The organism is Bacillus infantis NRRL B-14911 (assembly GCF_000473245.1).
In the GTDB taxonomy this organism is placed as follows: domain Bacteria; phylum Bacillota; class Bacilli; order Bacillales; family Cytobacillaceae; genus Bacillus_AB; species Bacillus_AB infantis.
Window position 1 is genome coordinate 4,605,858 of record NC_022524.1, and the last position, 113,386, is coordinate 4,719,243.

General features: G+C 45.9%; 127 protein-coding genes (1 of these 127 running past the window's edge). 49 read left to right on the top strand and 78 right to left on the bottom strand.

The genetic code is table 11. The features are described from left to right. Together N288_RS22690 and N288_RS22695 are read left to right on the top strand one after the other, a co-directional pair. On the top strand, positions 1-105 hold the final stretch of the coding sequence (locus N288_RS22690; protein WP_009794405.1) for an AraC family transcriptional regulator. Its footprint begins 792 nt before the window's first position; only the last 105 of its 897 coding nucleotides appear in the window; the start codon falls outside the window, past its left edge; its stop codon occupies positions 103-105. A gap of 12 nt (positions 106-117) precedes the next feature. Continuing rightward, positions 118-495, top strand: coding sequence for a VOC family protein (locus tag N288_RS22695; protein WP_009794406.1), 378 nt, complete (start codon positions 118-120; stop codon positions 493-495). Positions 496-525: 30 nt separating this feature from the next. Here N288_RS22695 and N288_RS22700 read toward each other — a convergent pair whose 3' ends face one another. Both N288_RS22700 and N288_RS22705 read right to left on the bottom strand, forming a co-directional pair. After that, on the bottom strand, positions 526-1,521 hold the full coding sequence (locus tag N288_RS22700; RefSeq protein WP_022544537.1) for an HAAS signaling domain-containing protein: 996 nt from the start codon (positions 1,519-1,521) through the stop codon (positions 526-528). Continuing rightward, positions 1,508-1,855 carry a PadR family transcriptional regulator gene (locus tag N288_RS22705; protein ID WP_022544538.1) on the bottom strand — a complete coding sequence of 116 codons (348 nt, stop codon included), beginning with the start codon at positions 1,853-1,855 and terminating at the stop codon, positions 1,508-1,510. The genes N288_RS22700 and N288_RS22705 overlap by 14 nt, the downstream gene beginning before the upstream one ends. Positions 1,856-2,316: 461 nt before the next feature. On the opposite strand from N288_RS22705, the gene N288_RS22710 reads away from it, so the two are divergent. Both N288_RS22710 and N288_RS22715 read left to right on the top strand, forming a co-directional pair. Then, a complete protein-coding gene (locus N288_RS22710; protein WP_009794409.1) occupies positions 2,317-3,225 on the top strand; it encodes a Gfo/Idh/MocA family protein in 909 nt (302 codons plus the stop codon). Between the two features lie 186 nt (positions 3,226-3,411). After that, positions 3,412-3,864, top strand: coding sequence for a DUF305 domain-containing protein (locus N288_RS22715; RefSeq protein ID WP_009794410.1), 453 nt, complete (start codon positions 3,412-3,414; stop codon positions 3,862-3,864). A gap of 89 nt (positions 3,865-3,953) precedes the next feature. Here the strand turns inward: N288_RS22715 and N288_RS22720 are convergent, their stop codons facing one another. From N288_RS22720 to N288_RS22730, 3 genes are all read right to left on the bottom strand, one after another. Next, positions 3,954-5,309 (bottom strand): 6-phospho-alpha-glucosidase, encoded by a 1,356-nt coding sequence (locus N288_RS22720; RefSeq protein ID WP_009794411.1) that lies wholly within the window; start codon positions 5,307-5,309, stop codon positions 3,954-3,956. Positions 5,310-5,311: 2 nt separating this feature from the next. Beyond that, entirely contained in the window at positions 5,312-6,868 is a 1,557-nt protein-coding gene (locus N288_RS22725; RefSeq protein WP_022544539.1) for a PTS transporter subunit EIIC, read from the bottom strand. 316 nt (positions 6,869-7,184) lie between these two features. Next, positions 7,185-7,985: a MurR/RpiR family transcriptional regulator gene (locus tag N288_RS22730; protein ID WP_009794413.1), complete on the bottom strand. Its 801-nt coding sequence runs from the start codon at positions 7,983-7,985 to the stop codon at positions 7,185-7,187. Between the two features lie 299 nt (positions 7,986-8,284). Between N288_RS22730 and N288_RS22735 the strand changes: the two genes are divergently transcribed. Both N288_RS22735 and N288_RS22740 read left to right on the top strand, forming a co-directional pair. Next, positions 8,285-9,610: an MFS transporter gene (locus tag N288_RS22735; protein ID WP_263625351.1), complete on the top strand. Its 1,326-nt coding sequence runs from the start codon at positions 8,285-8,287 to the stop codon at positions 9,608-9,610. A 58-nt stretch (positions 9,611-9,668) separates the two neighbouring features. Then, positions 9,669-10,658 (top strand): ornithine cyclodeaminase family protein, encoded by a 990-nt coding sequence (locus tag N288_RS22740; protein WP_022544540.1) that lies wholly within the window; start codon positions 9,669-9,671, stop codon positions 10,656-10,658. Positions 10,659-10,675: 17 nt separating this feature from the next. Here the strand turns inward: N288_RS22740 and N288_RS22745 are convergent, their stop codons facing one another. From N288_RS22745 to N288_RS22765, 5 genes are read right to left on the bottom strand one after another with little or no spacing between them, the layout of a single operon-like run. Beyond that, positions 10,676-11,176, bottom strand: coding sequence for a (2Fe-2S)-binding protein (locus N288_RS22745; RefSeq protein WP_009794416.1), 501 nt, complete (start codon positions 11,174-11,176; stop codon positions 10,676-10,678). Further along, positions 11,173-12,012: an FAD binding domain-containing protein gene (locus tag N288_RS22750; protein WP_009794417.1), complete on the bottom strand. Its 840-nt coding sequence runs from the start codon at positions 12,010-12,012 to the stop codon at positions 11,173-11,175. Before N288_RS22750 ends, N288_RS22745 begins: the two co-directional genes overlap by 4 nt. Continuing rightward, positions 12,009-14,330: a xanthine dehydrogenase family protein molybdopterin-binding subunit gene (locus N288_RS22755; RefSeq protein ID WP_009794418.1), complete on the bottom strand. Its 2,322-nt coding sequence runs from the start codon at positions 14,328-14,330 to the stop codon at positions 12,009-12,011. Before N288_RS22755 ends, N288_RS22750 begins: the two co-directional genes overlap by 4 nt. Before the next feature lies 1 nt (position 14,331). Continuing rightward, positions 14,332-14,949 carry an NTP transferase domain-containing protein gene (locus tag N288_RS22760; RefSeq protein WP_009794419.1) on the bottom strand — a complete coding sequence of 206 codons (618 nt, stop codon included), beginning with the start codon at positions 14,947-14,949 and terminating at the stop codon, positions 14,332-14,334. Then, positions 14,946-15,950, bottom strand: a complete 1,005-nt coding sequence (locus N288_RS22765) for an XdhC family protein (RefSeq protein WP_009794420.1) — start codon at positions 15,948-15,950, stop codon at positions 14,946-14,948. The genes N288_RS22760 and N288_RS22765 overlap by 4 nt, the downstream gene beginning before the upstream one ends. A gap of 320 nt (positions 15,951-16,270) precedes the next feature. Between N288_RS22765 and N288_RS22770 the strand changes: the two genes are divergently transcribed. The 4 genes from N288_RS22770 to N288_RS22785 all read left to right on the top strand — a co-directional run bounded on the left by N288_RS22770 (position 16,271) and on the right by N288_RS22785 (position 20,760). Beyond that, positions 16,271-16,960, top strand: a complete 690-nt coding sequence (locus tag N288_RS22770; RefSeq protein WP_022544541.1) for a response regulator transcription factor — start codon at positions 16,271-16,273, stop codon at positions 16,958-16,960. Continuing rightward, positions 16,957-17,961, top strand: coding sequence for a sensor histidine kinase (locus tag N288_RS22775; RefSeq protein WP_009794422.1), 1,005 nt, complete (start codon positions 16,957-16,959; stop codon positions 17,959-17,961). Before N288_RS22770 ends, N288_RS22775 begins: the two co-directional genes overlap by 4 nt. A gap of 101 nt (positions 17,962-18,062) precedes the next feature. Further along, a complete protein-coding gene (locus tag N288_RS22780) occupies positions 18,063-18,824 on the top strand; it encodes an ABC transporter ATP-binding protein (protein ID WP_009794423.1) in 762 nt (253 codons plus the stop codon). Next, positions 18,814-20,760 (top strand): ABC transporter permease, encoded by a 1,947-nt coding sequence (locus N288_RS22785; RefSeq protein ID WP_009794424.1) that lies wholly within the window; start codon positions 18,814-18,816, stop codon positions 20,758-20,760. Before N288_RS22780 ends, N288_RS22785 begins: the two co-directional genes overlap by 11 nt. Before the next feature lie 60 nt (positions 20,761-20,820). On the opposite strand, the gene N288_RS22790 is transcribed toward N288_RS22785, so the two are convergent. Beyond that, positions 20,821-21,429: a LysE/ArgO family amino acid transporter gene (locus N288_RS22790; RefSeq protein ID WP_009794425.1), complete on the bottom strand. Its 609-nt coding sequence runs from the start codon at positions 21,427-21,429 to the stop codon at positions 20,821-20,823. Positions 21,430-21,817: 388 nt separating this feature from the next. Between N288_RS22790 and ahpC the strand changes: the two genes are divergently transcribed. Beyond that, entirely contained in the window at positions 21,818-22,381 is a 564-nt protein-coding gene (ahpC, locus tag N288_RS22795) for an alkyl hydroperoxide reductase subunit C (RefSeq protein ID WP_009794427.1), read from the top strand. Between the two features lie 14 nt (positions 22,382-22,395). Continuing rightward, on the top strand, positions 22,396-23,925 hold the full coding sequence (ahpF, locus tag N288_RS22800; protein ID WP_009794428.1) for an alkyl hydroperoxide reductase subunit F: 1,530 nt from the start codon (positions 22,396-22,398) through the stop codon (positions 23,923-23,925). Between the two features lie 110 nt (positions 23,926-24,035). Here ahpF and N288_RS22805 read toward each other — a convergent pair whose 3' ends face one another. The 5 genes from N288_RS22805 to N288_RS22825 form a co-directional block, all read right to left on the bottom strand. Further along, positions 24,036-25,235, bottom strand: coding sequence for an MFS transporter (locus tag N288_RS22805; protein ID WP_022544542.1), 1,200 nt, complete (start codon positions 25,233-25,235; stop codon positions 24,036-24,038). Positions 25,236-25,255: 20 nt separating this feature from the next. Continuing rightward, complete coding sequence (locus N288_RS22810; protein ID WP_009794430.1) at positions 25,256-25,861, bottom strand: TetR/AcrR family transcriptional regulator; 606 nt, start codon at positions 25,859-25,861, stop codon at positions 25,256-25,258. Positions 25,862-26,002: 141 nt separating this feature from the next. Next, positions 26,003-26,317, bottom strand: coding sequence for a putative quinol monooxygenase (locus tag N288_RS22815; RefSeq protein ID WP_009794431.1), 315 nt, complete (start codon positions 26,315-26,317; stop codon positions 26,003-26,005). Positions 26,318-26,364: 47 nt separating this feature from the next. Further along, positions 26,365-27,477, bottom strand: a complete 1,113-nt coding sequence (locus tag N288_RS22820) for a metallophosphoesterase (RefSeq protein WP_009794432.1) — start codon at positions 27,475-27,477, stop codon at positions 26,365-26,367. Positions 27,478-28,069: 592 nt separating this feature from the next. Next, positions 28,070-28,321, bottom strand: a complete 252-nt coding sequence (locus N288_RS22825) for a hypothetical protein (protein ID WP_009794433.1) — start codon at positions 28,319-28,321, stop codon at positions 28,070-28,072. 204 nt (positions 28,322-28,525) lie between these two features. Between N288_RS22825 and N288_RS22830 the strand changes: the two genes are divergently transcribed. The 4 genes from N288_RS22830 (at position 28,526) to hpaB (ending at position 32,479) form a co-directional block, all read left to right on the top strand. Continuing rightward, positions 28,526-29,293, top strand: coding sequence for an SDR family NAD(P)-dependent oxidoreductase (locus tag N288_RS22830; protein WP_022544543.1), 768 nt, complete (start codon positions 28,526-28,528; stop codon positions 29,291-29,293). A 44-nt stretch (positions 29,294-29,337) separates the two neighbouring features. Next, a complete protein-coding gene (locus N288_RS22835) occupies positions 29,338-29,640 on the top strand; it encodes an ArsR/SmtB family transcription factor (RefSeq protein ID WP_009794435.1) in 303 nt (100 codons plus the stop codon). 218 nt (positions 29,641-29,858) lie between these two features. After that, the gene (locus N288_RS22840; RefSeq protein ID WP_009794436.1) at positions 29,859-30,758 is read left to right on the top strand and encodes a phosphotransferase enzyme family protein; all 900 of its coding nucleotides are present in this window, start codon (positions 29,859-29,861) and stop codon (positions 30,756-30,758) included. Positions 30,759-31,033: 275 nt separating this feature from the next. Next, entirely contained in the window at positions 31,034-32,479 is a 1,446-nt protein-coding gene (hpaB, locus tag N288_RS22850) for a 4-hydroxyphenylacetate 3-monooxygenase, oxygenase component (protein WP_022544544.1), read from the top strand. A 49-nt stretch (positions 32,480-32,528) separates the two neighbouring features. On the opposite strand, the gene N288_RS22855 is transcribed toward hpaB, so the two are convergent. From N288_RS22855 to N288_RS22865, 3 genes are all read right to left on the bottom strand, one after another. Next, entirely contained in the window at positions 32,529-33,302 is a 774-nt protein-coding gene (locus N288_RS22855; RefSeq protein WP_035402928.1) for a DUF817 domain-containing protein, read from the bottom strand. Positions 33,303-33,385: 83 nt separating this feature from the next. After that, a complete protein-coding gene (locus N288_RS22860) occupies positions 33,386-33,610 on the bottom strand; it encodes a helix-turn-helix domain-containing protein (protein WP_009794440.1) in 225 nt (74 codons plus the stop codon). A gap of 9 nt (positions 33,611-33,619) precedes the next feature. Then, positions 33,620-34,099 carry a DUF2975 domain-containing protein gene (locus tag N288_RS22865; RefSeq protein WP_009794441.1) on the bottom strand — a complete coding sequence of 160 codons (480 nt, stop codon included), beginning with the start codon at positions 34,097-34,099 and terminating at the stop codon, positions 33,620-33,622. Between the two features lie 265 nt (positions 34,100-34,364). On the opposite strand from N288_RS22865, the gene N288_RS22870 reads away from it, so the two are divergent. Further along, positions 34,365-35,234 (top strand): SDR family oxidoreductase, encoded by an 870-nt coding sequence (locus N288_RS22870; protein WP_009794442.1) that lies wholly within the window; start codon positions 34,365-34,367, stop codon positions 35,232-35,234. Between the two features lie 78 nt (positions 35,235-35,312). Here the strand turns inward: N288_RS22870 and N288_RS22875 are convergent, their stop codons facing one another. Both N288_RS22875 and N288_RS22880 read right to left on the bottom strand, forming a co-directional pair. After that, positions 35,313-35,513 carry a hypothetical protein gene (locus N288_RS22875; protein WP_022544545.1) on the bottom strand — a complete coding sequence of 67 codons (201 nt, stop codon included), beginning with the start codon at positions 35,511-35,513 and terminating at the stop codon, positions 35,313-35,315. A gap of 102 nt (positions 35,514-35,615) precedes the next feature. Beyond that, on the bottom strand, positions 35,616-36,212 hold the full coding sequence (locus N288_RS22880) for a cupin domain-containing protein (RefSeq protein WP_009794444.1): 597 nt from the start codon (positions 36,210-36,212) through the stop codon (positions 35,616-35,618). Between the two features lie 208 nt (positions 36,213-36,420). Here N288_RS22880 and N288_RS22885 point away from each other — a divergent pair, with 208 nt between their 5' ends. From N288_RS22885 to N288_RS22910, 6 genes are all read left to right on the top strand, one after another. After that, complete coding sequence (locus N288_RS22885) at positions 36,421-36,957, top strand: MEDS domain-containing protein (RefSeq protein ID WP_022544547.1); 537 nt, start codon at positions 36,421-36,423, stop codon at positions 36,955-36,957. A gap of 136 nt (positions 36,958-37,093) precedes the next feature. Beyond that, positions 37,094-37,339: a hypothetical protein gene (locus N288_RS22890; protein ID WP_009794447.1), complete on the top strand. Its 246-nt coding sequence runs from the start codon at positions 37,094-37,096 to the stop codon at positions 37,337-37,339. A 16-nt stretch (positions 37,340-37,355) separates the two neighbouring features. Beyond that, positions 37,356-37,727, top strand: coding sequence for a spore coat protein (locus tag N288_RS22895; protein WP_009794448.1), 372 nt, complete (start codon positions 37,356-37,358; stop codon positions 37,725-37,727). A gap of 18 nt (positions 37,728-37,745) precedes the next feature. Beyond that, positions 37,746-38,882 carry a zinc-dependent alcohol dehydrogenase gene (locus tag N288_RS22900; RefSeq protein ID WP_009794449.1) on the top strand — a complete coding sequence of 379 codons (1,137 nt, stop codon included), beginning with the start codon at positions 37,746-37,748 and terminating at the stop codon, positions 38,880-38,882. Between the two features lie 12 nt (positions 38,883-38,894). After that, on the top strand, positions 38,895-39,089 hold the full coding sequence (locus N288_RS22905; RefSeq protein WP_009794450.1) for a hypothetical protein: 195 nt from the start codon (positions 38,895-38,897) through the stop codon (positions 39,087-39,089). A 12-nt stretch (positions 39,090-39,101) separates the two neighbouring features. Beyond that, the gene (locus N288_RS22910) at positions 39,102-39,401 is read left to right on the top strand and encodes a spore coat protein (protein WP_009794451.1); all 300 of its coding nucleotides are present in this window, start codon (positions 39,102-39,104) and stop codon (positions 39,399-39,401) included. A gap of 283 nt (positions 39,402-39,684) precedes the next feature. Here N288_RS22910 and N288_RS22915 read toward each other — a convergent pair whose 3' ends face one another. Continuing rightward, positions 39,685-41,310 (bottom strand): catalase, encoded by a 1,626-nt coding sequence (locus N288_RS22915; RefSeq protein WP_141195021.1) that lies wholly within the window; start codon positions 41,308-41,310, stop codon positions 39,685-39,687. 330 nt (positions 41,311-41,640) lie between these two features. On the opposite strand from N288_RS22915, the gene N288_RS22920 reads away from it, so the two are divergent. Further along, entirely contained in the window at positions 41,641-42,072 is a 432-nt protein-coding gene (locus tag N288_RS22920; protein WP_009794453.1) for a DUF4395 domain-containing protein, read from the top strand. A 139-nt stretch (positions 42,073-42,211) separates the two neighbouring features. After that, on the top strand, positions 42,212-42,538 hold the full coding sequence (locus N288_RS22925; protein ID WP_009794454.1) for a hypothetical protein: 327 nt from the start codon (positions 42,212-42,214) through the stop codon (positions 42,536-42,538). A 240-nt stretch (positions 42,539-42,778) separates the two neighbouring features. Here N288_RS22925 and N288_RS22930 read toward each other — a convergent pair whose 3' ends face one another. From N288_RS22930 to N288_RS22940, 3 genes are all read right to left on the bottom strand, one after another. After that, complete coding sequence (locus tag N288_RS22930) at positions 42,779-43,237, bottom strand: hypothetical protein (RefSeq protein WP_009794455.1); 459 nt, start codon at positions 43,235-43,237, stop codon at positions 42,779-42,781. A gap of 3 nt (positions 43,238-43,240) precedes the next feature. Next, complete coding sequence (locus N288_RS22935) at positions 43,241-44,029, bottom strand: hypothetical protein (RefSeq protein ID WP_009794456.1); 789 nt, start codon at positions 44,027-44,029, stop codon at positions 43,241-43,243. Between the two features lie 338 nt (positions 44,030-44,367). Continuing rightward, the gene (locus N288_RS22940) at positions 44,368-44,829 is read right to left on the bottom strand and encodes a DIP1984 family protein (RefSeq protein WP_022544548.1); all 462 of its coding nucleotides are present in this window, start codon (positions 44,827-44,829) and stop codon (positions 44,368-44,370) included. Positions 44,830-45,165: 336 nt separating this feature from the next. On the opposite strand from N288_RS22940, the gene N288_RS22945 reads away from it, so the two are divergent. Continuing rightward, positions 45,166-45,927, top strand: coding sequence for an SDR family oxidoreductase (locus N288_RS22945; protein WP_009794459.1), 762 nt, complete (start codon positions 45,166-45,168; stop codon positions 45,925-45,927). A 358-nt stretch (positions 45,928-46,285) separates the two neighbouring features. Here the strand turns inward: N288_RS22945 and N288_RS22950 are convergent, their stop codons facing one another. Genes N288_RS22950 through N288_RS22960 form a run of 3 tightly spaced genes read right to left on the bottom strand, consistent with a single transcriptional unit; the run spans position 46,286 to position 48,073 of the window. Then, positions 46,286-46,756, bottom strand: a complete 471-nt coding sequence (locus tag N288_RS22950; RefSeq protein WP_035402843.1) for a 2-thiouracil desulfurase family protein — start codon at positions 46,754-46,756, stop codon at positions 46,286-46,288. Positions 46,757-46,770: 14 nt separating this feature from the next. Next, positions 46,771-47,478: a hypothetical protein gene (locus N288_RS22955; protein ID WP_009794461.1), complete on the bottom strand. Its 708-nt coding sequence runs from the start codon at positions 47,476-47,478 to the stop codon at positions 46,771-46,773. A gap of 43 nt (positions 47,479-47,521) precedes the next feature. After that, positions 47,522-48,073, bottom strand: coding sequence for a GNAT family N-acetyltransferase (locus N288_RS22960; protein ID WP_009794462.1), 552 nt, complete (start codon positions 48,071-48,073; stop codon positions 47,522-47,524). A gap of 147 nt (positions 48,074-48,220) precedes the next feature. Here N288_RS22960 and N288_RS22965 point away from each other — a divergent pair, with 147 nt between their 5' ends. Next, positions 48,221-49,390, top strand: a complete 1,170-nt coding sequence (locus N288_RS22965) for an acyltransferase family protein (RefSeq protein ID WP_009794463.1) — start codon at positions 48,221-48,223, stop codon at positions 49,388-49,390. 64 nt (positions 49,391-49,454) lie between these two features. Here N288_RS22965 and N288_RS22970 read toward each other — a convergent pair whose 3' ends face one another. Next, positions 49,455-50,489, bottom strand: a complete 1,035-nt coding sequence (locus tag N288_RS22970; protein WP_009794464.1) for a DUF3231 family protein — start codon at positions 50,487-50,489, stop codon at positions 49,455-49,457. Positions 50,490-50,612: 123 nt separating this feature from the next. Beyond that, entirely contained in the window at positions 50,613-51,011 is a 399-nt protein-coding gene (locus tag N288_RS22975; protein ID WP_009794465.1) for a cytidine deaminase, read from the bottom strand. A gap of 459 nt (positions 51,012-51,470) precedes the next feature. On the opposite strand from N288_RS22975, the gene N288_RS25785 reads away from it, so the two are divergent. Next, the gene (locus N288_RS25785) at positions 51,471-51,827 is read left to right on the top strand and encodes a CBO0543 family protein (protein WP_410110760.1); all 357 of its coding nucleotides are present in this window, start codon (positions 51,471-51,473) and stop codon (positions 51,825-51,827) included. A 42-nt stretch (positions 51,828-51,869) separates the two neighbouring features. Here N288_RS25785 and N288_RS22985 read toward each other — a convergent pair whose 3' ends face one another. Continuing rightward, positions 51,870-52,595 carry a DUF421 domain-containing protein gene (locus N288_RS22985; protein ID WP_009794468.1) on the bottom strand — a complete coding sequence of 242 codons (726 nt, stop codon included), beginning with the start codon at positions 52,593-52,595 and terminating at the stop codon, positions 51,870-51,872. On the opposite strand from N288_RS22985, the gene N288_RS22990 reads away from it, so the two are divergent. Beyond that, the gene (locus tag N288_RS22990) at positions 52,578-52,865 is read left to right on the top strand and encodes a hypothetical protein (protein WP_022544552.1); all 288 of its coding nucleotides are present in this window, start codon (positions 52,578-52,580) and stop codon (positions 52,863-52,865) included. The genes N288_RS22985 and N288_RS22990 overlap by 18 nt on opposite strands. 303 nt (positions 52,866-53,168) lie before the next feature. Here N288_RS22990 and N288_RS22995 read toward each other — a convergent pair whose 3' ends face one another. The 6 genes from N288_RS22995 to N288_RS23020 form a co-directional block, all read right to left on the bottom strand. Continuing rightward, on the bottom strand, positions 53,169-54,464 hold the full coding sequence (locus tag N288_RS22995; RefSeq protein WP_009794470.1) for a TRAP transporter large permease: 1,296 nt from the start codon (positions 54,462-54,464) through the stop codon (positions 53,169-53,171). Next, on the bottom strand, positions 54,461-55,006 hold the full coding sequence (locus tag N288_RS23000) for a TRAP transporter small permease (protein ID WP_009794471.1): 546 nt from the start codon (positions 55,004-55,006) through the stop codon (positions 54,461-54,463). The genes N288_RS22995 and N288_RS23000 overlap by 4 nt, the downstream gene beginning before the upstream one ends. A gap of 14 nt (positions 55,007-55,020) precedes the next feature. Then, positions 55,021-56,025, bottom strand: coding sequence for a TRAP transporter substrate-binding protein (locus tag N288_RS23005; protein ID WP_009794472.1), 1,005 nt, complete (start codon positions 56,023-56,025; stop codon positions 55,021-55,023). Positions 56,026-56,162: 137 nt separating this feature from the next. After that, positions 56,163-56,879 carry a trehalose operon repressor gene (gene treR, locus N288_RS23010; RefSeq protein ID WP_009794473.1) on the bottom strand — a complete coding sequence of 239 codons (717 nt, stop codon included), beginning with the start codon at positions 56,877-56,879 and terminating at the stop codon, positions 56,163-56,165. A gap of 79 nt (positions 56,880-56,958) precedes the next feature. Continuing rightward, the gene (treP, locus tag N288_RS23015; RefSeq protein WP_022544553.1) at positions 56,959-58,413 is read right to left on the bottom strand and encodes a PTS system trehalose-specific EIIBC component; all 1,455 of its coding nucleotides are present in this window, start codon (positions 58,411-58,413) and stop codon (positions 56,959-56,961) included. A gap of 224 nt (positions 58,414-58,637) precedes the next feature. Beyond that, entirely contained in the window at positions 58,638-59,252 is a 615-nt protein-coding gene (locus tag N288_RS23020) for a YdhK family protein (protein WP_009794475.1), read from the bottom strand. A gap of 219 nt (positions 59,253-59,471) precedes the next feature. On the opposite strand from N288_RS23020, the gene N288_RS23025 reads away from it, so the two are divergent. From N288_RS23025 to N288_RS23035, 3 genes are all read left to right on the top strand, one after another. Next, positions 59,472-60,833, top strand: coding sequence for a sensor histidine kinase (locus N288_RS23025; protein ID WP_009794477.1), 1,362 nt, complete (start codon positions 59,472-59,474; stop codon positions 60,831-60,833). Positions 60,834-60,846: 13 nt separating this feature from the next. Next, the gene (locus N288_RS23030; RefSeq protein ID WP_009794478.1) at positions 60,847-61,527 is read left to right on the top strand and encodes a response regulator transcription factor; all 681 of its coding nucleotides are present in this window, start codon (positions 60,847-60,849) and stop codon (positions 61,525-61,527) included. A gap of 79 nt (positions 61,528-61,606) precedes the next feature. Next, positions 61,607-62,059, top strand: coding sequence for a DUF305 domain-containing protein (locus N288_RS23035; protein ID WP_022544554.1), 453 nt, complete (start codon positions 61,607-61,609; stop codon positions 62,057-62,059). A 271-nt stretch (positions 62,060-62,330) separates the two neighbouring features. Here N288_RS23035 and N288_RS23045 read toward each other — a convergent pair whose 3' ends face one another. The 9 genes from N288_RS23045 to N288_RS23085 all read right to left on the bottom strand — a co-directional run bounded on the left by N288_RS23045 (position 62,331) and on the right by N288_RS23085 (position 69,900). Continuing rightward, complete coding sequence (locus tag N288_RS23045; protein ID WP_035402847.1) at positions 62,331-63,407, bottom strand: sensor histidine kinase; 1,077 nt, start codon at positions 63,405-63,407, stop codon at positions 62,331-62,333. Further along, positions 63,395-64,081, bottom strand: coding sequence for a response regulator transcription factor (locus tag N288_RS23050; protein WP_009794482.1), 687 nt, complete (start codon positions 64,079-64,081; stop codon positions 63,395-63,397). The genes N288_RS23045 and N288_RS23050 overlap by 13 nt, the downstream gene beginning before the upstream one ends. Positions 64,082-64,096: 15 nt before the next feature. Continuing rightward, positions 64,097-64,669 (bottom strand): class I SAM-dependent methyltransferase, encoded by a 573-nt coding sequence (locus tag N288_RS23055; protein WP_009794483.1) that lies wholly within the window; start codon positions 64,667-64,669, stop codon positions 64,097-64,099. Between the two features lie 150 nt (positions 64,670-64,819). Then, positions 64,820-65,695 (bottom strand): SMP-30/gluconolactonase/LRE family protein, encoded by an 876-nt coding sequence (locus tag N288_RS23060; protein ID WP_009794484.1) that lies wholly within the window; start codon positions 65,693-65,695, stop codon positions 64,820-64,822. 270 nt (positions 65,696-65,965) lie between these two features. Then, positions 65,966-66,505 carry a PadR family transcriptional regulator gene (locus tag N288_RS23065; RefSeq protein WP_009794485.1) on the bottom strand — a complete coding sequence of 180 codons (540 nt, stop codon included), beginning with the start codon at positions 66,503-66,505 and terminating at the stop codon, positions 65,966-65,968. A gap of 44 nt (positions 66,506-66,549) precedes the next feature. Beyond that, complete coding sequence (locus N288_RS23070) at positions 66,550-67,740, bottom strand: YhgE/Pip domain-containing protein (RefSeq protein WP_022544556.1); 1,191 nt, start codon at positions 67,738-67,740, stop codon at positions 66,550-66,552. A gap of 158 nt (positions 67,741-67,898) precedes the next feature. Beyond that, positions 67,899-68,534: a DUF3885 domain-containing protein gene (locus N288_RS23075; protein WP_009794487.1), complete on the bottom strand. Its 636-nt coding sequence runs from the start codon at positions 68,532-68,534 to the stop codon at positions 67,899-67,901. 12 nt (positions 68,535-68,546) lie between these two features. Continuing rightward, positions 68,547-69,350, bottom strand: coding sequence for a hypothetical protein (locus N288_RS23080; protein ID WP_009794488.1), 804 nt, complete (start codon positions 69,348-69,350; stop codon positions 68,547-68,549). Between the two features lie 112 nt (positions 69,351-69,462). Then, the gene (locus N288_RS23085) at positions 69,463-69,900 is read right to left on the bottom strand and encodes a MarR family winged helix-turn-helix transcriptional regulator (RefSeq protein ID WP_009794489.1); all 438 of its coding nucleotides are present in this window, start codon (positions 69,898-69,900) and stop codon (positions 69,463-69,465) included. A 159-nt stretch (positions 69,901-70,059) separates the two neighbouring features. On the opposite strand from N288_RS23085, the gene N288_RS23090 reads away from it, so the two are divergent. Both N288_RS23090 and N288_RS23095 read left to right on the top strand, forming a co-directional pair. After that, a complete protein-coding gene (locus tag N288_RS23090; RefSeq protein WP_035402941.1) occupies positions 70,060-70,461 on the top strand; it encodes a CidA/LrgA family holin-like protein in 402 nt (133 codons plus the stop codon). Next, entirely contained in the window at positions 70,434-71,126 is a 693-nt protein-coding gene (locus N288_RS23095; RefSeq protein ID WP_022544558.1) for an LrgB family protein, read from the top strand. Before N288_RS23090 ends, N288_RS23095 begins: the two co-directional genes overlap by 28 nt. A gap of 56 nt (positions 71,127-71,182) precedes the next feature. Here the strand turns inward: N288_RS23095 and N288_RS23100 are convergent, their stop codons facing one another. Further along, positions 71,183-71,602: a universal stress protein gene (locus N288_RS23100; RefSeq protein ID WP_009794492.1), complete on the bottom strand. Its 420-nt coding sequence runs from the start codon at positions 71,600-71,602 to the stop codon at positions 71,183-71,185. A gap of 311 nt (positions 71,603-71,913) precedes the next feature. Between N288_RS23100 and N288_RS23105 the strand changes: the two genes are divergently transcribed. The 3 genes from N288_RS23105 (at position 71,914) to N288_RS23115 (ending at position 76,066) form a co-directional block, all read left to right on the top strand. Next, positions 71,914-72,522, top strand: coding sequence for a lysozyme inhibitor LprI family protein (locus N288_RS23105; RefSeq protein ID WP_009794493.1), 609 nt, complete (start codon positions 71,914-71,916; stop codon positions 72,520-72,522). A 1,118-nt stretch (positions 72,523-73,640) separates the two neighbouring features. Next, complete coding sequence (locus N288_RS23110; RefSeq protein WP_009794494.1) at positions 73,641-74,417, top strand: ABC transporter ATP-binding protein; 777 nt, start codon at positions 73,641-73,643, stop codon at positions 74,415-74,417. Positions 74,418-74,419: 2 nt separating this feature from the next. After that, complete coding sequence (locus N288_RS23115; RefSeq protein ID WP_009794495.1) at positions 74,420-76,066, top strand: hypothetical protein; 1,647 nt, start codon at positions 74,420-74,422, stop codon at positions 76,064-76,066. 40 nt (positions 76,067-76,106) lie between these two features. Here the strand turns inward: N288_RS23115 and N288_RS23120 are convergent, their stop codons facing one another. Beyond that, a complete protein-coding gene (locus N288_RS23120) occupies positions 76,107-76,562 on the bottom strand; it encodes an NUDIX hydrolase (RefSeq protein WP_022544559.1) in 456 nt (151 codons plus the stop codon). A gap of 87 nt (positions 76,563-76,649) precedes the next feature. Then, positions 76,650-77,354, bottom strand: a complete 705-nt coding sequence (locus N288_RS23125) for a CPBP family intramembrane glutamic endopeptidase (RefSeq protein WP_009794498.1) — start codon at positions 77,352-77,354, stop codon at positions 76,650-76,652. A 92-nt stretch (positions 77,355-77,446) separates the two neighbouring features. Here N288_RS23125 and N288_RS23130 point away from each other — a divergent pair, with 92 nt between their 5' ends. The 3 genes from N288_RS23130 (at position 77,447) to N288_RS23140 (ending at position 79,023) form a co-directional block, all read left to right on the top strand. After that, positions 77,447-78,184: a MerR family transcriptional regulator gene (locus N288_RS23130; protein WP_009794499.1), complete on the top strand. Its 738-nt coding sequence runs from the start codon at positions 77,447-77,449 to the stop codon at positions 78,182-78,184. Between the two features lie 23 nt (positions 78,185-78,207). Then, complete coding sequence (locus N288_RS23135; protein ID WP_022544560.1) at positions 78,208-78,429, top strand: hypothetical protein; 222 nt, start codon at positions 78,208-78,210, stop codon at positions 78,427-78,429. A 75-nt stretch (positions 78,430-78,504) separates the two neighbouring features. Next, positions 78,505-79,023, top strand: coding sequence for a restriction endonuclease (locus N288_RS23140; protein WP_009794501.1), 519 nt, complete (start codon positions 78,505-78,507; stop codon positions 79,021-79,023). A gap of 184 nt (positions 79,024-79,207) precedes the next feature. On the opposite strand, the gene N288_RS23145 is transcribed toward N288_RS23140, so the two are convergent. The 3 genes from N288_RS23145 to N288_RS23155 form a co-directional block, all read right to left on the bottom strand. Then, a complete protein-coding gene (locus N288_RS23145) occupies positions 79,208-80,212 on the bottom strand; it encodes a sugar kinase (protein WP_009794503.1) in 1,005 nt (334 codons plus the stop codon). A gap of 1 nt (position 80,213) precedes the next feature. After that, positions 80,214-80,864 (bottom strand): bifunctional 4-hydroxy-2-oxoglutarate aldolase/2-dehydro-3-deoxy-phosphogluconate aldolase, encoded by a 651-nt coding sequence (locus N288_RS23150; RefSeq protein WP_009794504.1) that lies wholly within the window; start codon positions 80,862-80,864, stop codon positions 80,214-80,216. A gap of 118 nt (positions 80,865-80,982) precedes the next feature. After that, positions 80,983-82,368 carry a PTS transporter subunit EIIC gene (locus tag N288_RS23155; RefSeq protein ID WP_022544561.1) on the bottom strand — a complete coding sequence of 462 codons (1,386 nt, stop codon included), beginning with the start codon at positions 82,366-82,368 and terminating at the stop codon, positions 80,983-80,985. Between the two features lie 310 nt (positions 82,369-82,678). Between N288_RS23155 and N288_RS23160 the strand changes: the two genes are divergently transcribed. The 3 genes from N288_RS23160 to N288_RS23170 all read left to right on the top strand — a co-directional run bounded on the left by N288_RS23160 (position 82,679) and on the right by N288_RS23170 (position 85,913). Beyond that, positions 82,679-83,878, top strand: coding sequence for an enolase C-terminal domain-like protein (locus N288_RS23160; RefSeq protein WP_022544562.1), 1,200 nt, complete (start codon positions 82,679-82,681; stop codon positions 83,876-83,878). Positions 83,879-84,025: 147 nt separating this feature from the next. Next, complete coding sequence (locus N288_RS23165) at positions 84,026-84,739, top strand: GntR family transcriptional regulator (protein WP_009794507.1); 714 nt, start codon at positions 84,026-84,028, stop codon at positions 84,737-84,739. Between the two features lie 247 nt (positions 84,740-84,986). Beyond that, positions 84,987-85,913, top strand: coding sequence for an RNA polymerase sigma factor (locus N288_RS23170; RefSeq protein ID WP_009794508.1), 927 nt, complete (start codon positions 84,987-84,989; stop codon positions 85,911-85,913). Between the two features lie 47 nt (positions 85,914-85,960). On the opposite strand, the gene N288_RS23175 is transcribed toward N288_RS23170, so the two are convergent. Then, positions 85,961-87,244 carry a S41 family peptidase gene (locus N288_RS23175; protein WP_009794509.1) on the bottom strand — a complete coding sequence of 428 codons (1,284 nt, stop codon included), beginning with the start codon at positions 87,242-87,244 and terminating at the stop codon, positions 85,961-85,963. Between the two features lie 154 nt (positions 87,245-87,398). Between N288_RS23175 and N288_RS23180 the strand changes: the two genes are divergently transcribed. Next, the gene (locus tag N288_RS23180) at positions 87,399-87,953 is read left to right on the top strand and encodes a hypothetical protein (protein WP_022544563.1); all 555 of its coding nucleotides are present in this window, start codon (positions 87,399-87,401) and stop codon (positions 87,951-87,953) included. A gap of 469 nt (positions 87,954-88,422) precedes the next feature. On the opposite strand, the gene N288_RS23190 is transcribed toward N288_RS23180, so the two are convergent. Beyond that, positions 88,423-89,079, bottom strand: coding sequence for a hypothetical protein (locus N288_RS23190; protein ID WP_009794512.1), 657 nt, complete (start codon positions 89,077-89,079; stop codon positions 88,423-88,425). A 135-nt stretch (positions 89,080-89,214) separates the two neighbouring features. On the opposite strand from N288_RS23190, the gene N288_RS23195 reads away from it, so the two are divergent. Continuing rightward, positions 89,215-90,993, top strand: coding sequence for an extracellular catalytic domain type 1 short-chain-length polyhydroxyalkanoate depolymerase (locus N288_RS23195; protein ID WP_022544566.1), 1,779 nt, complete (start codon positions 89,215-89,217; stop codon positions 90,991-90,993). Positions 90,994-91,016: 23 nt separating this feature from the next. Here N288_RS23195 and N288_RS23200 read toward each other — a convergent pair whose 3' ends face one another. The 6 genes from N288_RS23200 to N288_RS23225 form a co-directional block, all read right to left on the bottom strand. After that, a complete protein-coding gene (locus N288_RS23200; RefSeq protein WP_009794514.1) occupies positions 91,017-91,475 on the bottom strand; it encodes an SAM-dependent methyltransferase in 459 nt (152 codons plus the stop codon). 74 nt (positions 91,476-91,549) lie between these two features. After that, the gene (locus tag N288_RS23205; RefSeq protein ID WP_009794515.1) at positions 91,550-92,269 is read right to left on the bottom strand and encodes a GNAT family N-acetyltransferase; all 720 of its coding nucleotides are present in this window, start codon (positions 92,267-92,269) and stop codon (positions 91,550-91,552) included. Positions 92,270-92,292: 23 nt separating this feature from the next. Continuing rightward, positions 92,293-92,898 (bottom strand): ABC-2 transporter permease, encoded by a 606-nt coding sequence (locus N288_RS23210; protein WP_009794516.1) that lies wholly within the window; start codon positions 92,896-92,898, stop codon positions 92,293-92,295. Beyond that, entirely contained in the window at positions 92,891-93,757 is an 867-nt protein-coding gene (locus tag N288_RS23215) for an ABC transporter ATP-binding protein (RefSeq protein WP_009794517.1), read from the bottom strand. The genes N288_RS23210 and N288_RS23215 overlap by 8 nt, the downstream gene beginning before the upstream one ends. A 4-nt stretch (positions 93,758-93,761) precedes the next feature. Further along, positions 93,762-94,133 (bottom strand): GntR family transcriptional regulator, encoded by a 372-nt coding sequence (locus N288_RS23220; RefSeq protein WP_009794518.1) that lies wholly within the window; start codon positions 94,131-94,133, stop codon positions 93,762-93,764. 171 nt (positions 94,134-94,304) lie between these two features. Then, positions 94,305-94,787 carry a DUF5662 family protein gene (locus N288_RS23225; protein ID WP_009794520.1) on the bottom strand — a complete coding sequence of 161 codons (483 nt, stop codon included), beginning with the start codon at positions 94,785-94,787 and terminating at the stop codon, positions 94,305-94,307. 1,173 nt (positions 94,788-95,960) lie between these two features. On the opposite strand from N288_RS23225, the gene N288_RS23235 reads away from it, so the two are divergent. Then, entirely contained in the window at positions 95,961-96,974 is a 1,014-nt protein-coding gene (locus tag N288_RS23235; RefSeq protein ID WP_009794524.1) for a DUF3231 family protein, read from the top strand. Positions 96,975-97,245: 271 nt separating this feature from the next. On the opposite strand, the gene N288_RS23240 is transcribed toward N288_RS23235, so the two are convergent. The 16 genes from N288_RS23240 to N288_RS23315 all read right to left on the bottom strand — a co-directional run bounded on the left by N288_RS23240 (position 97,246) and on the right by N288_RS23315 (position 107,819). Next, complete coding sequence (locus N288_RS23240) at positions 97,246-97,476, bottom strand: hypothetical protein (RefSeq protein ID WP_009794525.1); 231 nt, start codon at positions 97,474-97,476, stop codon at positions 97,246-97,248. Positions 97,477-97,539: 63 nt separating this feature from the next. Then, positions 97,540-98,241 (bottom strand): hypothetical protein, encoded by a 702-nt coding sequence (locus N288_RS23245; protein ID WP_232217705.1) that lies wholly within the window; start codon positions 98,239-98,241, stop codon positions 97,540-97,542. A gap of 275 nt (positions 98,242-98,516) precedes the next feature. Beyond that, positions 98,517-98,939, bottom strand: coding sequence for an HIT family protein (locus tag N288_RS23250; RefSeq protein ID WP_022544570.1), 423 nt, complete (start codon positions 98,937-98,939; stop codon positions 98,517-98,519). Between the two features lie 35 nt (positions 98,940-98,974). After that, the gene (locus N288_RS23255; protein WP_022544571.1) at positions 98,975-99,193 is read right to left on the bottom strand and encodes a hypothetical protein; all 219 of its coding nucleotides are present in this window, start codon (positions 99,191-99,193) and stop codon (positions 98,975-98,977) included. A 144-nt stretch (positions 99,194-99,337) separates the two neighbouring features. Further along, on the bottom strand, positions 99,338-99,604 hold the full coding sequence (locus N288_RS23260) for a SunI/YnzG family protein (RefSeq protein WP_009794530.1): 267 nt from the start codon (positions 99,602-99,604) through the stop codon (positions 99,338-99,340). 117 nt (positions 99,605-99,721) lie between these two features. Continuing rightward, complete coding sequence (locus tag N288_RS23265) at positions 99,722-100,396, bottom strand: DUF5694 domain-containing protein (protein WP_142385233.1); 675 nt, start codon at positions 100,394-100,396, stop codon at positions 99,722-99,724. A gap of 152 nt (positions 100,397-100,548) precedes the next feature. Then, a complete protein-coding gene (locus N288_RS23270; RefSeq protein WP_022544572.1) occupies positions 100,549-101,397 on the bottom strand; it encodes an AraC family transcriptional regulator in 849 nt (282 codons plus the stop codon). 85 nt (positions 101,398-101,482) lie between these two features. Then, the gene (locus N288_RS23275) at positions 101,483-101,992 is read right to left on the bottom strand and encodes a GNAT family N-acetyltransferase (RefSeq protein WP_009794533.1); all 510 of its coding nucleotides are present in this window, start codon (positions 101,990-101,992) and stop codon (positions 101,483-101,485) included. A 298-nt stretch (positions 101,993-102,290) separates the two neighbouring features. Then, complete coding sequence (locus N288_RS23280; RefSeq protein ID WP_009794535.1) at positions 102,291-103,082, bottom strand: alpha/beta fold hydrolase; 792 nt, start codon at positions 103,080-103,082, stop codon at positions 102,291-102,293. 489 nt (positions 103,083-103,571) lie between these two features. Next, positions 103,572-104,312 (bottom strand): alpha/beta fold hydrolase, encoded by a 741-nt coding sequence (locus N288_RS23285; protein WP_009794537.1) that lies wholly within the window; start codon positions 104,310-104,312, stop codon positions 103,572-103,574. Positions 104,313-104,392: 80 nt separating this feature from the next. Beyond that, positions 104,393-105,004 carry an FMN-binding negative transcriptional regulator gene (locus N288_RS23290; RefSeq protein ID WP_009794538.1) on the bottom strand — a complete coding sequence of 204 codons (612 nt, stop codon included), beginning with the start codon at positions 105,002-105,004 and terminating at the stop codon, positions 104,393-104,395. Between the two features lie 19 nt (positions 105,005-105,023). Beyond that, complete coding sequence (locus tag N288_RS23295; RefSeq protein WP_022544576.1) at positions 105,024-105,542, bottom strand: GNAT family N-acetyltransferase; 519 nt, start codon at positions 105,540-105,542, stop codon at positions 105,024-105,026. Between the two features lie 22 nt (positions 105,543-105,564). After that, on the bottom strand, positions 105,565-106,017 hold the full coding sequence (locus N288_RS23300) for a MarR family winged helix-turn-helix transcriptional regulator (protein ID WP_009794540.1): 453 nt from the start codon (positions 106,015-106,017) through the stop codon (positions 105,565-105,567). Positions 106,018-106,154: 137 nt separating this feature from the next. Continuing rightward, positions 106,155-106,598, bottom strand: coding sequence for a GNAT family N-acetyltransferase (locus N288_RS23305; RefSeq protein ID WP_009794541.1), 444 nt, complete (start codon positions 106,596-106,598; stop codon positions 106,155-106,157). Next, a complete protein-coding gene (locus N288_RS23310) occupies positions 106,595-107,083 on the bottom strand; it encodes a helicase (protein ID WP_187445438.1) in 489 nt (162 codons plus the stop codon). The genes N288_RS23305 and N288_RS23310 overlap by 4 nt, the downstream gene beginning before the upstream one ends. A 187-nt stretch (positions 107,084-107,270) precedes the next feature. Next, entirely contained in the window at positions 107,271-107,819 is a 549-nt protein-coding gene (locus tag N288_RS23315; RefSeq protein WP_009794543.1) for a VTT domain-containing protein, read from the bottom strand. Between the two features lie 116 nt (positions 107,820-107,935). On the opposite strand from N288_RS23315, the gene N288_RS23320 reads away from it, so the two are divergent. Further along, positions 107,936-108,217 carry a YesK family protein gene (locus tag N288_RS23320; RefSeq protein WP_022544578.1) on the top strand — a complete coding sequence of 94 codons (282 nt, stop codon included), beginning with the start codon at positions 107,936-107,938 and terminating at the stop codon, positions 108,215-108,217. A 105-nt stretch (positions 108,218-108,322) separates the two neighbouring features. Here the strand turns inward: N288_RS23320 and N288_RS23325 are convergent, their stop codons facing one another. Both N288_RS23325 and aspA read right to left on the bottom strand, forming a co-directional pair. Next, positions 108,323-109,375: an LLM class flavin-dependent oxidoreductase gene (locus N288_RS23325; RefSeq protein WP_022544579.1), complete on the bottom strand. Its 1,053-nt coding sequence runs from the start codon at positions 109,373-109,375 to the stop codon at positions 108,323-108,325. Between the two features lie 20 nt (positions 109,376-109,395). Next, positions 109,396-110,826, bottom strand: a complete 1,431-nt coding sequence (aspA, locus tag N288_RS23330; protein ID WP_009794546.1) for an aspartate ammonia-lyase — start codon at positions 110,824-110,826, stop codon at positions 109,396-109,398. A gap of 514 nt (positions 110,827-111,340) precedes the next feature. Here aspA and N288_RS23340 point away from each other — a divergent pair. Next, positions 111,341-112,543 (top strand): CynX/NimT family MFS transporter, encoded by a 1,203-nt coding sequence (locus N288_RS23340; protein ID WP_009794548.1) that lies wholly within the window; start codon positions 111,341-111,343, stop codon positions 112,541-112,543. 107 nt (positions 112,544-112,650) lie between these two features. Next, the gene (locus N288_RS23345; protein WP_009794549.1) at positions 112,651-113,205 is read left to right on the top strand and encodes an MEDS domain-containing protein; all 555 of its coding nucleotides are present in this window, start codon (positions 112,651-112,653) and stop codon (positions 113,203-113,205) included. Positions 113,206-113,386 lie beyond the last annotated feature (181 nt).

A 113,386-nucleotide genomic window follows, 5' to 3' on the forward strand; every position in this document is an offset into this window, starting at 1 on the left:
TTCAGGAAGCATACAGGGTTATCCCCCCTCCAGCACCGGAAAAAGGTGAGATTGGACAAGAATGAGACTGGTTTTTCGACTATGCTGGAGAAGAAGAAAAGTTAAGGAGTGATAGACATGCAGGAAATCCAGAAAATCAGCCAGATCGGCATCCCGGTCAAAAATATGGAAAGAGCAGTCCCATTTTACCGGGATGTACTGGGGCTTCCCCTCTTATTCAGCATGGAGACAATGGCATTCTTTGAATGCGGCGGACAGCGCCTGATGCTGAGCCTGCCGGAAAAGGAAGAGTTTGCCCATCCAAGCTCAGTCCTTTATTTCCAGGTGGAGGATATCCGCAAAGCCTGCAGGGAGCTTGCTGAAAAAGGAGCAGGCTTCACAGGCGATCCGCACATGGTCGCCAAAATGGGGGATACCGAGACATGGATGGCGTTTTTCCAGGATACTGAAGGAAATACACATGCCTTGATGAGCGACATTCCGGCCCAGCAATAAACCCGCCTTTTATGGCGGGCTTTTCTTTTTTTAGCGGATCCGGGATTTTCTGAAGGCGTGGTACACCTCTATCGCACCAAAGACAATGATAGAGACAATGCCGCCCCAGAGAACCCAATGTTCAAGGCGGAGCGAAGCATGGAAGAGTTCATCCATATAACCAGTAAAGTCCTTGTTCCAAACAGCGGAATTGCTGAAGATGAGGATAAAAGCTGCTAAGGATATGGCCTGTGAGGCAGCTGTCAAGATCGCTAGCCCCTTCGTCCACTGTCCCTTCATCCATTTAAACAAAATCAATACGAGCTCCAGAAAGACGGCAGCCATTACAATTGGCCAATAGGAATTCAGGATGTCCTGCTGGAATACCGGTATCCTGAATTCCAATCCGGCGCCGCCTTGTTCATACAGTCCGATGATCCTATCGGCATTGAAATACAGGGCGGCGAAAATAATGGTCATGATCAGGCCAGCGATTGGCTCATGCTTCGGAATCCTTTTTTCCCTGCTGATCTGCGGGACATTTTTCAGGTCGTCCGGGGTCCATTTTTGCAGGCTGTCTGTTACAGGCTCCTGATTGTTTCCTTTGTCAGTCCGTTCGATGACGGCAAACACCAGTGTCAGCCAGAATAGCGTTTGGATGCCGGCGCCGAGCATCCCCCAAATGCCCGTTCCAAAAACGGCGAGAATAATATCAAGCGCAGATTCCCCGGTGTTCCGGGCCATGATTTCGACAGCTGCATTTGCTAGGAATGCGATAACTGCCGCGATGGGCAGAATCAGCTTGATGAGATGCACGTATACATCGAAATACCGCGGGCCGATCAGGTGCATTGGCCGGTCCATGTAATTTGCCGCCAGCCGTGCAGGGCTGCCAAGCTTTGCGAGCACCTCCTTTACATCTTTTTCTCCATAATCATCCGGAAGCATATCCTCGATTGTCGAACAAAGCTCCAGTCCGATATCCTCCCGCTTCCCTTCTGGAAGGCGGCGAGCAACCTCTTGAATGTAAAGCTCAATCAGGTTCATCCTTTCCATCTCCTTTCAGCAGGCCGCGAAGGTCCTGTGTGCTCCGCTCCCACTCTTTTTTCAGCTCTTTGTAAACCTCTGTCCCGTAATCGCTCAGCACATAGTAGCGCCGCGGCCTGCTTTCGCTCGTATCCCAGCTGCTTGTGACAAGCTCCTGCTTTTCCAGTCTTCTCAGGAGCGGGTACAGAGTGCTCTGCTCGATCGCAATGCCGCCCTCCTCCAGCCTCTGCACCAGCGAATAGCCGTATTGAGGCGTATCCAGCTGGCTGAGCACCGCAAGCGTCAATGTCCCCCTCCGCAATTCCGTCATTAAACTGTTCAGCAATGAATCCATCAGCTTCACCTCATTGATCTCATGTATTTCTGGGTTGTTTGCTATATGTCATACAGTATACTACATACTATGCGATATACACTATTGTTGATCACATAATATTTGTTTTTTTAAAACTGAAGCACCTGCCCATACCTTTTTTAGCGGAATTGCTATAATCAGGGAGACAGCGGCAAATCATATAACCAGCATAAAGGTATTGAAATGCTGGAAATGGTCCGCGGCACTAAGCGGTTTTCCAATGGCCTTTTGACCTTATCGGAGAGAGTCCGGCCGATTTTTCCAATACAGTCTTCGCTATTTCCCATACAGGGAATATAAAAGATGCAGAGTATTTAAGATCCAGGATTGAGAGCCGGTACCATCGTCAACTATATGTGGGCGCGGCGAAGGGCACCTATGCCGGCAAGGGCGGGAGCATCATTTCATTTGTATAAAAATTTTTGGAACGGAGTGAGCATATGAAAATTGGCATCATCGGCCTTGGGGATATTGCTAAAAAGGCATATCTGCCTGTATTGTCGGAACAGGAAAAGATTGAACTTGTGCTTTGTACAAGAAATGCGGAGACGCTCAATCTGCTTGCAGATAAGTACAGAATCAGGGAAACGGCGGGCACTGTTGAGGAGCTGATTGCTGCAGGGGCTGAGGCAGCCATTGTCAGCACCGCGACCGAGGCACATTTTGAAATTGCCCAAAAACTGCTTTTGCATGACATCCATGTATACATAGACAAACCGGTTTCCATGAACTTGGAAGAAACCGAAAGGATTGTCAGTCTGGCAAAAGAAAAAGGCAAAATTGCCATGACAGGCTTTAACCGCCGCTTCATTCCAAGGGTAAGGGAGCTGAAGGAGCATGGCCGGGCAAACCTTATTCTGATGCAGAAGAACCGCTTTTCCTCCCCTGACGCTGTAAGGCGATTCGTGGTGGAAGACTTCATCCATGTTGTTGACACACTGCGCTTCCTCATGGATGAGCCGGTCAAGGATGTTACTGTCCAGTCAAAAGGATCAGGCGGAAAGCTGGACCACCTCATCGTTCAGCTGATCGGGGAAAGCAGCACGGCGGTCGGCATCATGAACCGCAATGGAGGGGTTACTGAGGAAATCATCGAGTACAGCACCGGCCAGGATAAGTTTGTGGTCAATGCCCTTGTCGAAACGGTCCACTATCATGACAAAAGCATTCAGGTGACCAAATTCGGCGACTGGGAGCCCACCCTCTACAAACGCGGCTTCTACCAGCTGATCGGCCATTTCCTCGACTCGGTCCGGCAGAATAAAACTCCGGATCCCTCCATCGAAGACTCGCTCATCACCCATCAGATCTGCGAGGAGATTGTCAGGCAGATTGATCCGGAGGCTTGAGCAGGATGAAGGGACAGGTTTCTTGTCCCCATATTTGAATGACAATGAATAAAAGGAAAGCCGGAGACATCAGTTTCCGGCTTTTTGTGCCGGCCACGATATAAGCCGCCTGGAGAATTTCTGGTTTGTTCCGGGTGCAGCAAGGGAACGAGCAGTATAGAAACTATAGAGAAAGAGGGGTTTGCAATGAAGCATTACGCAAGATTTGGCCTGATGATCGCCGTTTCAACGATCATTATGTTCGGACTTATGTATTTGAATGTTTTTCAGCTCGATCATATTTTTTACAGCGAGACACGGGTGTATATGGCGCTGATCATGGGATCGGCCATGGCCATTGTCATGCTGCTGTTCATGTGGAAAATGTACAAAAATAAGCAGCTGAATTATATGATTTTAGCGGGAAGCGCCCTCGTATTCGCGGTTTCCCTCTGGCTCGTCCGCAGCCAGGCTACCATCGATGACACCGCATGGATGAAAGCGATGATCCCCCACCACTCCATCGCCATCCTGACGAGTGAACGCGCCGGCATTTCCGATCCGAGGGTCAAGAAGCTCTCTGAGGATATCATTGAAGCGCAGCGCAGGGAAATTGAGGAGATGAAGAAGCTGATTGAGGATTTGGAGGAGAAGGAATAAATGGCAGGCAATTTGCCGCCCGGCCATTGAAACTCTCCCCGGTACAAAAAACTGGCTCCTTCCGCCATGGAAGGAGCCTTTCTGTGTGCTTATGCCAGTACGCCTTCTTTATATTTCTTTTCAAGGGTTGGCCAGTATTCTTTATTAGCTTCAATAAGGTCATCCAGCACTTTTTTCGCCACGAAAGCGGATGGGATGGTTTTATTCAGAGTGAAGGCCTGCAATGCTTTTTCATATGAGCCTTCTGTGATGGCTTCTACCAGGATCTTCTCGGAAGCAAGCTGCTGCTCGATCATCGCTTTGTGGAAGTATGGGATCTCTCCCACATATTCAGCGACCGGTCCTTTATTGGTGATCAGTGCAGGCACTTCGATCATGGCGTCTGCCGGAAGATTTGGGATGGTGCCGTTGTTTTCCACCATAACCAGATAGCGATTAGCGAGGTTTTTCGCGATTGAAACGGTAACGTCGACGATAAAGATGCCATGTACGCCAACGTGGAAGGCATCTTCAAGCACACCGGTTTCCTCAAACTTGCGCACTGTTTCGAACAGTGATTTTTCCCGGCCTTCCATGACCTCATTGGCACGTGTATGCTCCTTGTTGGAGTTCTCAACGATATAGTCAGGCAGCAGATAGTACTGCAGATAAGGATTTGGCAGGTAATCAGGGAACATATCCATGATTGGCTTGATATTCTTGAACGTCTTGATCCATGATGAATCAGCATGTCGGTAGTCAATCTTGGAGATGTCCTCAGTCAGCAGTCCGTACTTGCTGACATGCTCGCGAAGCTCCGGCAGACGGTCAACACCGTCAACTTCTACCTTCGTGAACCACCCGAAATGATTGAGCCCAAAATAATCCACATTCAAGTCTTCCCTGCCGACTCCAAGGATCCCTGCCATATTGCGCATGGTTGCAACAGGCATATCGCAAATATTGACGACCTTTGCATTCGGGCGCAGCTTGCGCACTCCCTCAGCAACGATGGAAGCAGGGTTGGAGTAGTTGACAATCCAGCATGAATCTTTTGCGTATTTTTCAACATAATCAATGAGTTCGACCATCGGGAAAATTGTCCTTAAGCCATATGCCAGTCCGCCTGGCCCGCATGTTTCCTGGCCAACAACGTTATGGGATAATGGAATTTTTTCGTCCAGCTCCCTCATTGCATATTTGCCGACCCTCATTTGGGCAAAAACAAAGTCTGCATCTTCAAAGGCTGTTTCCGGATCGGTTGTATCAATCACCTTAATTTGATCTGTATATTCAGCAATAACCGCTTTGGCTGCCACAACAACCTTTGATTGCCTCTCTCCATCAATATCATAGAAGCGAATTTCCGACAATGGCAGATCTTCCAAGCGATCCATCAGGCTTCTGACAATTCCCGGTGTATACGTGCTTCCTCCGCCTGCAATAGCCAATTTATAAGTAGTCATGGTTAAATTCCCCCTAAGTTTTGATCAACAGATTCTCGGACCGTTTTTACATTTAATCCGTACACAACCTGAACGTTATTCCCTGACTTTATGACACCTTTTGAACCTGTTTCCTTCAGCAGGCCTTCATCCACCTTGCCGGGGTCCTTCAGGACAAGTCTTAGACGTGTATAGCAGTTATCAACATTTTCAATATTTTCTGTGCCGCCCAAAGCCGCGATGATCGTTTCACCCATCGCAGATGCATTTCCAGCTGCTGCTTCTCTTTTAGCCTGCACAGGCTGTCCTTCTGCTGCAGTGTCTTCCTCGCGTCCCGGTGTCTTCAGATCCAGCTTTACAATCAGGAAGCGGAAGATGACAAAGTAAGCAGCGAACATGATCAGTCCGACCAGGATAAACATCGGCCAGTTGGATTTTTCTGTGCCAAGAGGCAGGTTGTAAAGCAGGAAGTCAATAACGCCATTGGCACCGATTGCATGGACATCAAATATATGCAAGAGCATGATCCCTACTCCAGCCAGGACGGCATGGATGGCAAACAGGATCGGAGCCGTAAATAAGAATGCAAATTCAATCGGTTCGGTAACACCCAAAAGGAAGGAAGTGAATGCAGCCGGCACAAGGATTGCCTTCGCAACCGCTCTCTTCTTCTTGTCGGCAGCCATGTACATGGCCAGGGCAGCCCCCATCAGGCCGAACATTTTGCTCAAGCCGCGGGCATCCCAGTTAACGGTATCGCTAAGCACCTTTACAGATGAATCAGCCATTTCAGCAAAGTAGATATTCCTTGCACCATGGACAATTTCCCCGGCAATTGACTGTGTGCCGCCAAGCTCTGTATACAGGAATGGAGTGTAGACGAGGTGGTGGAGTCCAGTCGGGATTAGAATCCTTTCCAGGAAGCCGTAGATCAGGAAGCCGAATGCCCCCATGCTCTTGATGCCGTTGGCCAAATTGGTGATTCCATTCTGGACAATCGGCCAGAATTCTGCTGCAAAGGCACCAAGGAGCATCGCAGTCGGGATGGCCAGTATGGCCACAAAGCGGTGTCCGGAATAGATGGACATCACACCCTTGAATTCTGTGCTGGAATATTTATTATGCAGGACACCAACCAGGGCTCCGATGAGGATTCCTGAGAATACCCCCATCTCCAGCACCTGAACGTTCAGCACCATCCCTTGTCCGGCCATTTGCATTTCCTCAGCCGGCACCAGGCGGTCAGATAGCTTCAGCACCTGATTCATAGCGTTGATGAATATAACGAAAGTGACAAGACCGGTTAAGGCCGCATAGCCTTTATCCTTTTTTGCCAGCCCGATTGGAATCCCGACCGCAAAAATCAGCGCCAGGTTCTGCAGGATCGAAACAGCGGAAGAAGAAATGAACTTTCCGATGTTCTGGATCACCGGGTGGTCGAGGAACGGAATATATTGTGCGAGATTTCCGTTTCCAAACACGTTCCCGAACGCAATATATAGGCCAATGATTGGCAGTATTAAAATAGGAGCAAACATGGATTTACCAAAAAGCTGAAGACCATTTACAACCTTTTTCATATGCAACTTCCTTTCCATCGATCAAAAGCTGTCGTTTACAATTCAAAGTATAAGCATGGGCCAAATTTATGAAAAGGCTTTCTCAGGATTCTGTACTATGTGAACAAAAAACGTAACATGTTACATGTTGCGTTCAGGGGATGTTCGGGGTGAAGGCCTGGTCTTGTAAGGGGAAATAGGGAAGTCCGTTTCTTATCAGGCGCGGTCTTTACGATACTTGAAATTGGCATATTATCTCGTATTCCAATGTGGACTTCCCTGTAAAAGAATCTATCAGCATTTGCAGTTCATTCGGTGCCCCCTGCTTCGCTTTTCCTCAATACTCCTTGATGATTCCCTTTTTAATCGCCAGAATGAGGATAATATCAATCATCATGAACATATTGGATTCATAGGAGGTTACCTGAAACTCCTGCTGGGATTCGATCGTCGGGTCAAGGACGGAAAAGACGATATCTGCAAGATTGGCAGTTGTGCTGCGGCTGTTGCCTGTAAAAAGGACGGTCCTGATTCCTTTATCCTTGGCAATCTTCATTTTTTCTATGACCTTGCCAGTCTCGCCTGAACGGGAAAAGACAATCATGACGTCATACTTTTGGATATTGTTGAAAAAGATGGCCCGGCTGTCGCTTGTGGAGGCATTGGATACATAATAGCCAAACAGCTCCAGCTTTTTTGAAAGATAATTGGAAAACAGGGTAGAAAAGCCCGCCCCATAAAAATAAATCTTGCTGCTTTTCTCTATTTCAGCCAGGAATGCCTGGATGCTGTTCTCATCAAGAGCTTCAAAGCTGGAATTAAAATTGCGGACGAATTCCTGCCTTGATTCCTCCAGGGGCGAATGGATCTCAACAACCGACCCGTGGTCGGAATCATGCGCATTCTTGATCTTAAGCCCTAAATTAAAAATAAACTCGCTATAGCCGCTGAAGCCAAGCTTCTTGCAGAGCCTCATGATGGAGGTGGTTGAAACATACAGTTCATCAGCCGCGTTTCGGATGCTCAAAGGCTTGTCCTCAAATTTCCTTTTTATCAGAAAGGAAAGGATGTCCATCTCCGACTGGCTCAAATCACGGTCACTGGCATAATCGAAAAAGATCTTCTCTGATTTCTCCATTTTCACTCTTCCCTCTTGTTGGTTTTCGCACTGTATCTTTGCTTTTATTATCTCACAAAAACAGTTCAGTTATGGCAGTCAGGGTCTGTATTGCTGATATCTGAGTCATCGGCCTTGATGATAACTTTTCAGAAAATTTATAATTAATTATCTTTGGCTCTTGTTTCCGGGAGGCTTAGATTATATCCTAGTCTGTATAGCATTTTGCCATGGCTGGTTTTTGTCCTTTTTTCCCTATACATATTGCAGGGCCGGATTCAGGGGAAGTGCTTGAAGTGAAAATCCATTTAGAAGGAGAGATGCCCGTGGATAAGAAAGTGGCGAATAAGGTATTGATTGCAAGTTTGATAGGCAGTTCGATTGAGTGGTTTGATTATTTCCTGTACGGGACGGTGGCGGCGCTTGTTTTTAATCAGGTGATCTTCCACAGTGAAGATCCGGCGGTCGGCCTGCTGCTGGCGTATGCTTCATTTGCGCTGGCATTCTTCATTCGTCCGCTGGGCGGTGTGATTTTTGCCCATATCGGCGACAGGATCGGCAGGAAGAAAACGCTTGTCCTGACATTGTCGCTGATGGGGGGATCAACCGTTTTAATGGGGCTTTTGCCTACTTATGCTTCCATCGGGGTGGCAGCGCCAATCCTTTTGATTATCCTTCGCCTGATCCAGGGCATCGGGCTTGGCGGCGAGTGGGGCGGAGCGCTCCTGCTTGCAGTGGAGTATGCGCCTAAAGAGAAGCGCGGCCTGTTCGGCAGCGTCCCGCAGATGGGCGTGACGATCGGAATGCTGCTCGGCACACTGGCATTATCCATCATGTCGCTGCTCCCGGAAGCGGCCTTCATGTCATGGGGCTGGCGCGTCCCTTTCATCCTTAGCGCCCTGCTCGTTATTTTCGGGCTGTGGATCCGCAAAGGGATCGATGAGACACCTTCTTTTAAGAAAGCCCAGGAAAAGGGTGAAATCGCAAAGGTTCCGTTCGTCGAAACAATGCGCACCCATTGGAAGGAAGTGCTGATTGCGGTTGGCGCCAAGGTAGTCGAAACCGCACCCTTTTATATTTTTTCAACCTTCATTGTTTCCTATGCGACCACCCAGCTCGGCTTTTCGAGGACAGTGACGCTCAACGCGGTCACCATTGCCACGATTGTCACAACCATCCTGATTCCGATCATGGGCGGCCTTTCTGATAAGATTGGCCGAAAGAAGCTGTATGTCGGAGGCACAATCTTAATGATGCTCTATGCTTTCCCTTATTTCTGGATGCTTCAGCAGGGATCTTCCCTGATGCTGATCGTTGCGACAGTCCTCGGCCTCGGTATCATTTGGGCCCCTATAACGGCTGTGCTCGGGACTATGTTCTCTGAGATTTTTAAATCGAATGTCCGCTATACCGGCATTTCCCTGGGCTACCAGATCGGGGCTGCCCTTGCCGGGGGAACCGCGCCGCTGATTGCGACCGCCCTGCTCCAGGCATATGACAACTCCTATGTCCCGGTTGCCCTTTATATTATGCTGACTGCTGCCATCTCTCTGGTTGCCGTGGCAAGCATCAAGGACCGGAACAACCAGGACTTGGACACCAGCACAGTGATCTCAGAAACCCCAAAGACAAACGCTACGCTTTAAAAAATGAAAAAGGAATTGCTGCGGCAGTTCCTTTTTTTCAGAAAGAGAGGAATTATGAATGCTTATTTTATCCGAAAAAGACATACGATCCTTTTATTCTATGAAAAATGCCCTCCAGGATATGAGGGAAGGCCTGATCCGGCAAACAGAAGCTGAAATCCTCAATCCGCACCGGACAGTCCTCGATATCCCCGAGCATGAAGCATCTGCCCTTTATATGCCGTGCGCCATGCCATCGGCTGGAAAATCCGTTGTCAAGGCTGTTACCATTTTCCCGCACAACCCTTCCATCGGCAAGAAAACGACCCAGGGGGTGATTTTATTAAGTGATGCCAGGAATGGCGATCACCTTGCCCTTTTGAACGCCTCCTATCTGACAAGCCTGCGGACCGGGGCGATCAGCGGGGTGGCAACTGCGCATCTGGCGCGGGAGGATGCCCGGACTGTTGCTGTCATCGGCTGCGGGGCAATGGCAGAGGAACAGCTGCAGGCCGTCCTTGAAGTCAGGGAGATTTCCAGTGTTATCCTTTATAACCGCACGACAGATAAGGCCCATCGGTTTGCCGGGAAAATTAAAGATCTCTGCCCGGACTTTGACGGGACAATCACAATCTCCGGCGATGCTGACAGTGCCGCTGCCGAAGCGGATATCATTATCTGCGCCACCCGCTCTTCCACTCCTGTTTTTTCAGGGAAAGCTCTTAATCCTGGCACCCATATCAACGGTGTCGGCTCTTATCAGCCTCATATGCAGGAAGTCGGCGAGGAGACGCTGCTGAAATGCTCTAAAATTGTAGCTGATACGATTGAGGGCGTAAAAGAAGAGGCTGGCGATTTGATCATTCCGGCAAATTCAGGGACCTGGAGCTTTGATCAGCTGCACGGTGAACTCGGGGAGCTCGCAGCAGGGCTGATTTCCGGCAGGGAAAATGATCAGGAAATCACCTTTTTCAAATCGGTTGGCACAGCCTATTTCGACCTGGCCATTGCCAGTGCTGTCTATCAGAAAGCACTCGAACTCGGAGCAGGTACCGAGGTGGAAATATAGCAAAGAGAGGGACGGGCTTACCGTCCCTCTTTCGGCTGAGCCAGGGGGTCTGTCCCCTTGGCTCCCTGCCGCAGCACCGAGTGGATGGCCTGCTGGATTTCTTTGTATCCGGTGCATCTGCAGATATTGGATTGGAGCCATTCTGTTATGGTTTCTTCGTCTGCATGCAGGTCTGTCCGGGCGAGGGCGTGGGCATTCATGATGAAGCCTGATGTGCAATAGCCGCATTGGAATGCGAAGTGTTCGACGAATGCTTTCTGGATCGGGGCATTCTTCAGCCCCTCAATTGTCTGGATTCTTTTACCCTCTCCTTCAACCGCCAGCATCAGGCAGGATTTGATCGGGATATCATCAGCCAGTATGGTGCATGCCCCGCAGTCGCCGTTCAGGCAGCCCGGCTTTGAACCAGTCAGGCCCAGGCGCACCCGCAGCACATATAATAGAGTGTCTGCAGGCCTCGCGGTCAGCTCCATTTCCTCTCCGTTCACAATAAGCATCAGCCGCTTAGAGCTGGTCATTGCCTCTCACCCTCTAACTGTTGAATGCAATCGGTTATGGTGTTCCTTAATACAAATAATCTGTACTCTTTCGACCCCTCTACATCATCCAGGACGGGCTGCGGCAGATAGGCGAGAGCTCTTTCAGCCCGTTCGGCGGCTGTCAGCGCCCTGTCATTCAGTATCATTTCCACTTCCCGGGAACGGAACGGGAAAGGACAGACGCCGCTGAAGGCCATCCGGATTTCTCCTTCCTTCAGAAGTGCGGCTGCCGTTACGAGCGGGTAGCCTGTGTCCCACTGTTTTCTCCTTTTGATGCTCACGTACGGCAGATCCCTGTACTTTTTTTCAACCAGTATGGAAAAGAGGAATTCTCCTTCTTTAAGCCTGATTTCCTGTTCAAATACGTGATGGATCGGATGGTAAACAAGCCCTTCTGTTCCGGCGATCCCGAGCAGGCAGTCTGAGAGCAGCAGCGGCAGGACGGCTTCCCGGTAAAAAAACTGGCCGCAGATATTGCCGGCGAGTGTAATTTTATTGCGTGACGTCCTGTCGGCGATTTCGCCTGCCGTCTTTGCAAGCAGCGGGAATAAGCCCGATTCCGCAATGGCTGTCAGGGTTGCCCCTCCCCCAAAAATCAGATAATGCTCATCCTCTCCCAAGCACTGATATCCTTCAATTCCTCTCAGATCAATGACGGCATTCGTATAAACAAGATTGAGCCTTCCCAATGTAATCAGCTCTGTAAGCCCGGAAAAATAAGAAGGCTTTTTCCCGCTGCTTCTATTTTCATAGTATTGCCTGACTGCCTCCTCAATGGACTGCGGCTTGCTGTATTGGAAGTCAAAAGGAATCATCGCTTTACCCCGCTGACTTTTCTCCACAATGTTTCAGGCAGGAGAGGAAGAGTATCAAGCTGGACACCGATGGCGAGGGATAGGGCATTCCCAAGCGCGGCAGGCATGCCGATGAGTCCGTGCTCGCCGGCTCCTCTGGCTCCATAAGGACCCGCAAGGTGAGGCGTTTCCACAAATTCAGTGATATATTCCGGCTCTTCTCCATAATGGAGCGGGCGGTAGGTTCGAAGCTGCGGATTCAAGATTCTTCCCTCCCGATCAAACACAAAAGATTCCCTGGCAGCAAAAGCGATTCCCATATTCATCGCTCCCATCACCTGGCCAAGGGCCCCTTTTTCATTTAAGACCTTTCCGATATCCATGACCGTATAGGCTTTCAGAATCCTGTATGTCAGGTCCCTTTTATCAAGCTCCACCTCAACCCCCTGGGCGGCCACCGTCCATTCCGGCCCAGGGTCCCCGGCACCTGTTTCAGGGTCAAGATAGGATACGAGAGGTGGTGTGTAATACCCGGCAGCAATGATCTGGCCCCCTATCGTATGGCCATTCGGATATGTGTAGCCATAGGCCAGCTCCCTTATGTCCAGCCCAATATGGGGACGGTCCGTTATGAATACTCTTCCGCCGGCAGTCTCAAGATCAACTGAAGGAACCTGCAATACGCAGGATGCCAGGTCCTTCAATTGCCTGATGGCATCATCCGCGGCTGCCAGGACTGCCTTGCCTGCCATATGGACTCCCTGGCTCCCGACCGTTTTCCAATGCTCAGGCACGGTCTGGGTATCAACAGCCATATTTACATGAATCTGATCGGCATTCATTTTCAGCCGGTCAGCCAGCATCTGGGCAAGCACGGTTTTCGTCCCGGTCCCAATCTCCACCACGCCTGACATCAGGTTGATGCTCCCATCCGGATTGAAAGTCAGGATCACTCCTGAAGTGGCATCCGTATCAAAGGTCGATGTTTTCCACACACAGCAGACGCCTTTTGCGCGGATGGTCCTGTCTCCCGTTTCAGACAGCTGCCCTTCATCCCATTTCATCAAGTACTTTAACCGTTCGATGCACAGAGGCAGATTCCCGATCCGGCTCGGGCTGAGGACTACCTGTGTCGGTGTGGCATCGCCTGCCTTGATACTATTTTTCAAGCGCAGCTCCAGCGGGTCCATGGCCAGTTTTTCAGCCAGCACATCCATTGTCCGTTCAAAGGCGAAGTGGACCTCGCTGTGGCTGTAGCCCCTGTAAGCGCCAGGATACGGATGATTGGTATAGATGCAGTAGGAGTTGCAGTAGATGTGATCGATCTTGTACGGCCCGGTGCAGTCGACCACAGCTGCGCGTGTGATATCAACCGATTTATCGGAATAGGCGCCGCCGTCAAAGAAGAATTCGATTTCAGCCGCTTTGAGGATGCCGTCCCTTGTGGCCCCGATCCTTACGGTTGCTTCAAGCCCAATATGGACCGGAGAGGTGATCATATCCTCTTCTCTTGTATTGAGCAGTTTGACGGGCCTGCCGCCGACTGCAAGGGAAGCCAGATAGGCGATGACCTCCAGCTGCACCGAGGCTTTCCCCCCGTATGCCCCGCCTACAAGCGGTGTGTGGACGATCACTCTTCCGGCAGGGATGCCGAAATACCATTCCATCAGTTTTTTTATCGCAAAAGGAGCCTGGCTAGAGGCTGTGAAAATCACCTCGCCATCTCCACGGATTTCAGCTGTGGCACAGCGGGTCTCCATGGCCGCATGGTCAGAGGGCGGGAAGGAGATTGAAAACTTTGCCTCCACTTCGCTCTCCCTGAAGCCCTGCTCAATATTTCCTTTGCGGATTTTGTCCATGGTGGCGATATTGGTGCCTGGCACCGGATAGACCCGCTCCCTTTTCTCATAGCTTCCTAGGTTCTCATGGACGAGCGGGGCATCGCTTCTAAGGGCTTCCCTTGGTGAGTGGACGGCAGGAAGCGGCCTGTACTCAGCCTTGATCGCGTCCACCCCCTTTTTTGCGTTAAGCGGTGTATCTGCCACAACGACCGCTACAGGCTCCCCATGGTATCTCACCCTTTTATAGGCGATCGGCGGCCTGTCTTTGATTTCTTCCCCGGCAAGCGGAAAGGGTTCATCGCCTAATACTGCTTTTACACCAGGGATCTTCTTTGCATCCGAGAAGTCGATGGAGACGATATCGGCATGGGCATGCGGACTGATGAGCATCTTGGCATGCAGCGTCCCTGTCTGCTGATAATCATTGGTATACTTCGCTTTGCCTGTCACTTTATCATAGGCTTCCTTGCGTATGACACTTTTTCCGATATAGTCCAACTCACTCCCCCCTCAGCTCTTTCAGTACTTCGTAATCCTCCGGTGTGTCGACATCATAGAAAAGCAGCGGCTTTTGGAAATCGATGATTTTCCCCTGCTGAAAAAGTTCCCCCCGGATGATGGACCGTGCCCCCTGATCTCCTTTTAGTGCTTGCAGAAGAGGAAAACAGGCGCTGGAAAAGAGGACGGGCGGCATCGGGACCTTCTGGCTTGCGGGGGCGACAAACAGGCACTCTTCTTCCTTATAGCAATCTATTAATCTGTTAATCTGTTCAGCTCCAACCAAAGGCTGGTCTGCGAGAAGAATGACTGCCGCATCTGCTTTGCTGCGTACAGCCTCCCGGATGCCGCATGAGATTGAATGGCCCTGGCCCCTGGCCGCTTCCCTGCAGACCACGCGGCTCCATTTGTGTGAGTAGGGCAGTTTTAAAAAAGAAGGCTGCAGCCATTTTAATAAATCTTCCTTTTCAGTGACAATCACAATATGATCCAGCCTGGAAACCAGTGCTTCCCCCAGGGCGGCTGAACCGAGCGGCATACCATGGTAAGGGAGGAAACGCTTATCCTTCCCCATCCGCCTGCTCCTGCCGGCAGCGAGATAGATGCCGGCGATTTTCATGGACGGCCCCTCAATTTCCGGATCATTTCGCCGACAATGCTGACAGCGATCTCCTCGGGGCCCTTCGCTCCGATCGGGAGGCCGGCAGGAGAATGGACTGCCTCCGGGGCAGTTCGGCCGCCCAGGAGGCGTTCTGTCCTTCTGGCAGGACCCAGCACGCCTATGTAGGACAGGGGGGCATCCTTCATGCGCGCCAGAATCATCCGGTCCTTCTCGAATTGGTGGGTCATAATGACAGCAAAGTCCCTTTTTGAAAAAATGATTTTATCCAGCACTTCTTCTGCTTTTCCAACAATCCATCCGGCAGCTTCAGGGAAATGTTCAGGAGAGCATAGAGCAGGCCGCCAATCAACTATTAAAACCTTGAATCCGGTTCTTGCTGCCAGGGAAACGAGAGGCCTCGCATCCTCCCCTGCCCCGAAGACATACAGGCGCGGCACTGGAAAGATGGGATGGACGAAAAATAAATCAGGACCTCCCTCCGTTTCATTTAGAAGAATAGGATCCTTTCTATCCACTTCCAGTGTAAATGGGAAATTGCTGCTTCCAAATTTCGTCCCATCTTCCGCTATATACACTTCTCCCTTCAGGTCGAACGAGTCTGTCAGCCGGATGATTCGTACAACAGCCTTGCCTTTATCCAGGTTCTCTTTTAAAAGGAGCAGATGCTGCCTCAATTCCTTTGTAATCGGCTCTAGCAGGATGGTAATCACACCGTTGCATCCTGCCCCCTGCCCCCAGGACAGATCATCCTCGCTGCTCAGGTCATATTGGACTGCCGAGGATTTCCCTTCTGCATGGACGGCTTTGGCCCTAATCGCCAGATCCTCCTCCAGGCAGCCGGCTGTCAAAGTCCCTATCCTCTCCCCGTTTGCCATCAGAAGCATGGCAGCTCCCTCTTTCTTATAAGATGACCCTTCGACATGTATGATCACAGCAAGCGCTATTGGAAGTTCCCCGGCAGCCGCGGCGGCTTCCAAGATTCGATGCATATCCTCCATGTACTTCCCTCACTTTTTATAGCCTCTTCTATCCATATTCCTGAGGGCCTATCCTTATTTTGAAAGTGCGGTGATTTTCTTCTCATTGGATTGGCGGCTAACTAAATGCATTTCGTTGCTCGGGGTTATAGATATCAAAAGCAAGCGGCCTTTCATGGAATTTAATATCCGGGCTGAGGCACCTCCGGCCCACTCACGAGCCACGGTGTCTGTCCCCCTGGCCTACTTGAGCCAAGGGGACAGACACCCTGGCCCACTTGCCCATTTCCCATTATTTCCTTACACTTGAGGTAATTGATTAGAAACGTGTGGTGATGGGTGTGTTTAAGATTTTGCTGATTGAGGATGACCGGTCTCTTTTTCAGGAGATGGAGGAGCGGCTGGGACAGTGGTCGTATGAGGTGCATGGGATTAAGGATTTCAGCCTGGTGATGGAGGAGTTTGCGGAGATTAGGCCCGATTTGGTAGTCATTGATATTCAGCTGCCCCGCTTCGATGGCTTTCATTGGTGCCGGATGATCCGGTCGGGTTCGAATGTGCCGATCATCTTTTTGTCGTCTCGGGACCATCCGACAGATATGGTGATGTCGATGCAGCTGGGTGCAGATGATTTTGTGCAGAAGCCGTTTCATTTTGAGGTGCTCATTGCCAAGATCCAGGCGATCCTGCGCCGCGTTTACAGCTACAGCACGGATGAAGTGAAGCTGAAGACATGGTGCGGTGCTGCAATCGACTTTGAACGGGGCATCGTGGAAAATGAAACCGGGCGAGTGGAGCTGACCAAGAATGAAATGTTCATTCTAAAGCAGCTGGTTGAGCAGAAGAACAAGATTGTGACGCGTGACCAGCTGATTAGCAGCCTGTGGGATGATAAGCGCTTCATCAGCGACAATACCCTGACGGTTAACATCAATCGCCTGCGCAAAAGGCTTGATGAAATCGGTCTCGGCAGCTTTATCGAGACAAAGGTCGGAATGGGCTATATGGCATTGGAGGAGCAGAGCACATGATACGCCGTTTTCTGCGGGAGCGGCTTAGCTGGACTCTGTTCTTCCTGTTCGCCCACGCTTTGCTGCTGTTCATCTCATTCGTCGATTCTGCCATTCCCTTCGATAGCATTCTGTACTTTGCGGGACTGTCTTTCATTTCGTTTCTGATATTCCTGGCAGTCCGCTATCAGCGGGAGGCTCGCTTTTATAAAAACCTGGAGGAACGGTTAGGGGACCTGGATCCAGGCAGTCTCCCCTCCTCCTCCAGCCCGTTTGAAAAGGTTGTGGAAGAAGCCATGTATGAGCAGTCCGCCCTTTTGAAAAAAGAGGCCCAGGATCTCCACCTTGCTCTGGAGACAGAAAAGGACCAGATGCTTGCCTGGATCCATGAGGTTAAAACACCTCTGACCGCTTTGCACCTGATGATTGAAAGGATGGAAGACGGACCGCTCAAATCGAGCCTTACCTATGAATGGCTCCGCATCCACCTGCTTCTCGACCAGCAGCTTCACCAGAAGCGGATCCCTTTTATTGAGAATGACCTGTACATACAGAAGATTGATCTGGAGGAAGTCTTCCACCATGAGCTGCTGACGATGAAAGCCTGGTGCATCCAGAAAGGGATCGGCTTTGATATCAGCCTTGAGGAGACAGAGGTGCTGACAGACGGCAAATGGCTGGCTTTTATCATCAGGCAGATCCTGACGAACAGCATCAAATACAGCGATGCAGGAGACATTAAGATCAAGAGCTGGAAACAGCACGGGCAGACAAAGCTTGAAATCCGCGATTTTGGAAGGGGAATCGACCCGAGGGACCTGCCCCGTATTTTTGATAAAGGCTTTACCTCTACATTCAAGCATGAAGACCATGCTGCTACAGGGATGGGGCTGTATCTCACAAAAAAAGCGGCCGTTCCTCTTCTCATTGAAATAGAGGTGCAATCCGCTCTTAGAGAAGGCACGGCTTTTACCCTTTCCTTTCCAAAGAGAAATGATTTTTCCCAAGTGATCAGCATGTGACAAGATTGTCACATGCTTTTCCTTTTTGTTCGTCTGCTGCAAGGATTTCCATCAGGGTTCTTTTTATAATAAGACTATCAAGATTAGAGGAGGAAGCTTACATGGCGATTCTAGAAGCAATCAAGCTCCATAAAAGCTACGGCACGAAGCTGAACCGACAGGAGGTGCTGAAGGGCATTGACCTGGCGATTCACGAAGGCGAGTTCGTCGGCATCATGGGGGCCTCCGGCTCGGGAAAAACAACCTTGCTGAATGTATTATCATCGATCGATAAAGCAACCGGCGGAACGATCCGGATTGAAGATAAGGAAATGACAGTCATGAAGGAAAAAAAGCTGGCTGAGTTCAGGAAAAATCACCTCGGCTTTATTTTTCAGGATTATAACCTTCTGGACACACTGACGGTAAAGGAAAATATCCTTCTGCCGCTGTCCATTTCGAAGGTAGCAAAAAAGGAGGCAGACCAGCGCTTCCAAACCATCGCATCTGAACTTGGCATCATGGACCTGAAAGATAAATACCCGAATGAAATCTCCGGCGGACAGAAGCAGCGGACATCGGCAGCGCGGGCTTTTATCCATGAGCCGAGCATTATTTTCGCCGACGAGCCGACGGGGGCGCTCGATTCAAAGGCCGCCGCAGATCTTCTGAACAAGCTTGGCGGATTGAATGAAAGCCGCAGGGCGACAATCGTCATGGTTACCCATGATCCCGCCGCGGCGAGCTACTGCAGCCGCGTGATTTTCATCAAAGATGGGCAGATCTATACGCAGCTGAATAAAGGAGAGCAGACAAGGCAGGCTTTCTTCAAGGATATTATGAAAACGCAGGCTGTGCTGGGCGGTGTGCAGGATGAGCGTTAACCAGCTGATTTGGAAGAACCTGAAGAAGAATGTGAAGAATTATTATCTGTATATCTTCGCGCTTATCTTCAGCGCAGCCTTGTATTTTGCGTTTGTCACCCTGCAGTACGACCCGGCGATGGATGAGATTGAGGGCTCCATCAAGGGCGGGGCCGGAATGAAAGCGGCCTCTGTACTTCTTGTGGCCATTGTGGCAGTCTTTCTTGTTTATGCCAACAGCCTGTTTACGAAAAGGCGCAGCCGGGAGATCGGCTTATTCCAGCTGATCGGCATGACAAAAAGCCGGATTTTCCGTATCCTGACCGCAGAGAATTTCATGCTCTACTACGGCTCACTCCTCATCGGCATGATGGCCGGTTTCCTGGTTTCCAAGCTGATGATGATGATTCTGTTCAAAATCACTGGTGTTGATGAGGTGGCTGAGCTCTATTTTTCCAATAAGGCTCTCGTACAGACCCTTATCGTCTTTACGGCCATCTACCTGCTCATTATGCTGGTAAACTATCTATTCATTAAAGGACAGAGCATCCTGTCGCTCTTCAGGGTCCAGTCATCCGCTGAAGAAAAGATCCGGAAAATGTCTATTTTCAATATCATCATCGGCATTCTCGGCATCATCCTGATTGCGGCCGGCTATTATGTGTCAGGCATACTGTTTGAAGGAGATTTCACATCGATGCCGGAACTGTTTGGGGCGATGATCTTCATTTTAGGAGCTGTCATTCTCGGGACCTATTTCTTCTATAAAGGCTCAGTCAGCTTCATCATCTATCTGATTCGCAAGAAAAAGGACGGATATTTGAATGTAAAAGAAGTGCTCTCCCTTTCGTCCATCATGTTCCGGATGAAATCGAATGCGCTGCTGCTGACAATCATCACTACGGTTTCCGCCCTGGCGATCGGATTGCTTTCACTCAGCTATATCTCCTATTATTCGGCTGAAAAGATGGCGCGGGATAATGTGCCAAATGATTTTTCCTTCACGGTCGAAGATAGCGCGGTGCGGTTCAGGCAGGAGCTGGACTCAAAAAACATTGATTACAGGGAAAAACGGATTGAAGTAGTTACAGCCTCTATTGATGTCAAAGACATTCAAGGGAAAAAGCTGGAGGAAATGAATTTCGATACCGATAAGATGGACTTGCCGGTCATCAGTGAAAGCTCGGCCGGGAGAAAAGACCTTGATGAAAATGAGGCCATTTTTACAGGCTACAGCGACGTTCTTCAAAGGTTCATGCCCTTGAAGGATTCCGGAAAGGTTAAGCTTCATACCAAGGAAAAAGAAATTCCGCTCAATTACATTGGCCTGGAAAAGGATTATTTGATTCCGCTTTACTATACAAGAGGCGGCCTCCAGACTGCCATTGTAGATGACGCTGTTTTTGAGCAGCTGAAGGCGGAGATGGATCCCGGACTGCAGGCTGAAAATAATGTATATATCGGCATTGATATAAAAGATCCGGAACGCCTAAATGACGCCAATGAAGCCTTCCATGCGCTCCAGCTTGGCGAAAGCGGAGAGAACGATTCACAGCTTGATGTCATGATCAGCCAAAAGAGCAATATGGGGCTCATCATGTTCATTGTGGGCTTCCTGGGGCTTTCGTTCCTCGTCACATCCGGCTGTATCCTCTATTTCAAGCAGATGGGCGAAAGCGAGGACGAAAAGCCGAACTTCACGATTCTCCGCAAGCTCGGCTTCACAACAGGAGATCTCATGAAGGGCCTTCAGGCCAAGCAGCTGTTCAGCTTCGGGATTCCGCTTGCGATCGGCCTTGTACACAGCTACTTCGCCGTCCAATCCGGCTGGTTCATGTTCGGAGCCGAAGTATGGACACCCATGATCAGCGTCATGATCCTATACACCATCCTCTACTCCATCTTTGGCATACTATCAGTCCTGTACTCCAAAAAAGTCGTGAAGGATGCGCTATAAGCGAGCCAGGGGGTCTGTCCCCTTGGCTTAAAAGAGAGCCAGGGGGACAGACCCCCTGGCTCAAATCAATTGCCCGACCATATAGATTGCCATGGCCCAGATGATGAGGGCCGAGATTTTGTTCATCAAGCCAAGGACTTTGCCGTTTTTGTCGATTTGGCCGAGCTTCCTGCCTCCGAAAGCCAGGCCCAGGAACCAGATCCAGGAGACGCCGATGCATCCGGCGGAGAACAGCACTTTCTCATAGCCTTCATATGCCAGGGAGCTTGTACCTATCACACCAATCGTGTCCATAATGGCATGAGGATTCAGCAAGGAGACAGAAGCGGCGAAGGCAATCTGGCGCTTTGCCGTGAAGCTGCCCTTCCCTTCTCCTGCTGCGGGCTCCGGCCTGCTTTTCCACATCTGCCAGCCCATATAAGCAAGAAAGATGGCTCCTGCTGCAAACAGCAGCATCCGCAGCCAGTCAAAGCTTAAAACAACAATGGACACCCCCGCAACCGCGAGCGAAATCAAAATGGTATCGCATATCCCCGCCGTCACCACTGCCGGCAGCGCACCGGTAAACCTTTTATGCAGAGCACCCTGATTAAAGATAAACACATTCTGAACGCCAAGCGGCAGAATCAGGCCGAAGGCGAGTATGATTCCGTGAAGCAATACTTCCACTTCCCATTACCCCCTATCCTTTAATAGAATAGCGGAGGAAAGCGATTCTGTCTTCAGAAAATTGTCCGGTCTGCCCTTTAAGAATCAGCTGCCTCGCTTCCGTGCCAAGGGACCTGACCCCCCGGCCCAAATTATCAACTTTAATAAGGTAAATATGATTAATTGAAAATCGCCTGCTGTCCGGGACAAAAGAAATTAAATTAGTCCCAATCAGGATCCCACTAGGGAGGAAGCTATTTTAAAACAGATTTGCTTGTGCCTATCCCTTGACAAACCACACCCTAATATATAATAATTTATATCTGATTATAATAATTATAGATAAGTAATAGTGACGTCCTGAGGGCATGCTATTATTTTCTAAAAAAAATACTTAGGAGGAATTCAAATGTCTTTAATTGGAAAAGAAGTACTGCCATTCTCAGCAAAAGCTTACTTTAACGGTGATTTCATCGATGTAACAGAAGAAAACTTTAAAGGAAAGTGGAGCGTAGTCTGCTTCTACCCTGCAGATTTCACTTTCGTATGCCCAACTGAGCTTGAAGACCTTCAGAACGAATATGCAACTTTGAAAGATCTTGGAGTTGAAGTGTACTCTGTTTCAACAGACACTCACTTTACACATAAAGCTTGGCATGACCACTCAGAAGCAATCAGCAAGATCGAGTACGTTATGATCGGTGACCCATCACAAAAGATTACTCGCAACTTCGATGTTCTTGACGAAGAGGAAGGCCTTGCAGACCGCGGTACTTTCATCATCGATCCAGACGGCATCATTCAGACAGTTGAAATCAATGCAGGCGGCATCGGCCGTGACGCAAGCACAATCGTCAACAAAATCAAAGCAGCCCAATATGTACGCAACAATCCAGGTGAAGTTTGCCCTGCTAAATGGCAGGAAGGCGGAGAAACACTTAAGCCAAGCCTTGACCTTGTAGGAAAAATCTAAGGAGAGAAATTCAAATGGTACTAGATGCAGATATAAAAGCACAGTTAGCTCAATATCTTCAATTAATGGAAAGCGAGGTCCTGCTCAAGGTCAGCGCAGGCTCTGACGACGTCTCCCGCGATATGCTGGCACTGGTAGACGAATTGGCCTCCATGTCATCCAGCATTAAGGTGGAAAAAGCAGAATTGCATAGGACACCAAGCTTTAGTGTGAATCGGATCGGTGAAGATACAGGAGTAACTTTTGCCGGTATCCCTCTAGGACATGAATTCACTTCACTGGTGCTTGCTTTGCTGCAGGTCAGCGGAAGGGCACCTAAAGCCGACCAGAAGGTTATTGACCAGATTAAAAACATCAAAGGCGAATATCGCTTTGAATCATATATCAGCCTGAGCTGCCATAACTGCCCTGATGTGGTACAGGCACTCAATCTGATGAGCGTTCTCAATCCAAACATCACGCATACGATGATTGACGGCGCCGCTTTCAAGGAAGAAGTCGAAAGCAGAGACATCATGGCTGTTCCGACAGTCTTCCTGAACGGCGAATCATTCGGCAGCGGCCGCATGAGCCTTGAAGAAATTCTTGGCAAAATGGGCAGCGGCCCGGATGCATCCGAGCTGTCTGATAAAGACCCTTACGATGTCCTTGTTGTCGGCGGCGGCCCTGCCGGCGCGAGTGCGGCAATCTATGCGGCACGTAAAGGCATCCGCACCGGCATTGTAGCCGAGCGTTTCGGCGGCCAGGTTATGGATACTCTTGGCATCGAGAACTTCATCAGTGTCAAGCATACGGAAGGCCCTAAGCTTGTTGCAAGCCTTGAGGAGCATGTGAAAGAGTACGGCATTGATGTTATGAACCTTCAGCGCGCGAAGAGCCTGGAAAAGAAAGACCTGATCGAACTTGAACTTGAAAATGGCGCTGTGCTGAAGAGCAAGAGCGTCATCCTTTCAACAGGTGCCCGCTGGCGCAATGTCAACGTCCCTGGTGAAGCTGAGTTCAAGAACAAAGGTGTGGCATACTGCCCTCACTGTGACGGCCCGCTCTTTGAAGGTAAGGATGTTGCCGTTATCGGCGGCGGAAACTCCGGAATTGAAGCGGCAATCGACCTGGCCGGCATTGTCAAGCACGTAACTGTCCTTGAATTCATGCCTGAGCTGAAGGCCGATGCTGTCCTCCAGGACCGCCTGTACAGCCTGCCTAACGTAACTGTCCTGAAGAACGTTCAGACAAAGGAAATCACCGGTACTGATAAAGTGAACGGCATTTCCTATATTGACCGTGAGACAGGAGAAGAGCATCATGTTGAGCTTCAGGGTGTCTTCGTTCAAATCGGTCTTGTGCCAAACACAGACTGGCTCGGCGATTCAATCGAGCGTACACGCTTCGGCGAAATCATCGTGGACAAGCACGGCGCGACCAATGTCCCTGGTGTATTTGCGGCCGGCGACTGCACAGACAGCGCCTATAAGCAAATCATCATTTCCATGGGATCCGGCGCGACTGCTTCCCTCGGTGCGTTTGATTACCTGATCCGCAACTAAAATGAAAGCCGCTCTGCTATTGCAGCAGAGCGGCTTTTTTATATATTTTCTACGGGTGCCGCAGCAGCAAGAAAAAAACTGACTGGCATTAAACCAATCAGCTCCCTTTATCACCCGGCAGACAACTTCCCCGCCACTTTTTTCTTCCTTTTCCCTGGTTCCGCCCATAAGAATGAAAGGCCAATCGAAAGGACAATCATAACGGCTGCAAAATAAAAGGGATAGTCAAAATCCACATCAAAAAGCATCCCGCCGATGACCGGTCCCAAAACATTGCCTATGCTTGTAAACATTGAGTTCATGCCTCCGACAAACCCCTGCTCATTCCCTGCTATCTTCGAAAGATAAGTGGTAGCGGCAGGCCTTATCAAATCAAAGCCGACGAAAACCGTCATTGTAACCATCAGAATCGCTGCATAAGAGTTCACCGTCGTCATCAGATATACAAGCACAGCCGAAAAGATCAAGCAATAGCGGATGAGCCGGATTTCCCCGAGCCAAATCGTGAGCTTGCTAAAGAAGACAATCTGGACGATGGCACCAAGAATGGCTCCCCCTGTAATCATAATAGCGATATCTTTCGGCGAAAATCCGAACTTGCGGTCGGCAAATAATGAGAACAGCGACTCAAAGGACGCCAGGCCAAAGGCAGAGATCAGAATGATCACAAACGGGATGAAATAGATTGGTGCGAAGACCCTCTTTAAGCCTGCTTTCTGTGTCCCGGCTTCCTCAGCTTCCTCATTTTCCGGATTCCGTTCCGGCTCTTTCAGCGTCATCAGCGATAATACAGCCGCACCAAGGGCAAACGCCGCCGCAAAAAAGAACGGAAGCCTTGTGTCAACTTCAGCCAAAAATCCGCCGATGGCAGGCCCGATAATGAATCCTGTCGAGATGGCCGCGGACATATAGCCAAGCGCTTTTGGCCTGGATTTAATCGTTGTAATGTCAGCAATAAACGCCGTAACAGCAGGCATGATGAACGCCGCACTCACGCCTCCAAGGATGCGGGAGACAAATAGAGGCATAACAGACTGCCCCAGGCCGAACAAGAGCTCAGAGGTGCTGAAAATGAACAGGCCAATCACAATCATCCTCTTCCTGCCGAACTGGTCTGCCCATCTTCCCGCTATAGGCGACACAATCAGCTGGGCGCCCGCGAAGGCAGCAATCATATAACCGACAACCGTACCCGATATATTCAATTCATTCATAATGGCAGGTGTAACAGGAATCACTAGGCCGATTCCTAAAAAGGCAATCAGCAGATTCATAAGCAGAATGGCCAAAGCAATGTTATTTCTTTTCATACCTTTTCCTCCTGTAAGTATCATGTCCTGCTGCGCTTACTGGATACCCCTCTCCAATAGACACGCCAGGAAAAATCAAGCTTCTCCTGGACCCTTGATGCATCTCCTGTCAACAGCTCGAAAAACAAACCATCCAGCACACCCGTATACGCCACTGCGGCCGGCCTCGCCCCCAACTCGCTGTCAATCCGTCCGTCCTCTTCTCCCTTACTGGCAGCGAGAATAAGCATTTCTTCGAGATGATCGACATATTTCCGGCCGAATTCCTCCGCCTCTTTTGAAAGATGGGCAGGCTGAAAAAAGAGCATCCTTAATAAAAACTTCGTAAAGTCATCGTTTCCATAGCGGTCACGGTATTGTAAAAGAAAACCATAAAGGAAGTCCTCAAGCCGGCTCTCCTTATGGGTTTCTGTATAGTCATCCAAAAACCTCAGTTCTTCCTCCAGCACATCATCCAGCACTTCCAGCAGCAGCTCATCTTTTCCTTTGAAGTGTGTATAGATAGACTGCTTCCTGATACCGACTTCTTCTGCAATATTCGCCATCGAGGCCCCTTCATAGCCGAACTGGGCAAAATGCTTCAGAGCAGTCATTTTGATTCTTTCACTGGTCAGCTCAACAGCCACAGTTAAATCCCCTTCCTAACGTTCGTTAGTCATATTAAACACCGAAACCGCTGGAAAGTCAACCGAATGATTTGAGTTTCTCACCCTCCTGAAAAAAGAAAAGCCGCCAGAGACTGGCAGCTGATTTTCCCCTGTTCAATATTAAGAGCCGGAGATACTCTTTCCTCCCCTGGCTTCCATGGTGCTGATCCGCTCCATCCCGGCAATGATAGGCTTGGCACGCTTGATTAAGGTCTTGGTTGATTCAAGGGACAAAGAGTTTTGATGGGCAGCCTCATTGCTCCACACCTCGTATACATAGACAGCATCCGGCTCAGCTTCTGATGTATGGACATGATAGATTTCGCATTCATTCAGTTCCTTCATGGCTTCCGCTGCTTCAAGAAGGATACTGACCATATGATCCCGTTCCCCTTCTTTTACTGTAAACCTGCCGAACAGACTGAATTTATTCATGTAGTGTCCTCCTATTATTTAGACTGCTATAAGAATGCCCAGATCCTTTAATTTGCAAGCACAGCAGCAGGCAGAATTTCTTTCCTCACCCAGCCGGTCATCCCGTCCTTTTTGATCAGTGCAAAGCCTGAGCAGCTGTCATCCAGAACAGACACAGCATCCCCTTTACTCACGGCTATAAGGGAGCAGGAAACATCAGATTTCACCTTGTACCTGCCATTCTCTTCTTGCAAGATGTATTCATTTTTCACATAAAGCAGCTCGTCCTTACCCGGCTGCCTGCATAAGGTAAAATACTCATCTTCTTCAAAAGGAACGATATCATAATCAGGGTAAAGTATGGCCCCCTTCATATCAAAGGTTTCAGAGAAATCCTTAACGGCCCGGCAAGCAGGGATTCCGTCCACATAGGCATGGGAGAACATATCCTCACCAGCATTCCTCTGGATGATGAAGGCGTTCAATTGCCCTTTATCCTTCACCCTGTTCCCGCCATCGATGCTGATTATTTTTTTCTCCCGATCAATGATTGGATTATCACTCGGAATATCTTTAGAATAATTCACAACAGGCCAATGGCCGACGACTACAAACTTCTCTGCCTGATGGGATTTTTCCAGAAAAGAAGGAATCGAAATAGCCTTATCCCTGTCTGTCTCCCTCCAATTTCCCAAATTCTCCAGCCCTGCGTGGACAAAGATATAATCTTCTGTTTCGATAGCTGTCGGCAGGCTGGACAGCCACTCGATTTCCTCTGAAAAATGCTCTATCAAGACTTCTTTTACCTCACTGATGCTTGTCTGTTCATTCAGCGGGAACCCCGCGTCTGCCAGCCATTCATTGAAAAGGCAATAGCGCCTTGAGAGTAAATATCTGATAAGCAATGGATTTTCTGCAAGCAGCTCCCCAACCAGAGCCTCGCAATTTCCTTCAATCACCTGCACCCGGGGATTGAGCGATGCAAGCTCCATTATGTATTTCACAGTCTCCTTGCTGTTCCTGCCCTTTTCACAAATATCGCCGTTGATAATGAGGTAATCCTCACTGTTAAAATCAACCTTTTCCAAAAGCTCCTTGAAAAGGCCAATTTCTCCGTGGATATCCGAAGTGACGATTATCCTGGCATCCTTTGGTATGTGCATTTCTTTTATTTTATCCACTAGCGTTCTCCTTCTGTCTCCTTATTTTTACGATAATAACAGGATTCGTTTCTGAAAAAGGAAACCCTTCATATTAGGCATCATCAGAGTCGTCCAATGGCGGCGGCTCTGGCACCCTCTGATTGCATTTTTGTGATTCAGGGGGTTTTAGTTTCTCTGACTAGCACCCTCTGATTTGGTTTTTATGATTCAGAGGGTCTTAGTTTCTCTGACTAGCACCCTCTGATTTGGTTTTTATGATTCAGAGGGTCTTAGTTTCTCTGACTAACACCCTCTGGTTTGGTTTTTGTGATTCAGAGGGTCTTAGTTCCTCTGACTAGCACCCTCTGGTTGCAATTTTGCGATTCAGAGGGTCTTAGTTCCTCTGACTAGCACCCTCTGATTTGGTTTTTATGATTCAGAGGGTCTTAGTTTATCTGACTAGCACCCTCTGGTTTGGTTTTTGCGATTCAGAGGGTCTTAGTTTCTCTGACTAACACCCTCTGGTTGCAATTTTGTGATTCAGGGGGTCTTAGTTTCTCTGACTAACACCCTCTGGTTTGATTTCTGTGGTGCAGAGGGTTTTAGTTTCACTGCCTGGCATCCTTTGGGCCTATTCCTTTCCCCTTTGCTCCAAGGCCTGCTTTTCATTTCCTCTCTTGAAATTGCCAGTTGCCTTCGCCATGATTAATTGTGTTTCCTTTTCGTTTAAAGCTGAATCCATTCTTTTTAAAAACCTCTCAGCCTCTTTTCCTTTGAGAATCTTCACTTGCTTTCCGAAATACTCCAGAAAAACTGTATTCTCTTTATTGATACGATAACTGAAGGGGGTCTCTCCCAGCCGGTTTCTTTTATCGGTATTCATCTTTTCCCTCTATTCATGAAGCGCTGAAATAGCTCTTACGGATAGATTCTCCATTGTTGGGCTTCATCCCTCTTCTGTCTTTAAGATTCTTCCACAATAAAATACTTGCAAGAAGTTTCCCTTCGTCATATTATATGTTTAAACACTTAAACACTTAAACACTTAAACTTTTAAACATTTATATAAAAGATGGAGGTTTTAATGATGAAAAAATCTGTTTTAATTACAGGCGCAACCAGTGGCTTAGGATATGACTTTGTAAAATTGTTTGCTGCAGACGGTTATGACTTGGTATTGGTGGCCAGGAATAAAGCAAAGCTGGAGGAAATTAAAAAAGAGTTCCAAGATCTTTCGGTTTTAACCATCAGTAAGGATTTGAGTATAGCAGGCGCGGCAAAAGAGGTTTATGAGGAAGTCTCAGCGGCTGGAATATCCATTGATGTGTTAGTGAATAATGCAGGCTTTGGGCTTATGGGGCCATTCCATGAGCTGGATATTCGGAAGCAGGCAGAAATGATCCAATTGAATGTCACCGCCCTTACTGAGCTGACCTATCATTTTCTGCCTGGACTTAAGAGTCAAAAGGATAAGGCCAGAATCCTGAATGTTGCCAGTACTGCCGCCTTCCAGCCTGGCCCTTTAATGGCTGTTTATTATGCGACGAAAGCTTATGTATTATCATTGTCAGAAGCCCTGGCTGAAGAACTGGCAGATACAAATGTCACCGTCACCACCTTATGTCCGGGTGCCACTAAGACCAATTTTGCCTCTGTTGCAAAGGTGGAAAAAACCAAAATGTTCAGCGGAGCCATGGATTCAAGTGAGGTTGCACAGCAGGGATACCGGGCCCTGATGGCTGGAAAGCGTGTGGTCATTACGGGCACCTCGAATAAGCTTGGGGCCTATGCCGCAAAATTTCTTCCAAGAAGCGCGGCGGCCAAGATCGCTAAATATGTTGCAAAAGACGCTTAAATAAGCTTTAATTATGGGAGAAAAAGGCTAAAGGAGTTTGTTCGATGGGACAGCAGGCAATTGAAGTATTCCGTTCATGCATACCGCTTTTCACGGCATTAAGCGATCCCGCAAGACAGGATATCATTTTACTCTTGGCCGATCATGAAAGCTTAAGTGTAAATGAAATAGCGGATCAGTCTGCCTTATCCAGGCCGGCTATTTCCCATCATTTAAAAATCCTTCGGGAGCAGAAGCTTGTTGCAATGGAACAGCGGGGTACGCAGCGTTATTATTCCCTTACACTGGACCAATCAGTTGAGATGCTGAAGGCCCTGATCCATATCGTTGAGTCGGAGTGTTTGTAATCATTGGCATGACAGTTTAAAGCCAGCAAATAAAATATACTAATATATCCTTTATAAGATTCTCCTGCAGCCCAGGGGGATCTTATTTTTTTCATCATACTGCTTGTAATCTTTGTAAGCCCCAGCATTTTACAAGTTAATTCAGAAACGATTTCCTTCCGCCTAAAATCAGCTTATACTACTAATAAATTCATGTTCTCAGGGAGAGGGATTTTAGTATGAAAGAGAGATATGAGCGTCTCAGCGGCGGTTTCCACAATGAAGTATTCTACGATAAAAACGATAATAGAATCATAAGGATTTCTGCTAACGGCAAGTCAGCAGAAGAAGTACGGCAGGAGCTTAAGTGGATGGATTTCTTACACAGAAACGGAATTCCTTTATCAAAACCTGCCCAGGAAATCGAACTGGAAGGCAGACTGGTAAAGACTCACTTCGAATTTGTCAAAGGGAACCCTGTTGACGTGACCGATCCCGCCCATTGGAACGAAAGGAATTTTGAACAGTTCGGCCGGATATTGGGGAGGATGCACGCTTTATCAAAAGAATATAGGATTGAGGGTAATAGGCGGCCTGTTTGGACGAAAGAGAATCCGGATGTGTTTGGCATCAAAAATGATCTTGCTGGCTGGCTAGAGAAGGAATATGACCGTCTGATGGAAGACCTGCAGCCATATAAACTGTCCCTGGACACTTTTGGGCTCATCCACAATGACTTTCATCAAGGGAATTTTATCGTTCGGGAAAATGGGGAAATCGTGGTAATCGACTTTGACGAATGCGCCTGTAATTGGTTCGCGCAGGATCTGGCCGTGCTGTTTTACCACGCCTACTGGCAGCAGGACTCGTTCATCGGGGAGGCAGAAGCTTTCTCACGCTGGTTTATGCATCATGTTTTTAGCGGATATCAGTCCGAAACAGAGCTCCATCCCGACACAATTGCCCAGATACCGATTTTTTTAAAATTAAGGGAGATTTTCTTATTTCAGTTATTCCGCCGAAAATGGGATAAAGCTCATTTAGAAGATTGGCAGGAATATACACTCGAGGATTTGAAGCGGAAGATTAAGAATCGTGAACCTTATGCGGGAGTAGAGGACTTCTCTGCTTATCTATGAACAGTTGCCCGGAGAGAACCGGAGGCTTTGCTTCAGCAGCCCGAGGGATAGACTGCCGGCGTTTAGTCCTGCAAAATGATAAAGCCAGCTTCGAATTGAGCGGCCGGCTTTTTTTTACGCAGGGGCTCCGAGATCCGCGATTGACCAAAAGAAAACCAGCAGCCCATTCAAAAACAGGGCTTTTCCCCCTGGAACGAACAGCCAAGCCGGACAATACAGTGATAATAGCTTAAAGGCACGTTCTGTTGGCCAAATATGTAAAGGGGATTGGGACAATGGGAATTCGGAATGGGAAGGAATTCATTGAACGATTGGATCTGATGGAAAATGAGGTCTGGCTGGACGGGGAAAGGGTCGCGGGGAAAATTTCGGAGCATCCTGCTTTTAAAGGAATTGTGACGGCAAAGGCCTCTCTCTATGATAAGCAATGCGATCCGCAATTGCAGGAAGAGCTGACATTTCGCATACCTGGCACCGCAGAGCTGGCAGGCCTGTCATACCTGAGGCCTCAAACAAAAGAGGATCTGCTGAAGAGAAGAAAAATGACTGAGCATTGGGCAATGAGCACCCACGGCATGATGGGCAGAAGCCCGGATTATATGAATACGGCGGTCATGAGCCTTGCTGCCTCTGCCTCTGTCCTCGCGGGCAGGGAAAACTGTTTTCCCGGGCATGTGCAGGCACTTTATGAACGTGCTATCCATGAGGATCTCTCGTTCACGCACACGCTCATCACCCCCCAGGTCAACCGTTCTGCCTTCTACTTGGGCTCTGACACCCCGATCTCGGCGAAGGTAGTGGAGAAGAACCATAATGGCCTGGTCATCAAGGGCGCCCGCCTTTTGGCGACCCAGGGAGGATTGACCGATGAACTGCTGGTGCTCAGCTCACCCGGCAGGTTTGATACGGAGGAGGCATTTGCTTTTTCCATCCCCTCCAACACGGATGGGCTGCGATTCATCTGCAGGGGATCCTTTGCAGGCGATGGCTCTGCCTTTGATTACCCCCTCAGCTCCCATTACGATGAAATGGATGCTATCGTCGTGTTTGATGATGTCCTGGTCCCTTGGGAAAGGGTATTTCTCTATGACAATGTCGAGGCTGCGCTGGCGTTCAAAAATAAGAGCAGCTTCCATTCCTTTGCCTATCACCAGGCATTGATCAGGCAGATCGTAAAAACGGAATTCATCCTCGGCATTGCCGAATCTATTGTAAAGTGCCTCAATGTCAGTGAATATCAGCATATACAAGCCAAGATGGCCGAAATCATCATAGGCCTCGAATCGATGAAAGCGCTGCTCGAGAAGTCAGAAAACGATGCAATTCCCGATGAATTTGGATGCATGCGCCCGAGCATTGTCCCTCTCCAGATTGCCAGTAATCTTTTCCCTGAACTATATCCCCGTTTTTGCGAGATCATCCAGGTTATCGGCGCAAGCGGCCTGACTTCACTGCCGACTGAAAAAGATTTTGAATCAGGCATCCGGGCTGACCTTGATCAATATCTTCAAGCGGAAGGCTTGAATGCAAAGGAACGGGTCCAGCTCTTCCGTTTGGCCTGGGATTTGACGATGAGCCCCTTTGGCACAAGGCAGACCCATTACGAAAGATATTTCTCCGGCGATCCGGTCCGGCTTGCAAGCACTTTATATCATACTTATCCAAAGGAAGACTTTGTCCGCAACATCAGTGAATTCCTGCAGCAGCGAAAATCAGATTAGTATTAAACAAAGCCGCATCCCCCTGCAACAAGGATACGGCTTTTTGAAATTAATGGGACTTCCCCTTGACCAGCTTCAGTGTCGCAACAATCAGGAAGCTGACAATCACCAGCAGCAGCCAGGAGCTTACCTTGCCAAGGTGGACAAGGCTCCAGGCATCCTGCTGGTTCGGATATTCCCACGCCCCGAAAAAGGTGGCGATATTTTCTGCTATCCAGATAAAAAATCCGATCAGTACGAATGATAGGGAAATCGGCATACGGTGCTTGATTCCTCCAACCTCATAAATGACCCAGGAACGCCAAAAGACTATGATTACAAGCCCCGAGAGCCACCAGCGGATGTCCATCCAATAATGATGTGTGAAAAAGTTCAGGTAGATGGCAGCAGCCAGCGGGACAACCAGCCAAAACGGCGGCCACTCTACCAGTTCAACCTTCAGCCTCCGCCACGCCTGGCAAAGATAGCTGGCAACGCTCGCATACATGAATCCGCTGTATAACGGTACGCCTCCAACCTTGAAGAAGCCTTCTTCCGGATAAGACCAGGAGCCCATATGGACCTTGAACAGCTCAAGCGCAAGCCCGATCAGGTGAAAAAGTGTGATAACCTTTAATTCATCGCGCGTTTCAAGTCCTGAGCGCAGCATCACCCATTGCATCACAAGGCAGATGAGGAGCAGCCAGTCATACCGCGGCAGGAACGGAAGCGGGATGATCTTCGTCAGGGCCAAGGAAGCAAAGATAACGACAGGGAAAAGGCAGGACAACGCCTGCTCCCAGCCAAAACGGCAGAGCTGCTGTGCTCCTCCAATGACCTGCATCCTTACTTTTCTTTTCTTAACATCATTCTGGATGGCTATGCTCATATGAAACCTCCCCTTATCTGGACAGAATTTGAACTAATTCATCGTTCCGGCTCTTCATCGTCCTTTTGGTATTCCAGGATATCCCCCGGCTGGCAGTCCAGCGCCTTGCAGATGGCTTCCAGAGTCGTCAGCCGGATTGCTTTTGCTTTTCCATTTTTCAATATGGAAAGATTGGCCATGGTGATGCCGACCCTTTCTGACAGCTCAGTCACGCTCATTTTGCGTTTCGCCAGCATCACGTCGATACGAATGATAATTGCCATGTTTTCACCTCAGACCGTCAGATCATTTTCTGACTTGATATCGATCGCATTCTTCAGTAATTTTTGGAGGACAGCGGCAAATACAGCAATCACAACGGAACCGAAAATGATGATCAATCCGATCAGGATGATGCCGGGGGCATCGTCGATCTCTGCCGCAAAATAAAAGAGCGGCATAGCAGCTGTATACAGCAGCATAATCGCAGCGGCACAATTTCTTATCGTCCTCAAAGCCCTCACAGCCATTTCTGAGAATGCGTTGTTATGGTCGATATAATTTAAAAGCTTAAATGCCTGAAACAAAGCAGCGAAAAACGGAATGGCCGATATATACATAACCGCCAAAATGCCATACAGCAGATTCCGCCATCCCAAACCGCTTTGGCTTGCATTGATTGCAAGAGAAGGCAGTCCGAATAAACATAATGCCAGTATCGGAGCCCCGATAAGGAAGATGGCTATTTTCAAAAAGAGTGTTTCCCTTTTCATTTCATACACCTCACAGGTTAAGTTATATTGATTTTAAATTATTTTTTATTGTTTTTCAATAAACTTTTAATGATTTTTATCATTTTTTTGTTGCGATAAGGATTTCCCCCCTTAGAAACAAGCTTGCATAAAGAGAGCCCGGCTCATGAGAGATCAGCATTCAAAATCCTGTTTTAAAACCAACCTCAAGGGTAAGAAAACTATATGGCTTATAAGTGATATACATCACAAAGCAACTATATGGTGAGAAAGGATTGACTAATCAATGGATAAAGACATGCCAAAACAGATTCCCGGACAAATGCAGGAACGCCAGCCAGGCTTTGAAAATGAAATGGAGCCCCGCCCCGACTTCACGCAGAATCTTGCAGGAAAAGGTGAAAGGCTGTCAGGCAAAACCGCGTTGATCACAGGCGGAGACAGCGGGATCGGCCGTGCTGTCGCTGTTGCTTTTGCGAAGGAAGGCGCTGATGTAGCCATTTCCTATCTCGATGAGCATGACGATGCGGAGGAAACAAAAAAGTATGTAGAGCAGGAAGGCCGCCGCTGCCTGCTGATTGCCGGCGATATCGGTGAAGAATCTTTTTGCCAGGAAGCCGTGGAAAAAGTGGTTTCTGAATTCGGCAAGCTCGATATCCTCGTCAACAATGCCGGGGAGCAGCATACCCAGCCATCCATTAAAGACATCACGGCAGAGCAGCTTGAGCGCACATTCCGCACCAATATCTTCAGCATGTTCCATCTGACAAAAGCTGCACTTGACCATATGAAGCCTGGCAGCTCTATCGTCAACACCACGTCCATCACAGCCTTCCAGGGCGCGCCGAAGCTGATTGACTATTCTTCAACGAAAGGTGCCATCCTTGCCTTTACACGTTCCCTTTCAGGATCTCTGGTCGAACAGGGAATCCGGGTAAATGCCGTGGCGCCAGGCCCGATCTGGACACCGCTCATCCCCGCTTCTTTTTCTAAAGACGAGGTAGACGGTTTTGGCAGCGAAGGAGAATTCAAGACGCCAATGGGACGCCCGGGACAGCCGAGCGAACTTGCGCCAGGCTATGTATACTTTGCATCTGATGAATCTTCTTATGTAACTGGGCAGGTGCTGCATATTAACGGGGGCACTCCGTACTAAGAGTGCTGCAAAGCGTTTACGTAAAAAAATAAGACCCGTACTCTTGTTGATTCAGGAGCCGCGGGTCTTTTTTTGCTTTTATTCATCTTTATTCAACACAATGCTATAAGAAATGTTCAGCTTGTCCCAAATCCAAGCTTGAAGAATGTCCTCCAGAATCTTCCGCTCTGCTTCCTCATTCAGGTTTTCGGCAACTCCCAGCTCCTCAAAGGTAAAAGTTTCACATGTGCGTGAATTGATGTATTTTGTATCAAAAGAAAAAGTGACGTTTTTGGCCATTGTGTCCCCCTGTGCAGAATTTATATGTATAATACCATAATTAACCATAATTTTATCAAAAAGAAAGCTGCCCCGCCCGGCAGCCCTCTTTAATCTTATAGCCTAATACCCCCACCCATAAGGATACCCTCCATAATTGGAGCGATAACCGCGGTTTTGTTCTGCAGCCTCAGCAGCCGCTTTAGTTTGATGGACGGTGCCAAATGGATGATTGGGAGGCGCATAGATCGAGTACAGCTTCAGCGGTTTGTTCCCGGTGTTCGTAAGGTTATGCCATGTGCCTGCAGGAATGAATATGGCCGAATCATCGTACACATTTCTCCTGAAATCCAGATTATTTTTCTTCTTCCCCATCTGGACGACACCCTGGCCTTTTTCTATACGGAGGAACTGGTCGAGGTTATTATGCCTCTCGAGTCCAATGTCCTCGCCGGGCTTCAGGCTCATCAGCGTCAGCTGCAGGTGCTTGCCTGTCCAGAGAGCTGTACGAAAGTTTTTGTTCTGTTTCGTCGCTTCATTGATATTCACGACAAACGGGTTGGGGCCATAATCCTTTAGCGGCACCCGAAAGTCCCCATGGGGCAAGGAATAAAAGCTGCTTCCATACCCTGCCTCCAGCGGATAGTGCCCGAACAAAGGCTGACTCCTGACTCCGGCAAGCCGCTCCACTGGATAAGGACACATATGATATCCATACATAATTTCTCAGTCCCTTCACTTCTATTCGGGATATCTTATGCATGGAAATAGGTGAATGACATACTTTTAAAATCAGAGAGATCTTTTCTTCCCCTAGTCCTATAGCACTTAATCTAAATCCTTGGCTTCAGGAGGCATCAATTTATTCAAAACTATGTTACGCTTATTAGAAAGGCTGAATATGTCAATAATTTAATGGGGTGCAAATTTGAAAAGTACTCGTGTAAACGAAGTGAATGAGCTTCAAAGCCTTGCCAAAGGACATGTACTATATTTTTTCAGGAACCAGGAGCTTTACCTCTCGCATGTAGAAGAGTATATCATCACCGGAATTAAACTGAATGAATATTCCGTTATTATAGAAAATGACCGATTGACTTCAATGATTAAACATAGACTTTCCAAAAAATTAGATGACCATTGCCTGCAGAAAGTCGTTTTTATAAACAACTATGACTTTTATTATGCAAAAGGCGATTTCCGGGTGAATTCAATCTTTGATTATCTTCCAAAGGTACTGGACGATTATTCAGAAGAGAATGCTGTAGTACGAAGCTGGGCTCATGTAGAATGGCGGGACGAAGAAGAAATAAGCAGCAAATTACTGGCATCTGAAGAAGAAGCGGATGCCATCGTGTCCGATAGCAGAATCCTATCGGTTTGCGCCTATGACTCAGAGCTGGCAAGCGATGATTTTAAGGCAGGTCTTCTCGCCTGCCACAACTATCTGCTGTGTGATAAATAGAGTTAAATGGCTTCCGGGTAACCCCGGGAGCTTTTTTGTTTTCTCCTGCCTTTGCAGTTTACAAAAACCGCCAGCTTAAATAATCCTCCGTGGGGAAAAATAATCCGCGTATATGCAAAAAGGAGGATGAACATCAATGGATATGAAGCATCTGGCTCCCCATGAATCATTGGATTTACATGAGATCGTCAACTTCAAAACACTCTGCGTCGCAAAATCAAAGCTGATGCAGGGGCTTGTTTTTGATGAAGACTTAAAGGCCCTTATGCAGAAAGATCTGGAGCAGTCCAAAAAAGACCTTACCGAGCTTCAGGCCCTTTATGAACGCGTCCCATTTAGTGCTCCTGTCCCGGAAAGCCGTCCAACACCCATCATTAATTGAAAGGAGGCAATCTTAAATGAACCAAGATTATTTAGATCCCATCAATGCCTTAAATATGCCTGAGCTGGCTGATATGACATTCGCCCTCGATTTTCTCATCCGAACAAAGGAAGCTGTAAGAAATATGGCTGTGGCATTGACGGAAGCAGCTACACCCGATGTACGGGTGCTGCTTAGGAAACAGCTTATGCAGGGCATTCAGATGCATCAGGAAATTTCGGAGCTCATGATCAGCAAGAAATGGTTCCACCCTCATGACCTGAGCGAACAATACAAGCTGGACCAGCTCTCAGCCAAAAATACAATCATGATTGGCAGCATGAATCTGTTCCCACGTGAAACGAACAGAAAAGGCATGTTTGACCGGACACCTGATGAGTCCCATTAATATTGGAGGTATCTATACATGAAGGCAGTCACCTATCAAGGCATCAAGAATGTTGAAGTCAAAGAGGTTCCGGATCCCAGAATCGAAAAGCCGGATGATATGATCATCAAGGTTACAAGCACAGCGATCTGCGGGTCAGATCTCCATTTAATTCACGGATTTATTCCTAATATGCAGGAGGATTATGTGATCGGCCATGAGCCGATGGGCATTGTCGAAGAGGTCGGCCCTGAAGTGACAAAGGTGAAAAAAGGGGACCGCGTCATCATTCCTTTTAATATTGCCTGCGGGGAATGCATCTATTGCAAAAACCAGCTTGAGAGCCAATGCGATAATACGAATGATAACGGCGATATGGGTGCTTATTTCGGCTATTCCGGTAATACTGGCGGCTACCCTGGCGGACAGGCAGAATATTTGCGGGTGCCTTTCGCCAATTTCACCCACTTCAAAATTCCGGAAAGCTGCGAAGAGCCGGATGAAAAACTGAGTGTTATTGCCGATGCCATGTCTACCGGCTTCTGGAGCGTTGACAATGCAGGAGTAAAAAGCGGGGATACCGTTATCGTACTTGGATGCGGACCAGTCGGCCTGTTTGCCCAGAAGTTCGCCTGGATGAAGGGAGCCAAACGGGTCATTGCCGTTGACTATGTGGATTACCGCCTCCAGCATGCCAAACGCACGAATAAGGTTGAAATCATCAATTTTGAACAGTATGAAAATGTTGGGAGCCATCTTAAAGAAATCACGCATGGCGGGGCAGATGTAGTCATCGATGCGGTCGGCATGGACGGAAAGATGACTGACATGGAATTTCTGGCAAGCGGACTGAAACTTCAGGGCGGGGCCATGAGTGCCCTCATCATTGCCTCACAGGCAGTCCGCAAAGCCGGGACCATCCAGATCACAGGCGTCTACGGCGGCCGCTACAATGGCTTCCCGCTTGGGGATATCATGCAGCGCAACGTCAATATCCGCTCCGGGCAGGCCCCGATGATCCACCTAATGCCATATATGTATGAACTGGTGGCCACCGGAAAAATCGATCCGGGAGATGTGGTGAGCCATGTCCTCCCGCTCAGCGAAGCCAAGCATGGCTATGAAATCTTTGATACAAAAATGGATAACTGCATCAAAGTCGTATTAAAACCTTAAGGAGCTGGCAGAATGGACTATCTTTTACATGAAATCCTGGAAGTCCAGGAAATCGCAGCATTTAAAACGCTTTGCCTGACAAAATCAAAGACGATGAAAGCACTTGTCACTGACCCGCAGCTGAAACAAATCATGCAGAAAGACGTGGATGCCTCGACCATCCAGCTGCAGGAATTCAGTTCTGTTTTATCAAAAGTACAGCAATGAGGAGTTGATTATATGATTCAATTTATAGAAAAATTGACCGGCATGGACGCACTGACAGACCAGATGGTCGCCATGGACCTCTTAAATTCAGCAAAAAGCGGTGCAAGAAATCTCGCGATGGCTATAACGGAAGCAGGAACACCTGAAATCAAGGAGATGCTCACCCGCCATTTGGAGGCAACCTTGGATCTGCATGAGGAAATCTCCACCTATATGATGAAAAAAGGCTGGTACTATGCCTGGAATACAGAAGAACAAACGAATCTGAATCTGCAGAACATGGAGACCGCTTTGAAACTGCCTACTCTGTAAGAGACAAAGGATGGACTGCTTATATGCGGTCCATCTTTACTTGGATGAGGATAAGGCGGCTTCTGAATAGCCAATCTCTCTAAGGCTTTTGAGGCACTGTGTCTGCCGATTCACCACCTTAGAGTGACTTATATCTCACTTTTTGAAGCCTCTGTCTGCTCATTCACTACTCTTGAGTGACCCACAGCACCCTCCCCTAACTCCGGACCCTTCCCCAACAAAAAAAGCCGCCCGGCCCACCAGTCATCCTGATGTCCCGGGCAGCCCTTCGGCTTATAGCGTATTAATATGGATCAGCTTCGTGGCCTTTGTCCACGGCTTCTCTCGTTGCCTCGTTGGCAGACAATGAGCCTTGGCCGTATTTGGATTGTCCTGCTTCACGGCCGGGAACATTGTCTTCCATAGACATTTCGTTCAGCTCTTTCGTTCTTTTTTCAATGCCTTCCTTCACGCGGCGGCCGTAATCTTCATCCGCCTGTGTGAAGTGTTCGACCATAGCGTCCTGGATGCGCTTATTGCACGCAGCAAGCGCTTCGGACAGGTTCTTGATCAGCTCATCGCGCTCCCAATCCTCCAGGCTGCGATAGGTATGCCCTGCCTGTCCATAGTTGTTCGGGCGGTCGATCGGCGCGCTCATGGCTGCTGCATTATAAGTCGGCTGATGCGGTGCCGGGCTCGCTTCTCCCACTTCCTCAAAACCGCCGAGCATGGATGGCTCATAGTTGATATGCGGATTGTCCCCGGATTCCTTCGGATCGCGGACATCCATCTGGCCACGCTGCTGATTTGTGCGGACAGGCGCTTTCGGTGCATTGACCGGCACTTTCAGGTAGTTGGCGCCGACGCGGTAGCGCTGGGTATCAGAGTATGAGAAAGTGCGTCCCTGGAGCATTTTATCGTCGGAGAAGTCCATTCCATCGACCAGGACACCTGTTCCAAAGGCAGCCTGTTCAATCTCGGCATGGAAGTCAACCGGATTGCGGTCAAGGACCATGCGGCCAACCGGCAGCCATGGGAATTTGTCTTCCGGCCAAAGCTTCGTATCATCTAGAGGATCGAAGTCCAGCTCAGGGTGGTAGTCATCCTCCATGATCTGCACATACAGCTCCCATTCCGGATAGTCGCCGCGTTCAATAGCTTCATACAGATCCTGTGTAGCATGCCCCACGTTCTTCGCCTGGATCATATTCGCTTCTTCCTGTGTCAGGTTGCGGATGCCCTGCTTTGGCTCCCAATGGTACTTAACAAGCACCGCTTCACCTTTGTCATTGACCCATTTGTACGTATTAACGCCAGAGCCCTGCATATGGCGGTAAGTCGCAGGGATGCCCCATGGCGAGAACAGGAATGTGATCATATGCGTGGCTTCAGGCGTGCGGGAAACGAAATCAAACATCCGCTCAGGGTTAGGCACATTTGAAGCAGGATCAGCTTTGAAAGCATGGATCATATCAGGGAACTTCATCGCGTCGCGGATAAAGAAAATCTTAAGGTTGTTCCCGACCAGATCCCAGTTTCCATCCTCAGTGTACATTTTTACTGCAAAACCGCGCGGATCACGCGCTGTTTCAGGAGAGTCCTTCGCCCCTGCCACTGTGGAGAAGCGGACCATCAGCGGGGTCTTCTTCCCTGCACCTGAAAATACTTTCGCGCGGGTATATTTTTCGACTGGCTCATCGCCAACTTTTCCGTATGTCTCAAAATAGCCGAATGCCCCTGACCCGCGTGCATGGACGACGCGCTCAGGCACTTCCTCACGGTCAAAGTGGGAGATTTTTTCAATAAAGTGGTAATTCTCAAGTGTAGCGGGTCCGCGGTTGCCGATCGTCCGTATATTCTGGTTATCTCTTACAGGATGGCCTTGGCGGGTCGTCAGCTTCTCGCGCTTCACATCATCGCCCTTTTGCATATTCTTATCCTTATTCTGATCCAAACTGCATAACCTCCTCAAATTAATCACCTTTATCTTTTCTAGTTAAGGAAATTTTATACAACAATAAAGGATGATTTTGTAAAATGATTTTCTTGCTATGTAGGTCTTAAGATGATATTGACCGGGGAACTTAAAGGTAAAAACAGCTGTTACAACTAAATTTTTACCCGGCGGATACCCCATTTAAACTGTCTATTATAAAAAAATAATTATAATTAGAGAAATACTTTTCACTTTCAAAACTGCTGCAAAATGAGTATGATAATATAAAACCTCAAATCCCTATACGAAAGGTCGTATTTATAAATGGCAGAAACAGTACGTTCAATTCCCCGTCCCCTCGTCAGGACCAACCAATGGTTCATTGTCATCAGTGTTGTTGCCAGCTGGCTGACCGGGCAGGAGTGGATTTTAGCGATCCCGCTTATTGCCGGTCTGATGGGCCTCCTGTTCGGATTCAACCCCATCATGCGGGCCGCCAGAACATTCCTGAAGAAAGAACCGTCTGCCTATCTCCCTGAGGAATGGGACCAGCAGCAGTTCAACCAGGTTATTGCAGTTGTGTGCCTTGCCGGAGGACTGGTGTCCTATTCATTAGGATTCACAGTCCTGGGCCATATCTTCACCATCATGGTTGCTCTCGCTGCATTCGTTGCCATCCTCGGCTTCTGCATCGGGTGCTTCATAAGATTCCAGCTGATCAGATTGCGTGCCAAGCGAAGAATGAGCCAGAATTAATAAAGCGAGGGAACCTCAGATCAGAGGTTCCCTCGTCTATTTTTCTTTAAAAAAACAGAAAATGATCATTTTCCCTATTATACAAGCCCTCTCCATATCAATCAGTATTCATAGAATATAGAGGAAAGGGGGTTTAATAATGGCACAAAAGACATTTAATAATCGCAGCGCAGCCACCCTGCAAATTGCTCTCCTCGTCCGGCAAGGCGAAAACCCGGCCAACTTTGATGGAGATGTTTATTTTACACTGGCGCCCGGACAAACAAGAACGATTACCTATGGAAATGCACAGAACGTGTTCCTCAACGGAATTGTGCTGAGTACAAACTTTAATGGCGATATTTATAATAAAACGCAGATAGTCACCGAAAGGGGAAGCCAGCTCGATAATCTATTAAATACAAATAGCATTATTGATATTCTCCCCATCTCAACTGACTATGTCATTTTCGGCCGCAATGCTTAGTTAAGCAAACCGTTTAAGGTGAACCGCCCAGTTTTGAGAGGGCCGTTCACCTTAACTTTTGATAATCTATAATGTTCATCGAAGCCTTTTCCATCCGAAGATCCCCAGCGCTATTGCACGCAAAGAAAGCAATGATAAGGACTCTCTCAGGATCATAAAGAAAAAGCCCGGATATGGTACAATATTACTTTCCAAAAGAAAAAGCCGCCTGAACAGCAGCCTGAATTCTTCCTCCTCTATTCACTTCACCTTCGCCACTCCAAGTGCATAATGGCCAAACAGTATATTTTCAACCAGCTCACCTTCAGCGTCCTCGCATTCTACAATGAGGATGACCTCAGAATGGACTCCTTTCAGCTGCCTTCTTTTCTTTTTTACGATTGCTTCTGTAAAAAGGCGGATACCAACACCAATCAAGAAACCGGCAGCTGCGGTAATCAGCCCCCAGTAGATCGGACCCCATGCTAACTTAAATCCGATGCTAGCCCCGACAACAGAGAAGGCAGTCGCTAGCGCTGCCCCGATGTCAATAAGGGAAGTTCCATCAGAACGGTTCAGGCCATCGAACAGCTTATGCTTCTCCTGGCGATTATCCAAAGGGACGATATAGATTTTTTCACGCTTAATTCCCTTCTTCTCCAGAGTAGAAACCGCCATTTCGAGTGAACTGCTATGTTCAAATGTTGAAAACAGCTGCATTAGTCATTTCACCTTCTGACCTTTTAGAATCCGAAAAGAGGATGATTGGTAGTTTTTCCTGAAATATGCCCGCTGTTCTTTGTTAAATAACTTATTGTTCTCTACGGTGTTGATATAAGAGTCATATAATGAAAAGCCGTATAAGGACGGGAAAAATAACAGCCACTCCGCATGTATGACAGCCGTCGATTTCTCAATATCCCCCATAAATAAGTACGAAAGAGCTTCAAGGCCATGGGAGTAGTAAAAAAAGACGACTGCCCAGATGATAGTGAAAAAAGCAGACACAATCCGATGTATGTATAACTGGCCCAAGCCCGGCACAAAAAACGACCACATAACCGCCATTACGGGATTTCGCTTATCTAGATAGTTTATCTCCAAAGCTCCCATGCTGAAGGAATTGAACTGATGCTCCTCCCTTTCTGCGAGAACATGGATCTGATTTAAATCGACCGTCGTCCGGTAGCTGTCCCAGATGGCAAAGATATAGACCGGGATATATATCAGCAGCCACCTTACTTCCAAAATTTCTTTTGCCCTTTCAATTTCTCCTTGAAAAGAATAAACCATTGCTAAATTGAGCTTCGATTTAATATTTACGACTACTTCCCAAATGAATAGCACAAATCCCCGAAGATATTTTGATAAAAGAAGATGGCCAAAACCCGGAAAGGCAGCGCTCCACCAGGCAATGATATAGGGGTTCCGCAGATGGATCTGTGTAGTTCCCAAAATGCTCACATGCGCTCTGTACCTTCGGGCTGTATTGTCATTCGTATAGTTATTCATAGCCTTCCACCTTAACTGTATCTATTGTATTATCCTTCCTCCCATTCCTTCTTTTATCCAGACCGCTCTGTAAAAATAAAAAGGGCACCGATCCTTTCAGATCAGCGCCCATGCGAAATTTTGCTATTTTCCCCTATCCGCCCTCACGAAACGAGAATCAATGCCCGGTTGTTAGGTGTTATCTGTAAATGGTTCTGAGGTTACAATACTGGGTATGAGCTGTGAATGAGGAGTTGAACCTCAGGGCCACCCCGAACCCCGACCATTAAGTGCAGCTTGACCCTGCTGCAGGGTTTGGCATTCGCCTTCCCGTACGCTACCAACTTCCATAGCAATAATCAGCGTTCCATCAATTCTGTTTTCCAGTTCAATTCCTGAATCTTTACATCCAGGGTCCTGTATCTCTGGGATAATTCATCCACAAACTTTTGGGTTTCTTTCACATCAATCATTGAAACATATTTGATTTCCGACCGTGAATAGCGGTCATGCCGGATGGTTGCCTGCCCCAGCAGGTCGCTGTAAATCGTTCGTTCCTGCCCGATCAGATCCCTGCTTGTGAGTGCGTCAGCGAGCGACTGCGACTGATCATAAGGGGTATGGATATTGGTGCGGTTAATGTTTTGAATCAGGCTTTTTAGTTTTACCAGGATCTCTGTCAATTCTTCCATTAACACCTGAGGCTCCTCATTCGGAAGATCCCCCTCCTGGACTCTCGCATTCTGGCTCAGCCGGTTCCTTAATTGCTCGACCCTCTTCTGGTAATCCGAACGCAAAATCAAGGCCTCTGCTAATTTCATAAATGACCCTCCCATTGTTTATACTATTATAGTTTCGATTCTTTGCGGCAAATTCCTGCCGGGTAAAACAGTTTGCTGGCTTGTACTGCTTCCAGAGCCTTATGATGATCTTGCAGACAGCCTGCTGAAACATTCTTCGAAGGGGTATACAGTAACTGTGGATATCATTCTTATTCAGCAAAGGTTTTCAATCATCTTATTGTGGATATGGCTCGATTATGGGCCAATCCCGGAAATCCTGCTGTGGATATCTTGATTATCAACAATCATAGTGGGGATATCGCCAGTTTTATGTGGATAGCGGGTATCATCAATCGAATGAGAAGAGGTGCAAGAATGAAACTTACAGGAAATACAATACTTATTACAGGCGGTGCTGCAGGAATCGGGCTGGCTTTTACTGAGAGATTTATTAATGCCGGCAATACTGTCATTGTCTGCGGCCGGCGGGAAAGTGTCCTGCAGGAAGCTAAGGAGAAATTCCCTGGACTGATTATAAGAGTTTGTGATTTGGCTGTGGAATCAGAGCGATCGGCCTTGTTTGACTGGGTGGAGGAAAATCATCCTGAGGTAAATGTACTGGTGAACAATGCCGGGATTCAGCAGCGCTTTAATGTGCTGACAGCAGATGCGAAGAAGGACTGGGGCTATTTTAACAAAGAAATCACTACAAATATTGAGGCGCCTTTCCACCTTTCAATGCTGTTCGCTCCATTCCTGGCAAAGAAAACGGAAGCGGCCATCATCAACGTGACTTCCGGGCTGGCGTTTACGCCGCTCGTCATTGCGCCAATCTATTCCGCTACGAAAGCAGCGTTCCATTCCTTTACCGTCAGCCTGCGCCACCAGCTTTCCGGAACACCAGTGGAAGTGATTGAAATCGCTCCTCCTGCAGTCAACACGGACTTAGGCGGTGCCGGACTCCATACCCAGGGCGAACCTTTGAATGAATTCGCAGATGGAATTTTTAAAGGACTGGCAGAGGGCAAAGAAGAAATCGGCTATGGCTCTTCTGTCGAACGTCTGCGTATGTCCCGGGATGAACTGGATGCACATACTGCGAAGATGTACCAGGCTATGAAACACACTATCGAATAGGTCTTTTCCCGCTTAATATCTCAATGGAGGGCTCAGTGCCGGGCCCTCTTCACTTTTCTTGCATCAATGGCAGGAAAAACTGCATAAAAAAACTGCTATTTTCTAGCAGTAATTGTTAACGCCCTGCGGAGTAAAAGTATGTCCTGGTGAATGCTTTTCCTTACTTGGTCATCGCTGCATAGCATAAGTTCATCTCTTAAACGTCCAAGCTCTCTGCTGATTAGTAAGTGTTCCGCCTTACTAAGCATAGTGAATCGCTCCTTTTTACATAGGAAGGACACTATGTCTGTACAAGGTTAACACTATTTGTTTCCCTTTACAATAACAGGGATACCCCATAAAATTACAGTCTATTGATTTATAGCTGAAAAGCTTCAAGCAGCTCTTCCAGCTCTTTTTCTGAAACTACTCTTATGCCATTCCTTTTCAGCAGGGCAGATGTCACCCCTTCCCCTGCCACTTTCCCTCCTGTAAATCCTCCGTTGTAAATGACACTGCTGCCGCATGAAGGGCTGAATTCTTTTAACACGACTGTACTTACCTGCAGCTCTTCCGCTTTTTTAAGGGCCGCATAGGCGCCATTTATGTATAATTCAGTTACATCCCTGCCTGATTTTTCGATGACCCTTGCCGTGCCGTCCAGGACATCGCCTCCATCGCCGCCTGTAATTTCTGCAGGCTCCCGTGGCACGGGAAATCCCCCAAGCAGTTCGGGGCAGACGGATACGGCTTTCTTCTGATCAATCAATTGCCGGATCTTCTCATGCAGGCAATGAGTGCCGTTGTATCTTACTTCCAGCCCCGCCAGGCACGAACTGACTAATAACAAAACAACCAACTCCATTATTTATTTTTAAAAAAGTATGAATGAAGGATTAAAGCCACAATGGCTTCTGGGCTGCTGTCTTCATGGGGAGCAATCACAAAGACGCTGCTTAAAAGATGATGCCGCTTCAAAGTTCCGCACTGTTCTCCTTCCCGCGTCAGCGAGATTGCGGACGCTATCGTTGCTGCAGAGGAAAGATAGGTGTCATCATTGATCGTATACTGGATGGCTTCTTTTAAGGATGCCGTATTTTTCATATTAATGAGTGTACGGGCTTCGCCAATCCTTTCCCCATTTTTAAAGATGCTCCAATGTTCCTGGCTGGTCAGCCATTTCTTGCGGTGCCACCGCACATCATAGAGATCCTGGCCAATCTGGATCTCGAGGCATAGATACCAGTTAAATCCAATAATATCGCCAAAGGCATATTGCCATTTGTGCGGAAAATAGCGCCTCACATAACCCCGCAGCTGATCTCCTTTAAAAAGCGGCTTCCGGATGAGGAGCGTTTTTTGGATATTATAGTAGGACCACCCTTGAATATTTTTAGGCTGATAAGTCCGTTCTTTCTCCGCAAGCTTCCTGCTGATGATATAAACAGCAAGAGCTGCTGCAGGAAGCAGAAAAATGAGTGCAAACTGCATCGGTTCAAAGGCGCCGTAAACCAGCCAGCGGGCAAGCACTGCAAGCAGCATTAATACAAAAAGCAGGAGCATTTCTATCATCTGATCACCTCAATACTAGTACGGACAGCCCTTATAAAGGTTCCTATTTATCTGCTGGGTTTATAAGTCCATAACACACGAGGCTCTCATACCGGCCTTCCTTCCGTACATGGTCAGCGAGGATTCCTTCTTCCTTCATGCCGAGCTTCTCCATGACCCGCCCTGAGGCCGGGTTGGACTGGAAATAGCGGGCGAACACTTTGTGGTACTTCTTTTCTTCAAATGCAAATCTGATGACTGCCTCTGCTGCCTCGGTGGCATAGCCTTTTCCCCAATATTCCTCACCTATCCAGTAAGCCAGCTCGCCATGGCGGAAATTTTGGTTGTTGGATAGGGCAATCGCACCGTACAGCTCACCGGTTTCCCTATCCGTCACTGCCAGTTCATAGGATCGGTCACTGCTGAAATTATTAAGATGATTCTCCATCCAGGAAAGGGCGTCATTTACTACATAGGGATAGGGCAGGTACAAAGTACTTTTATAAAGATTATAGTTGTCGCAGAGCCTGGCGACTGTTTCTGCATCGGAAACCTGGAACAATCTAAGCAGCAGCCGGTCTGTGGATATGGTTTTATTGACATGGTCATAAATCATCTGCAAACCTCCGTATTTTTTGTAATAATATACTATATTTGTAAATATTAATATACACTGAATAAAGGCAAGTAATCTATTGAAATATTGATATAGAACCGGCTGTGAGATACATAGCCGCACTGAACATATCTTGGGGGGAACTATATGGTACTGCCGGGGCAGGAGAAAAGCAGACATTATGATTTAGATTGGATTAAGATATTAGCGATGCTGGCTGTATTTCTCTACCATTGTTCGATGTTCTTTAACTCATTTGAATGGCATGTAAAGAACAACGAAATCAATAGAACCTACATAGAACTGTTTTCCTTGGCTGTCGGCAATTGGATGATGCCTGTCTTTTTTGCCATTTCCGGAATCAGCACCTATCACGCTTTGAAAAAGCGCCACTCCGGAGCATTTTTGAAGGAAAGGGCGGCCCGCCTTGGCATTCCGCTGCTTTTGGGCATTTTTATCCTCTCACCTCCTCAAGTTTATATAGAGAGGCTGACCGGCAAACAGTTTGAAGGCTCTTTCTTTCAATTCTTCCCCCATTATTTTGATGGTCTTTATTTGGAAATCGGCGGAAGTGGAAACTTTGCCTTTTTCGGCCATCATCTGTGGTACCTATTGATGCTCCTGATTTTTTCAGCCCTAACTCTGCCTTTCTTCCTAAATGAGAGGCAGAGACAGCATATTCAAAATGGTTCCTTTGCCATTTCCCATTACTTGTTTTTGCCCCTGCCTTTAACAGTGGCAGCTCTATGGGCGAATGATATCTTAAATTTGGCTAGCTGGGGGATTTTGTTTTACTTGCTGCTGTACGCTTATGGCTATTATTTTTTTGCCCGGGAGTCATTCAGAAGTTTTGCACGAAATAGCGGCAAGCTTACAGGTACAATTAGTGCAGTCAGCTTAGCAGCCTATATTTTATGGGTATTCATGTCAGGCTTTCCCGCTTATGGGACTGCTGCCTTTTATATCTTCACTGTTATTCGCGTTCTTTTAGTATGGAATGTCCTGCTGTTCATTTTTTTCCTGGGGGATAGGCATTTGAATACTTCCACTCCAGCACTATCTTATGCGATTGAAGCGGCCATGCCTTTTTACATTCTTCATCAGCCTGTCATAATCATTTCAGGCTTCTGGATTGCTCATTTAGATTGGAGTATTCCTGTTAAGTTTGTTTTTCTTGCAATGGCTGCATTTGCAGTAATCATGATTTTTCATCATGCAGCAATACGCAGGTACAATGGACTGAGAGCAGTATTTGGCTTGAGAAAACAGCGCAAACGGGAAGTGCCTCAAGAAAGGAATATCGTTGTACAGCAATAATAGAAACAGCCGCGATAGCTGCGGCTGTTTCCTGTTGCGGCCATATAGAAGCTGACTAAATGAACTATTTGGAAGCCAGATTCTGCCTCTCCGCGGCTTCCGGCGGTTTTTCCATCCAGCCGTTCTCCATCATAATATCCGATGCTTCAGTGACAAAATGAGTGATATTCATTAAGGATCTTGAATATAAGAGGCCGATATCATGCCTGCCATTCACAGCCAATGAGTTGCCGAATGCTCTGATCTTCATGGAAAACATGTCCATCTTATGGAAAAGCATGAGTTTATCAGAAAATGGCGCAAAGGTAGAGTCTGTGACCAGGTCGTCCAGGAAGGTTGGCGAAGGCAAGTTTTCATCATGCAGCTTTTGCATATACCGCTCCAGGTTGCTATGTGTCATGCTTGCCCCTTTTTGAAACAGCTGCCGGATCTTCTCGCTTTTGGCTGTCTGGGCAAAGGCCATTATGAAGGCTTTGCTTGTGACATTGTTTTCAATATTGTCGTATAAATGGGCAATTTCCAGGGCGTGAAGCGGCCTGACCCGTCCAAGGAAGCCGTTTAGGAAATCCTTTTGGGCATAGTCCACTTTTTTGGGCACCGGGATGAATGGAGGCTTGATGATCAAGCCCTTTTTCATCAGAATCTCTTTGATCTGATCCATTAAATCCAATGTTGCTTGCGTGCAATACCTGAAAAATTCTACAATATCATTCCGGAAGACAATAGGATAGCCTACACTGTATATGCTTATTCCCGCTTTCGCTGCATATTTCAAGTAATGGACATAAAAATCATCGTGGAATAAACGGGGCGCTTCTAAATTGACATCATTTTCATTAAAGCCATCTGGTATAGGGAAATTAGCTTCTTTTAAGAGTCCCTCTGTTGCAGTCAGGAATTCCGTACATAATTTAGAGGCATTCTCCAATAAGGCTTTAATATCATGATCATCCACATGGTGCAAATAGTACGCCAGAATGCCCTTTGACATGCTGTTTCCCATATAGGTAGCCCAGAGTTTTCCCATCTCTGCTGATGTTAAAGGCTCCTTCGGGCTGGTTTTATTTGTTCCTGCTTTAATCGGCTTGATCGTATTCATGATCGATCTCCTTCATCCGCTTTATTGTATTAGTATCATCCTTCCGGCTGAAAGGTATTCTCTGTATATATGCATAGAAAAAGCCTGCTTCGAGTGTATCGAAGCAGGCTCATGTAATTGATCTTACATTTCCAGATCAGTAAAAGCGTAAGGCAATAGCTCTTTCAGAGGCAGTTCCAGTATATCTTTCTTTTCGTTCGTTAAGTAAACAGGCATATCCGGTGAGCAGAATTCTGCCAGCACCTGCCTGCAGATGCTGCAAGGCGGAAGGAAGTCAGCCGTGTTCCCGGAAACCGCGATTGCCTGGAAGTCTCCTTTTTTATAGCCATTTGCGATAGCAGTGAAAATGGCTGTCCTTTCAGCGCAATTCGTCGCCCCAAGGGAAACATTCTCTACGTTCACTCCGCTGATAACGGTTCCATCTTTCAGCAGCAAAGCTGCTCCTACAGGAAAATTGGAATACGGTGCATACGCAGCCTGTTTTACAGCGCGTGCACTTTCCATTAATTTTTCTTTATCCATCACAATCCATCCCCTCACATAAGAATGAACCTTTTACAGTCCCCTAACGCCAATTATTAGTTGGCAGGACTTCTTATATTATATTTCCGGGAAAAGTTTGTCAATACAGAATAATAAATTTAAATTAGATTCCCATTCTCTTTTCAGCAGAGAGAAGCAATAATCACCACAAGTACCTTCACAGTGACCTGGATGCCAATGTATTTATTCTAAAAGGGGGCCACCCCCTTCCCAGAGGCTGCCTTGTTCAAAACAAACCAGGATGAATACATCCCCCTCTTCCTTGGGATAGTAACATTAATAATTACACAGCCGGGAAGGATACAGCATGAATAAATTTGAGAAAAACACATTGAAATTTCTTCTTGTCTTTGGATTGATATCTTTTATCAATTTGATGAGAAAGCCTCCGGTAAAAGACTGGATGCTGATCTTTCTCTTTAAAGGATACTTTCTTCCATCCTCGACAAGCTGCTTGTCAGAAAAGGTTATATAACCTACCCAGTTAAGCTGGTGAAATCATTTGACGTCAGCTTTATTTTCGACTATCTTCTCTACCCAATCGCATGTGTCTATTGTAATCAGGTAACCAGAACATCGAGCCTTATAGGCATTCTGATGAAAGCACTTTGCTTTAGCCTCCCAATGGCTTTAGTCGAACATTTTTTTGAAAAAAGAACTAGCTTGATTAAATTTAAAAAAGGTTGGAACTCTCTAATCAGTTTCTTTTCTCTAACCGTTACTTTTTTAATTTCCAGAACTTTTATAGCCATCATACGAAAAGCCAATAATACACCGGTTCCTGATAATAAATAGGAGCTGGTGCTGCTTTTTTAAGGACCGCCGCATGTATAATGGCTAATGATACAAAAAGGGTATAGATTGTGCCTGTTCATTTTTCAGGGAGATATGCAGTTCTTTTTCAGGGCTGATAGAAGCAAAGAATATTTCCTGCAGCCGGGAGATGCCCAGCCGGGACAGCTTCGAATCAAGCCAGTCCTGATCTACGTTAAACCGTTCCAAAACCTCCCGGTATACCTTTCCTTCAACGATGACAGGAAAGGCAATTTGCGAAGAGCTTCCGGAAATATTCAGGTCTCCCTTTGTGGCAGGCAACTGTGCAGGCTTGAGCTGGACACTCAGCATTCCGTTTCCCTCGAGTATCCCTAATTCCACATATTGAACGTCAAAGACCTGCTTATCCCTCAGCATTTGCAGGATGTTATCAATACTGTAATGGTACTTTTTTAAATTGGCACTAAGGAATTTGCCTTTATGTATCACAATGACCGGCTCAAAAGTGATGAGTTTTCCGAATTTCCGCTTTGAAATCTTCAATCTCCCAATCAGCCGCTGGAGAAGGCCGATAGCAATAATGGCAAAGCCTGTTTCCAGATGCCTGATGGAGGGATCAGCTATATCCGCCCCGGCCACCGCCCCCAGTGTAATGATAACCAGATAATCAAAAACAGGAAGCTCGCCAATCGAGCGCCTCCCCATAAAAAGAGTAATAAAGAGCAATAAAGGCAGAATGGTGATGATCCTTCCGAAAATCAGAAGACAGTTATGCAGCAGATCTTCCATAATCTTTCCTCCTGGCAGATGATGACTTTAGTTTATCGGAGGATAGCTGGAATTATACGGAAAAATCAAAAGGGCTGCCTGGCCACAGTTAGTTTTCTGCTCCTTGCAGCTGAAGAGTGGGCTTCCAGTGAATTAAGGGGAGATTTTACTGTTAAATACAAATCAGCTTTGTTTTTCGGAAAATTAAGAGGAGTTTTTCCCTCTATGCAAAGAAAAATTATCTTTTTTATGGTTTCGAGTCATATAAGGGGAATTTCTCCCTTTATTTAAGCTGTTTTCAGCACTATTTTTAAAATAAAGGGAATTTTTCCGTCTATAAATTTTCATTAGCAGATAATCTAGTTTCCTTGTTTAAAAATGTTAAAGTTAAAGGAGAATCGCCTATTCAACTGTTCAGCCATTGAGTGCGTTTAATAAATACGAACATCCAGAAGTAAAAAGCCTGGGATACCCCAAGCTTTTTTGGTTAGTTAAGTACTGTACTACATATTCTACTAAAACGTATGCTGTTTAGTCTGTGATTTTTCCCACTATCTCTGAACAGCTTATGGCAAAAGGCAGTCCTTTTTCATTTTATAGTCCAAACAGTCCCGGTAGCACCATGCTGACCTGCGGGATATAAGTAACAAGGAGCAGTACAACGATGATGGCAGCGTAGAATGGAAGCAATGGCTTCACAAGCTGCTCGATCTTCACCTTGCCGACGCTGGATCCGACGAACAAGGCGCTTCCTACCGGCGGTGTGATGCTTCCGATGCAAAGGTTGAGGCACATCATAATGCCAAAGTGCACCGGATCCATCCCGATATTCGTGGCAATCGGCAGGAATATCGGCGTGAATATGAGGACTGCAGGCGTGATATCCATGAAAGTCCCAATAATCAGCAGGATGACGTTCATCAGCAGCAGGATCAGGATCGGATTATCGGTCAGGCTGAGGATGCCGCTGCTGATGGCCTCAGGAATGCCGGTAAATGCCATGACAAGGGAAAGAATGGTCGATGCGGCAATCAGAAGCATGATGATGGCTGTCATCTCCACTGTTTCCATCAGCATCTTCGGAACATCTTTTATTTTAAATGTCCGATAAAACATCGAGAGAATGAGAGAATAGGCAACCGCAATGGCAGCGCCTTCTGTTGCCGTGAACACCCCGGCAATGATTCCGCCGATTACTATGAACACGAGCAGCAGGCTCGGAATCGCATCGAGGAATACTTTCATCACCTGGCTGAACGTAATTTTCGGTGCAATCGGATAATTCTTTTTCTTCGCAATCACATATGCTACAACCATGGTAGCAAGTCCCCAAAGGATGCCGGGAATATAACCGGCTATGAAGAGCGCGGCAATCGACGTCCCGCCGCTGACAAGGGAATAGACGATCAGCAGGCCGCTTGGCGGAATCAGCAGCCCTGTCGGTGCCGATGCGATATTAACCGCAGCAGAATACGCCGGGTTATAGCCTTCCTTCTTCTGAAGCGGAGACATGACTCCGCCGATTGCTGCTGCAGCGGCAACGGAGGAACCGGAAATCGAACCGAACAGCATATTCCCGACTACATTCGTATGGGCGAGCGATCCGGGCATCCTCCCGGAAAGGACCTTCGCAAAATTGATCAGGCGGATCGCGATTCCGCCATTATTCATGATAACCCCTGACAGGATGAAGAACGGGATGGCGAGCAGGGAAAAGCTGTCGAGCCCCGCCACCATCTTCTGCGCTGCTGTGAATACGGCAATATCAAAAGGAAACAAAACCAGCATGGTGACAAGAGAGGCACCGGCTATGCTGATGGCAATGGGAACGCCCAGAAATAAGAGCAGAAAGAATACAAAAAGCAATAGGAGTCCTGCTGTGATTGTCATCCCAGCCCCTCCTTTCTATCCTTATCAATATGTATGGGCTCTGGAGTCTCTACTTCTTCTGAATATAAGTCCGCTTTTCTATTTGCGGAGATTTCCCTGATGGAGATGATCGTATAAGCGGCAATCAGGATGCCGCTGACTGGCAGGGACAGATAAATATAGGCCATCGGGAGGCCAAGTGCGGCAGAATACTGCTCCATAGAGATCCCAACTGTTTTAGACCCGCCGACAATCATGACAAATACAGCAAATGCCAGGACAATCAGCTCAATCAGGATAGCTGCGGCAAGCCTCTTCCTGTTTTCCAGCTTTTCTACGATGAACTCGATTGCGATATGCTTCTTGTTTCCGAAGGCATAGGCTCCGCCGAGCATGGAAACCCATATCAGCGAATACCGGAGAAACTCCTCTGAAATCGTACTTGGCGAATCCAGCGCATATCTTGTGAACACTTGCCAGATGGCCATCAGGACCATCACACCCAAGAGGGTGCAGGTCACAAAGGCAATGCTCAGATCGATCCATTTTTTCATAGTCTGCATGATAGCTCCCCCTTTTAATTGCCTTCAGCCATGTCCCGGATTTCTTTATAGTATTTTCCGGTCGATTTCTTTTCTGCAAACTCCTTATGCAGCGGCTGTACAGCTTCCATGAAAGGCTCTTTATCCGGCCTGCTGAATGTGACATTCATATCCTTGGCGTCTTTTATCGCCTTCTCTGTCGCTTTCCGCCAAACCTCTTTATGGTAAAAAGAAGACTCTTCTGCCGCTTCTGTTATAGCTTTCTTCTGTTCAGCAGTAAATTGCTTCCATTTGCTTTCATTGATAATCAGGATATCCGGGATGATGGCATGTTCGCTGTAGCTGTACTGCTTTGCCACTTCTCCGTGATTATTATCCGTCAGTGCTGTTTCATTATTTTCCGAGCCGTCGATGACACCCTGCTGCATAGCCGTATAGACTTCACCGAAGGACATCGGCGTCGGCGACCCGCCCATCAGCTCAAGCATCTTGAGGTTTGTCGGGCTCGGCTGGACCCGTATTTTCAGCCCCTTCAGATCATCAGGATGCATAATCGGCTTGTTTTTTGTATAAAAGTTCCTTGTGCCTGACTCATAGAACGTCAGTCCCCTCAGACCGATATCAGTCGTAGTCTGGTAAACCTCTTTTGCGGTGCTGCTGTTCATCGCTTTATAAAAATGGTCTTTATCGTCGAATAAATAAGGAAGGCTGAACAATGAATAGACTTCTGAAAAGTTCTCAAGCGAGCCTGCGCTCACCTTGGCAAAGTCAATCGCACCGGTCTGAGTCAGCTCAAGTGCCTCTCGTTCCCCGCCAAGCTGTCCGCTCGGGTAAATTTTGACCTTCATACTGCCATCTGTCTTTTCCTCTACCAATCTTGCAAACTCTGTCAGCGAAGTATGTATCGGATGTGTTGTGCCCTGATTATGGGCAAGCCTCAATGTGACTGTCCCTTCCTCCTCGGCAGCCTGCGCTGTACAGCCGGCCAGGATTCCTGCCATGAGCAGAAGGATAATGCCAAACACCTTAAAATTCTTCATAAATCCCCCTCCAGGTTATGTAAGCATTGTTGTATGATTTCCTGAAGGTATTCCCTAAAATATGACTATTGAAACAGAAGAGGTTATAAAAGAACATAAAAAAATGCCGGGCAATGGCCGGCATTTGATAGTTTTATTCAATGGAGAGCTCTTCTCGCAAAGTCGGTGAAACGGAATTTGTCCGGACGGTGCCTGGACTCTGTGAACTGGAATAGGCTGGCATCGTTCAAGTATACATGGCTCCTGATGACCACTACATTCTGGAAGCCATCAAGGTCCAGCAGGGAGCGGTCCTCATCGGTTGGTTCCTCTACGATGATTTCTTTTTTGGCAAAGCTGATGTTCAGGTTCAATTCTTTTTCAAGGTACTGATAGATGGAATCCCTGCAAATATCACCAGTCAGATGGGGAACATGCTTCTCAGCCAGAAAGTCGCGGTCAAGAATGATTCTTTCTCCTCCCATCTTTCTTGTCCGCAGGACGTCCCAGACCAGATCGCCTTCCTCCAGCTGCAGCTCTTTTTTGATAAAACCCCCGGCTTCTCCAAGGCTCAATCCGTTAAGAATAGTCTGGGGAGGTTCGCTCATCTTGCCTGCCAGCTCCTTGAAGCTGACCAGCCCGGATACTGGGAAGTCGAATTTAGAAGTATTGAGGACCATGGATCCTTTTCCCCTGATTTTTTGAATATAGCCATTTTGAGCAAGGAGATTCAAAGCTTTGCGAATGGTTTCCCTTGAAGCCTGATATTCTTTTACCATTTCATTCTCAGATGGAAGATAGGTTTCCGGTTTAATCCTTCCGCTCCTGATTTGCTCTGTGATGCTTTGGCAGATATCGAGATACTTCTTTTTCATTGGACAAATCTCCATTCTCAATTTTATCAAGCAAAGAAAAAAAGAAGGGAGAACCACCCGTCCCCCTTCCTGTATGCAGTTAGACAGCTGCACTCTGTTTCTTTTGCTTTTTAAAAGTAAAATTCTTTACGCCTGTTTTAGCAAAGATGGTTGTCAGGACGAATGGAACGACAATCGCAATGATCATGCAGATGGCAAATGTTCCGATATACTGCGCCTGGATGGAAAGAATTCCAGGCAGTCCGCCAACACCGATTGAGTTGGCCATGACTCCGCTCGCTACAGAAACAACAGCTGCAATCATCGATCCAATCATGGCAGCCAGGAATGGGAACCCGTATTTCAGGTTGATCCCGAACATCGCAGGCTCGGTTACGCCAAGGTAGCAGGAGATGGCCGCAGGGATGGAAACCTGCTTTTCTTCCTCATTTTTGCGGTTGATGAAGATCATGGCTAATACTGCTGAGCCCTGAGCAATATTTGAGATGGCGATCATTGGCCAAAGATTTGTTCCGCCAAGCTCACTCATCAGCTGAAGGTCAATGGCATTTGTCATATGATGCAGGCCGGTGATGACCAGTGGTGCGTACACGAAGCCAAACACTGCCGCAAACAGCCATCCGAATGAAGACGTCAGGCTTGAGTATACGACATCCGATATCACTGAACCGATCTGCCAGCCGATAGGGCCGAGCACTGTATGCGCTATCAAAACAGTCGGCACTAGGGCAAGGAAAGGAACAACAATCATTGAGATAGAGTTTGGAACCACTTTGCGCAATCTTGTTTCCAGGAAGCCTAACGTCAGACCAGCCAGGATTGCAGGGATGACCTGGGCCTGATAGCCGATCATATCAATCTGGGCAAACCCGAAGTCCCATTGCGGGATATCTCCTGCCCCTGCCCCGGCAACGCCATAGGCATTCAGCAGCTGCGGCGATACTAATGTGATACCAAGGACGATTCCGAGAATCTGGGACGCACCCATCTTCTTGGCAACAGACCAAGTAATTCCGACAGGAAGGAAATGGAATATCGCTTCCCCAATCAGCCACAGGAAGGCGTGGACGCCAGCCCAGAACTGGGATATCTCAACAATCGTCTTGGTGCCATCTTCCACGAGCTTAATGTCACCGATTACATTTCTGAAGCCGAGAATCAAACCGCCGACTACAAGGGCGGGAATCAATGGTGTAAAAATTTCTGCCATATGCCCCATCATCCGCTGAAGCAAATTCTGGTTCTGCTTGGCCGCTGTTTTGGCTTCCTCTTTTGAAGTGCCTTCTACACCGGCAATCTTAGTGAATTCATTATAAAAGCTGGAAACTTCATTGCCGATGACTACCTGGAACTGGCCGGCTTGTGTGAAGGTTCCTTTTACAAGCTTAATGTTTTCGATTTTCTCAATATCAGCCTTGGATGGATCATTCAGGACAAAGCGCATGCGTGTCACACAATGTGTCACCGCTGCAATATTGTCCCGGCCGCCGATATGCTCCAGCAGCTCATTTGCAGAGCCTGTATATTTCGTCATAGGTATTCCCCCATATTTTATAATCAGCATAAATATATAATAGCGCTTTCATTAACTTGTATATACAAATACTGAGCTCTCTTAAAATTTAACTTATATATACAAGTTTGTCAATACAATTTATTCACCCGCTTAGGCAAATTATATAGTGAGCGTTCGGAGGGATTTCCGCCCCGCTTCTAAAACAAAAAAGCACCTGCCGCTTAAGCAGATGCTTCAGTACCTTATTCCGCAGAAGAAAGTTCCTCTTCAGTGACCCATAAATGATTCTTCACTTCCGCACCCCCATCTTTAGGAGTGAAATTGATGACGTAGACAGTCTTCTGCTCTGCTGTATCAATGATAGCAGCCGCCCCTTTCATCCCTTCCATGTGCTCCGCCTCAATGATGGCCTCACTGCCCGGTTCAAAGGGCTCCTCTCCTGCATCTTGAAGCTCTTCGTGAACAACCCATTTATGGTTTTCTATCCGGTCGCCCCCTGTTACAGGGTCATAGGAAACTGTATAAACCGTCGTGTCGTATACAGCAGCAACGGTTGCTTCGGCTCCCTGCATCCCCGGCATATGTCCTTCTTCAATGATCACTTTGCTTCCCACTTTATATTTCGGATTCTCCGCTTCCTTCATGCCTTGAGGGATTTCCCCGCTGCCTGAATGATCCATTTCTGAATGGTCCATTCCCGCATGATCCTCTTGCTCTCCTGCTGATTGGCCATTCTGATGATGCTCTGTACTGTTTCCTCCATTGTCTTCACTTGTGTTGTCCGGATTGTTAGAACTGCATGCCGCCAGGATCAGGGTCAGCGTAAAAATCAAAATAGCGAGTGTTTTTTTCATCATTTTCTTCCTCCTTCTTTTAACATGTTTTATTATTTCAGATAAAAATGCAGAATTTATGTAGATAGCTTTACATTTATATTTCCCCTACCTGATGATTTTTGTTCTCCAAAAGCGTCCCTTTAGAATAGTTATCTTCAAATTTTTTGCAAATGTTAATGATATATTAGGTAATGCCGGCTCTCATCTGCTTAGCGCCTGGCCTGGAAACGGAGGGACTTTATGAATAAAATATCGACAAAGCTGGCTGCCTGGTTTCTACTTGCTGTTTTAGTCCTGGAATCTTTTTTAATGTTTTATTTATACAACAATATCATCGATTCGCGGGTGGAGGAGGAGTTCAATTCCATTCTCTCAAGAGGCAACAGCCACCGGGATGTGCTGGAGGACAGTTATACTGAAGGCACCCTCAGCCATATCGCGCTAATGGAATCAAAGACGGAAACAGAGGTCGTCATTACTGATTTAGATAAACAGATTATTGTAAGTTCGAGAAGCGTTTCTAAAAGAATGAAAGAAATTATGACAAGGCATTCTTCTGATGTTTCAAGAAATGGGACTGTTATTGAATCCAACTGGAGGGAAATGCGCTATCTTGCGACAGTGACCCGGTTCAGCAGCTCCGGCCAAGAAGGCTATGTGTATATGTTTAAGGATACCGCTCCAATGAGGCAGCTGATTGAAAAATTAAACCACCACTTTTTTCTTGCAAGTGTTCTTAGCCTATTGGCGATTGCCTTTATCTATTTTATTTTATCCAAGTTCCTGACACGCCCTTTGATCAAAATGAAGGAAGCAACTGAGCAACTAAGCAAAGGCCATTTTCAGGTAAAACTTCCTCCCGCCGGCAAAGATGAATTAGGAGAGCTGTCCACTTCCATCCAGAAGCTTGCCAGCGACCTGAAGATTATCCAGAAAAGCCGCCTTGATTTCCTGGCCAGCATCTCACATGAATTGCGTACTCCCCTGACCTATATGCAGGGCTATACAGCAATCGCCCTGCGGGAAGGCCTGCCAGACAGTGAACGGCGGGAATACCTAGAGATCATCCAGGATGAATCCGCTAAGCTTGGTAACTTAATTGACAACCTTTTCCAGCTAGCCAAGATTGACCAGACCAATTTTACAATCCAGAAGCAGGAAATCGACCTGTGCAGGATACTGGGGGAACTTACAGCAAAAGTCAAGCCGGCGTTCAACGGGAAAAACATAGAGCTTCAGACTTGCTGTAAAGAAGGGCTTACGCTGTCAGCTGACCCATTAAGGTTCGAGCAAATAATCTATAACCTGCTTGATAATGCTTTAAAATACTCTGATGAACATACGAAAACAGCTGTACATGCTGAACAAACTGCAAAAGGGACAGTAAAGATCCTGATTGAGGATCAAGGTAAGGGAATCCCGCAAGCAGATCTTAAATATGTATTTGACAGGCTGTACAGAGTGGATAAGTCAAGATCGCGCGAGAACGGCGGCTCCGGCCTCGGACTTTCGATTGTAAAGGAATTAGTGGAGGCCCACGGGGGCACCATCCATATTTCCAGCCAGGAGACTAAAGGAACAATCGTTGAGATTGAAATTTAAGAGGTGACGCTTTTTGAAAACCATTTTGCTTGTTGATGACGAGGAACGGATGAAGAATTTGCTGGCTCTGTTCCTGGAGCCGCATGGTTACAAATGCCTGAGGGCGAAAGACGGATATGAGGCAATCCAGCTGGTTAAACGTACACATGTTGACATGCTGCTGCTCGACATTATGATGCCAGAGCTGGACGGTCTGGAGACATGCCGGAAAATCAGAGAATTTTCGAATGTCCCCATAATTATGCTCACAGCCAGGACCGACAATCTGGATATGATCAAAGGATTTGATTGCGGAGCCGACGACTATGTGACCAAGCCTTTCGATGAGAGGGTGCTGCTCGCCCGGGTAAATGCTTTATTCAGGAGGCAGCAAATCCAGCATGGGGCAAAAGAAGTCATACGCGGGGATTTCAAACTGGATATGGATTCTTATACATTAAAGTATAAAGGGAAAGCCGTTTCGCTGACCTTAAAAGAATTCCTGCTGCTCGAAACACTAATGAAACATCCTGAACGCGTATATACACGGGATCAGCTGCTGGCAGTCGCATGGGATATTAATGCCAGCACAGAAATCAGGACGGTAGACTCTCATGTAAGGAATCTGCGCGAAAAATTAAAGGGGGCTTCCTTTCCAATAGAAGAGCATTTGGCAACCGTATGGGGCATTGGCTATCAATGGAAAATAAAATAAAAGGAAAGTATGCACACATTCTGCAAACTTAAAGGGGATTTAACCTATAACCCCAATTGAAGAAAAGGAGTGAGCAGAATTGAAACCATACTGGAAATTTGCCGGAATGGTCGTGACCTCTACCATTATTATGTTCCTTTTTAAATATTGGAGCACCTTTAAGGCTGATCATATCTTCTTCAGCGAGATGCGCGCATACATGGCTTTGCTGATGGGGGCAACCATGGCTGTGATCATGCTTCTCTTCATGAGAAATATGCTGAAAAACAAGAAAGCCAACATAAGCATCCTGACTGGCAGCATCCTCTTATTCTTTTTATCGCTGTTCCTGATCCGGAGCCAGGCGCTTGTCGATGATGTCGATTATATGGAAGGCATGATTCCGCACCATTCCATCGCAATTTTGACCAGCGAGCGTGCACGAATATCGGATCCAAGAGTAAGGAAGCTCGCAGATGAGATCATTAAAGCGCAGGTTAGGGAAATCGATGAAATGAAGCAGCTTATTGAGGATCTTAAAGATGAGGAATAATTTAAAAAATCAGCCTGGCAGGCTGATTTTTCCTTTTCAGGTAAAACAGAACGAGAAGATTCAGAAGAAGAAAATTTATAGAACATAGATAAAATCCGAAAAGAAATGATTCGGGCTGCTTCTGGCAAAATCCTGGATTTTCTTGACGAAGAAGTATTGGGAATGAGCCTGGAGCTGAACGGGCTTTTAATACGAAAAATTGCTGCACCGCCAAAGGATTGGCCCGCTCCTTCTCCGAGAAAAATCCTTACTGACTCTTCCAGCCCCAAAGCTATATCTGGTGCTCCACCACAACTGTCATCCAGCCCTCTGCGTATTCCGCGTAGATCTTCCCGCCATGCAGCTCAACGATCCTTTTGGAAATAGCCAGTCCCAGACCTGTTCCCTGGTTTTCTGTTCTCGCTTTTTCGCCTACGACAAACCGGTCGAATAATTGATTCAAGTCGGCAACAGGAGGCTTATCCGTCCTATTGGAAATTTTCAGTACGGCCATGGAGCCTTCAGCATTTAGAGAGAGTTCTATTGAAGAGGGCTTCGTACTGTATTTTATGCTATTCGAGAAAAGATTTTCATAAACCCGCACCATCATTTCCACGTCCATTAAAATCCGGACAGGCTCTCCTGTAATAGAAGAATGAACGGTGAGCTGCTCCCGTTCCATGATGGGCATATACTCGCCGGCCATCTGCCTTAATAAAGCTGAGAGGTCAACCTTATCCATATTCAAGAGAACATCAGGACTGGCCAGCCGTGTGTATTCCAATAACTCATTCATCAGTGATTTCAGCCTTTGTGATTTCGAATAGGTTGTTTCCAGATACTCCTTTAATTCTTTGCTGTCCTGGTATTGCCCTTTTCTCAAGAGATCCAGATAGCCGATAATCGAGGTTAACGGAGTCCTTAAATCATGGGAAACATTGGTGATCAGTTCATTCTTGGCGTTTTCAAGGCTTCTTTCATGCTCAAATCTGCTCTCAAGCTCCTTGGACATAAAATTGATATTACCGGCGAGCTGGGATAGTTCATCCTTCCCTTTGATATGGATGGTCAGGCCCAGCTGTCCTCCGGCTATTTCCTGGACACGATCGCTGATCATCTTCAAATAGAAGATTTTCTTGCGTACCAGCAAAAGGAAAACCAGAATGAAGCTCAAAATAATTATTGTAAAAAACAGGAACATAGTGACATTGTAAATCGGCACACTCAGTTCTGTCAGAAATTTCACATCGTACACTCTGAAAATCATTTGAGATAGCAGAACCATCACCAGGAAAGATGCTACAAAGCTGATGGCGATAGACCCGAGAAGTTTAAAAAACAGCCTGTTTTTCAGCATCATATCTTGTATCCCACGCCCCAGATGGTTTTGATATAAATCGGATGCTTAGGGTCTTCCTCGATTTTCTCCCTGATTTTTGTAATATGGACCATGACTGTGTTGTCCGATTTCAGCAGGTCCTCTTTCCAGACGGACTCGTAAATCTTGCTGACGCTCATGACAATCCCTTTGTTTCTCGCAAGCAGCTCGAGGATATCAAATTCCTTCGGGGTAAGTCTGATCTCTTTTCCGCCTGCATACACCAGCCTTGTATCTGTATTGATCTCCAGGCTGCCAATCACAATCACATTTTTATCTGCTTCTGATTCTGTATTGTATTTCTTGTATCTTCTCAAATGGGATTTGACCCTTGCGATCAGCTCAAGAGGGTTGAACGGCTTTGATATATAATCGTCTGCCCCTGAGGTCAATCCCTGGATCTTGTCCATATCTTCCGATTTCGCCGAGAGCATGATGATCGGCATATGCTGCTCTTCCCTGATTTTCATGCATGCTTCTATGCCATCCATTTCCGGCATCATGATATCCAGGATAATCAAATCGAATGCCTGCTCTTCCAGCTTGCCTAAAGCTTCCAGCGCGTTCTCCGCCTGACTTGTCTTCAGTCCTTCGTTTTCCAGATATACCGAAATCAAATGCCTGATTTCTTTATCGTCGTCCACAATTAAAATATTGCCATCCACCCGTAACACATCCCATCATACTTCTAGTTTATCGTTGCTGCAGCTCAGTACATAAGCCGGCGGAAAATTGCGGTACTCCCGTTTAATGTCAATATTCTTAAAGAATTGCTCTATATATGCTTTTTTCAGCATTGTATATTGAAAGGTGATGAAACGCCCTTCAGGTCCCAGCAGCCTTCTGGTGTTATTTAAGATAGCATGGGACACAGGCTCAGGCAAACTTGCAAAGGGCAGTCCAGAGATGACAAAATCAATCTTTCCAAGTCCGAAGCTTTCAATATAAAAATCTATCTTCTCTGCCGACCCGTTAACAATAATCACATTATCTTCATTCTGATATTTTTCCTTCAGCAAAGAATAAAATTCCAAGTTGTTTTCGATCAATAGGACGGTGGCATCGGAGTTTCTGTATTCCAGGATCTTTTTGGTGAACACGCCTGTTCCAGGGCCATACTCAACAATCAATTTAGCGCTCCCGAATGCAGGATCACTGACCATCTTTTCAGCCAGATAGCCGGAGCTTGGCAAGAGTGCCCCAACTTTTCTTGGATGCTTTAAATATTGCTGCAGAAATACATGCCCTTTCATTTCGCTTCACTCCATCTGTCGAATTTATACCTTTAGCATAAATTCAAAACCTGAAGAATTTCTTAGGGAATTTATTAAGAATTATTAAGATGCTTATATAGTAGTATGGGCTGGAAAACTAAAAAAGCTGCCTTAATGGCAGCTCAGATTTTAACCTTTATAAGAATAAGCCGGACTTCCCTTCACATCCGTTTTTACCCTGAACAGCCCGCCTGACAATGGATACTCTTTCTGCTGCTCTTCGTTCAGCCCATCTCTTGCAGTGGTGATGTACAAGTCCTTTAAGTCCTCGCCCCCAAATGTACAGCAGGTCACATTCTTGGCAGGGACCTTTATTTCTGACAGCTTCTTGCCTGTATGAGGATTCCATCTCGATACCTTGCCGCCGCCATAGTGGGCAATCCACAGCATTCCCTCTCCATCAATCGTCATCCCGTCCGGTGCACCGTCTCCTTCTGGAAAGCTGATGACTTCAGTGCGGTTTTCAATTGCCCCCGTTCCGAGGTCAAAATCAAAGCGGCTGATCTTTTTGGTTGGTGTATCGATGAAATACATGAATCTGTTATCCGGTGACCACGCTAGGCCATTCGAAATGCCAAGCTGATCTAACTTTTTCTCAACTTGCTGATCGGTATCCAGACAGTACAGCGCCCCTTCAGCACCTGCCCCCTGCTGGTCCATCGTCCCTGCCCAGAACCGGCCGGCAGGATCACACTTGCCGTCATTAAAACGATTAGAAGGAATATCGCTCTCTAATTCTTTTATTAAAGTGAGCTTCTCTGTCTCTAAGTTAAGAAGATAAAGGCCATCCTCCAACGCAACTGCCGCTTCCTCCGCATTTCTCGGAACAATCGTGCCTATATTCTGATCCAGCTGGATCTCCCGGTTTTCTCCTGAAGCCGGGTTAAAGATATTCACCTTTTTCTCCTTGATATCCACCCAGTATAGTAACTGCTTTTCTGCGTCCCAGCATGGGCCTTCTCCCAATGTGGCTTTTGCGTCCAGGACTAATTCCGCTTCTCCCATTCTTAACACCTCGTCAATTATAAGAATTTACTTTATTATAGACTTTCCCGGGAGGAATCGGCTGGAAACGTATGAGCTAACAATATAAAAACGGCTGCCGACTTAGTCGGCAGCCTGAAGTGCGGCATCTTTAGGGGCATTTATCAATTTTTTTTCTTAGCTGGAACCACTATTCCGGCTTGTCTCTGAAATAGTGGCTCCAGCTCTCTTACCTGGAACCACTATTCCGGCTTGTCTCTGAAATAGTGGCTCCAGCTCTCTCCTGGAACGCTAAATTTCCTTTCGCTCCACCCGCCTGATCAGCTCTTCCAGCCAGTGAATCGTATGCTCCATCCTGGTGGAAACATAGCCTTCCATGAATTCTCTGATATTCTGCTGTGCCTCGCCGACATGCTTCTCGGCGTCTATGCTGCTGATCTGCTCCCAGCGGGCCTTGATGGCGTCCAGCTTTTTTTCCAGGATGGTGATGACCTTGCCGCGGTCCACATATTTAATATTGGCGATCGCGACGACCATCTCCCCGATCCCAGTGGATTTCTCGAATTCCTTGTAGATTTTCTTCGGCAATTCTTCACGGCCTTTTGCTGTGATACCGAACACCTGCTTATCAGGGCGATGTTCCTCTTTGATGATTTCGACTGTCTCAATGAGGCCCTGCTTCGCCAGTGTATCGAAGTGGTAGTACAGCTTGCTTTCCGTCAGCCCGCTCAGCTGATCGAGCGGGATCGGTTCGGAAAGCTGTTTTTTTAATTTATACGGATAATTATTATCCTCCATCAGTTTGCTCAATATGAAAATTTGTATGGACATACTATATCCTCCTGGAAGAAGACTCTCTTCATATCATAGCAAAACTAGGCGGTGACTTCACCTGCAGCCTTGAGGGAATCACTTGCGTCAAGCTCTGGAATCACGACCGGCGCCGGTTTGTGAAGGAACGCAACAATGGCGATATTGATCAGCATGGCAGCACCTCCGACTGCAGCCATGGACCAGAGGTACGGGCTCGGACTGATGCTGCTGTACATATTGGCCATATATGCCTGCACAGAGTAGTACATAGGAGAAATATGGCTCATCCATTGGAATGGAGCATACATCATTTCCCTTGAGATCGTAGCGCCATTGGCCAATGTCTGCATCAGCAGGATTGGCAGGTTCAACACCATGCCGCCCTCTCCGATCAGGAAAACCAGAACTGCTGTGAAGTTGAAGCAGACCATATAGTTCAAAATCTGCTGGCCGGCGATGCCGAAGAACAGATCGCCGCTTGGCTCATTGACCAGATAAGCCACTCCGACGGCTACAGCCGATGATACAACAGCGATCAGAAGAGCTGTTAATTGCACATAAAGAAACAGCCTGGTTTTACTTGCTTTGCCGCGGCTTTCCCTGAAAGCGGCGACCAGCTGCATCGCACCAATCATCGCACCAACATAGCCGGCCATTGTCAAGAACATCGGCAGCATATTATTATTCATGCCAGCTGGAATCTTATTGATTGAAATGACATTCCCGCTATACGCTGTTTCAATTTTTTTAGCCATCTCTGCTGCCTGGTCTTCCGGCAGATTAAAGTTCATCAGCACACCCTGTGCGGTTTGCTGTGAGAATTGGCTGCGCAGCTGGTTGTTAATTTCACCGACGACAGATTTCATAGTAGAAGAAACGGTAGTGGCCGAGGCTTCATTAATTGTAAAATCAATCCCTGTCGATCCCTCACCTTTTTGCAGATCCGCAGAGAAGGTTTCCGGAATTCGCACAACTAAAGCCAGGTCATTATGATTCAGGTCTTTAATGGCCTGCTTATTGCTTATATCTGTTTCAATTTCTTTAAAAGGCAGATTCTCCTGGAGCTGCCCGGCAATCTGGGCACCATAAGTGCCGGCATCTTCGTTCACTATCGCAATCGGCATTTGATCGACATTCCCTGGAATCGCAGAATAGCCTGGGAGAAAGATGCCAAGCATCGCAGCTGCATAAAAAATCCCCATAAAAATCGATGCGATCGCCCCTCGTGTTTTTAGAAACTGCGTAAATTTCATTATTGCTTTCCTTCCTTCTGTGAAATTTATATTACTTTTACTAATATACTTTATTAAAAGTACTTTAATTTGAGTACTTTGTTAGTTTATTGTATCTTTTTGGGAAAGTCAACATAAAAAAAACTGCAAAGAGAGGCGCAATTAAGCACTCTTTGCAGTCACATATGATATTCATCAACCCATTCGCTATATTCACCATACAGCTGCCTTAAGCTATCAGTCCGGGCTGCAATAACCTCACATCCGCGGTCATCATAGATGAAAAAGATAATATCCCTCGTCATGTTAATGAAAAAAATATCAGGATAATAGGAAACCTCCGCACTGCCGAACCTTGGCTTCAGGAGGAAGTCTTCATTGCAGGCTGCTTCAATAAGCTTGCGGCAATGAAAATCACTTTTTCTGCCTTTCAGATAATATCGGGAAGTATACCCGGCCTCTTCATCATTAAGCAGATGCTTAAGAGTTTCATGTATGATTTTATATTTAAGCTTCTTATTTATTAAGTAATGACCAAACACCTTTGTTGGCCTTTTTGTCGTTCTGTCCGTTTCGGGATGATAGATATTTAAAGCAACAGCCATTTCATCTTCTTCCGAAAAAAGTGACATAAAAATGGAGCATGCCTGGCTGTATACAGTCTCGAACAGATCCAGGTTCAATTCCCCATCTTCCTTGAACTGATAGATTCCGTTCCCGAGTTCAAAGTGGATGCCAATATTCCATTGGGAGTAAAGGCTCGGCTTTAATATAAGATTAGGGAAAGTCCTCTCCAAGTAAGCTTTGACTTCCATCAGTATAACCTCCTAAAACCAGCTCAAAATCAGCACAAATAATCCAACACCGCAGACCAGAATCTCAAAAAAATGAATTCCGACTACGACCATATGGCTGGTGTTTTTTTGATAAAAGCCGAGAAATGGGGCGTGCTGGTTGATATACAGGCAGGCACAGGACACCAGGAGAGCGGCATTGAGATGGAATTCTGTCCTGAGCGAGGTGGCATAAGGGCTGTAGCCTTCCTGATCAATCACAAGGCTGATTCCGTATTTTTTGGATAAAAGCAATGACAAGTTCATCAGAATGAATACCAGGAGGGCGAGGCTCAACGGATGCCTGCGGTAATCAATGAAACGCAGCCAGCGGTAAGCTTTGCCTGGTTCATCGTCTTCCTCCGGCTCGGCTTTCGCCATATATAGAACGAAGCCGGCTCCAACAGCTGCCGGGATCACTGTGAAAACTACATCGAGCAGCGGAAAACCCGGAAAGGCAAAAAAGACCGCAGCCAGGATGATTACCATGGCAATCAGCAAAGCCCAAATACGCTTATCACCGTTTTGTGCCTTTGCCGCTAAAGGCTGGATATATTCCCTCATATCTTTTCTTTTAGAACCAGGGAAGCCTGAATCGCTTCCGCCGGCCTTCCCCTTCAGCACTTCCATAAAAGTAAAAGATATGAGCATAAGAAGAACTCCGGCAAAGAGCCATAGATAGGCGGCGAACGGATAAGGAGCAGGGTCTTCATAGCTGCTGATGATCCATATACCATCGCCAAGCAGGCACATCAGGCCGGCAAGCATCAGGTATGCTGATATTTTATAAAGAAGCATAAGATTCCCTCTTTTTTCACTCTTTTTCTCTTATTATATCAAAGGGAAAGCAGATGAAATTCCCTGTCGGCTCCGGGTATGGATGCGCTTACTTTTTTTCAAGTCTTAAAAGCTACTCAAAGAACGAAGTATTGAGTCGCACAACCAGCTTTCCGAAAATCTCCTTTTCTTCTTCTGTCCAGTCATTTAGAACTTTGAAATAATGGGCCCTTCGGTTTGCGATATCTGCTTCCAGTTTTTCTTTTCCCAGGTCTGTAATTGAAAATACGCTTACTCTGCCATCCTTTGGATCGGAACAGCGCTTGATAAGGTCCTTTGATTCAAGTGACGCAGCCTGTCTGGACAATGTCGAGATATCAAGCTTAAATGCTTCAGCAAGCTCTTTAACGCGGGCTGGGCCGAATTCATCAAGCTGTCTGAGCAGCAGATAGGCTGAGCGCTCCAGCTGGCCGATCTTCTTTTCCGACTGCTCAAGATAGACTGCCTTGCGGATGAAGGTCGCCAATTCGTATTCTATTAGTTCAACGTCGTTTTGTTTCTCTTTTGACATGCTTTCATCTCCTAGTATGAGTGGCACATAGATTGACAAAGATTAAAATGCTTGTATAATACAAATATATACTTGTACTATACAAACATTTATCTGAAAAGTAAAGTGATTTTGAAAGGAGGAACGCTGTTCTTATTTTCCAGGACGGCTATGACTATCATGAAATGGCTGCAAATTGTCCTCCAAATCTGTGTACTATACGCCTTCACCTTTACGGGTGATGTGATCCAGCGGGCTTTCCATATACCAATACCAGGCAGCATCATAGGACTCTTACTGCTGCTTGCCTGTTTGCTGCTCCATATTGTGCCGGTCATCTTTGTGAAAGACGGAGCAAGCTTCCTGCTGTCGATCCTGCCTCTCCTGTTCATCCCGTCGATGGCAGGTGTCGTCAATTATCCGAGCCTGCTTTCCGCTACCGGAGCAGTACTCGCTGCCATCGTTGTCGTGAGTACGATAGCCACGATTGCCGCTGCAGGCCTGATGAGCCAGTTTTTAGAAAACCGTGCCGATAAACGAAAGGAGAAAAAAGCGTGCAAAGCCTTATCATCGCAATCCTGATGATTTTCTCGACCATCACCATCTATATGGTGATGGCTTCCGTATATAAGCGATATTCTTATCCTGTATTCATTCCAGTCCTGACTTCTACCATCATTATTGTCGCCCTGCTTGCAGGACTTCATGTGCCGTATAAAGAGTATATGACAGGCGGGAAATGGATCCACTTTTTGCTTGGCCCTGCTGTGACTGCCCTTGCCTATCCGCTTTATACTCAGCGCGAAGTTTTGAAAAAATACAGTCTGCCAGTACTTGGCGGCGTGTTCACGGGCCTGATCACCGGGATGATCACCGGCATGCTGTTTGCTATGCTGCTCGGGATGAACCACGAGCTCATCCTGTCGCTCATCCCTAAATCGATCACCACGCCCGTTGCCATGCAGATTGCAGACGGTATTGGAGGCATTCCTTCCATGACCGTCATCTTTGTCACACTCGCCGGCTTCTCAGGTGTCCTATTAGGCCCTTCCATCATCAAGTGGGTCCGGATCCGCTCCTCGCTTGGCCGCGGCATCGCACTCGGCAGCGCCTCACACGGACTCGGTACCTCAAAAGCGTCCGAGTACGGCGAAGTCAGCGTCTCCATGAGCTCTGTTTCGATGACCCTGTGCGCCCTTCTTGGATCCGTGTTTGGTCCGGTTATTGTGTGGCTGTTCCATATTTAAAGAAAGCCTGCTTATCCATTTGGAAGGCAGGTTTTTTTTATATGCAAAGCCGCAGCTCACTTCACAATCAGCACCGGACAGGCCGCCCGCTTGGCAACCTTATGGCTCACACTTCCCAGAACGAATTCCTGCAGGACATTCAGCCCCCTGCTGCCGATGATTACGATATCAGCTTTATTTTTATTGGCATAGTCGACAATGCATGGGCCCGGGTCTCCATCCAGAACAATGATCTCATACTGTACTCCGGATTCCTTTGCAAGCTTTTCAACTTCAGCCAGCCGCCTCTTTTTCCCCTCGCCAAGATTGGCAGAATTCCAGTGGCTCAGCGTTTCCGACTTGGCTTTATCAGGATCGGCGACATAGACGATTTCAATCCTGGAACCTGAACTGCATTTGGCGATATGGATGGCATTTTCAGCAGCCCTTTTACTGTGCTCTGAACCATCTGTTGCTAATAATATCTTTTGGTACATTTGATAACCTCCTGATATTAAATTGAAAGCGCTTTTATTTCGAGATGTAAAGCCTTTCCTACAACTTATTAATGATTGTATCTATTTATATGCTAAATAGCTATGACGCAGGATAAAAAAATGAAAGATTGCTCTCCTGATTTCGGAACACACTGGCAGCAGGACTGATAGATCCATACGGACCACAAGTTTTCGTTATTCCCCCCACCGCTTTCCCAGATAAAAGAGATAATGTTACAGTATAATAGGAAGCCAAATCTATTAACTGGGCGCCAGAATACGTTATGAATTAAAAGAGGGGGTTTTTTAACATGGAAAACAAAGGAAAACATTACATAGCCATATTTGCTGTTTTATTAGTACTGCTATTAGCGGCTTGTGAAAGCTCATCTGGTGTATCAAACGATGAGTCCGAGAAGCAGCAAAATAATGATTCGTCTCAAGATACAGAGCATGGATCTTCTGGTGCAGACTCTGCAGAAGATGACACAAATACCGGCAGCACGAATACAGATGACACAGCATCTGAAAAAGAAGAAGACCCTCCTGCCAATGAAACCGAAGATAGCTTGAAGGAAGAGTATCTCAAAAAACTGAATAACAGCAAAAAAGAAGCAGACGCATTAGAAGCGGCAGATTCATCAACATACGCTTTGAAAAAAGTAGAAAATGACCGTTGGGAAATCTGGGATGACAGGCTGAATGAGATTTATGGAGTTCTACAAGAGCGGCTTCCGGCAGAAGAGATGGAGTCCTTAAGAGAAGAACAGCGCGATTGGCTAAAGGAACGTGACGCCCGCGCATTGGAGGCATCCCTCAAGTATGAAGGAGGCACGCAGGAACATTTAGAATATGTCGCTGTCCTGGCCGATATCACAGAAGAAAGATGCTATGAACTGGTCGAAAATTATATGAACTGATTCTTCCTTGGCGGGATTGCTGATAAACTGAAAAAAGGAAGTATCCTAAGGCATTGCGCTGAGCAATGCCTTTTTTGTTTTTTTGAGATCCCTCATACCGGTTCTTTGAGGTACTCTGGGGCAGGGGGTCTCTCTCTTGAGTGACTCATATCGGTTCTCTGAGGCACTCTGGGGCAGGGGGTCTCTCTCTTGAGTGACTCATATCGGTTCTCTGAGGCACTCTGAGGCGGGGGGTCTCTCTCTTGAGTGACTCATATCGGTTCTCTGAGGCACTCTGGAGTGGGCATTCACTCTCTTGAGTGACTCATATCGGTTCTCTGAGGCACTCTGGGGCAGGGGGTCTCTCTCTTGAGTGACTCATATCGGTTCTCTGAGGCACTCTGGAGTGAGCATTCACTCTCTTGAGTGACTCATACCGGTTCTTTGAGGCACTCTAGGGCAGGGGGTCTCTCTCTTGAGTGACTCATATCGGTTCTATGAGGCACTCTGGAGTGAGCATTCACTCTCTTGAGTGACTCATATCGGTTCTCTGAGGCACTCTGGAGTGAGCATTCACTCTCTTGAGTGATTCATACCGGTTCTTTGAGGCACTCTGGGGCAGGGGGTCTCTCTCTTGAGTGACTCATATCGGTTCTCTGAGGCATTCTGGAGCAGGAATCACTCTCTTGAGTGACTCATACCGGTTCTTTGAGGCACTCTGGTGCGGAAATCTCTCCTTGAGTGACTCATACCGGGTCTTTGAGGCACTCTGGGGCAGGGGGTCTCTCTCTTGAGTGACTCATATCGGTTCTCTGAGGCACTCTGGGGCAGGAATCACTCTCTTGAGTGACTCATACCGGTTCATCGAGGCACTCTGGGGCGGAAATCTCTCTCTTGAGTGACTCATGACAATTCCCCGAATCACTCTGGGTCAGTAAAGTCCTCTTTTAAATGCCTCATACAGGACTTCCTCCCGCACTTTCCAACCCAAAGTTCCCTTGCTCAACTCGTTCAATGGCATCCTTCCAAGATCGTAAACAACTGAAAAAATGAAACAATTCCCAATCCACCCTTTAGCCCCCCAGCACCTAATGTTACACTAATAATAAATGGAATTATTTTGAAATGGGGTTAGGGGTATGGAAGACATTATATTAGAGATTGAAGACCTGAAAAAGAGCTATGGATCGAAGCCTGTGCTGAAAGGTGTTTCTTTACAGGTGAAGCGCGGGGAGATCATTGGCTATATCGGACCGAATGGTGCCGGAAAGAGTACGACTGTGAAAATTATGCTGGGGATTGAGGACGGGTATTCAGGCGGGGTAAAGATCTTCGGCCAGGATATATCGGATGGGAAGATTGATTATAAAAGGAAAATCGGCTATGTGCCTGAAATTGCTGAGGTTTATGACAATTTAACGGGCCATGAGTATTTAACGTTTATCGGCGAGCTGTACGGCATTGATTCTGACCTTGCCAGCTATAAAGCTAAGGCCTTGATGGAGCTGTTTGGCATTGGGGAGGTCTATTATTCCAGGATTACTTCTTATTCAAAGGGCATGCGGCAGAAGCTGCTCATCATTTCAAGCTTATTGCATAATCCGGACCTCCTGTTTTTTGATGAGCCCATCAATGGCCTGGATGCGAACAGTGTCATGATTTTTAAAGAGATTATGGCCCAGCTGGCTGTGCAGGGCAAAACGATCTTCTATTCTTCTCACATTATGGATGTGGTCGAAAAGATCAGCAGCCGCATCATCCTCCTTCATGATGGGCGGATTGCTGCTGATGGCACCTTTGAAGAACTGCAGCAAAAGACGGAAGGCTCGCTTGAGCAGATCTTCAACCAGCTGACTGGGTTCAGCGAGCATAAGGAACTGGGCGCCAGGTTTGTTTCGATTGTAGGGGAGATGTAAAGATGCAGGACTTTCAGACTCTCAAAATATTAGACCGTTTTGAATGGATGTTCAGCCGCTTTGGCGTAGACTACAAGGTTATGAGAATGATCCTGCAAGTAAAGCTGACGATGGATGGGCGACGTGTGCCAACCGTTTTTGCGCAGAATGCGAGGAAGGCAGAAGACAAGGAAAAGAGCAATCAGTATATAAAATCACTATGGATTTATGTTTTATTCGGGCTGTTCATGATTCCCTTTCTGCTGATGGGTGAGAATTATCTTTTTCAAATGAGCCTTTTTTATGGGATTTTCACCTTTTTTGTCATGACAGCGATGATTTCCGATTTTTCGACGGTTCTGCTGGATATACGCGATCGGAATATCCTGTTTCCGAAGCCTGTTGACCGCAAAACGATCAATACAGCTAAAATGGTTCATGTTGTCATCTATCTATCATTTCTTACCATCGCACTTGCCACAATACCATTGTTTGTCGGGCTTTTTAACATTGGACCTTTATTCTTCCTGACCGCAGTCATCAACATCATCCTGATTGACCTGTTTATCGTTGGATTGACTGCGCTTATCTATCTCGCATTCCTGAGATTCTTTGATGGGGAGAAATTAAAAGATCTTATTAACTATGTCCAGATCGGGCTTTCCCTGATGATCATGGTCGGCTATCAATTGCTGATCCGCTCCTTTGCTATCATTGATTTCACCGTCTCACTGGAGCCTGAATGGTGGCAGGTATTCATCTTCCCGATGTGGTTTGGAGCCAATATGGAATTGGTGCTGAACGGCCGCTTCCAGCCGTTCTATATCATCTTTACAGCTTTAAGTATCGTGGTTCCGTTCCTGAGCATTTGGATTTATACGAAATTCAATTCGTCTTTTGAGCAAAACCTGCAGAAGCTTGCCTATCACGGCAGTGCTAAGGAAAAGAAGCGGAGCAAAACCGGCCGATTCCTCCTTAAGGTGCTTTGCCGCTCAAAGGAAGAAAGAGCATTCTTTAAATTTGCCAGCAGCATGATGAAAAATGAACGGGATTTCAAGCTGAAGGTGTACCCTTCATTAGGGTTTTCCATCGTCGTTCCGTTTCTAATGATATTCAGCAGTTTTGATACAGACCTCAGCCGCCTGGAAGGCAGCAAATCATATTTATCTATCTATTTCAGCATGATCATCATCCCGACCATCATGCTCCTCCTGAAGTATTCAGGTAAATATAAAGGGAGCTGGATTTTCAGAGCCGCGCCTTTAGACCAGCTTGGCCCCATGTTCAGCGGAACGATAAAGGCATTTATCCTTAAATTGTATCTGCCGATCTACTCTATATTGAGTGTCCTGTTTGTCCTGCTTTTCGGGGCAAGGGTTGTGCCGGATCTGGTTGTCGTGTTTATCAATGCCTGTACCTATGCGGTCCTTTGCTTCATGTTCCTGAAAACAGCGATTCCGTTTTCGGAGTCTTTTGACCAGTATAATCAGAACGGCAATGGTGTGATTATATTCGGACTGATGCTGTTTGCCGGATTATTTGCCGGACTGCACTACTTAAGCACATTGCTGCCGTATGGAATCTATCTGTATATGGCAGTTGCCCTTATATATCTGGCGGTTTTTTGGAAGCTGGCGTTTAGGGTTACTTGGAAGGATGTTCTTGAGTAGGAAGGCAGAAGAAAGCCGCCATGGTTTGGCGGCTTCTTTTTTATTGCGATAAAGATTGTGCATATTGCTTTATAAGATTCTTTATCATAGGATTCAGCCCTTCAGGCAGCTCATCTGCTCTGAAAAATTTTGCCTCAGTCGTTTCCAAACCGTCTGCTTTAAGAACGCCGCCTTTCATATCCCTCGAGATATAGGCGATTGTCACGGGATAAAATTCATCCCCGTTCGGTAATTTCACATAATGCTCTTTTCCTGAAATCACGCCGGCCAAATCTAGCCTGCCTATTTCAATGCCGGTTTCCTCCAGGACTTCCCTTCTTCCTGCTTCTTCAGTGGATTCGCCTAATTCAATGAATCCCCCGGGAACGCCCCAGCGGCCGTCAATCCTTTTTTGCAGCAAAAATTCTCCCATATCATTGATGACCGCTACTGCAACGCCAACCAATATGAGCGGCTCATTGCCTACAACAGTGCGTAAATCTTCTATATACCCCATAGTCTCCCCCATTTCCTTTCTATATGGAGTATATTTCCACATTCTCAATCCAGTCCCCTTCTTTTTTAATTTCAAAAATCCCACCCATTATCCAAGACTAGTCAGCAACACCATAAATCCATTCGTCAGCCCGTGAATTAATACCGGAGGCCAGATGGAGCCTGTCCGCTCGTAAGCCAGGGCGAAAAGAATGCCGCTGAAGAAATTGACGGGCATGACGTTATAGGTCGGGATATGAATGATGGTAAAGATCAGCGAGCTGAGCAGCAGCGCCCCCGTCAGCCCCATCCGTGTCCGCAGCCAGCGATACAAGAAGCCTCTGTAGAAGATTTCCTCATATATGGGCGAAATGACAGCAGCAGAAATGAAGGCAATGAGCACTGTGAAAAAAGTGACGTTTTGCTGCATGGCCTCAGTTTTGCTGTTTTCCCACGTATTGCCTATAAAGCTGGTAAGCACAACAATGATGACGGCGCCGGCCAGCAAGACTGCCGAATACAGCCCGATGAGCTTCCAATCCTTCAAAGCGAATCCTTTTACTCCAACCTCCCTCCAGGAAAGCCTTTTTGGGCGGAGGGCAGTAAAATATACCCCCGCCATTAGAATAACGGCTATTGTTAATCCGGTTAATGTCCCGGCATATAAATCGTCTTTAAGCCACTCGGCATAAAGAGGCTGTACAATAAGCTTCACGACTCCAATTACAATAATAAATTCAAGCAGCATTAATAAAATGAATTCTCTCCAGCCCCAGGGGTCCCGTGTTTTCCAATTCATTTGATCTGTTCCCATTCTTCATCCCTCTTTCTAACTTTCAAATGGTATAATCTAACTATATTGGGTGACGCGGCGTAACCCGCAAGCTTTTTTTAGGAGGAATTCCAATGAAACGCTGGACAACCGGAGAAGCAGCGAAGCAGCGCAATGTTTCCGTTCGCACACTCCGCTATTATGATCAAATCGGCCTTCTGGCGCCAAGCTTTAAAGATGAAAATGGAAAGCGGCATTATTCAGAGGAAGACTTATTTACATTGGAGAAAATATTGATTCTTAAGTCCCTTTCACTTCCGTTAGAGGAGATCCGTGAGGTACTGAAACAGCTTTCTTATAAACAAATCTTAGTATCCCACTATAATCACCTGCAGGAGCAGCTCTCAGAGCTCCAAACAAGCATCTCCAACACAGCATCTCTGATCAATATGACCGATTTAGAGGATTCACTATCCTGGGATCGAGTCGCAGAGCTTGTGCAAAATTCACAAAAGCGTTCCAAGAAATGGACCGACTATTTTCAGGAAGAGGAAATAGCGTTCCTGGAAAAAACAATCCCAAACCTTGGCAGCAATGATGAAATCACCCAGCAGTATGTTTCCCTGCTGCGAAGGATTGAATGGTGCGTGGAACACCACATTACAGCCGAGTCGGAGGAAGGCTTTGAAATTGCTTCTGAATTAATCCATCTATCAAATAAAAGCTTCCAGGGAGATACAGAACTGATGGACCAATTTTGGGAAGTCAGGAAAATGCCTGCCGAGGAAACTGGGCTCTATCCTGTTTCAGAAGAGGTGCTGGAGTTTGTGGAGCGCTGTTTGGCTTATGCGGGTTCAAGGGCTGGCAGCTAATCAACAAGAAAGGAGAAAGATCATTGAAGAAAAACAAACAAGTGCAAATGATGCTGGCCATCATCGGAAGCATAGCTATTTTAACAATCGGAACTGTCATGGTCATTCAAATCGCGAAGAATCATCAGGTGAACAAACAGATCATAGACCAGTGCTTTGAAAGCTTTGATACAGAAAGAACAGTGACGATCAAGAAGGAAGGTTTTTGGTCCCCTGTTTTTTGTGAAAAGCATCCTGGTGCCTAGTAAGATCGATTGACTATTAATAAAAGGATGTGTTACGCCATAAACAATCGTGTTCATATTTTTGTTTGGATCACAATGATTGCAGTACCGTTCTTCTCTTTTATCAAAACAGGCAATGGGGAAACGGCAGTTTTCATTTTTATCAGTGAAGTGATTTTGTATTTTATTTATGCCTTGTTTCGGCTCAGGCGGATGACGAAAAGGCAGGAAGATTCTGAGGTTTGGGTTACCGACAAGATGACAGATGAAGAATTGAAGGAGTTCACTATTCCATTATTGGCTAAATCAGGCTATACCATTTCAAGGCTTGAAAGAGAACATCCAGATATCAGCTTTTTGCTGGAGACGCCAGCGGGCAAAAAAGCGATTGTTAAAGTGAAAAGCCATAAAAGGGGCGTTGGGATCCGCCTAGTGCAGCGGATTTTCAAACAACTGGATGCATATGATGCTGACGAATGCTGGGTGATCACCAATTATGGCTATACTCCTCAAGCTTCCGAATACGCCAGGAAGCTTCCTATACGGCTGTATGCGCGGGAGAAGTTTATGGATTGGATCCTGGCAGTGAGAAGAGGGAAGAGAATCCGGGGTTAGCATCCGGAATCCTTCCTTCTAAGATAGGCAGCAAAATCCTTATCATTCCAACCTCTTACTTTTTATAAGCGAGCACTGACCATTGAATGTGTTGGCTTCTTTATACTTTTCTAACTCTTTTTGGTATCTTGCCATTAGCTCTTGCCAATTTATCCGAATCATTCATTAATAAAAAACCCCGAACTCACCTTTTTATTCTCTGATCATCGCGGGTCATAAACTCTTCGATCTCTTCTATTGAAAATTGATTACAATCTCCAGTAATTGTGTGTTTCATTGCAGAAGCAGCCGTCGCGAACGATACCGTATAATCCAAATCCTGCTTAGTTAATAATCCATGTATAATACCGGCAGAAAAGGCATCGCCGCCGCCGACACGATCGATTACCGGTACAATGAAGTGTTTCTTTGAGGCATATAGAACACCCTTATTCCAAATAGTTCCTTTCAATATATGGTCGCTGGTCGACTTTATTTCTCTTAAAGTTGAATAAAACATCTCAATGTTTGGGTAGAGGTCACTCATTTGCTGATAATAATTAGCCACATCTTCTCCATCCTTACTTTGCTCTTCAATCCCCAAAAGGTGGATAGCATCTAACTTGCCGGCCGAGCAATAATCCGCATAAGGAAGCAACGCCGGCAGTATACTTTTTGCTTTTATATAACTCCATAATTTAGCACGATAGTTAATATCAAAGCTTATCTTCACACTGCGTTTTTTTGCTTCCTTCATCAATTGCTCAGTTAGCTTGGCCCAATTATCAGATAGAGCGGGGGTAATTCCAGAAACGTGGAATAACTCCACATCACCAAAAAGCTCATCCATAGACCATTCAAGCATCTCTATCTCTGAGAAACTGGAATAAGCACGATCGTAGATGACGGAAGATGAGCGTTCCCCAACACCACTTTCTAGATAATAAGACCCCAGTCTAGTCCCCCCGAATAGCAATAAATCAGTTGATACCCCATATTGCTGCAAATGCCTCTTCACAGCCAGTCCCAATGCATTATTCGGGACTTTACTTGCGAAAGATACTGAATGGTTATAATTAGCCAAACTAATCGCTACATTAGCCTCACCGCCTCCATAGTGAACCTGAAATTGTTTTGATTCGCTTAATCTAGTATCCACCCTGGTAGACAATCTGAGCATTATTTCTCCTAAAGTCAGAATCCGGCTCATTTTATAGGTCTCCTCTGATAGCCTTAAGCTTGTCCATATACTGCCTGGCCAATTTTGTAATTTCTTCAAAATCTCCTGTTTTTGCAGGTGCTAATAAGCTGCCGCCCACTCCAACAGCCATACTTCCATTTGCAAACCATTGCTCCATATTCTCCAGACTCACCCCGCCTGTGGGCATAATATTCGCTTGCGGCAAGGGCGCTTTTATGGCACTTATAAATCCTGGTCCAAATCCACTGCCTGGGAATAACTTAATAATATCCACGCCTGCTTTTAACGCATGTGATATTTCCGTTATGCTCATACAGCCAGGAAGATACGGGATCTGGTACAAATGGCAGCATTCTGCAGTCTGCTGATCAAAAAATGGACTAACAATATATTCTGCCCCTGCCATAATGGCAATCCTTGCTGTAGTTGCATCTAAGACAGTTCCTGCCCCTATTACTAGCTGATCGTGATCAGCATACTTTTCTTTGATTTCCCGGATTGCCCCTTCCGCATCTGGTATGGTAAAGGTTAATTCCAATCCTGTGAATCCACCATTTACTATGGCCTCTGTAATGCCTAATGCTTCTTTCTTTGAATCCGCTCTTATAACTGCAATAACACCGCTATTTATCAATTTATTTAATATAGCTATTTTTTTCATTGGACCTCACCTCATCATGTTCTTTTTCCTGTTCTATTAAAGCAAATGCTTGACGTCCAAGAGGAAGTCAAGCATTTACTTTCATATTAACTAGCTGATTTCATGTAAAATTAAGCCATTAGCCAATTTCCTTTAATGTAAAATTGCTATGTGGATTCTCTTTGTTATTCTTCACAGCAAAGTACGTAATCACAAATGATGTGCCAATGGCAATGGCAATTCCAATTAAAGCGTATGTGAAGTATGGTCCTACATATGCAACCAAACTTACAATACTTGAGAGGATATAGCCATAAATTCTGACTCCCATGATTGCAAAGAAAGTAGCAGCTATCGCACTGCCGATAGAACAGCCAATAAATGATTTTCGATTTTTAATGAGAACCCCAAATAATGCTGGCTCTGTAATACCTAAAAGAGCTGAAATTGTTGCAGAAAGAATAATGGACTTCTCTGCTTTGCTCTTGGCTTTAAAGAACATGGCAAATGTAGCGCCTGCAATAGCCATGTTTGTCATAAACATCATAGGCATGAGCATGTCATAGCCTTTATCTGCGAAGTTCTGCAAGGCAATAGGTGTCATCGCGTGGTGCACTCCAAATACAATTTCAATCGGCCGCAATCCACCCATGACCACCCCTGCCAGAACAGGAGAAATATCGAATAATGATTGAACAATAAAGGCTAATCCCTTGCCGACATAACTTCCTAAAGGCCCAGAAACAATTAATGCAAAAGGCAAGCCAATCAGCAGCGTTAGTGTAGGGGTGAATACAGTTTTTAACACGCTAGGCATATACTTATCAACTAATCTGTGAATAAAACTTAATGCCCATATAGATAAAATGACAGGTATAACGTTTCCGGCATAGTTAATCACCGGTATTGGCAATCCTATAAAGTGAAATTGACTGACTTCTCCTAACTTAGCAGCATCATTCAAGGTTGGGTACATAAAGCCAGCTGCTATCGCAATAGCAAGATACTGATTGGTTTTGAATATTTTGGCGGCTGATGCCGCAATAAAAAATGGCAAGAAATAAAAGACACTGCTTGCAATTAAGTCCAAGATTTTTACCGTTTCTGTATCCGCTGACAAAACATTCAATGCAATTAAGCCTGCTATAATCCCTTTAACCATCCCTGCACCTGCGATTGCCGGAACAATGGGACCGAATACTCCTGAAACTACATCCAATAAGCGTGAGAAAAGACCCTTTTTCTTGTTACTTTCCTGCTCACTTTCGTCTATTTCATCAATACCCAGCTCTTCTACTAAAAGGGAGTAATACTTTTGGACATTTGTCCCCATTATGATTTGATATTGGTCGCTTTGCAGTTGTTCACCAATAACACCAGTTAATTGTTTAACCTTTTCATGCTGAATTAAGGAATCATCATATAAATCAAAACGCAGCCTTGTCATACAGTGCCAGGCTTTCTTTATATTCTCTTTTCCACCGACATGTTCGATGATATTTCTTACGGTATCTCTTTCTTTCACCTTTGGTTTCAACTCCTCATCGTAAAAAATTGGCCAGATCTATTCATTCCTCATTGCAATTCGAATTGACACGCAAATAATAGCATATTAGAAAATGGTTTGAAAGCGGTTTAAAAAGACCATCAGAACCATTAAAACCCTATTATATCAAGGTTTATGTTCTAAAATGTTTTAGAATTGGTACGGTAAATCATCCTAATTACACGACTTCCCATACCAAATTGACGCTGCCATTTTTGCTATGTTTTAATTTAAGTATAAATTGCTTCGAGTTGACACATGCAATTTAAAACGAGAGGAAGAATCACAGTTGGAACCCACATTTATAACAGATATAAAATCATTTGTGACTAATCCACAAAGACATAATCTTATTGTTGTCAAAATAGAAACCAATAAAGGTGTTTATGGATATGGCTGTGCAACATTTCAGCAGCGTCCTTTAGCTGTACAAACTATTATAGATGAATATTTAAAACCGCTATTAATCAATAGGGATGCCAACAATATTGAAGACCTGTGGCATGTAATGATGGTTAATTCCTATTGGAGGAATGGCCCTGTTTTAAATAATGCAATTGCCGGGATTGACATGGCTTTGTGGGATATTAAAGCCAAGCTGGCGGATATGCCGCTTTACCAATTGTTTGGAGGGAAATCCAAAGATGCGATTGGGGCTTATGCACATGCAGATGGATTGACACTGGAAGAACTATTTTCCAATGTAGATTCTTTGGTTAAGAAGGGTTATCGCCATATCCGCTGTCAACTAGGTTTATACGGCGGCAAAAATCATCAGATGCATTTAGCCAGAGATTTAAGTGAGGGAGAGTACTTTGATCCGGATATTTATATGAAAGATGTTGTAAAAATGTTTAAAGCACTGCGTGAGAAGTATGGATATGACATTCATTTTCTCCATGATGTTCACGAAAGGCTGTTTCCTAATCAGGCACTACAATTAGCAAAGGATTTGGAGCCCTATAAGCTTTTCTTCTTAGAAGATATCTTGCCTCCTGATCAAAATGAGTGGTTATCACAGTTGCGGTCGCAATGTACCACGCCTTTGGCAACGGGTGAATTGTTTAATAACCCTGCGGAGTGGAGGAACCTTATTGTCAATCGGCAGATTGATTATATCCGCTGCCATGTATCACAAATCGGGGGAATTACACCTGCCCTAAAATTAGCGGCATTATGTGAGAATTTTGGTGTCCGCATTGCATGGCATGGACCATCTGATATGACCCCCATTGGAGTAGCTGTCAATACGCACTTAAATATCCATCTTCATAACGCAGCCATTCAAGAGGTACAAGAGCCAGAAGAAACGATAAAAAGGATGTTTCCTAATTCAATTGAGGTAATAGATGGCTATATTTATCCAATTGAAAGAGTAGGTATTGGAGTAGATTTTAATGAAGAGATGGCTAAAGAGTATCCTGTTATCTACCGCAAACATGAATGGACGCAAGCACGCATTCCAAATGGAACCATTCATACACCATAAAGCACAGAGCTAATGCTCATAAAGTACCCCTAGCGCATTATGCACTAGAGGTACTTTTAGTTAAAGGCTTTCCTGCAAAGAGAGAATATGAAAGAATAGATTAGTAGTCAAGATTAGTAGTCAAAATCATTTTTTGAGGTAAAACTTATGAATAAACGAGATTTCATTGCAGACGATATCCTCAGCAAGATTTATCAAAATAAATATAAAACTGGTGAGAAGATGCCTACCGAAAGGGAGCTTGCGGTCCAATATGAAGTATCGCGATATACCATTCGAGAAGCCCTAAAGAAGCTTGTGAATATTGGATGCATCAAAATTGTTCAGGGGTCGGGAATTTTCGTCAATGAATCCAGATATAGAAGCCCATTGATCTATAATTCTTTAACTGAAAAAAAATTCAAAGATATTCAATCTAAAATTATATATTTAAAAAAGATTAAACCAGATAAGAACTTAGAACAAATTTTTGATATCAGTGGCGACGATAAAAAATTATGGGAATATCAACGGGTACGCATTGTTAACTATCAAAAAATGCAAATTGAAACCACAAGATTGCCTTACTCCTACTTTCCTGATTTAAATGAAGAAGAAATAAAAAAATCTGTCCATGATTATGTACAGGAATGCGACTATCATATATCCCACTTCATCACAACATACACAGCTGTAAATGTAACCAAGGAAGAGGCTGCGCTTCTGAACTGCAAAAAAGGAGAAGCAGCAATGAAAATTATCAATAGAGGTATTCTTCAAAACAGTAAAGTATTTGAGTTCAGCGAAATCATAAACTTGGATTATTCAGTTTCTTACTTTACACCTTTTAACCCCTACAGCCATAAATACAGGAAAAACTAGTTGTGTATCCATTTTAGTAGACCATAGTTACCGTTCTATAGACACACTGCCTCTCCCTTTTGTTAGCCTCTTTTAAATTCCATAGGGACACCATTACTTTTACTGCGTTGCGAAACAAGACCTTCGGTAAAAGATTCTTTTAACAGTGCAGAGTAAATCAAACAAGCAATGAAAATTATAAATCAATTCATTATTTGCGTACAATTTCGCCCTACCTATTCGTCCTACCAATAAAGGAGCTGATTATATGGTGACAGAACAAGAATTAGCAGGCAAAGCACGCGAACTGAAGGAAATGTTTTCTGAAATGGCACAGGCCCATTCAGGGCAGCTATGGAATTATTGCCGTTATCTGACCGGATCCCCGTGGGATGGCGAGGATTTGTTTCAGGAAACGATGCTGAAGGCATTGGGCGGATTATTTCAAAGATGGCATCCGACAAATACAAAATCCTATTTGTACAGGATGGCCACTAACATCTGGATCGACCACTGCCGCAGGGAGAAAAGAAATCTTGGCACGTTAGACGAAGGAGATATACCAACGGTTGAATTTACGGAGACGCTAGAGCTTCAGCAGGCACTCGGCTACCTTGTTGAGCTGTTCAAGCCAAGGCAAATTGCCGTATTCCTGCTGTTTGAAGTCTTTAAGTTCAAGGCAGAGGAAGTGGCTGGCATGGCCAGGACCACGCCGGGAGCCGTTTATGCCACAACGAGAAGGATGAAGGAAAAATTGAAGCAGCATAACAATCCGGAAACTCAGGATCACCGCTTCGTCCATGAAAATGAGCCGGTCATCAAAGCCTATTTAAAGGCCTTAAACGAAGGCGATGTCGAAGCAGTCCTGGATCTGATCAGTGACCAGGCACAAAATGAAGCACCTTTAGGCTTCGCAGAATTTAGCAAAGAAGAAATGCGGAATGGCTCGCTGCGCTATGGATTGCCTGGATACAGGGCCGAGTCCCGCATACTTTGGGGCAAGCCGGTTATTATTGTTTTTGCCGACGAAGGACAAGGCCCGTTCATCCATGACATTCAGTACCAGGAAACCGAAAACGGAAAAATTGTCAGGCATGTAAGCTATTTTTTCCGTAAAGAATTCATTCTGGCGGCCGCAGAGGAACTAGGTGTGCCGGCACAGCTTACTAAGCCGCCTGTGGATTGGGCGAAGTAATCTTTAAAGGCAGATTTAGGTCTGTCTTTTTCTCTTGTAAAATCGCCCTACCTGAATGTACTTTTTTCCAATGCCAGCCATTCTATCGCCTTCTCCAGGTCAACATCCCGCTTCAAGTGCTCGGGTGTCCATGGTACATACAAATCTGGCGCTATCCCTTTGCCCGTCATCCCCATGCCCCTGTCAATCCGTGACAGCCTTGAAGTGGGATACATGAATTCAAATCCGTTATCCCAGTGCTTGCTTATGAGGTTGGCATAATCATTTAATCCTTTTGTCGGCCTGCCGATGACCCGGACTTTGCTGGACTTTTTACAAAGCTCAACAAAGGAATCACCCGAACTGCCGCACATATAATCTGACAAAACTGCAACTGATTTAGGATATTTGGCGCCTTTCACATACGTGTCGGGCACAATATCTTTAAAATCAAACTCGACGAATCCTTTTCCTTTGTTCTTCTGCCACTCCCGAATAAAGACCTTAAGGAATTGCTGTGCCTCTTCCCCCTGTATGCCTTCCAGTTCCGGGAACGCTCCCGCCAGAAATCTGCCGGTGTTCGAATGGGTGCAGTTAAACAGCATCGTATCCTCTCTGTCAGCGAGCTCCACACCTTCTTCAGGCATGATATACGGCATGAGAGGATAGTAGCTGGAGTCGCTTCCGCCATAATTGACCCGAACATCTATTATCCATTGGGTTGCTGATTCAATAAGATCCCTATTATCTCTGACCAGTTTTACAATGGCATCTGGATCCGCAAAATCAGTAATGGTGAATAGCAATGTATCCTGATTCACCTTTTCCACAGTATAGGCTGGCGTATATCCTGGTTTTTCATAAGTACTGAAAGTAATTTTACGAACATTCCCCTGCTCATCCTCTATGTCGCCATATTCATACAGCGAAAGGATCGGCATCCAGTCTTCCCGTTCGGGATGGTTAGCCTTCAAAAGCCGGCTGTGCTTTTCTTTCAGTTCCGGGATGGTGAAGCCCCCAAGCGAAATAATCGCCATGCCGGCATTTAATTTTTGTTCATTTTTCGCCCCGGTAACATAAAGGCAGTCCTTATATCGCCTGACCTGGAATCCTCTGTCCACCGGCTTTCTTTTTTCCGCCGAGCTGTCAGCAAAGTAAATATGATGGTCTTGAAAGTCCAATAAATAGTCTCTTACTATATCTGCAAACTGCTCCCTGGTCAGCCTATTGGTTTCTTTTAAAAGCTGTATTTTTTCAAAATAAGCCTCCGGATGATCATATCCTTTTTTATCGATGCACCCCGCATAGTCGTGATGCATTATTTCAACAATGTCTCTGAAGATCTGTTCCATTCTAATCCTCCGCATTCATGTTATTCCTTATATTACCTATTCTATATCATGAAAGGTTTGACCTTCTTAAGAGGTATAAACTGTTCTTCCTTTAAATTATTTGGAATAATATGTTAATATATAACAGCATCCAAAAAAACAGGGAGCTGAGAAATTGAAGCGGAGAATGAGTCTTTTGCTGCTTGGATTAATGTTAATTGCCAGTGCCTGTTCCTCTCAAACGGACGGAGGAGCCAATTCTTTTCAAGAGCAGGCTGGCGATGAATTTGAGACTGATGTATTTATTCCTGAATATGAACAGTATTCCATCACATCGGCTGAGGTTAAATATCCGCCAACAGGTGACAAGAAGGACCTGGTTGTGGTCTATTCAAAAGAAAAGGGTAAGTTAAGAGACAAAGAGTATATCGAAAAATATGAGAATACAATGGATTCGAAGGTTCTATATGGACTTTATGATGGAGAACCCTGGCTTTTCATCATCACCTACAGCAATTTCGAGATCATTGATGGTGAAATTGACAGCAAGATTAAAACGATGAACGGTGTGGATGTCCATTATAGAGAGATTGCGGCTGACACAGATATGCTAATAGCATTCTTCAATCTCGAGAAAGGTTCTTATCATATTGAGTTTTCATTGAGAGAGGGAATGACTAAGGAGAAGGCGTTTGAGATTGTTGAGGATATTATTGAGAATAATGGATAGAGGGATGGAGTATTCCATCCCTTTGTTTTTTGCTGGGCAAAAGTGCCGGATCAAATAGGCCGATAAGAAACCTTATTGTTTGTTATTGCGTTTTTCATCAAAATAAGTCCAGATATAATAAACAATCCAAAATACTAATGGGGTCATATATGCGTAGATATTCTTTATTGGGAGAAAAAATATGATTACAAAACTAATAATTAATGCTACAGGCATCAGCGTCCAATAGATCTTATCTTTAAAAGGCTTCAAGGGCAGGCCCCTCTTTCTAACAGCATTATTTTTCAATCACCCGATAATCTTTTGTTTTAGTTATTGAAATACTGTTGTCGTTTGCAAATTCAATTAGGTCTGCAAATAGGTAATCAGACGAAAAATGAACACCAGAAAATGATATAAATATGTAACCATGCAGGGACAGGTCCCCCTGGCCCAGCCAAAAAAGAGCCAAGGGACCTGTCCCCCTGGTTCATTCTAATTTCAACTTTTTGACCACGGAAGAGACTAATGTATCCAAGGGATTAATTATAGTTTTAGACTTATGCTTAATTTCTTTGGATGCTTGGACCATAGATAGTTGAGCAACAGAAATTATTTTATCTTCCAGAATAATCCCTTGCAAAAACTTGGAAATTTCTTGGTTATATTCGTGCTTTCTCCCTTGCATTATCAATTCAAAAGTATTGTTGATTACCTTTGCCTCTATATCAATCGATTTCTGATGATTGTGTGCATATTGATTCAGACGCTCTAAAGTTCCTTTGACTGTTGCAGGATTTGTAAATACGATTGTCTGTGCCCGCTTTACTTTACAGACAGACTCAAAGAAGGGTTCATCAATCTTTATGATAGGCACAGAAATTGAAAGTTGTTCTTCCGATAGAATAGTAATATAGTTTGTGCAAGTAACCAGTATGGCATCAACATTACATTGGGCTATCCATTCTATCTGTTCCTTTACTTTATTTCGTGCGTCTGCAGTTTTGAAGCTCCTATCTGATGTAACTCGATATATTAATGCAGGATCAACAAAATGTATTAGTTCCATATCATATGGGGCAAAGGCTTTCTCAATGTATTCGATATTCGAAAAATGGGCGTGTAAGCACCCTAACTTTATTTTCAATTCAAACCCGCCTCTATATATTAATCAATATAAAATTCAACAAAAAATGCTCAATCCCTTCCTGGATACTGTAACTTCATTGTAACTCCCCCCTCCTACACTAGACCCGAAGAATGAAAAGGAGGAATGGTTTTGATGGCTCGCAGAAAATCCTGGATTGGTTTAATCGTTTTGATTTTTGTATGCTCGGTCACATTGCTTCCTGGTAATTCAAAGGCTGCAGGACAATTTATTACAGGTACCTATGCAGGGAAGCCTTATAAATTGTATGTTCCTGATCAGTACAATGAAAGTCAGTCTTATCCGTTATATGTCATGCTGCATGGGTGCACACAGGATGCCAGCCAGTTTGCGACAGGGACAAAGATGAATACACTCGCTGATGAAAAAGGGTTCTTGGTACTGTATCCTGAACAGACCAGCAGCGCCAATTCCAATAAGTGCTGGAACTGGTTCGAGGCAGCCCACCAGTCGCGCGGCAGCGGGGAACCAGCTGCTATCGCCGGGATGGTAAATCTTATTAAAAATAATTACTCAGTCCAAGGAGATCAGGTGTATGCGGCGGGTCTCTCAGCAGGTGCAGCGATGAGCGTGATCATGGGGGCCGCATATCCTGACCTTTTCTCTGGAATTGGGGTGGGAGCGGGTCTTGAATACAAGGCTGCAACCAGCATGACCGGAGCTTTTACGGCTATGTCGAGCGGCGGCCCTGACCCTGTGCGCCAGGGGAGGGCTGCCTATCAGGCAATGGGAAGCCAGGCAGACACCATGCCAGTCATAGTGTTTCACGGAACTTCGGACTATACAGTCGCACCGGTAAATGGAAACCAGGTCATCACCCAATGGGCAGTGACAAACGACTTAGCACAGAACGGCAAAGAGGATGGCTGGATCGACGACCAGCCGGACCAAACCGAGAACTTAAACGTTCCTGGCGGAAAAAGCTACACTGTCAGCCATTATAAAGCTGGGGACGGCAGAGTCTGGATGAAAAAAGTCACTGTCCAAAGCATGGGGCATGCCTGGTCAGGGGGAAATGTGCAAGGCAGCTATACGGATCCACAGGGCCCTGATGCCAGCCGGATGATGTGGGAATTTTTCCATTCATTTGCAGGCGGTGATGATGGAGGAGATGCCGGCGATGCCCCTGCTACATCAGCAAGCCCTAAAGGCGGAACCTATAATCAGCCTGTCTATGTAGAGCTCCAGACCAATAAAGAAGCATCCACTTACTACACAGTGGACGGTTCGAATCCTACAGCACAATCCACACTCTACACGGGACCGATTTACATTTACGACGATACGACCCTTAAGTTTTTCAGCCAGGACAGCTCCGGGCAAAGAGAGTCTGTCAAAGAAGAAGTATATATCATCGAAGAAGATGCTCCTCCCGGGGACTCGCTGACATTCAGCGCCATCTCAGGGGAAAGCGGGTTTGCCGGCCGCTTCACAGCAGATGGCAAAGGCTCCGGGGACATCAAGGCTGGCGATAAAGGAATGTACAATACTGATACCTTCAGAGGGATCTTATCCTTTGACACAAGCACGCTCGGACAGACAGCGATTGGGTCAGCAAAATTGCGCCTGTATACAAAATTGATCACAGGGGCAGTCACTGATGTAAAAATCGACATGAAGAACGGAACTTTTGGATCTGCCCCAATCGAACAAAACGATTATTCCGCCGCAGCCACACTTACCGATATAGCCAGTTTTCAGCCGGCCGCCGTTTCTAATTACATTGATATAGATATCCCGGCCAGCGCACTGGCTCAAATCAACCGGAGCGGCAAGACTCAGTTCAGGCTAAAAGCAGCAACGGCAGCTAGCTTTAATCAGAACTCCGTCCTTTTTTATGGAGGCGGGAATGGAGATCTTTCTCCGGTTCTAATAGTAAATCGCGCCAACTGATCTCTCTTTTTTCCCTTTGAACTTCAGTCCCAATAATTCTTCATAATCTCATGGGACCAATCTGGCTGGCTGATAGGCTCTTTAGGCAGGAATTCCTCCATCACCGGCTTGATATCAAGAATCGGCGTCCCATTGATGCAATCAAGCCCAGTGACGGTCAGTTCCCTGCCTTCTCTTTTGACTATCCTCACAGTTGTCAGGCCTAGTTGATTCGGTCTATTTTTGCCGCGCTGAGCAAAGATCCCCACTTTTGGGAGGCTGCTGTCATTTCTGGGATGCCTTGCACCAGGCACTATTTTACTTTGATCCACCCGATGAAAATGATAAATGATTTCTAAGTGGGAGAAGGATTCAATTCCGTCGAGCCCGTCTTCTGGCAGAGAATCGTCCAGCACGATCCTGCTGACCACTTCGCCCCAGTAATCGTCCTCTATTTCGTGTCTTTCATTATATGCAATCCCGATAGGATTTACTGTAATCATAGCACTGCCCCTTTCTACGGTGAGAGGAAACTGTTTCTTTTTATTTATGTGAAACAAGGTCAGATTCCTGTTACTTATAAATTATATTCCAATGATAGGACCGTATTTTTGTTCTGAGTACAACCATTCGCTATCATAATTTTTCTCATTGGCGTGTTATCAATTTTCGTTGCGCCCAGGTACGAGTTTGCTTTAAATTCATTTCTCAGCCTATATAACCCCAGCAAATGGAGCCTCTGACCCAGCCCATTCCCTGAAAATTTCGGGTGCATGCCAATCCAAAAGAGACGTCCTTGTCTATCCGAATCAGGCTCCAGGTGGGGAAAAACAACGCCAGCCGGTTCATCTGCAATCATCAGTACTGTGTACATATTGTTTACCTGTGAGGGCAACTCTGTTTGCATGCCCGTTAAAAATCTTCTAGTATCGTTAAAACTCCTGCCCATTACCTCTGACAGGAAAGCGATTGATTCCTCGTGCTCAATGGACCATACTTCATAACCGGCTGCAGGTTGATTGATAGGTTCAGTAAATTCCCTGGTGTAAATGACTCTTTCTCCAGTCATTACCATTTTCCTTTTTGTGAACATCAATTGATCAAGGAGAGTTCTAGGGCATTCGAACAAGATACGCCTCTCTTTAAAGGCAGTTAGATTAGTAATAAGTTTCATTATGGCTGTGTCTGCTTCATGGGGATTGTTTATATTATCTTCAAACATTTCTAAGATGAATTCTTGATCATTTTTTATGTAATGGATCCCTGCTTTTTTTAGACTCTTGAATACTTCATCCATTTCCGGCCCTCCTCAAAGGAGCATTAAAACGCCTTTCTCTGGTAAATGAATGTGGTGACTCCCCAGGAAATGCCATACAGAGCCAAAATGATTACTGCTGCCCCCGTGTACAACGCCGGGTTGGACAAACTTGCAATAAAACCGGTGATTAAAGAAAGATCTTCAGCAATCAGGTTTAGGAGATGCGGACCCATCCCTGTTAATAGAACGAATGTAATCATCAGGACTGTTGTGATATGCCCTGGTTTAAATATATAAAACAGCGGAAATGTGAATGCAGCGAATGCTAAGAAGATGCCGCCTCCCATAGCCATATCTTCGATGGTAAATGCCTTATTGAATGCAAGCAATGCCAGACAAGTGCCGCCTATGGCTAAAATCATATAGATAACTGCTCCGAGATAACGTGAAGCAATGATTTCATTACGCGTATAGGGCAGGCTGTTCAGCAGAATGTTCGCCTCTGCTTTTTCATCATAGGCATAGGCATTAAAAGGAATGAAAATGCTGGCAACGCTGAAAATCAGCACAGGATGCGAATCCATTACAATAAAGAACAGGATAAAAGGAATAAAGGTCAAGATCAGTTTTTTCTGCAGTATCACATCGCGCCTGATAAGGTTAAACATAGCTTTTCCTCCCCTTCATGTAATACATAATATCCTCCAGGCCCGCCTGTTCCACTACAACAGAATGGCCAAAAGTATTATTTACAAGTTCGATATTGTCAGTCAGGGCCTCAAACCCTGTAGGAGCCCGGTGAATATGGACAAAAGCCTTCTCTGTATCCCGGTCCAAAAGTTCCAGCCCGCCTTTTACGAGCGCATAATTTTCCCCCACCTCGTGGACAGACTGATTAAATACCAGTCTCCCATTTTGCAAAAAGGCAATATAATCAGCGATGCGGTCCAAATCTGTGGTGATATGTGTAGAGAAGAAAATCGTGCGCCGGTCATCCAGCATCAATTCCTGCAGCAGATCGAGCATTTCCCGCCTGAAAATAGGATCCAGTCCTGATGTAGGTTCATCCATGATAATCAGCTCTGCATGGTGCGATAAGGCAATCGCCAGTGATGCCTTCATCTGCATCCCTTTTGAAAAGGTTTTGATCGCTTTATTAAGGGGCAGCTCGAACTGCTCTACATATTGATAAAACAAACGATCGTCCCAGCGCTTATACGCTGGTCCAACAATGCGTTTTATATCTTTTAAATTCATCCCTTCATAAAATACATTTCCGTCATAAACGAACCCGATGCGCTCTTTGATCTCCTTCTCATGTGTCTTATAGTCCAGCCCGAAGATCCTGATCTCGCCCTGATCCGGCTTCAGCAGATTCATCATCATTTTAATGGTCGTCGACTTTCCGGCGCCATTCCCTCCGATGAACCCTGTAATAAAGCCCTGCTTCACTTGAAAATTTATATCTTTAATGGAAAAACCCTTGAATTCCTTGGCAACATTTTTCAATTCGACCACATTCTCCATACAGTCACTCCTCATATAAAATCTTCAATAGCTGCTGAAGTTCATCCAATGAGAGACCAATTTCCCGGCCGTTAATTATAACCGCCCCCAGCTGTTCCTCAATGACCTTCAGCTTCTTTTCCCTAATAACTTCTAAATTTTGTTCGGCAACAAAAGACCCTTTGCCAACAATAGAATAAATAAAACCCGCCTTCTCCAATTCCTCGTAAGCCCGTTTCGTCGTAATCACACTGATCTGGAGATCCTTCGCGAGCTGGCGTATGGAAGGCAGCGCTGACCCCTCCTGCAGATCGCCCGCTAAAATTAAGGATTGAATCTGTTTAGTAATTTGTTCATAAATCGGCTCCTTGGAACTGTTGGAGATAATGATTTGCATGGAATTCCCTCTTTTTCAACTATTGTATATATACTATATATACATTATATACACACTTCCAAAACCGCGCAACCATTTTTTGGGCCAGGGGGTCAGGTTCCTTGGCTCATTTTTTTCCTGCATTTATTCCGAAACAGCAAAAAAGCCGCCTTGCAGGCAGCCTATTCCAAGTTAAATCGCGTCCCTATTTTTCCACCTAGCATCCTCTGCCTTTTTCTTCTCCAATATATCTTCCAGTTCCTTTTTCGTATCGGGATGCAAAATTATATTGCCGCTCAAGTCCATAGTGGAAGCTTTCACCCTTCTTCCCCACTTCCTCGAAAACGAACGCCAGTCACAAACCATTTCAAGAAGATATTTTCTGGGCATCGGCAGGGCTTGTTTATTTTTCGGGTCAACTACCCAATGTTCCCAGTGGTGCTTGTTCTTGTGCTGATGGTGGAGCCATGCGTACTTCCACTTTAACTCATCAATGGAGTCCTTTTGGCCCTTATAGAAGAACTTCTTTGCATATGGCATAAACTCCTGCGGGGAAAATTTTGACCAATCGTGGACAATCCCCTGCAGGAATAGCCCCTCTTTCCAGCACTCGATCAGGACATTAAGTTTATGTTCCAGTATATACAATATGTTTTTCCAGACTGCCCGCAGCACGATACTCCCCCCATCCAGTTTTGTTTCCTTTTCCTAAATTTCCGGAGCTCTGAGTTTGCTTGCCAGCCGGCTCTAAATAACTTTCCGCAAAAAATGTGCAGATCCTTTCCCACAGTCAAATCAGCGTGCTTTATTCCTCCAAAAAACAAAGGTCAGAAGCAGCGAAAATATAGGAGCTAAAGCAACCAGCCTCCAGCTATTTTCAGCTCCCAGGAAGTAATAAGCTATCGGAAGTGATGTGATAAAACTGATGAACATGGAAAGCCATGATTTCTTAAATAGACCAAACAGGAGAGTGACGACACAAAGAAGGAAGGATATTTGCCATAGCACCACTATCAAATTAACGCACCCTGTAGATTTGCATGTGATATCAAGAATGGAAGTGAATAAAGGAATCTGCTCTGGAGGATATTAATGCTAGTGCAGCTTTTTCCGTGCACGATCATGAATGTGGAGGGATACATTGTGAGTACACTTACTAGCTTGATTAAAAGGATCCTTCATTTAATTATTAAGCTGGAGTTTTTTATTGATACGTATAGATATCGCTTAAACCGCTTAATAAGAATGCAGCCCTTAACGTAAGCAATAAGGGGCTCATGGCTATCTTTTCCCCACGTGATGAAGACAGGCAGCTGCGCCGGGCTTGCCTATAGGACAGAAGGACAGGTTTCTCATGTATCTGTCCCTCTGTTCTTCTAAAATTTTTCAGCAGTACAAAACAGCTCCGCAAAATCATTCACAATGTTTATATCCGGATTTATTTTCACATCGTTCCTCATTCTCTCTAACCCTTCATAATACTCACTGTCATTTATTAAAGTCAGCACCGAAATATTTCTATTTTCTGCATGGAACAGGTAGTCATTCACTCTTATATTTTCCCTTCGATACTCAATTCTTAAATTTACTTTAAAGCCTAATTCAGTAAGTTTTAAACATCTAGCCTTTGTTCCTATCCAATCTAATTTCATCTGTCCTAAATTGATTCTTACTAATATTCACCAATTTATTCCATTATCCTGCTTTTAAAGATGAATATTCTTATAAAAAGGAGTATGCAAAAGGGACAGATACCACGGCCCAAAATACAGTATGGTTTTTCCTTAATTGGAAACGCTAGAAACAACATACATAGCACTTAGGGATATTTGATTAGGAGGTATCTGCATGGTTCTGACAAATCCTTTAAATGTGTCCGAAATAGGTTCGCTTTGGCAGACATATCAGGAAAAAACCTTGATTATGCGGTTTCTGGAATACTTTATCGAAAAGGCAGATGACCCGCAAGCAAGAAATATTTTGGGCGGATTATGGCAGGAGCTTAATTTTTATGTAGCTGAGATGGAAAATCTATTTTCTGAACAGGGAATGGTTAAACCTGTGGGTTTCACATCAGAGGATGTAAACCTGGAGGCCCCCAAGTTATATGATAATGGATTTGATATCATGTTTGTCCGTGTATTAAAGGAAGTTAGCATGGGGCTGTACACCCTTGGCATGAATATGACCTACAACAAAAAGGTAATGGCCATTTATGAGGGACTCACAACTGTCACTCAAAAAATCTATAAACTTTCAACCCGCTATTTACTTGAAAATGGAATTCTATCTCTCCCTCCTAAAGTGACTATGCAGAAGAAGACGGAATTTATTAAAAGCAAAAAGTACATGGAGGGGTTTAAACTAATTGGTGAAAAAAGGCCTCTATCAGCCCTGGAGGTTGGGATCCTTCATCATAATCTTGAAGTTAATAATATTGGAATGCAGTTAATTACAGGCTTTGCTCAGTGCGCTCAAAACAAGGAAGCCAGGCAATATTTTTTAAAAGGGAAGGATCTTGCCAAGAAACAGGTCAAAGTTATGGAGGAATTACTTCTGGATGGGGATGTCCATCTCTCCGCGACTTCCGGGGCAACGGTAACTACATCAACAGTTCCTCCCTTTTCTGACAAGCTGATGATGCACTGTATATATATTCTTAATGGGTTTGGACTGATTGGGTCAGGCACAGGGGGATTTTTCAGTTTAAGAAACGATTTGGCGATGAAAACACTTTTGCTCGCAAAAGATGTCTATTTCTACGCGCAGGAAGGGATTAATATTAAGATTAAAAATGGCTGGTTCGAGGAACCCCCGCAAATGGAAAACCGTTCCCAAATCATTAAGAAAGGACTTGAATAAGGCATTTCTATAGAAGATATTAATGGCAGATCCGGTTCTGCCTGACACTAATATCCTTCCAGAGAGATAACTTTGAGTTCACTCTCAAGATTATTACGCTGCTCATAAACATCGAATGCTGTATGGAAACATTTAAGGACAGGCTTAACCACTAATGAAAATACAGCCTTTAACCATAAGCAGCAGGTATCTCAAGACTATTATGCTTCCACACTAATACAGAGAGACAGGTTTTCCGTCCGCTCGGGCCAAGAAACCTGTCCCTTTTCTTTCATGTAAACCAAATCCTCGATATCTGCAATGGGTTGATCACTGATTTCAACCTGCCGTCAGGATGATACAGCTTAATAGAGTCCATTTTTTTAAAATCATGCGATGCTTTTTCCATATTGTCGAGCAGCACCTTTGTTTCGTTTACATCCAATTTAAAAGATAGAGATTGCCCCGATAGCAGGATCTCTGCCTTAATATTTCCTTTAGGATCGTGGTTTTTATTATACATTTGAAAGTCCTCCCAATGAGCCAAGGGGACAGGTCCGCTGGCCCGTTTGGCATGGAACCTGTCCTATGACTTTATATATATTCCATCCTTGCCGTATGCATACAGATGTGAGCCCCGCATGAACACCGGCCCAATGATGCGTTTGCCATCTTCATCAATTAACTGCAGCTTATGTTTTGCTGTATAGCTGTGTTGATTTTTCCGGTAGCGCATGAGCGTTGACATATCGATTTGACCAATCATGCCCTCTTTATCCAACAAAAATTGCCCCATCAGAGGGTAACGGCCGTTCACACGATAGCGCCCGGCTTCTCTCATCTCATCCAGATGAACGAGATCAAAATCATCATAATAGTAAAAGTAGACTTCCTTAGATCCAGCCACATTCAAAGCGTAGCAGTCAATGATGCCATAATCACCGGCTCCCCACAGCCGCTTGCCATTCATTGTGTAAGCCACAACACCGGCACTTCCCATGGGCTCATCCCATCCAAAATTCCCAAAGATGCCTTCATCAAAGTAACTGACCCAAATGGTATCTGAGTCATCAATCTGCACATCATTGATTCCATCACCGAGCGTGAATGCCTCGATTAACTGCCCATTTTGGTTATATCTCCTGGCGTTTCGTTCAACGTAAGTTCCTTCCTTTAAACAGCGGCTTTGTACTATAAGCAATGTCCCATCGGAAAACAGATCAGCGTGAGTCGGCATTAGAGGAATGTTCTTTAATTCCACAGTCTCTATACTGTTATCTCTAATCAACGTGAGGGTCCAGCTGCATTTCGGCACAGGCCGCTCAAAAAAATCGAGTTCCTGTTGGCCGGTTTCAATCAGCAGCAGTGTTCCATCCTGAGCTATCTGGCCGCCGGCAAAGTTTAAATTTGAACTATAATCATGCCTCTTATGCAATATTAATTTTTCTATTGGAATCACCCTATCTGGAGAACATTTCCCAATCCCTTACTTGGTGCTGACTGAAATAAACATAGAGGCATCCTGCTTCATGAAAACACGTTATTTTCCATCAGCTCTCTCTTTCAAGTGGCCAAAGGGGAAGGTTTAAGCGCCCTCTGATTTTTTTTCCCTTTAAACATATACCGGATTCCTTTACCCGCAAGAGGTTCGTCCTCATATCTCGGGATCACATGAAAGTGTGCATGGAAAATATGCTGTCCGCCAGCCTCGCCGCAGTTCCAGCCTAAATTATAACCTCGAGGCTCATGCTTTTCATCCAAGTACTTTTTCACATCCTGAAGGAGACTGTAGGTGGCCGCCCACTCCTCGGGTGTTAAGTCAAACGCAGTTTCCCTGTGCTGAATAGGAACAATTAACCCTGCGCCTTCCAGCTGGCTTCCCTTTATTTGACTCTGCCCCAGCTGTAAAAAAAGACAATGTTCATTGTTCATGACAACATTCTGATCCGGCTCAAGCTCCAGCCTGCAAAAAATACAGTTATCCATCATTGATCTCCTCACTTTTATCGGCAAAACTTATGTCAGCTAACCGAAAACCACCACACAACAAGCCCCATGCTCACAACTCCCCAGACTGTCGTCGCGAAGATCCACCAGACAACAGGACGGGATAAAATACTGCTGCTTTCCCCGTCTCTTTTTAGCGCAGCGACCCTGCGTTCCATATTCTTTTTCATGGAAACGAGAACCGCAAATCCGCCTATGAAAAAGCCGAAAAGAACCCAGAATAGTAAATCCACATTTCAGCCTCCTTTTCATATTGTGAGCCATAGGGACAGACCCCCTGGCCCATGCCCCCTTCAATTTCAGCTGTGAATGCACATATGAGTGCCTGCCCGCTTACCAAAGAACTTCAACAAAAAAAGCGCTAATCCTCCTTAAGATCAACGCACAGACTTATTCATCAAAGTTAAGATCTTTTCTTTTATGCCGCCAATACTCGTAAAAAGTATATAAGTTTCTTTCTCTGTTTTAATAACCACTCTGTCTGTATTGCCGGATGGAAACCCAATCCTTATGGCTTCCTTTTCCTGCCCGCCATAGGTATCATCATTCGATACTTCTGTAATAGCCGATAACGGTATTTCAGTCTTATTTAATAGCCAGTTTATCTCCAGGCTCCCATTCTTCTCTGCCACTTTAACTTCCATGGTATCCCTCCTGTTAATATTTGTATACGGAAGAGACACCGATTTAGTTTCAATTTTTTGGTGATATGAGCCATGGGGACAGACCCCCCGGCCCCACACTAGATCAAAAGTTAATCCCTACCCCAAATAATCCCCGGCTGCCTCAACATCAAATAACCCGCTCTCCCTCGCAAACTGCAATAGCAGATGGAGATGGGCCGCACCATATAAAACAAAAATCCGTTCTTCATTGGAATCCAATAAGTTTACCAGATTTCTAAAAATCAACAGATTGCGATAATACCAATACTTCGCTGTCCAAATGGCGCCCGCCGGGTTGCTATTGCTGCCTGTCAGGGACATTTTCATGTAAAGTTCCTGTCCCCTGGCAATATTCCGCGGTTCATTATGCCAAAGCAGATAGTCCTTTATAGAATGATTCTGCAAAAATGTATTTGCTTCAGAAGTGATTTTCTGCCCTATCTCTGTAAACGCCCTATACTCTTCCGTATCTTCCCATTCACTTAGAGCCCCGAGGTCCGGCACACCCTCCTCATCCTGATTCCAATCGACTGCATGTACATGTCCCAAACCGCATTCCTTTGCCAGCCGGAATCCGACTTGATCGATTTCATTAACGGTTAATTCATAGCCTCCACTCAAATAAGAAGCATATTCATTATTCAAAGCTTCTTCCTTTTCCTGCAGAACTTCCAAGGCTACCTTTGTCGGGTTAAAATTCTTTAAACAAGTGATAACCTCCTGGATTTCTGCTTGCCTTGTGCCTGATAAAATATCCATTTTGTCTGTCATATACATATCTCCATTATCTATGCCTGCAAAATGGTCCGTTCCAAAGATTAACAGAGTTGGCTTGATAGGAAACATCCCCTTGGTAGATTTTCAAAAACAAAGGAACAGGTCTCTCATACAGCTTGTCACAAAAAACCTGTCACTCCTTCCCGCTATTTAGCTATGACCGGCACCCACAACTCGCTGTTTGGAACCCTGTCAGGCGCCAGGTAGTTCTCAACGCACGGCAAATCTGCCAATTCATAGCCTGAGGCAGGCAGCCATTCGGTGTACAGGCGCTTCCAAGCCTCAGGAATGTCAGGGAAAACAGCCCAGGTACTTGCGGGAATCACGATTTTCTCCATTTCGCTTGCAGATTCACCCGTATAACGGCAGCCCATGAAATAATCGAACTCTTCATCGGTAATGGCAGCCTGCTTTCCGACTAGACCCAGTATCCCTTCCAGCTTGCATTGGGGATTTTCCCAGGATAGATTGATAAAACGCTGCAGCATGCCCGTTTCAGTTGCTTCTTTCCACAGCCGCGGTATTGTTTTAAAAGCATCCTCCGTAACCACCTTCCGCCTGACTCCCGCTATTTCAACATCAGTTTCCAGCACTTCGATCCGGTAATCCATTTCCTCGTCCCCTTTAATCGAAATTTGAAAAGAAATCCTCGGGATGGCTTTTAGCTTGATTCCTTTATTCCTGGCCGCTGATGGAGTAATTCCATGAAGGTTTTTAAAAGCACGGCTGAAGGCATCGGGGGAATCATAGCCATATTGAAACGCCAGATCAATCACCCGGACTTCAGCGTTGTTTTGAAGCTCGAATGCCGCCTGTGATAAGCGCCTCCGCCTGATATAGTCTGATAAAGATAATCCGGTCATGGAAGAGAACATCCTTGGAAAATGGTAACCCGAACAGCATGCTCTTCTCGCTATTTCTTTTCCATCTATTTCACCCGCTAAATTCTCCTCAATATAATCCATTGCTCTATTCAATCGCTCTAGCCAATCCATCTCTTACCTCCTTCCCTGCTAAATATAGATAAAAAAGAAAACTTAAGTCCGGCATTCTAAGTGCAGAAAATGACGGGTACAAAAGTCAAAGCTGTATCCAATACCTCTGAACCTCCTCACCGCTGTCTGGCGAAATGACCTCATTCTCCAATACCCCGCCAACTTTCTGAATGGTCCTGGCTGAAGCTATATTTGCTTTATCACATGTGACCAGCACTTTTTCCAAACCCAATTTCTTTGCTTCGACCAGGCTCATCTTCAGCTGTTCAGCGGCATATCCTTTGCGGCGTTCAGCCGGAAGGATACTGTAGCCGATATGCCCGCTCTCCACCAGCAGTTCTGGTGTCAGCCGGTGGCGTATATTAACCAGGCCGACTACTTTATCATCAACCATGCTCAGGAATTGTGTCGCAGGAACCCGGTTTGGCGGCAGCTGCCCTTCTTCCTGGCTGATGACTTTTTCGAGCCATTTCTCATAATGTTCATAGTTTTGCAGGGAAGAGCCTCCATAAAGAAGTTCTCCCGAGTCCAGAAATGCTTTTCGGTATGCCAACATTTGTTCTTTATGTATCTTTGCGGGTCTTATCAATTTCATTAAGATCAGCTTCCTTTGCTGTTTTTCCAAAATATGCATATGACTTGTTTCGCTGCCGGGTAACGGGTTTCCTTCTTGTTGATGGAAATCGCGAAAAAAGAGCCACAGGGACAGGTCCCTTGGCTCAATTTTGAAAGGGCAGCTGCCCTGTGTTCTTCCTGATTACTTAAAGACGCAATATTGCCCTTTCAATTTCCTTTATCACACCGTATGTCCCTTCCGTTTGGTTCGAGCATACGAGCCACGGGGCAGTTCCCTCGGTCCGTTTGGGCTCAAGAAACCTGCTCCTGTGCTATCCTCAGCTCTTCTCCTCAAGCCTATTCAGCCATTCCTCAACCAGAACATTAAACACATCTGCCTGCTCAATCTGCAGATTGTGACCCGCCATATCAAGAACTGCAAAAGCGGCCCGCGGATAGTCCTCTATCAGCTCCCAGGTATCACGGTAGCCGGTAATATGATCCTGCCTTCCTGTGATGATCAGCGCCGGATGGTCAAGTCTTGTTGTTATATCAAAGCTAAATCCGTATCCGTTATTTTGGATTCTCTCTAGAAACTCTGCATTGGCCAGTCTGGAAGGAAGCAGAACTTCTTTCTGGAATCTTTCCCATTCTCCCTCACCCTGCACAACTCCAACGGAACAGAACTCTTCAGCTTCCTCTGGGGATAGACTCGAGATCAAGCTGCTGTCCTTTTTTAAAACCGCATGCTGGGGCAATGTCCTGCCGGCAGACTCAGCTATGGCCACCGGCGCCAGCAGCATTAGACCCCGAACCCTACCCGGCCTTGAATAAGCGACCCCTCTCGCCAGATAGCCTCCATACGAATAGCCGCAGACGGCAAACGTTTCTTCAGGAATGATCTCATCTAAAAGCTGCAGCACGGCTTCCAGCATGTCATCCGAGTTTCGGATCGAAGGCAGCGGCTCAGACTGGCCCATGCCAGGCAAATCAATATAAATTCTTTTCCAGCCGTCCTGCTTCTCGAACAGCGGCTCCATTGCATGCTGCATCACTCTGTGGTCAACTGTCCAGCCGTGCAGCATAACGATTGGGACCCCTTCTCCAATGGTTTTATGGTAAATAGACATAGTTGCAGTTCTCCTTTTCCTAATTAAAAATATGTAAGAATCTAATTTGTTTCAGGCATTAAACTTGGTTAGAAAAACACAGTCGCAGCCACAAAGATCACAGCAGCCGAAATAGCTGGCATTACAAACAACACAATCGGCAAAAAGAGTATTCTCCAAACTAAGGGCAGATCAATATCTTTCTTTCTTAAACTGAACAGCATCGCTATAAGATTTATAATTAAAAATGGAGCGAACTTCAGGATATCTGTTAAAACTGACTTCTTACCGGAGTCTGATTAGAATGCTGCCATTGTTAAGGAGAAAAAGTAAACAGGAATGGAAAATAGATTCACAAACCAGCTTTTTGATTAGGTTCATCCACCCTCTCCTTATGCTATATAAACAGTTCTATACTAGAACTCAATCCCCTCTTTTATCCAGATATTTCTGCCCGCAAAATAAAAAGGACATTCATCCATATAGAATAAATGTCCATCCAAAAGGTATTTATCCGCAGCATTGCAGATCAATGAGCTTCCTTACTGCATTCACAATCACTTCAGGTTCATCCCGCTGTATATAATGAGCACTGTTTTCAGCGATCACCATCTCACCCTGTGAGGAGATCTCCAGCAGTTCCCGCTGCATATCGTTCCACAATGCCTGTGATTCAGCAGAATAGTGAGCCTTCTTCCCGGCTGATAGGACAATTAGCGGCACGTTTAACCGGCGCCTCGTATCTTTCAGCTGCTGGAGGCTCTCCATAAACTCATCATAATTGCCTTCCCTGACGAATTGCTTATTGTAGGCTTCCTGAAAATCCTCCGGCATTGACGGTAGGAATCTTTCCCTGTACTCTTCAGGAGTTGAGTCAACTAGGACCAGCCCGCACACCTCATCAGGAAATTCCGTAGCATACATCCGCATGTTCCCGCCGCCAAATGAGTGGCCCACTAATAGGTAGGGCGGGGCAATCGCGGTTACAGTGAGCAGCTGTTTTAATTCTTTTACCATCTCGCGGCTAGTTCTCGGGCTGTTACTTCTTTCGCTTTTTCCGAGCCCTGCCCGGTCATAGGTGAAGACTCTCGATAGCATTGAGAGTTCTTCAAGTACCGGATCCCAGGCCTTTGAATAGTCGCCATAGCCTGCGTCCATAATGATTGTTGGATTTCCGCAGTTTCCGCCCATCAATTTGGCATATAGTTTGCAGCCCTTTATCTCTGCCATTATTTCTTTCATAAAACCCATTCCCCTCGTGTTTCTGAATGATTACCAAGAATCATTAAACAACTAACAGGCAGCTCTTCAACCAGCATGATTTGAGAATGCTATTTTTGCAGATTCTTCTTCATAAGAGATGCAATTTGCAGACCGTCATGCTGACCGGTTTGCTCCAAATGTTTAATGATTAATCCCTGCCGCTCCACGGGATGATTTTGGCTCAATTTAGCCTTTGCTTCAATTCTGGCGATCTTTATTTTAAGAGCAACAATCCCTCTGCTCATCCCCTTTATGAAATCTTGATCTATGTGCTCCAATTGATATGGGCTTTCCGGACTTTCATATTTGACGGTCAAGTCATTCAGGGTATTGAATATCTCTGATTCATCTTCAATTATCTCCAGTTTTCCGTATACATGTACAGAGACATAGTTCCAGGTCGGGACAGCCATTTTCGTTTCATACCAGGAGGGTGAAATATAACTGTGAGGGCCTTGAAAAATGGCAAGGACCTGCTGGCCCCCGGCGGTACTCCACTGATTGTTCGGACGGGCAAAATGTCCATATAAAGCATGCTCGGACTTCTTCAATGTCAGGGGAAGGTGAGTCGCATATGGTTCCCCGTTGTGCTGGGAAATGAGCGTCGCAAAGCTGTAATTCTCGATAAAACGACAAATCTCATTTTCATCATTAACCCTGAAATGCTTTGGAACATACATACTAATATCACCCCAATTATTATAGAAGCACCTTAACCATGATCAGATCTGTTTGTTCTTCATCGCCCATATAGAATGAATGGGCTCCTGTTTGGACAAATCCCATCTTTTGATAAAAAGCAATCGCATTTTCATTCTGTTCCCACACACCCAGCCAGACTTTCTTCTTTCCCTGCTCCTCTGCCATTCCGATCGCTTTGTTCAGCAGATATTTGCCAAGCCCATGCTTCTGGAATGACTTCTTGATATAAATCCGCTCTATTTCAAGCGCTTCCTCGCCCATTTCCTCCGACTGGGCATCCTTCACATTGACCTTCAAGTATCCTGCGATCTCTTCATTGAAAAAAACAAAAAAGAACTGTGAAGACTTATGGGATAACTCTTTTATCAGCTGCTCTAAGTTATATGCCTTCTCCAGATAAGCATTCATATTTTCTGGTGAATTCTGGTCTTTAAAGGTATCATTGAAAGTTTCAATGCTGATCTGCTGCAGCTGGTGTAAATCTTCCAGGGTACATCTTTTCAAATACATCGACATTTTTTAACCGCTCCTTCATTGGTCAATAGATTCTCTTGTTTCCTTTTTTCACAGATTCCCAGTCTTTTTCAACATTCTTTCTGACTCTCTGGAGAAAATGGAACATGGCTTCTGCTTCTCCTTCAGTGAATCCTTCTAATGCAACCTTGTTGGAATAATCATTTTCACTCTTGATGAAAGGGTACACACTGCTGCCCATCTCAGTTGGATTAAGCCTCTTAATTTTCTTATTTTCAGGATCGTCCCTTTTTTCAATAAAGCCATTCATTTCAAGTTTTTTAATGGCACGGGCGGCTGTAGTCCGGTCGACTTTAATCATCTCGGCCAGCTTTTCCTGGATAATCCCGGGATTCTCACAGATCCGCACTACATACAAATACTGCCCTTTGGTAAGGTCATGCTCTTTGAATTCAATATTGCTGATTGAATCCAGGGCTCTTGCAATCATGCCTATTTCTCGAAGAATTTCCGTCATTAGTTGCTCCTTAAGCCATATTTAATGTACTGACATGAATTAAATCTAACTTATTTATGTTGCATTTACAACAAAAACTACGCCGATATAAATAAAAAATAAGCACCGCCAGCGGCAATGCCTGTTTTTCATCCATCTCACCTGCCTGATTCCTTTTCCCATTCATAAAGAATATCCGGCAAATTTTCTTCGTTCTCGAAGCCACGGCCGATAATGTTGAATCCATGCTTTTGATAGAAGCGCTGAGCATTCTCATTTACCTCAAAGGTGTATAGGGTAAGCCGGCCATCTGATTGTTCTTTTGCCCTGCTGAGCAGTTCTGTTCCTATCCCTATACCCTGATAGTCAGTATGAATATAAAGCTGGCTGATTTCGGTTTTATTATAGGCGACGATGCCGACTACTTTTTCACCCGACAATGCCAGATCGATCTGACACTGGCGTGCTAGAATGTTATTTAAAAAATATATATGTTCCTCAAAGCTGTGGATTTCTTCCTGCCCGATCGCCTTCTCCTTGCTGTCCCTCCACATTCTCACGGTCTCTGCGGCATAGCGCGGGTGATACGGGATCATTTTCATTTCTTTTCTCCTGAAAATGATGCTGCAAAAATAAAATGATCATTGGGATCCCAAATATGGAGGTAATCCGCAATATAACCGCGCAGCCATATGGCGCCGTCCATGCTTCTTAGATAAAAGCCCTTCGGGAAATCATGGTCATCTGTCAGTACGGCTGAAGCAATGGTGATGGAGCCGGAAGGTGCCTGATGACGCTGTGATGAGTCTGCAGATAACCCTTCAGGCAGATCCTGATACTGCAGCCTCATGTAAGGACCCAGCTCCAGCGGACACAAACCCAGCCCCAGTTCACCCGCTCTTTGAAAAATCCGGTCCAGAGGAGCTCCCTGCTGAAAACCAAGCCCAGCCACCGTCAGTTCAACGGTTTCAATCATGTATGTTTCAGCAGAAGCCGTGAACAGATCATCAGAAAACAATCTTTCTCCATATTCGTTCATCAGGATAGAGGCTTGCTGCAATCTCTGGAGAAGCTGTTGTTTCGTCATGCCGCCCGCTTCTATTGTTCTTTTTACAATAGGGCAATCCGGGTATATTTTTAGGCTGTTAATGGCCAATGTGATCACTCCTAATCTGTGCTTTTATATATTCATATTCAATGCAGCAGGCCTATTTCCTTTTTCTATTCTCCGGACAAAAAAAACAAGACAAGCGCTCAGATGGCTTGTCTTGTTTTTACCGGGTACGAAACTTCCTTGAAACATAAATGAGCAGAATGGCGGCAATCACGATTGCGGCTATTCTCCACTCCCATTCCATATTGATAATCTGGTATACCGAAAAACCTTCAATCAGGATGGCTGGTATTTTTCCAAGGGTGCTGGCAAAGAAGAACGTGAGAAAAGCGGTTTTTCCAATTGAGGCAATGAAAGTGACAAGGCCTGAAGGGACAAAAGGAAGAATTCTAAGAGCAAGAATCAGGGAGAATGCTTCCTTGCCGTCGGCTTCCAACAGTTTCTGTACTTTGGGATGGGACAGGCCGCGCATGTCCTTTAACCTTCGAAATCCTTTTCTGTAGAGGATGAAGGCAACGGCTGCCCCAGCGGCCTCACCTGCAAAAGATACAGCGATTCCTCCCCATAAACCAAATACCGCCAGATTCGCGGCAGTCAGAAAAACACTGGGTACAACCCCAAGCAGGCTGATGATAATGTTGATTATAAGGCTTAGCACCAAAGCTATATGCGTATATGACTCAAATAAATCAATGATCATTTCCTTCATACTAAATAGGCTTTCCTTCCTTATAAGGCTGTTTTGTGAACTTTGTGGCTTTTTTGATGAAAATTACTATAATAGTACAACCGAATGTAAAATATGTTAGTTCCGGAGGGGAAGGTATGGCAGGCTTTAGAGTTTTTATCATTATATTATTAGGAATCAGCATTTTATTTGCAGCTGCATCCAAAATTTTAAAAGGTTCTGTACAGAAAGACAAGTACCTTAAAGCAGGCTTTTCAGCTTTAATAATAATCAGCATAGCCATTATCATTATCAGTCTGTTTATCGGCGGCTGGAGCGGTATGGGATATGGATTTATTGGAGTTTGTATTTTCATTGGAACTATTTTAACCGGAATTATAAATTGGCTTATGAATTCTATTCGTAATCGAAAAAAATAGCCGTATACGTCAGATAGCTTTATTGCAATGGCTAAAAAAGAAAATTTAATACTTAAAACGGCTTATAGAATGAAACAGAGGGACAAAAAATGCCCCTCTGTCCTTTTATTTCTGTTCTGCTTCCCACTTGGCAATTTTCTCACGCACAATCGGCGCAACTTCCCTGCCGAGCAATTCAATGCTTTTCATGACATCTTCATGCGGCATGCTTCCGACTGGCACATGGTGCATGAAGCGGGTAACGCCGACGTTCTTTCGAAGGTCGATGATTTTTTTAGCAACAGTTTCCGGATCTCCTACATACAGGGCGCCTTCAAAGCTGCGTGCCGCATCAAAGGCTCCGCGGTCATAATGGCCCCAGCCCCGTTCTCTGCCAAGGACGTTCATGGCCTGCTGGGTCGGCGGGAAGAATTTGTCCGCTGCCTCTTCATTGCTTTCTGCCACAAATCCGTGAGAATGGGAGGCTACCTGGAGCTTGGAAATGTCATGGCCGGCTTGTGCTGCAGCCCTGTAGTACAGCTGTACGAGCGGGGCAAACTGCACCGGACGGCCTCCAATGATTGCGAGGACAAGCGGCAGTCCCAGAAGTCCGGCGCGGATGACAGAATCACTGCTCCCTCCGCTCCCGATCCAGATTGGCAATGGATCCTGGACCGGGCGCGGATACACACCGAGATTTTCAATTGCCGGACGGTGATTTCCAGCCCAAGTCACTTTTTCAGATTTCTGCAGTGCCAGGAGCAGGCCCAGCTTCTCATCGAAAAGCTCATTATAGTCCTGGAGATCATAACCGAAGAGCGGGAACGATTCAATGAACGACCCTCGACCCGCCATGATCTCAGCCCGGCCGTTCGAGATGCCGTCGAGTGTGGCAAAGTCCTGGAAGACCCGGACTGGATCGGCCGATGACAGGACGGTGACCGCACTTGTCAGGCGGATTTTTTTGGTCTGCGGCGCGGCAGCAGCCAGGACGACTGCAGGTGAAGAAGCAGCATAGTCCTTCCTGTGGTGCTCGCCGACACCGAAAACGTCCAGCCCAACTTCATCAGCCAGGATAATTTCTTCAACAACCTCGCGCAGCCGCTGTGCATGGCTTGCAGTTTCTCCTGTTTTAACGCCAGGGGTCGTTTCCACAAATGTGCTGATTCCGATTTCCATTTTCATCTCTCCCTGATCGTTTAGTCTCTATCTAATAGTGCAGCACCGGCGATGCCTGGATGTGTCATTTCATACGGATCCAGGATCAGGTCCAGTTCTTCTTCTGTCAGAACATCATACTGCAGGCAGAGTTCCCTGACAGGGGCGCCGTTCAGGATGGCTTCCCTGGCAATCCGGGCCGCCACTTCATAGCCAATATGAGGATTAACGGCTGTGATAATGCCAACGCTTTTTTCTACATATTGCTTCATCCGGTCCTCATTTGCTTCAATCCCTTTGACACAGTGGTCGGTAAACGACTTGAAAGCATTCGTCATAATGGTGATCGACTGCAGCAGGTTGAAGATCAGCACTGGCTCCATGACATTCAGCTCCAGCTGCCCGGCTTCAGAGGCCAGTGAAATGGTTTGGTCGTTGCCGATGACCTGGAAGGCAGTCTGGTTGATCAGCTCCGGCATAACCGGGTTAACCTTGCCTGGCATGATGGAAGATCCCGGCTGCCTCGCCGGCAGGGAGATTTCCCCGAGTCCTGCCCTGGGACCTGAAGCCATCAGACGCAGGTCGTTTGCAATTTTAGACATATTGATCATACAGATTTTCAGCGCGCTGGAGACCTCTGTATATGAATCTGTATTCTGAGTAGCATCAACCAGATGCTCCGCCCCTTTAAACGGAAGGCCGCTGATATCTGCCAGATACTCAACCACTAATTCAATGTAACGGGGCTGTGCGTTCAAGCCTGTGCCGACAGCCGTCGCTCCCATATTCAATTCATACAGATGCTGCCTTGATTGCTTGATGCGCTTAATATCGCGTTCAATCACGCGGCTGTAGGCTTCAAACTCCTGCCCAAGCCTGATTGGCACAGCATCCTGCAGATGTGTCCGGCCCATCTTGATGACATGGTTAAACTGATCAGCTTTATCCATAAATGCCTTATGCATGTGCTCCATAGAAGCAATCAGCTGCTCGAGCACCTTGAGAATGGATATGTGCATCGCTGTAGGAAAGGAATCATTCGTAGACTGTGACATATTCACATGAGTGTTCGGGCTGCAGTATGGATAGTCCCCTTTTTCCCTGCCCATGATTTCAAGCGCCCGGTTTGCCAGCACTTCATTCATGTTCATATTAAAAGAAGTCCCTGCTCCCCCCTGGATCGGATCGACTATTACTTGATCATGCCAGTTGCCGGCAAGCATTTCATCTGCCGCCTGGACAACCGCGTCTCCAATGCCTGAGTAAAGAGCCTTGACCTCCACATTCGCCATTGCAGCTGCCTTCTTTACCATCGCCATCGCTTTGATCAGCTCAGGATGGATCCGGTAGCCGGTAATCGGGAAATTTTCTACCGCACGCAGTGTTTGAATCCCGTAGTACGCATGTGCAGGGACCTCTTTTGACCCCAGAAAGTCCTTCTCTATTCGAAAACCGTTTGTCTTGACTGACATCGTTGCCTCATTCCTCTTCTTTTCGCTATTTGTTTTTGATGGTATATCTTATTGCTAATCCCACTCTATTGTAAATGACTTCGGTCCAATATTCATCTTTAATATCTGTTTTAGGATGGCCTTTTTTGACGGTGTTCAGCAGGTTATTTCCTTCCAGTGCGGAGGGGTAATGGCGGGGAGAATGGCACATGCTATGATCGATGGCTTAGTCGGCTGGTGCGGGGCAGAAAAAATAGCGGATTGCTACCGCGGGCTGGAGCAAGCATTATTATTACAAGCAATTGCACCCATTCCCCTTATAAGGTCTTCACAATACCAGCGTTTAAATCTTAAATTCCAATTAATATAACAAACCTTACTTTCCCCGCTTCCCCTGCATTTTGAAAATCCGAAAAAAATTTGTTCCACGTGAAACATTGTCAGAAATTTGGAACAATCCTCCTTCTCACCCGGTTAATCCCCTTCCTGCTATGCTATACTTGAGAAAAAATGGGTATGAGAGAAGGAATGTTTTATGGATAAGCTGAATCCTAGAGCCAAAATGGATCCAGCCAAGCAGTATTTATTTATTGCGGGTATCATCCTGGTTGCTTTTAACCTTCGGCCAGCCATCACATCATTAGGGCCTCTGGTGGGAATCATCCAGGATGATGTCGGCCTGGCGCACTGGAGTGCAGGTCTTCTGATGAGCCTGCCGCTCCTGGTATTTGCGTTCATGTCTCCCCTGGTGCCAAAAATCGCTTTGCGCCTGACTAATGAGCGGACACTGCTGATCGGCCTGCTTTCCCTTTTCACCGGCATTGCTATCCGCTCGATTCCAATGGCCTTTTTTCTTTTTGCCGGGACCTTTCTGGCCGGATTAGGCATCGCTATCGGCAATGTCCTTCTGCCGGCAGTAGTGAAGGATAAATTTCCGAATAAGTTCGGATTGATGACAAGTGTGTATTCCACTTCTATGGGTTTAATTGCTTCGCTTGCATCCGGAGTAAGCGTCCCCCTGGCAGTCGATGCGAATCTTGGCTGGCAGGGCGCCCAGGCGGTATGGGCCATTCCGGTGATTGCTGCATTCACTGTATGGCTTTTCCTTTTCAGATCTCACCAAAGCAATCCTGGCACCGTCATGCCAAATCCCGGGACAGCTTCCAGGCAAATGTGGAAAACGCCTCTAGCCTGGCAGCTTGCGCTTTTCATGGGTTTTCAGTCATCCTTGTTTTATATTACGATCTCCTGGCTGCCGGAAATTCTGCAAAGCCACGGGATCAGCATCACAACGGCAGGGTGGCTGCTGTCTTTTACCCAGCTGGTAGGACTGCCGGCAAGCTTTTTCATCCCTGTCCTTGCAGGCAGATATCAATCACAGGTCTGGATTGCCTTCGCACTCAGCCTTTGTGCAGTAGCCGGCTACTGCGGGCTGCTGATTGGTTCCACCTACCCTCTCTTAATCATCAGCATCATCCTGATCGGAGTCGCACTTGGCGGCAGCTTTCCGCTCGCCCTCAGCTACATAGGACTCCGGGCCCGGAATGGCAGGCAGGCTGCTGAGTTATCAGGCATGGCCCAATCTACCGGCTATATCCTTGCCTCCATCGGACCACTTTTCATCGGCTACTTATTTGACCTGACACATTCATGGACAATGCCGCTGATTACACTGATCGGCATTTCCGCTATAGTGATGGTGTTTGGAATGCTGTCAGGTAGGAATCGTTTTGTATAATTGGATTTAGTGAAAAAGATATTATATAATCTGTGATATTGTTTAGCTGTGTATGGGGTTGCTCATTTTTACCAATGTTATAAACATCTATAGATGAGGAGATATGCATGGACAGTTTAATTGTGGATTTGTATCACGAGTATAAGAAGAATAATGGCGGACATATCTGCTATCTTTATAACCAGGAAGAAAATTATATCAATAATGCCGTTTCTTTTATCTCGGCGGGCATCAGGAATGGCGATTTCATCTTTCTTCTTGAAAATGATCGAAATCTTCGCCTGATTCAGGAAAGGCTCCATAAAGAATTTAGCACAGATCAATTATCCAACTTGCTAGTCATGAATAATTACGATTTCTATTATGCCCAAGGTAATTTCCATCCTCATATTGTGGTCAGTGAATTTTTAAAAACACTTGAACCGCATTTGGAGAAAAAGACTTCTATTAGTACTTGGGGACTCGTAGAATGGAGAGAAGACAAGGAGATTTACGAAAAATTAGCAGAGTATGAACAGATAGTCGATAAGAGTGTCAACGAAAAAGGTATCTTGTCTGTATGTGTTTATCCTGCAGGAAAGACCCCTGGTTCATTCAGGAAGGCTTTGCACAATTGCCATAATATAGTTATAAATGATGAGGAAGTCATGCACCTTTCCTAACCAAATTTAACCCCGGTTCCAAACCTACTGGAACCGGTTTTTTTGCTTAGTTTATCGGCTTTTTGCTTCTTTAATGTATAGAGTTCTCATCCCAATCACCCTATGATACAATTAATCAACTGAATATTCATAACAATTTAATAATCCGGGATGGAACCAAAACATGCCATCAGCCAGGCAG

Bases quoted from the DNA above. Each gene is read 5' to 3' on its own strand.
- N288_RS22695 (WP_009794406.1), top strand. From the start codon at position 118: ATGCAGGAAATCCAGAAAATCAGCCAGATCGGCATCCCGGTCAAAAAT.
- N288_RS22700 (WP_022544537.1), bottom strand. From the start codon at position 1,521: ATGAACCTGATTGAGCTTTACATTCAAGAGGTTGCTCGCCGCCTTCCA.
- N288_RS22705 (WP_022544538.1), bottom strand. From the start codon at position 1,855: ATGGATTCATTGCTGAACAGTTTAATGACGGAATTGCGGAGGGGGACA.
- N288_RS22710 (WP_009794409.1), top strand. From the start codon at position 2,317: ATGAAAATTGGCATCATCGGCCTTGGGGATATTGCTAAAAAGGCATAT.
- N288_RS22715 (WP_009794410.1), top strand. From the start codon at position 3,412: ATGAAGCATTACGCAAGATTTGGCCTGATGATCGCCGTTTCAACGATC.
- N288_RS22720 (WP_009794411.1), bottom strand. From the start codon at position 5,309: ATGACTACTTATAAATTGGCTATTGCAGGCGGAGGAAGCACGTATACA.
- N288_RS22725 (WP_022544539.1), bottom strand. From the start codon at position 6,868: ATGAAAAAGGTTGTAAATGGTCTTCAGCTTTTTGGTAAATCCATGTTT.
- N288_RS22730 (WP_009794413.1), bottom strand. From the start codon at position 7,985: ATGGAGAAATCAGAGAAGATCTTTTTCGATTATGCCAGTGACCGTGAT.
- N288_RS22735 (WP_263625351.1), top strand. From the start codon at position 8,285: ATGCCCGTGGATAAGAAAGTGGCGAATAAGGTATTGATTGCAAGTTTG.
- N288_RS22740 (WP_022544540.1), top strand. From the start codon at position 9,669: ATGCTTATTTTATCCGAAAAAGACATACGATCCTTTTATTCTATGAAA.
- N288_RS22745 (WP_009794416.1), bottom strand. From the start codon at position 11,176: ATGACCAGCTCTAAGCGGCTGATGCTTATTGTGAACGGAGAGGAAATG.
- N288_RS22750 (WP_009794417.1), bottom strand. From the start codon at position 12,012: ATGATTCCTTTTGACTTCCAATACAGCAAGCCGCAGTCCATTGAGGAG.
- N288_RS22760 (WP_009794419.1), bottom strand. From the start codon at position 14,949: ATGAAAATCGCCGGCATCTATCTCGCTGCCGGCAGGAGCAGGCGGATG.
- N288_RS22765 (WP_009794420.1), bottom strand. From the start codon at position 15,950: ATGGAGGATATGCATCGAATCTTGGAAGCCGCCGCGGCTGCCGGGGAA.
- N288_RS22775 (WP_009794422.1), top strand. From the start codon at position 16,957: ATGATACGCCGTTTTCTGCGGGAGCGGCTTAGCTGGACTCTGTTCTTC.
- N288_RS22780 (WP_009794423.1), top strand. From the start codon at position 18,063: ATGGCGATTCTAGAAGCAATCAAGCTCCATAAAAGCTACGGCACGAAG.
- N288_RS22785 (WP_009794424.1), top strand. From the start codon at position 18,814: ATGAGCGTTAACCAGCTGATTTGGAAGAACCTGAAGAAGAATGTGAAG.
- ahpC (WP_009794427.1), top strand. From the start codon at position 21,818: ATGTCTTTAATTGGAAAAGAAGTACTGCCATTCTCAGCAAAAGCTTAC.
- ahpF (WP_009794428.1), top strand. From the start codon at position 22,396: ATGGTACTAGATGCAGATATAAAAGCACAGTTAGCTCAATATCTTCAA.
- N288_RS22805 (WP_022544542.1), bottom strand. From the start codon at position 25,235: ATGAAAAGAAATAACATTGCTTTGGCCATTCTGCTTATGAATCTGCTG.
- N288_RS22815 (WP_009794431.1), bottom strand. From the start codon at position 26,317: ATGAATAAATTCAGTCTGTTCGGCAGGTTTACAGTAAAAGAAGGGGAA.
- N288_RS22825 (WP_009794433.1), bottom strand. From the start codon at position 28,321: ATGAATACCGATAAAAGAAACCGGCTGGGAGAGACCCCCTTCAGTTAT.
- N288_RS22830 (WP_022544543.1), top strand. From the start codon at position 28,526: ATGAAAAAATCTGTTTTAATTACAGGCGCAACCAGTGGCTTAGGATAT.
- N288_RS22835 (WP_009794435.1), top strand. From the start codon at position 29,338: ATGGGACAGCAGGCAATTGAAGTATTCCGTTCATGCATACCGCTTTTC.
- N288_RS22840 (WP_009794436.1), top strand. From the start codon at position 29,859: ATGAAAGAGAGATATGAGCGTCTCAGCGGCGGTTTCCACAATGAAGTA.
- hpaB (WP_022544544.1), top strand. From the start codon at position 31,034: ATGGGAATTCGGAATGGGAAGGAATTCATTGAACGATTGGATCTGATG.
- N288_RS22855 (WP_035402928.1), bottom strand. From the start codon at position 33,302: ATGCAGGTCATTGGAGGAGCACAGCAGCTCTGCCGTTTTGGCTGGGAG.
- N288_RS22860 (WP_009794440.1), bottom strand. From the start codon at position 33,610: ATGGCAATTATCATTCGTATCGACGTGATGCTGGCGAAACGCAAAATG.
- N288_RS22865 (WP_009794441.1), bottom strand. From the start codon at position 34,099: ATGAAAAGGGAAACACTCTTTTTGAAAATAGCCATCTTCCTTATCGGG.
- N288_RS22870 (WP_009794442.1), top strand. From the start codon at position 34,365: ATGGATAAAGACATGCCAAAACAGATTCCCGGACAAATGCAGGAACGC.
- N288_RS22875 (WP_022544545.1), bottom strand. From the start codon at position 35,513: ATGGCCAAAAACGTCACTTTTTCTTTTGATACAAAATACATCAATTCA.
- N288_RS22880 (WP_009794444.1), bottom strand. From the start codon at position 36,212: ATGTATGGATATCATATGTGTCCTTATCCAGTGGAGCGGCTTGCCGGA.
- N288_RS22890 (WP_009794447.1), top strand. From the start codon at position 37,094: ATGGATATGAAGCATCTGGCTCCCCATGAATCATTGGATTTACATGAG.
- N288_RS22895 (WP_009794448.1), top strand. From the start codon at position 37,356: ATGAACCAAGATTATTTAGATCCCATCAATGCCTTAAATATGCCTGAG.
- N288_RS22900 (WP_009794449.1), top strand. From the start codon at position 37,746: ATGAAGGCAGTCACCTATCAAGGCATCAAGAATGTTGAAGTCAAAGAG.
- N288_RS22905 (WP_009794450.1), top strand. From the start codon at position 38,895: ATGGACTATCTTTTACATGAAATCCTGGAAGTCCAGGAAATCGCAGCA.
- N288_RS22910 (WP_009794451.1), top strand. From the start codon at position 39,102: ATGATTCAATTTATAGAAAAATTGACCGGCATGGACGCACTGACAGAC.
- N288_RS22915 (WP_141195021.1), bottom strand. From the start codon at position 41,310: ATGCAAAAGGGCGATGATGTGAAGCGCGAGAAGCTGACGACCCGCCAA.
- N288_RS22920 (WP_009794453.1), top strand. From the start codon at position 41,641: ATGGCAGAAACAGTACGTTCAATTCCCCGTCCCCTCGTCAGGACCAAC.
- N288_RS22925 (WP_009794454.1), top strand. From the start codon at position 42,212: ATGGCACAAAAGACATTTAATAATCGCAGCGCAGCCACCCTGCAAATT.
- N288_RS22930 (WP_009794455.1), bottom strand. From the start codon at position 43,237: ATGCAGCTGTTTTCAACATTTGAACATAGCAGTTCACTCGAAATGGCG.
- N288_RS22935 (WP_009794456.1), bottom strand. From the start codon at position 44,029: ATGAATAACTATACGAATGACAATACAGCCCGAAGGTACAGAGCGCAT.
- N288_RS22940 (WP_022544548.1), bottom strand. From the start codon at position 44,829: ATGAAATTAGCAGAGGCCTTGATTTTGCGTTCGGATTACCAGAAGAGG.
- N288_RS22945 (WP_009794459.1), top strand. From the start codon at position 45,166: ATGAAACTTACAGGAAATACAATACTTATTACAGGCGGTGCTGCAGGA.
- N288_RS22955 (WP_009794461.1), bottom strand. From the start codon at position 47,478: ATGATAGAAATGCTCCTGCTTTTTGTATTAATGCTGCTTGCAGTGCTT.
- N288_RS22960 (WP_009794462.1), bottom strand. From the start codon at position 48,073: ATGATTTATGACCATGTCAATAAAACCATATCCACAGACCGGCTGCTG.
- N288_RS22965 (WP_009794463.1), top strand. From the start codon at position 48,221: ATGGTACTGCCGGGGCAGGAGAAAAGCAGACATTATGATTTAGATTGG.
- N288_RS22970 (WP_009794464.1), bottom strand. From the start codon at position 50,489: ATGAATACGATCAAGCCGATTAAAGCAGGAACAAATAAAACCAGCCCG.
- N288_RS22975 (WP_009794465.1), bottom strand. From the start codon at position 51,011: ATGGATAAAGAAAAATTAATGGAAAGTGCACGCGCTGTAAAACAGGCT.
- N288_RS22990 (WP_022544552.1), top strand. From the start codon at position 52,578: ATGCAGCAGATCTTCCATAATCTTTCCTCCTGGCAGATGATGACTTTA.
- N288_RS22985 (WP_009794468.1), bottom strand. From the start codon at position 52,595: ATGGAAGATCTGCTGCATAACTGTCTTCTGATTTTCGGAAGGATCATC.
- N288_RS22995 (WP_009794470.1), bottom strand. From the start codon at position 54,464: ATGACAATCACAGCAGGACTCCTATTGCTTTTTGTATTCTTTCTGCTC.
- N288_RS23000 (WP_009794471.1), bottom strand. From the start codon at position 55,006: ATGCAGACTATGAAAAAATGGATCGATCTGAGCATTGCCTTTGTGACC.
- N288_RS23005 (WP_009794472.1), bottom strand. From the start codon at position 56,025: ATGAAGAATTTTAAGGTGTTTGGCATTATCCTTCTGCTCATGGCAGGA.
- treR (WP_009794473.1), bottom strand. From the start codon at position 56,879: ATGAAAAAGAAGTATCTCGATATCTGCCAAAGCATCACAGAGCAAATC.
- treP (WP_022544553.1), bottom strand. From the start codon at position 58,413: ATGACGAAATATACAGGCTCTGCAAATGAGCTGCTGGAGCATATCGGC.
- N288_RS23020 (WP_009794475.1), bottom strand. From the start codon at position 59,252: ATGATGAAAAAAACACTCGCTATTTTGATTTTTACGCTGACCCTGATC.
- N288_RS23025 (WP_009794477.1), top strand. From the start codon at position 59,472: ATGAATAAAATATCGACAAAGCTGGCTGCCTGGTTTCTACTTGCTGTT.
- N288_RS23055 (WP_009794483.1), bottom strand. From the start codon at position 64,669: ATGAAAGGGCATGTATTTCTGCAGCAATATTTAAAGCATCCAAGAAAA.
- N288_RS23060 (WP_009794484.1), bottom strand. From the start codon at position 65,695: ATGGGAGAAGCGGAATTAGTCCTGGACGCAAAAGCCACATTGGGAGAA.
- N288_RS23065 (WP_009794485.1), bottom strand. From the start codon at position 66,505: ATGTCCATACAAATTTTCATATTGAGCAAACTGATGGAGGATAATAAT.
- N288_RS23070 (WP_022544556.1), bottom strand. From the start codon at position 67,740: ATGAAATTTACGCAGTTTCTAAAAACACGAGGGGCGATCGCATCGATT.
- N288_RS23075 (WP_009794487.1), bottom strand. From the start codon at position 68,534: ATGGAAGTCAAAGCTTACTTGGAGAGGACTTTCCCTAATCTTATATTA.
- N288_RS23080 (WP_009794488.1), bottom strand. From the start codon at position 69,350: ATGCTTCTTTATAAAATATCAGCATACCTGATGCTTGCCGGCCTGATG.
- N288_RS23085 (WP_009794489.1), bottom strand. From the start codon at position 69,900: ATGTCAAAAGAGAAACAAAACGACGTTGAACTAATAGAATACGAATTG.
- N288_RS23090 (WP_035402941.1), top strand. From the start codon at position 70,060: ATGAAATGGCTGCAAATTGTCCTCCAAATCTGTGTACTATACGCCTTC.
- N288_RS23100 (WP_009794492.1), bottom strand. From the start codon at position 71,602: ATGTACCAAAAGATATTATTAGCAACAGATGGTTCAGAGCACAGTAAA.
- N288_RS23105 (WP_009794493.1), top strand. From the start codon at position 71,914: ATGGAAAACAAAGGAAAACATTACATAGCCATATTTGCTGTTTTATTA.
- N288_RS23110 (WP_009794494.1), top strand. From the start codon at position 73,641: ATGGAAGACATTATATTAGAGATTGAAGACCTGAAAAAGAGCTATGGA.
- N288_RS23115 (WP_009794495.1), top strand. From the start codon at position 74,420: ATGCAGGACTTTCAGACTCTCAAAATATTAGACCGTTTTGAATGGATG.
- N288_RS23120 (WP_022544559.1), bottom strand. From the start codon at position 76,562: ATGGGGTATATAGAAGATTTACGCACTGTTGTAGGCAATGAGCCGCTC.
- N288_RS23125 (WP_009794498.1), bottom strand. From the start codon at position 77,354: ATGGGAACAGATCAAATGAATTGGAAAACACGGGACCCCTGGGGCTGG.
- N288_RS23130 (WP_009794499.1), top strand. From the start codon at position 77,447: ATGAAACGCTGGACAACCGGAGAAGCAGCGAAGCAGCGCAATGTTTCC.
- N288_RS23140 (WP_009794501.1), top strand. From the start codon at position 78,505: ATGATTGCAGTACCGTTCTTCTCTTTTATCAAAACAGGCAATGGGGAA.
- N288_RS23145 (WP_009794503.1), bottom strand. From the start codon at position 80,212: ATGAGCCGGATTCTGACTTTAGGAGAAATAATGCTCAGATTGTCTACC.
- N288_RS23150 (WP_009794504.1), bottom strand. From the start codon at position 80,864: ATGAAAAAAATAGCTATATTAAATAAATTGATAAATAGCGGTGTTATT.
- N288_RS23165 (WP_009794507.1), top strand. From the start codon at position 84,026: ATGAATAAACGAGATTTCATTGCAGACGATATCCTCAGCAAGATTTAT.
- N288_RS23170 (WP_009794508.1), top strand. From the start codon at position 84,987: ATGGTGACAGAACAAGAATTAGCAGGCAAAGCACGCGAACTGAAGGAA.
- N288_RS23175 (WP_009794509.1), bottom strand. From the start codon at position 87,244: ATGGAACAGATCTTCAGAGACATTGTTGAAATAATGCATCACGACTAT.
- N288_RS23195 (WP_022544566.1), top strand. From the start codon at position 89,215: ATGGCTCGCAGAAAATCCTGGATTGGTTTAATCGTTTTGATTTTTGTA.
- N288_RS23200 (WP_009794514.1), bottom strand. From the start codon at position 91,475: ATGATTACAGTAAATCCTATCGGGATTGCATATAATGAAAGACACGAA.
- N288_RS23205 (WP_009794515.1), bottom strand. From the start codon at position 92,269: ATGGATGAAGTATTCAAGAGTCTAAAAAAAGCAGGGATCCATTACATA.
- N288_RS23210 (WP_009794516.1), bottom strand. From the start codon at position 92,898: ATGTTTAACCTTATCAGGCGCGATGTGATACTGCAGAAAAAACTGATC.
- N288_RS23215 (WP_009794517.1), bottom strand. From the start codon at position 93,757: ATGGAGAATGTGGTCGAATTGAAAAATGTTGCCAAGGAATTCAAGGGT.
- N288_RS23220 (WP_009794518.1), bottom strand. From the start codon at position 94,133: ATGCAAATCATTATCTCCAACAGTTCCAAGGAGCCGATTTATGAACAA.
- N288_RS23235 (WP_009794524.1), top strand. From the start codon at position 95,961: ATGGTTCTGACAAATCCTTTAAATGTGTCCGAAATAGGTTCGCTTTGG.
- N288_RS23240 (WP_009794525.1), bottom strand. From the start codon at position 97,476: ATGTATAATAAAAACCACGATCCTAAAGGAAATATTAAGGCAGAGATC.
- N288_RS23250 (WP_022544570.1), bottom strand. From the start codon at position 98,939: ATGGATAACTGTATTTTTTGCAGGCTGGAGCTTGAGCCGGATCAGAAT.
- N288_RS23260 (WP_009794530.1), bottom strand. From the start codon at position 99,604: ATGGAAGTTAAAGTGGCAGAGAAGAATGGGAGCCTGGAGATAAACTGG.
- N288_RS23265 (WP_142385233.1), bottom strand. From the start codon at position 100,396: ATGACAGACAAAATGGATATTTTATCAGGCACAAGGCAAGCAGAAATC.
- N288_RS23270 (WP_022544572.1), bottom strand. From the start codon at position 101,397: ATGGATTGGCTAGAGCGATTGAATAGAGCAATGGATTATATTGAGGAG.
- N288_RS23275 (WP_009794533.1), bottom strand. From the start codon at position 101,992: ATGAAATTGATAAGACCCGCAAAGATACATAAAGAACAAATGTTGGCA.
- N288_RS23280 (WP_009794535.1), bottom strand. From the start codon at position 103,082: ATGTCTATTTACCATAAAACCATTGGAGAAGGGGTCCCAATCGTTATG.
- N288_RS23285 (WP_009794537.1), bottom strand. From the start codon at position 104,312: ATGGGTTTTATGAAAGAAATAATGGCAGAGATAAAGGGCTGCAAACTA.
- N288_RS23290 (WP_009794538.1), bottom strand. From the start codon at position 105,004: ATGTATGTTCCAAAGCATTTCAGGGTTAATGATGAAAATGAGATTTGT.
- N288_RS23295 (WP_022544576.1), bottom strand. From the start codon at position 105,542: ATGTCGATGTATTTGAAAAGATGTACCCTGGAAGATTTACACCAGCTG.
- N288_RS23300 (WP_009794540.1), bottom strand. From the start codon at position 106,017: ATGACGGAAATTCTTCGAGAAATAGGCATGATTGCAAGAGCCCTGGAT.
- N288_RS23305 (WP_009794541.1), bottom strand. From the start codon at position 106,598: ATGAAAATGATCCCGTATCACCCGCGCTATGCCGCAGAGACCGTGAGA.
- N288_RS23310 (WP_187445438.1), bottom strand. From the start codon at position 107,083: ATGACGAAACAACAGCTTCTCCAGAGATTGCAGCAAGCCTCTATCCTG.
- N288_RS23315 (WP_009794543.1), bottom strand. From the start codon at position 107,819: ATGAAGGAAATGATCATTGATTTATTTGAGTCATATACGCATATAGCT.
- N288_RS23320 (WP_022544578.1), top strand. From the start codon at position 107,936: ATGGCAGGCTTTAGAGTTTTTATCATTATATTATTAGGAATCAGCATT.
- N288_RS23325 (WP_022544579.1), bottom strand. From the start codon at position 109,375: ATGGAAATCGGAATCAGCACATTTGTGGAAACGACCCCTGGCGTTAAA.
- aspA (WP_009794546.1), bottom strand. From the start codon at position 110,826: ATGTCAGTCAAGACAAACGGTTTTCGAATAGAGAAGGACTTTCTGGGG.
- N288_RS23340 (WP_009794548.1), top strand. From the start codon at position 111,341: ATGGATAAGCTGAATCCTAGAGCCAAAATGGATCCAGCCAAGCAGTAT.
- N288_RS23345 (WP_009794549.1), top strand. From the start codon at position 112,651: ATGGACAGTTTAATTGTGGATTTGTATCACGAGTATAAGAAGAATAAT.